The following is a 115343-nucleotide window of genomic DNA, read 5'->3' on the forward strand; positions in this document are numbered from 1 at the left end:
CCCAAGGCCCAGGAGAGGTCTGGGGTGCTGATATTACCTATATCTCAACCGATGAGGGCTGGCTGTATCTGGCTTCAGTAAAAGACTTTCACACAAAGGAGGCCGTTGGGCAGGCCATGGGCCCCAGGATGACAAAAGGCTTGGTTCTGGATGCGCTTAGAAAGGCCCTCAAATATCGTCGACCTCTCCCGGGATGTATTATGCATACTGACCGGGGAAGCCAGTACTGCTCGGCAAATTACCAGAAAATGGTAAAGGCTGCCGGAATGCGTCCTTCTATGTCACGTCGCGGCAACTGCTATGACAATGCCCCGACTGAAAGTCTATGGAGTACCTTAAAAATGGAGTTGGTGTATCAGCGCAAGTTTGCAACACGAATGGAGGCTGAAGCAGCGATCAAAGAGTACATTGAAATATTTTACAACCGTATCCGGAGACACTCAGCTATAGGCAACGTTGCTCCGGCTGTATTCGCACAGAAATATTTTATTAAAAGGAGAGCTGCCTAAAGTGGCCCTGTCCACTATTGACAGTACACCCCATTGCAGGATATACTTGGAATGAAGAACAATGATGACTTGATGCAGAGCTTTTTAGATGCTTCAAAAAAGTTTGATTATCTCCCTGCCGATTTATTAGATGAATTAATGAGACACTCTTTATACGAAATTGCTGGAAAATTATACTGGCATAATAGTTCTACTGCTCTTCTAAGTTTATTGGGAGGTGCTTATGAAATAGAGCTATCCAATAGTGCAATCATGTTAGACGGATATTTTAAAAATGAGCCTTATACAAAGAGAGAAAGCATTTTTGCAGATTTCATAGTGCTCCAAGAGAGACATAGAGCGATTCAAGGTAGTCATAAATTTTCTGAAAATACCATGAATTTGATACGGAAAGAGATACTTAAAAGATATGAAGAATGGAAACCAGAAATACAAAAAGAGTTTGCTGAAATTGCAGCAAAACAAGCAAAAGAGAAAGAAAGAGAGAAAAGCAGCCCAACTGTAATTGGTTGGATAGTAGGCATAATGTCTTATCTTATGTTAGTCGTTCCAGTTAAAGAAGATATCGGAGCGACAGCATTTATAAGTATTTTGGCGGCAACTGTTATTGGTGTACTTACGTCTGTCTTAATTAGAAATAATGTAAAAGGCAATCTTGAAACCAAATTAATTGTCTCAATGAAAAAAAAGGAAGAAGACGCTTTGAAAAATGCTTTGCTGGCTACGGGCAGATAACACGTTGCAAAAGACTTACGTCCAAACCTTTCGGGCTTCTTTTGCAACGGGAACGTTATATGCCATTGTAGGCAGGAAAAAGGGGGAGAATATGTTCCGTAATTGTTTCTTTTTGGGAATTTTAACACTGGTGTTATCTGCATGTGCTGGAATGGAAGGCATACAGATTGGGGGTATTCCCATTGGGGGAGTCTCAGGTCATTTTGAATCTTCTTCTGTAGTGCTGCCAACTAGTTCTTACAGTGATTCTAAACTTAAAGCCTTGGCAGAAAAATATAATGCCGACCTTCAGGCCTTAGGCAATCTCCAGGTTATTGACCAGAGTAAAGGACGCCCATTATTTGTCTGTAAAAGAATTGGTTTTATCAATGCTCGTGGGGGTTGCTACCTTTTTGTGGAGGGGCAATACACAAATGAATTCTTTGGTTGGAAAACAGATTCGAGTTATCGAGCGAACGACCTTTATACCAGTATTGTAGCAAACCTTATTCGTCCTGTTTCAAAAGTAGGTAAGTCGCCGGTTGGCTTTAATGGCTATGAGATAATAATTCATACTAATGTTGTAATCAACGAGAAAGAATGGGAGGATGAATTTATGTCCCAAAAAATGTCTAATTTTGGGTGGGCCCCGGCTAAGGCTTCGAGGGTCTCTGAATCCTACCAATTCTACATCCCTTTTGCTGCAGCTCAGGGATATACGAATGGCTCGTTATCGCGAATGGAGGTTCAACATCAAGTTCTAGCTATGCATAATAATCAAGAAAAAATTTGGGGACCGTCAAAATAAGAGGAAAATAAACGCCTCTATTTTGCCCGACAGTTATAATACTCCCCAAAAACTAGACAGATGAATAAGGTGGATGATAGCCTGTCTGAACTCGAAGGAGGAAGGGCAGGATGGGAAGGAATCGGAAGACGCATGAAAAGGAGGCAAAGAGATGAACAACTTTTTGATATTTTTATTGATATGGCCTTTTTTTGCGGGAGGGTGTACCGCCCTGCCTGCGGTGGGGATGTACGGTTCCAGTATTATTGGAACCACTTATGGCGTGTCTACTATGGCCACGCATGGAGGGTTTACTAATCCGTTTTCCGCCCCCGATACTGTTTTTTGTCTCAATGCCGCTCTGCCCAAGGCAACGCAGGTGGCGAAAAAAGCTCTGAAAAACCTCGGCTTGGCGGTTGAAGGCGAGGAGAAAACGGAGGGCCAGATTGTTATCCTTGCCGCCGCTAGCGAGACCAAGGTCTTGGTCGCCTTGACCTCCAAAACCTCGCTCACAACAGAGGTCAAGGTAACCTCAAAAAGCGGGGTCTTGAGCCGTGACCACGCGTTGTCGGGCCGTATCTCCCAAGAAATCCAGCGGCTTTCCTCGTAGCCCGATTTCCTCATGGCGCGGAAACGGATAGACTGGCGGGGCGTCCATAAATTCATAAATTATTTTGTCATCGCCCACAAAAAAGAATGAGGGTCATACGGGACGGGCGCGATCATTTAAAAGGAATTTGTCCGCACCGGCAGAAAAACAGAGTGCTTGGGGTTAACACCCGAAGGCTTCACCCTTCTCGGAAGTTATGAAGTTATTCTGTTTAATTTATTATAGGTCAATTTAAATAGGAGGTCTAAATATGGGTGCATATAAGTTTTCAGTAATAATTGAAAAGGATATTGACGGCTATTTTGCCTTTTGTCCCGAGCTTCAGGGTTGCTACACACAGGGTGATACTTATGAGGAAGTCTTGGGAAACATTAAAGATGCTATTCGTCTTCATGTGGAAGACAGGATTGAGAATGGTGAAGATATTCCGCAGGCTGAATCCGTAAGTCTCACCTTGATGGAAGTAGCCGTATGAGTGAGAAATTACCAAGGGTAACCGCTACTGAAGCAATCAAGGCATTGGAACAAGCCGGATATTTCTTTTCACGACAAAGTGGAAGCCATAAAATATACAAAAATAAAGAAGGCAGAAGAGTAACCGTTCCATATCATTCAGGTAAGATACTTCATCCGAAGGTGTTGGCGAGCATTCTTAGAGATGCTGATATGACGGTAGAGAAGTTCAAAGAACTGTTGAAATGAGCCTTGCCCGTAACGGCAAATAACAGAGCGCTTGAGGTTGAACATCCAAATCCCGAAATATCGGGCTTCTCAAGCACTCGAAACGTTGTCCGAAATTCCGAACTCCGCAGCAAGATGTGAAACATGATGAATAGAGAAAAAATCTTTGAAAAGATTGCTCAGGTACTAAAAAATCAGAGGGCAAGGTGGGCAAAAGCCCACTCTACGCCACTTGCCTCAAAAATCCTTTAGCCTCTTTTAAAATTCATGTTATAGTAAAAAATCTCGAACTGAGGTGAAATTAATATGGCGGAAATCAAAAGCGCCCTGGAAAAGGCCATGGAACGGGCTGAGAAGATCGGCCGGGCTACCAAAGAAGAGCTGAAAGAAAATCTATACCTGGATGAAGGCCGGCGGTTAACCGCCCGTTACCTCCGGGGAGAAGATATGGAATTCACAAAAGCGCTGGAGCAAAAACCAGCCGAAGCCCGGCCTTATATCTTGAAAGGTATGGAAGAGACCCTACTCCGCAATATAGTCTTGCCCCGGGATGAAGACATAGAAGAAGGTGTAAAAAGGGCCATACAAGGGATGCTCACCCTGAAAAGGAATAATTCACAGGCCCGAAGGATAATGGCACAAATAGAAGAGGCCTTCCGGCAATATAAACAAACCATATCTGATGTCCGGAAGCAGCTCAGAGCCCGTTTTGAGATGAAAATGGGCAACGCGCAAAAACAACTGGAAGATCAGGCGCACATGAAAGTAAAAATAGATCCGGAACAACAGCCACAGTTTCAGGAAGAGTGGCTCAAGATTTCAGCAGAAATAAACGCCCAGTTCGATGCGTTTTTAGAACAACAGAAAGAACTTTTAAGGACTATCTGACCTGTTTCACACCTCGTTTGACTAACCAACCCAGCCATGACTCTTGAGCAGCAAAAAAGGATTATCGCGCTAAGACAGGCCCTCCGCGGCAAGAGATTAGACGCCCTTTTGATTACCAGGCCGGAGAACAGGCGGTATCTCAGCGGTTTTACGGCACATGACGGCCAGTTAACAGAGTCCTCCGGAGCGCTTCTCATCTCCAGAGATCAGCTTATCCTGTTGACCGACAGCCGCTATGAGCTACAGGCCAAAGAAGAGGCAACCGGGTATAAAGTGATTATATCCGGACAGGGGCTGCCCCGTACTCTGGGAAGCCTGGCCCGCCGGTACGGGATTTGCCGGCTGGGCTTTGAAAGTCACTACCTCCTGGTCAGCGCCTATGAACGCCTGCACAGGTTATCGGCCCTGAAGCTCATCTCTACCAGAGGCATTGTGGAAAAGATCAGGGTACAGAAGACAGAGGAAGAACTAAAAAACATCGAGGAATCCATCCGCCTAAACGAGGCCGTCTTTTCTAAAATCAACCGCATCCTGAGGCCGGGAATGACAGAAAGAGAGATCGCCTTTGAGATCGAAAGATTGACCCGCAGCATGGGTGCGGAAGACGTATCCTTCGAGCCCATCGTGGCCTCCGGCCCCAACTCTGCCAAGCCCCACGCCACACCCGCTGACCGGCCTATCCGGGAAAGCGAACCCATTATCATCGATATGGGGGCGCATTTAAATGGCTATTGTTCGGATATGACCCGTACCCTCTGGCTGGGAAAGCCCAGCGCAAAATTCAAAAAGATATATCAGACGGTGCGCAAAGCGCAGGTCACGGCTATAGCCTCACTAAAAACCGGCCTGAAAGCCAGGGAGGCAGACAAGGTCGCCCGTGATATTATATGCAAGGCCGGTTATGGTCAGGCCTTCGGACATTCATTAGGCCATGGCGTAGGACTGGCCGTACATGAAGGGCCAACGCTAAGCCCACGTTCGAAAGATACTTTAAAGGCCGGTATGGTAGTTACCGTGGAACCGGGCATCTATATCCCGGGCTGGGGCGGCGTCCGCCTGGAAAACATGGTGGTTATTGAAGACCACGGCTGCCGGGTCTTGAATAATGATGAGACATTTTATGATTTCCAGCCTTGATGAACTCGTAAAAAAGCCTTTTCACCGCTGAGCACGCAGAGTCCGTAACCCGCAACGTAGGGGCGCTGCTTGCTGCGCCCTTATTCCCTTATTGGGCAGGGCAAGCCCTGCCCCTACGCCAACCTCGGCGGCCTGCGGCCCTTCGACTTTGCTCAGGGCCGTGAGCCTGTCGAACGGTAAATTTTACTTTTTACGAAGCCGTCAGTCTTGATAAGACAAATTGTCCTCTGTAAGTCGAACCTTATCCAATAGAATCCGTAAGGCGTTTCTCGTCTCCGGCGTTAAGTCCTCAAAAATAACACCGCATTGATAGGTGGAAGGGGTATCACCCGCATTACGGTGTACCCACACTACATGTCCATGGATCTCCGTGGGTTGATCCAGTTGCGGATTAAGAAATTTGATAGAGAGAGACGAGCCGTCTGGAATGCTTTCGTAACCCTCCAATAACATCCCGCTTTCGTTAAGGTTAACAACATAGGCCGGGATAGCCTCTTTACCATCCAGACCCGACACTTTTAAAAGTATATCAATCCGCGGCTCTTGCCGGCGATCTTCGCCCGGGGCGACTTTCCGGGGCGCAGGTCTATCCTGGTTCAGTTTGCGTTCCAGTTCCACGACCCTGCGTCGTAATATCTTATTTTCCAGCCGGAGTTCTTGCAGCTCTTTTTCCAGGTCTTCGTGCAACCTTATTCTCCTTTACGACTGTTCCCTGCCTGCTTACGCTTCATAATGACTTATCGTAACATTCTGAAAAAACAAAAATATCCTGCCCAGTCTTCAGCCGGCCAAAGGCCGGCTTCACGCTATCAGCCATCAGCGGTCAGCTTTCAGCAAAAATCCAAGATGAACAACATATTAAGCTGAAGGCTGATAGCTGAGCACTGACTGCTAAAAAGCACTTGCGGAAAAATAACTTTGTGTTAAATTAGCCCTCTCTTACGATTTTGGTCTTCAGATCTTGAAGGAGGTCTTTATGTCTAAGGTATGTGAAATTTGTGGGAAACGGCCGCGTGTAGGGAATAATGTAAGTCATGCCAATAATAAAACAAAACGCAGATGGTATCCTAACCTGAAAAGAGTAAAGGCGGCCCAGGGTAACAGCGCCCGTTATATGGTAGTCTGTACGCGTTGTCTTCGCTCCGGATCAGTAGTAAAAGCCACTTGACGTCATGTCGTCAGACGTTCTACACGAATTACATCATCTAAGTGTTTAACCGCCCTGAGCACTGTTTTCAGATGTGAGGTATCGACCACTTCGAGAATAAAGTTCAATATGGCCTTGTGGTCTAAGGTAGTATGAATATCAGCCTCTACTATGTTTGCATCACAGGCGCTGATGGCATTGCTTATAGCGGCAAGCAGGCCTTTCTTGTCTATGGTAACCACTCGGACCTTAACCGGGTGCGCCGTTTTTTCCCGGACATCCCACTGAACATCGACCCTTCTTTCGGAATCTGAATCGACAATATTGCGGCAATTGCTGGTATGGACGGTTACCCCCCGGCCACGGGTGATAAAGCCTACAACGTCATCACCCGGCAAGGGATTGCAACACCGGCCAAAGCGAATCATAATATCTTCGACCCCCCGAATCTTTATTCCTTCGGGCCGGATTTTTTCCTTTTTTTTGCTGATCTTCGCAGCCACAGGAAGTTCTTCCTCTGAAACGGCAACCTGGGGAAGAAGTTTCCTGACAATCTGAAGGGGGGATATCTTGCCGTATCCGACTCCGGCCAATAAATCCTCCACCGAACTAAAAGAGAGTTCAGTGGCCGCCTTTGTCAATTCTTCAGATTTAAGCAATTTTGACAGATTGAGTTGATGCTTCCTGAACTCCTTCTCACAGATCTCTTTACCCAGACTTACACTGCTTTCCTGTTCCTCGGTCTTAAACCATTGCTTAATTCTGGTCCGGGCCCGGGTGGTCTTGACAAATTTCAGCCAGTCCTTGCTGGGAGTATGCTGGGGCGCAGTAATTATCTCCACCACATCGCCATTTTTCATCTCGTATTTAAGAGGAACCAGTCGGCCGTTAACCTTGGCGCCTGTACACTGGCGGCCGACTTCGGTATGTATGGCGTAAGCAAAATCTACGGGCGTAGCGCCCCGCGGAAATTCTTTTACCTCGCCCTTGGGAGTAAACACGTAGACATCGTTGGGATAGAGATCAACACGCACCGACTCCAGAAACTCCCGCGGGTCCTTAAGGTCTTTTTGCCATTCTAAAAGCTGCTTCAACCACGCAAATCGCCGGCTCTCCTCCTCGGAAAAGCCCTTATCCTCTTTATACATCCAATGGGCGGCGATGCCGGCCCGGGCCACTTTATCCATCTCTTCCGTTCTGATCTGCACCTCCATCCGCCGCCCATACGGGCCGATGACCGTGGTATGCAGGGATTGATACATATTGGCCTTGGGGAGACTGACGTAATCTTTGAAGCGCCCGGGCACCGGCATCCATATAGAGTGGATTATCCCCAGGGCCTCATAACATTCTTTGACGGTCTTCAGGATTAGACGAAAGGCGATAACATCGTAAATCTGTTCCAGAGGGAGGTTTTGCCGCACCATCTTCTTATATATGCTGTATATATGCTTAGGGCGGCCCCGCACTTCGCACTCGATTCCATACCCGGCCATTTTAGCTTTTATGATGCCTTTAACCTCTTCTATATATTCCTTACTTTCACCCAGACTCTTTTCCAGCTTCTCCTTAATGTCCTGATAGGTCTCCGGATGAATGTATGAAAAAGACAGGTCTTCCAACTCTCTTTTGATCCACTCGATACCCATGCGTCCGGCCAGCGGCGCATATATATCCATAGTCTCACGGGCTATCTTGATTCTCTTGGCCTCGGTCTGGTAACTGAGAGTGCGCATGTTATGTATGCGGTCGGCCAATTTGACGAGCAACACCCTTATATCATCAGACATGGCCAGGATCATCTTGCGGACATTCCCCGCCTGTTCCTCGATACGACTGCTTAAGGGCATCCGGCTGATCTTGGTCACACCGTCAACGACCCGGGCTATATCCTCACCAAAAAGCTCCTTGATCTCTTCCAGAGTAGTAAGGGTATCCTCCACGGTATCATGCAGCAGACCACAGGCCACGGTGACGACGTCAAGCCGCATCTGGGTCAGGATGTAAGCCACTTCCAGGGGATGAGACAGATACGGCTCGCCGGATAAGCGTTTCTGTCCTTCATGCACCCTGGCCGAAAAAATGTAAGCCTTTTCAATGGGACTGAGATCGGCCCCGGGAAGATAAGCCTGAACCTGTTCTAATATATCGTTTAACCTAACCATCTATCGCTTTCCGGAGCATGTTCAGGAGGGTCTGAATGAACTGTTCCCTGGTAACGAACAGGATTTCGCCCGTGCCGCGCACCTTTATTTCCAGCAGACCCTCTTTAATAAACTTCGTGCCTATGGTTATGCGGAAGGGAATGCCTGTCAGGTCGGCATCCTTAAATTTTATCCCGGCCCGTTCATCGCGGTCATCCAGGAGGACGTCGAATCCCCCGGATAAGAGCTCGTGATAGATATCCTCCGCTGCCTCCCTGATGGCCGCATCATTTACATTAACCGGCAGAAGCAGGACATCAAAGGGGGCAATGGCCACCGGGAATATTATACCGCTTTCATCGTGGTTTTGCTCAATAGCCGCAGCTACTATGCGGCTGACGCCGATTCCATAGCAGCCCATGACCATGTGACGTTCCTGCCCCTCTCCGTCGAGGTAAGTAGCCTTAAGTCCCTCACTGTATTTAGTTCCCAGACGGAAGATATGCCCCACCTCAATGCCGCGGGAGAGTCTTATAGCCTGCCCGCACCGGGGGCAAAGGTCCCCGGCCGTGACCGACCGTATATCACCATAAAGGTCTGCATGGATGTCCCGGCCGGCGTCCACATGGATAAGGTGATGCCCTTCCTCATTGGCCCCTGCCACGCAGTCGTACATGCCGCGTATGGCCTGATCCGCCACTATTTTTACCGCGAGGCCCACCGGGCCGCTGTAACCAACCGGCGCGCCTGTAATGCGGCGAATTAATGCCTCATCAGCCAGGGCAATTTCCCGGGCCTGGAGTAAATTTTTTAATTTAATCTCATTGACCTCGTGGTCGCCGCGCGCCAGGACCGCCACCGGCTGGCCGTCAACTACAAAAATGAGCGTCTTTAGCAATTGCTGCGGCGGTATGCCCAGGAAAGATGTTACTTCCTCTACCGTCCTCTTTCCGGGGGTAGCTACCTTCTCTATGGGCCGGGGAGGTGTATTACTTTTTATCTGCTCTTTTTCAGACCAGACCACTTCGGCCTTCTCTATATTGGCCGCATAGTCACAAACGGTGCAGCTTACGATAGTGTCCTCCCCGGTCTCTGCCAACACCATGAACTCGTGTGAAAAACTGCCGCCTATGCTGCCCGTATCGGCCTCCACCGCCCTGAATTGGAGGCCCAGGCGGCGAAAAATATTTTGATAGGCCGCATACATGGCTAAATAAGTCTTTTCCGAGGCCTTCTCATCCACATCAAAGCTGTATCCATCCTTCATAACAAATTCGCGGCCCCGCATTAACCCAAAACGCGGCCTGATCTCATCCCTGAATTTGGTCTGTATCTGATAAAGATTTAACGGCATATCCCGATAAGAACGCACCTCACGCCGCACCAAATCGGTAATAACCTCTTCATGTGTGGGCCCCAGACAATAGTCGCGCGCGTGGCGATCCTTGAAACGCAACAACTCTTTTCCGTAGAACTCCCAGCGGCCGCTCTCCTGCCATAATTCCGCAGGCTGCACCATAGGCAGAACCACCTCCTGGGCTCCGGCCTTATTCATCTCTTCCCTTACGATGGCCTCTACTTTACGCAAAACCCGCAGCCCAAGGGGCAGGTAGGAATAAATGCCCGCGGCCAGCTTTCGTATCATACCGGCCCGTAGCATTAGTTTGTGGCTTATTACTTCCGCTTCCGCAGGAGTCTCTTTTAAAGTAGGCAGAAAAAACCGGCTAAATCGCATTCTCTTTCCCTTTCTGTATATAGTCGCATTGCCAAAGATTAACCACAGAGAACACAGAGAAAATCGTAATGTCAATAAATTAAAGCACGCTTTGTTTTCTTCCCTCTGTGACCTCCGGATATTTTCCTTCTTTCTTCCAAAATGTCTAAGAAACTGCTTTGGAGCACACAGAGATCCGAAGAGCACTTAGCTCTGTCTTTTTCTTTTCATTTCTTGAAAATTCTTGCTTTTCTCGGTGTACTCTGTGGTTTGTCTTTCGGATTCCGCTTCCATCGTCTCTATCTCTTCCACCAGGGTATCCACGAGTTCCGCCTCTTTCACTTTTTTCAGGAGCTTACCGTGGCGGAAAATAATCCCGACTCCCTTTCCCCCGGCCATGCCGATATCGGCTTCTTTTGCCTCGCCCGGGCCGTTGACCACACAGCCCATTATGGCCACCTTGAAAGGAGTGGTTATATGGCTTATCCTTTTCTCCACCTTATCCACCAGGGAAAAAAGGTTAATTTCACAGCGTCCGCAGGTAGGACAGGAGATGATCTCCGGCCCCCTTTGGCGCAGGCCGAGCGCCCTCAATATCTCATACCCCACCCGGACCTCTTCAACCGGATCCCGGGTCAGAGAGACGCGGAGGGTGTCGCCGATGCCTTCATACAGGAGAAGCCCGATGCCTATACTGGACTTGACCGTCCCCGGGTAGAGTCCTCCTGCCTCCGTAACCCCTAAGTGCAGAGGATAATCCACCTTACCCGCCAGTTCGCAATAGGCATCGACAGTAGTGCGCACGTCCGAAGACTTGAGCGATACCTTTATATTTGCGAAGCCTAAACCCTCTACCAGCTCGATATTACGCAGGGCGCTTTCGGCCAGGGCAGAGGCGGTAGGCGACCTATGTTTCTTCAATATGTCTTTCTCCAGCGAGCCGGAGTTCACACCGATCCGCATGGCAATGCCGGCGCCTTTAGCAGCAGCCACCACCTCGGCCAGTTTCTTTATGCCTCCGATATTACCGGGGTTAATCCTTACGCCGTCGGCGCCGGCCTTAATAGCAGCCAGGGCCAGGCGGTAATCGAAATGGATGTCGGCGATAAGGGGTATATGTATCTTCTTCCTGATGGCCTTAATGGCCTCGGCAGACTCCGGGTCAGGAACAGCTACGCGTACCACCTCACAGCCGGCCTTCTCCAGGCGGTGGATTTGTCTGACTGTACCTCCGACGTCCCGGGTAAAGGTGTTGGTCATGGATTGTACTACCACCGGGGCATCTCCCCCGATAGCCAGCGGCCCGACCCTAATCTGTCTGGAATACCTTCTTCGCATGTTTTTACCTTTAAATACAATAAGATATCGAAATACAAAGGCATAATTACTGAAAACAGCCCTTTTGTCAACTTCAATAAAGAACAACCGACTCCATAGGTAAAATCTAACAAATGTTGCCTTAAAATCCCCCTGTATCCCCCTTTTCCAAAGGGGGATTTAACGGATACCCCTCTTTACTCAAGGGGGGCGAGGGGAGATTTATATAAGGCATTGTTTCCGCTGATAGCTGAAAGCTGAAGGCTGATAGCTATTGTAAGGTGTTTGTGGCCGGAAAGGTGCGGATAAAATTTTCCCTTAAGCTGATTACGCCGGGGAGACCCTTTCTTCTCTCTTGAATCTTCCCTGTCTCCCCACGGCCCATCTCTTCCTCTTTTTCTCTACCCGGCGTCTGGCCCAAGCCCTTTAAAAATGCCTCAAATTCTTCCCAGAACTGCCTGTAACCCTCTAACGACCGGATCGGCCTGGAACTGTATTCCCGTTTGGCCAGATGTACCTGAAAATAATCACGACCGGTGTTTACATAAACGGTTTCATCACCGGGTAAACGCAAGACTAACCCGTCCGGACGGGTAAATAACCTGACTAGAGGAATGCACTCCTTCAATTTTTTTATAAAATCGATACAAATATCCCTCAACCATTTTTCTTCAATAGCGTAAACATGGCTGCGGAGGGCAGCCTTTCGCAGATGCGCCGGGGCGTGCGGTTCTCCCCTACTTGTTTTGTTCAAAAAGATGCGTTCTAATTGAATACCCCGGACGGGTTCAGATCCGGTAGCCCTACCTGTATCTACCTGGAAAATATTAGCCGAGTAGAAAACAAGATCAACGCCCTTAATAAAACTGGTCGAGGCAATCAGGGATGGGGAAAAATAAGGGCTGACTAGAATCAGCCGGGGCATCAAATCAAAATTAAGCGCCTCCCGGCCATATAAATTTGAGAAATAGTCCTTATGTCCAAGTATCCATCCTATGGCAGCCAGACTGGAAAGAAGATGGGCTTCGAGATTACTTGGCCGCACCTGTAATATAGTAAGACGACGCTCGCGATCATGGCCAAAAAAATCGACCAGGAAGTCATCCATCTCCATATCCCGCTTAAGAATGGTAAGCCCTTCCTGCACTTCAGCCGGGTATTGGCCAATAAAGTCCCTCAGATCACCCTCAGACACAGCAGCCGCTTTTCTCAGCAGAACGAAGCCCATTAAGCATACACCATATCAAATTTGATAATCTCGTAAAAAGTAAAATTTTACCGTAGAGATCGCCGAGAACGCCGAGATAATATATTGAATAGTTTACAGTTTTTCTCTGCGCACTCTGCGGTAAAAGGGCATTTTTACGAATTGATCAGATTTATTCGCTTACAAATTTATGCCAAACGTTTCCTGTCGTCAACAGGAAAATGGTGACTATTCGCTGGAGAGATCACGAAGGAGGGGGATAAACAACCCAAATCCAGCGATAAAAAATGTCATTCCGCACTTGATGCGGAATCCAGTTCCTTAATAGGCTGGATTCCCGCTTCCGCGGGAATGACGGATTTGCTTGTTCTTGCAATATTATCGCTGGATTTAGGAATAAAAAAAAATAGGAGGTTAATGTCAAGCCTTCAGCTATGAACTATCAACCATGAGCTATCAGCTATGAGCCATGACCCATCAGTCTTTCCCCGCTGAGCGCTGATAGCTATGTATCCAATGCCCGCCTGACCGTTGCAGACAACTCATCCACTCTGTAGGGTTTTTGGATAAAGCCGCTAGCCCCTGAGTTTAACATATCCTGGGCCTCGCCGTTTACACTGTAGCCGGAAGAAATAATAACCTTAATCTTTGGATTGATCTCCTTCAGTTTTTTAAAAGTCTTTTTACCGCCGATCCTGGGCATGACAATATCCAGAATCGCCAAATCAATATTCTCCTTCTCCATGGAGTATACTTCAATGGCCTCAGCGCCATCCCGGGCCAACAGTACCTTATAACCTAAGGATTCAAGCGCCTCCTTTCCCATATCGCGAATCACTTCCTCATCATCGATCAGCAGGATGGTCTCCTTCCCTTCACGCATCATCTCCGGTTCGACTATCGGTATGGCAGGACCATCTTTCTGTGATATGGGCAGATAGATATTAAAGCGGGTCCCCCGCCCTTTCTCACTATAAAAATTTACATATCCGCCGTGACTCTTTACAATGCCATAGACCATGGCCAGTCCCAGGCCGGTCCCCTTTCCCTTCTCCTTGGTCGTGAAGAAAGGTTCAAAAATACGTTTTTTGATTGCCGGTTCTATGCCCATACCGGTGTCGCTTATGGAAATAAGGATATACTTTCCGGGGGCAGCGCCTAAATGCTTTCGCGCATAAATTTCATCCAGGGTGACATTTGCCGTCTCCAGGATCAGGCGGCCGCCCTGGGGCATGGCATCACGGGCATTTATGCATATATTCAGGATTACCTGCTGGATCTGGACCATATCCGCAAGAATTATGGCTAAATCAGAAGCAAGGTGGGTCTCGATAGAGATGCTTTTGTCTATGGTTCTTGAAAGAAGCCCTACTACTTCCTCCATGATCTGGTTACAATTTATCTTCCCGACCTGGTACTTTCCGCCACGGGCGAAGCCCAGCATCTGTCTGACCAATTCGGCCGCCCGCTCTGCGGATTTTTCGATGATCTCGATATGCCGATAGACTGGATGGCCCTCAGAGAGCAGCATCTTGCCATATGAGGCATAACCCAGGATGCCACTCAGGAGATTGTTAAAATCATGGGCTATACCCCCGGCCAGGGTGCCGATAGCCTCCATCTTCTGGGCCTGGAAAAGCTGCTCCTGAAGTAGTTCCCTTTCACGTTCCCTTACCTCTTTTTCCAGCTCAATACTGGCCCGTTGGGCGAATATCTCAAAGAGTTTTATATCTTCTTCACTGAAAACATGCTCTTCACGGTCAAAAAATCCCAGCGTGCCGATGGTACCCCTTTCGGACGAGTGGAGGGGGATACCAAGATAAGATACCATCCCAAATCTTATAACATTATCATAGTCTTTATAAGGAACGGTGTCTTGCAGATTACGGACATAAAGTATTCGCCCCGTCTTGACAACCTCTGCGCAGAGCGTCTTATTCATAGGACACCGGTATGCCTTAACCAGCTCCGGCGGAAGATTATAAGATCCCTTAAAGACCAGGCCATCTTTTCCCTTATGGCAAATAATGATAAAGCTCCCCCCAAAAAGCTGATGGGTCTTCTCGCAAAGGGCATTAAAAAAACTGCCTGATCCCCTGGTCGTCTCAAACGTCAAATTATGTATGGCCTTGAAAATCTCATTAGATCTTTTAAGGTTTTTTTCGGCCTTTATCCGTTCGGTGATATCCCGCGCCACCCCGGAAAATCCTACTTTCTGGCCGTCCTGTATTATGGGGTATCCGGAAATTTGCATGATCTTTTCATTCCCGGCTGTATCCCTGATTCTACATTCAAAACAATATGTACCTTTAGCGGTGGCCAGGATATTATCTATTGCCGGCCAATCTTCAGGGGAAAGCAAGTCACAAAAATTTTGCCCCATCAGGTCCGCCGGGCTGTACCCAAGGATAGCCTTAACTACCGGGTTGACATATATAATCTTGCCGTTCAGGTCGAGTGAGAAAACGATGTCGCTGATATTTTTGACCAGGATCTCGTATTTTTCTCTGGCCTCGCTCAGTTTTTTCTCGGCCAGGTATTTTTCTTCCATCTTTATCTTCTGCTCTTCTATCTGGATGACATCCCAGAACAGCCTGGCGGTAACATGATCCATGACCCTTACATGCGCCGGCCTGGTCTGTAAAATCTCCTCCAGCACCCGATCATTTCCGGTAAGCTCAATGATAAGGTCAAGGTTGGGCAGTGTATAAAATTTATGGTAATCGGTTGTGGTCAGAAGCCCTTTCTCCTTTGCGTATTTAAGACCCGGGGATTCCGCGTTAATGTCCGCCACACCCTGGACGTTGGTTTTAAGCATTTCCACGCGTTCAAAAAGCTCTAAAACCGCCTTGCATCCAGGCCCGCCACCAATGATGACAGTATTTATCGGCTGATTGCTACTCACACACTACTCCCAAAAGTTGCGGATACACCCATCATTAGGTCATAGACCTACTTATCATTTTATCGGCTATTCTGGAAATAAAATAAGCCCACGGTAAAAACCAGGTTTTCACTTGACAGGATATTAAATATTAACATAACATAAACATGATATAAATGATTCTTGACAAAACGTCTTAAATACAGGAGGGAGACATGCCGGAAAAGTTAACCGCTCTTAAAACGGCCATGCAACTGGAAATAGACGGTGAGGCATACTATTTAAAGGCCGCGGGAAAAAGCATCACCCCATTCGCCCAAAAACTGTTCAGGCAGCTTGCCGCGGAAGAAAAAATACATTTAAAGAAAATCGAAGAAATCTATAGTACCTTGCAGAAAAGAGCTAAGTTGCCTGAAAAGCTTAACCTTGTAAGACCATCCTCAGCCATACAGGATGTATTTAAGAAGGCTACCGGCAAATTAAAAGATAAGGCCCCGGCTGAAAGCAGCGACCTTGAGGCTATCAAGACAGCCATGGGTATGGAAGAAAAAAGCATAGCCCTGTATGACGGGCTGGCGAAAGAGGCGCATAGCCCCTTTACCAAAAGGTTCTTTGTCCTGCTTTCTTATGAGGAAAGAGGCCATTACCTGGCCCTGTTTGATGCTTATGATTACCTGACCGACCCGGCAGCCTGGTTGGAAAAGAAAGAAAAGATAATGCTTGATTAATTGAGCCTTCAGCGGTCAGCTATCAGCCGTCAGCTCAAAATAAAATTATCGTAACAATTTAACGTTTTGAAAATGCATGATAAAAAGTGCAAAGAAACATATCAAATCTGGAAATCAGGAACTCAGGGAAGTGCAAACCCAAATAAAGAGGGTCTATCTTTTCCTGATTTTCTGAGTTCCAGATTAATAGCCTTTTCTGAATGTAGGACTGTTTCAAACACCTAAAGTGTTACAAATTATCATACCTAAGGTGCGCTTCGTTAGTTTATGGAATTCTACCTGATCCTGGCTTTGATAATCGTGACTATGGTGGCCGTCTTCGCCATACAAAACGCCCATGTAGTTATGATCCATTTCCTCTTCTGGCATTTTGAAGGGTCTCTGGTCTTATACCTTCTCTCTTTTTTTACGGCCGGACTTATTACGGCCTTGCTGCTTACCCTGCCCGGCCGCCTCAAGAAACGGCGGGCTTACAGAGAAAAGATAGAAGCCCTGGAAAAGGACATAGCCAAGGCTAAGCCCCCGGAAGAAAAAACCCCGGAACCACCTCCGGCCATCTGATCCTGCTTATGCCCATACGGCTATAATAACCACCCCGGCCAGCATTAAGACTGCGCCCCAAAATCTCTCTCCGATATTCTCCTCCTTGAATAAAAAAGCGCCGTAGAGGACGCTGAAAAGGATACCGGTTCGTTTAACAGCAATCATATATGCGGCCTCAACCCGGCTAATGGCGGCCATGTGGCTTAAGACCATGATGACCATAAGGATGCCGATAAATAGACCGGGATAAAAAACCCTCTTCAGACCCTGCCAGGTAGCCTTCCCGGTAACCAGTGAACATCCGGGGATAATAAGTCCCAGCATCAGAAAGTAAAAAGGGCCGAAAAAAATGACGCTGGAGTGTTGTATGGCTTTTTTGCCCAGGGCAGCGGTAACCGCATATAAAAAGGCCACTATCAGCATCAGCCAGGAGCCTTTCTCCCTCTTGATAGCCACAAACGGCCCCAGGAAGCCGTTCTTACACTCCCGCAGGTTTAATACATAGCTGCCCAACACCACGGATATAATCCCAAGAATACCCCGGGTGCTGAGTTCCTCTCCCAGTATCAACCTGCCGGTTAAGATAAGGAAGACCGGTGTAAAGGACAGGAACGGAATGGCGAGAGAAAGAGGCGAGGCCTGAATGGCCCGCATATAAAGAAAAAAAGCGGTTATTTCCAGGGGCAGGGCCAGAAAAACCGTCAGGTAGAAGGTTGTATCCAGGTGTGGTACCGGGATAAAAAACAACAGGATTAAAAATAATGGCAGGCTAAAGGATAGCCGTGCCGCCGCCATCTCAAAAACCGTCAGTCGGGAGAGGAACCGTTTGGTAAGCGCATCTATAGTCGCTATGGACGCGGCAGAGATAAGGGCCAGAGGGAGCCAGAACACACGCCTGCCTGACTCAGGCGAGAGCGCCCTGGCCGGCCATCTGCCGCAGCCGGGCCACGCGTTCTTTTATGGGCGGGTGGGTGCTGAACAGGCTGGCAAAGCGCTGCCCGGTCAAGGGATTTACAATATACATCTGGGCCTGGGCCGGATTGACATCCATGGGCAGACGGTGATTCCATTCTTCCAGTTTGGTCAGGGCATTGGCCAAAAATAGAGGTTGACCGGCTATCTTCGCGCCCGTGGCGTCGGCCAGATACTCCCGGCTCCGGGATATGGCCATCTGGATGAGCATGGCCGCAATCGGAGCCAGTATCATCATTAAGATGCTGCTGACAAGATTGCCGCTGCCGCCCTCTTCGTCATCGCTGCGGCCACCGCCAAAGAACATGGCCCACTGGGCCATAGTAGCCAGATAACTTATGGCTCCGGCCAGCACCGCCGCTATGGAACTGATTAATATGTCCCGGTTCTTTATATGGGCCAGCTCATGGGCCAGAACGCCCCGAAGCTCATCCGGATTTAAGGTCCGCATGATCCCGGAAGTCACGGCCACCGCGGCATGCTCCGGGTTTCGACCCGTGGCAAAGGCATTGGGGGTATCCGACGGAATAATATAAAGGCGGGGCTTAGGTAACCCGGCCCTTACTACCAAGTCTTCAACTACCTGGTGCAACTGGGGGGCCTTGGTCTTGTCAACCTCCTGTGCTCCGCTCATCTTTAAGGCCAGTTTGTCACTAAACCAGTAGGCAAAAAAATTCATCAAAAAGGCCATCACTAATGCAAAGATTAATCCCTGCCGGCCTCCGATGGCCTGTCCGGCCAGCATAAACAGGGCGGTCAATGCCGCCATTAATATAAATGTCTTAAACATATTGCCCATCTTACCCATGGCCAATTCACATCCTCCGTTTGTTAGTTAGCGCTCATCCGGAAACTATCGTTTCCGGATTCACGCTTTCAGCCATCAGCCGTCAGCTCTCAGCAAAAAATCAAGACAAACAGCATGTTAAGCTGAATGCTGACTGCTGATCGCTTTTTGTTTATATTAACCATCGGTGTCATATAAGTCAAGAAGGCCCCCTCGACCTTCTGATAGCTGTTTTCTAACTTCTGCAGTCTGTCTCACCTGACTTCTGTCTCTGCGTGCTCTGCGGTAAATCCAGCGTAACTTACTTCCGCCGGAACAACATAAAGATCAGCGTCAGAATAATACTGATGAGCAGGCTTGTAGCCAGGGGGAAGTAAAAGGTAAAATTCTTACGCTTGATATAAATGTCGCCCGGAAGTCGGCCGATCCAGGGGATCTTGCCTCCCAGGGTAAAGAGGAGCCCCACGCCGGCTATAACCAGGCCCAGCACAATAAGTATCTTGCCTAACTGAAAAAAGCCATTCATAGACGTTCCTCTTATTCAGGACAGGCGAGACACCTAATCCTACGGGATGCCGATTGCTGATAAATAACTTACGCAGGCTAAGGTCGTGCCAAAGGCAGATCTTCCCGGAGGCATGACCTGCGGTTACCTTCCGAGCTGATAGCTGACCGCTGACAGCTAATAGCTATTTCTAACCCTCCGGTCATATCGTTCCTGCTCGCTGTAAATACAGCCACAATACGGTTGCCGGTACAGATTAAGGGCCTTTGACTTATCAATCCCCTCCTGCCATCCTTCCCGAAAGTCATGATAATAAAATGGAATGCCATATTCCTTCGCCATATCTTCAGCCGTCCTGATTATAAGCTCATGTTTTTGGTACCGGCTGTAAAGGAGGGTGGTGGCAAAGGCATCGCATTTCTCCTTCCGGGCCACTCTGGCCGCCTCCCTCAAGCGCAGGGTATAGCAGAGGCCGCAGCGCTCATCCTCATGGCCGACCACCGCACGCAAAAACTCCCGCAAATAATAGGTCTCATCATAGATGACGTCCAATTCGGCCTGTCTGGAATACTCCTTTAACGTATCCAAACGCCTTTTAAATTCCAGGTAGGGGTGGATATTGGGATTGTAGAAAAAACCGGTAATGCGCATACCCTCGCCACGCAGCACCTTCAAGGGGTAAATAGTGCAGGGAGCGCAGCAGATGTGGAGTAATAGGTTCATGCCGGATTCAGTGTTTAGGATTTGCGCTATTATACGATATGAATTATGAGGAATCAAGGAGGGCCATACAAAAATGGCGAGGTCTTTCGATCCCCGCCATTTCCTGTTTACGCAGACTAAAGTCTGCGGCTACCTTCCCATCTTTTTTTACAGCTGAAAGCTGATTGCTGACCGCTGATTGCTTTTTTACTTAAAAATCCTTAAACGACCCTCCATCGTCTTCAAAAGGAATGACTTCCTCCGGTTTAACCGGCTTTTTGGGGGTACCCTTGGCCTGTGTTTTGGGCTGCTGGGGTTGAGGTCTGGAGCCGGGTTCAGCCTTCCGGGCACCATTAAGGGGTATGAGCCTTTTTGCCGCGTTGATTATGGAAGACCCCTTCTCCTTCTTTTCCGAAGACAACTGCCCCCCATTCACCGTCCCCACATAATCGGCTAACTCTGTAACCATATCTTTTAATGACTGGGCCTGGCTGCCGAGCTCTTCTGCGGCTGAGGCCGATTCTTCAGCGCTGGCCGCATTATTCTGTACGGCCTTGTCCATCTCCACCACCGCGGTATTTATCTGGCTAATCCCCTGAGCCTGCTCTTTGGAGGCCTCGGCGATCTCTCCCACCAGTTCCGCCACCTTGTTAGCGCTGGTGGCCACATCCTGAAAGGCCCCCTGGGTCTGGGTAACCAGTTCATGTCCCTCTTTGATGTTCTTTATAGTCTCTTCAATGAGCGAGGACGTGTTCTTGGCCGCCTCTGCCGCGCGCTGCGCCAGATTGCGCACCTCGTCGGCCACTACGGCAAACCCGGCCCCGGCCTCACCCGCACGCGCCGCCTCTACTGCCGCGTTTAACGCCAGCAGGTTGGTCTGGAAGGCGATCTCATCGATCGTCTTGACGATCTTGCCGACCTCCTCCCCCTGACCCTTGATCCTGTTCATGGAACCCGCCATCTGCTCCATCTGGTCACCCGTCTTGCCCACCACCGTCTTCGTCTCATCCATGAGCCGCGCCGCCTGCTGGGCATTATCGGCATTCTGTTTGGTCATAGAGGCCATCTCTTCCATAGAGGCGGAAGTCTCTTCCAGCGATGCGGCCTGTTCACTGGCCAGCTCGGCCAGTTGCTGCGAGGAAGTGGATACCTGGGTAGAGGCATCCGTAATCTGCCCTGAATTATTATCAAGCTCGCCTATCAACCGGTAAAGCACACGGGTAATATCGCGGCGGATAAATAAGGCGATGGCCGCGCCCAGAATAATGGCTATAATAGCCGCAATGGCCAGGATGGTATTGATACTTGAAGCGTCATTAATCATGCCCTTCGCGGTCAGCATATTTTTTGCCATTTCCTGGCTCGCTTCAGCAAGTTTTCCTCTAACCTCATCGAGGAGCGGCAGGGTCTTGGCGCGAAATATCTCCTCTGCCTGCCTCCGGGCATCACTTACTATAGGCTGAACCGGCGCGGCCATGTCTGTTCCTTCACCCATCTCACCCGTGCCGGCGCCCGTCACCCCGGCCAGAAGGGCGTTCATCTCCTCTACAGAGCGGTGGAGGTCATGGTGCGGCTTTTCCATGGCCAAAAACATCGGGGCAAGAAAAGGCCAATGCGCCTCAAAATGTTTCCTTTCCTCCCCGTATAAGAACTTACCCAAATTACATTTATGCTCATCCACTTCCACCTCGATCTTTTTACAATTCGGGTCGGCAAGTTGGACAGCCACCTTATTTTTCCAGTCCAAGTGGTCGATCTCCATCTGGACCAACTCGGCCGTATGCTCATGGAGGTCCGCTAATGTTATGGCCTCCTTAAGCAGGTACCGGCTGCCGAAAAAGCCGATCACCCCGACCACAGTGAGCAATACCAGGACAATCAGGAACCCCCCGCCTATCTTTTTCCCTACACTGAGCTTCATGACCCTACCTCCTGTTTATAATCCCCATAGCAGTCAGCCCTCAGCCATCAGCTTTCAGCTCAGGATATTGTTTGCCCGAATTGTTAGCTGACTGCCCCAATGGTCTCCTGCTTTCCCTCTGGTCTTCTATTCGGAAGATTGGAGATTCTTCTTAAATGAAAAAAGAAAAAGACGAAATTTTTTAAAAACCACAGAGTACATCGAAGAAAGACGACTTGAACCGTTTGAACAGATTAAGCAGCTTGAACTGTTATTTCTGTATTCTGTGGTTACATCGGCTCCAACTCGATCCGGATGTCCTTTTCCTGCCCGCCGTCTTCCCGGTCACGGTATATAATGGTCTCATGGGCACGGATGGTTTTTTTGTTCTCATGAAATTCCATAAACGCTATTTTGCCCCTGACTATGTTTCCCTCAAAGGCTATCCCCCGCACTTTTAAATATACACCGGGGTCCACCCTTACCTGTTCGGCCATCAGACGCCGTTTCTCGGCCTCCAGTTCCTCTATCTTCCCCTTGAAGGTGACAATAGCATCGAGGAGGTAGTGATAATTCTTATGCAATTCTTTTTGCCGGGAACACAGGTCTTTATATTGCGTATGCAGCCGGTACTTCTGCCGGGTATCCAGGGAAGAAGGCAGTTTTTTCTTGATAAGTTCGACCTCGTCTTCTACATATTTCTTGACAGCGGCTATTTCTTTAAATTTCTCCTCAAGTTTATGGAGACTTTCCTCATACCGGAATATCTCTTCGTTCAATGCCTGGATATGGGCATCGCTTTGATAGTCCAATCCGATAATAATCACGCTGCGCGGGCTGGATGGAGAACCCAGATTGTACGCCTCTACACCCTTTTTGCTGATAATGGTGCTGTTTACAATCCTCCCGTTCGGCCTGCTGACCGCGACCGTCCCCAGGGAAGATACATAACTGTCCAGTATCTCCACATCCACCATGACATCGCCTTCGGCCATCACCCTGGACCCCCGGATATAACCGCATTTCATTGCCCCGGCAACGTTCACCTCCGAACCGATAATACCATCGGTTACCGTCAGGTCACCTGTGACTTCTATCCGGGTGTCACGCTCAATCAGCCTGGCCATAAGGCCGCCGGCCCGCACACGAAACCCGGAGAGAACTGCCCCTGAAACCTGGACCAGACCGTCAAAATTGATATTACCAGTGGCATAATTCACGTCACCATCGATCCGGAACACGGGTGAGACATCGATCCTCTGCTGGCTGTCAATATAAACCGCCCCGTTGACCTTTGCTTCCGCCCTTTCTCCGCCCACTATGCGTACATTTTTACCGGCCTTTAAGGCCGCGTCATGCACCGGCGGCGCCGGTATGGCCTTACCGGTGACCGTAGATCCTCCTTCACCTTTGACCATGGGGCTTTTGATGGCCAGCAGGTCGTCCGCCCCTACATAAGGGATATTCCCGCGCTCCCGAAAATCCATGTTGGCATATTCGTCCAACTTGCCGATCTTCTTTTCATCGCCTAACTTAAATAGGATAGCGGCGTCCTTGCCGGGTTTAGGCTGAACCCCGCGGGCAATAACATACCTTTTCACTCCCTCGGAGGAAAGCTCCGCCAGACACTGGTCCATAGCTGTTTCATCAATACCGAAAGCGATCTTTTTCCCGGCCAGCGCCTGGTTAATCATGTTGCGGGCCTCTTCACCGGACATTTCAAATCTGCCTTTGATAACCAGACAGGCCTCCATCTCATCCTCTGACACTATCAGGTCAAAGGATGGACCGCCTTCTTCAGCCGGGATATCTGCCGGCTCCGTTAGCTGGTTTTTTTCTTCGGGATTATCTTCCATTAAGCCTCAGTGCATGTATCTTTGTTTGAGATCTCGAACCAGGTTGCGTTCAAATCCCCCTTAATCCCCCTTTCTCAAGGGGGGTAACTTATATCCCCCTTTTTGGAAAAGAGGGGTTAGGGGAGATTTTATGGTGGTAATCATTTTATATTTCGGCATAATACGCCAGATTCTTAAAATATCGGCGTCGGGGAAGGCTTTTTTAAGGTAGGTGGTAGATTTTACGTTCGAACGTGAAGAGGCTAGATTACCACATGCAGAAGGGGCTGCTTGACCTTCTTTAAGGTCTCAAACCAGGCAGATACATCCTCTATCTCCTTTTTCTCCTTTCTTATGCACTCCATGGACAGGATCGTAAAACCGGAAGAGGCCAGCCGGTCGCTAATCTCAGGTAAAGACCTTGTTACGTATTCCTGCCTGGTTTTGTCGGCTACCATAAACAGACACTTAATCTTTTTGTCCCTGACCTGTAAGCTTATGCGCATAGGCCCCAATCGGCTCATATTCAAGAAGAACAATGCCCGGAAGGGGCCGTCCGTTCCGTCCTTCGCCCCCCCTTTTTCATCCGGCTCCCGGTCTAACAAGAGTTCACATTCACCCCAGCCGGCCTGTTTGGAAAACCAGACGGGCAAAAAGACAACCGATTCCCCCTCCGGAGATAAAAGCCACATATTGGCAGACTGATAGCCCTCTATCAGATTCAAAAGGGATGATAGCGCCCGCGCCGGGGCGCTATCCGGCTCGGACCCGGATAAACTACTCAGTGCTTGCATGACCAGACCCTTTACATCCGTCTCTACCAGCCCCCTGGAATCAGGAAGCTGGCCTTTTAGGAAATGAGTCCTGAGCTTGTTCTCCCAGGAGAGGCCCATCGACTTGAATACAGAGGGGTTGGGTTCCTGCCCCACAAGGATTTTATCCAACAGGCCGGATAAGGGCCTGAGCGTTTCCGCCATATCGGGTGAAGAATCCAGCATCTGACGCAACTGCCTGGCCACGTTATCCAGTATGTTACCGGTTTCCTGACGGAGGGTGAGAAACTGCCGGAAAGACTCCCTTTGCCATTCTTCGGCCGGCGTCCCAACGGCCATCTTGAGAACAACCTGTGGGGAGACCTCCCGCACCTCAAATTCAGCCTTTAAGCCCTTTACCAGGGGAAGATCGGTCTGGGCCATAACGGTCTGACCGGCTATGCGCAATAAGGCCCCTTCTCCGGGGAGGATATCTAAGACCGTGCCCTCATAGCGTGAACCGATGGTGAACAGATTCTGGAGGTCTTGCAGAGAGGGGCCTGAGCCCCCCGCAGACAGGATCTTAAAGATGGGTAAATCGACCTTGCCTTCTATCTTCAATTCTTCTCTTATCCGCTTTGATGGTCTCGTAAAAACCGGTTCACGGTTCCGAGTTCACGGTTCAGGGTTACAACCGTGAACTTTGAACCTTGAACCCTGAACCGTCTTTGCCCCATGCCCTTTGCTCAACGCTCCATGCTCTATGCTATTTCCTCTCTTGCCAGCCCTAAAACCAATTCCACTTCTCCTCTGGTCATTGATAGCCGCTCGGCAATTTCATCCGCAGAAAGCCCGTAACGCGACAGTTCCACGACATTTGTATATGGGGCATCAGGCTGTTTATGGGGAGTAGAAATATGGCATCCGGTCGATTGAGCCGCCCTTTCTGATAATTTACGCATCTCTCCTATCCTTTGATCCATATCGGACAGCAACTTATCAGCCAGCGCCCTTTTCTCCTTTAGATTGTTCGCCAGGGTCTTGCAGATCTTTTCTGTTTCACGGATTAGTCCAGCGACGTTTTCGATACTGCCATTTAACTGGCCAGAGCGGGTCTTTCTGAACTTAAGCAATAAGAAAATCACAAACAGGACCAGGATAATCTCGATCCCAAGTTGAACGATCATTAAGGTTTCTACGTTATTGAAACGATCCACAGATATGTCTCCTAATCAAAAGTTAAGTTATCAGCGATCAGCTATCAGCACTCAGCTTTAAGCCTTGAGCTTTCCGCTTTCAGCTTTTTACGCGATCACATCAATAATCTTGCCCTGTTCTTTCTCCGGATCTTTTTTCTCCTCGCCCGTCTTTCCCTGGCCGTTTTCAGCTTCGGCCTCGTCTCTGCGCTCACGCGGTTTGTCCCGTATCACCTGCTTACGCTGCGTGGCCTCTTTTGGGTTAGGAGATTTTTCTACGGGCTGGGGCTGCCTGATCCCCGGAGCAGGATTAATGGAATATTCATCCATCCCCATCCCTCCATAAAGCAGTCAGCTCGCCACAATACCGGCGAATCTTTGACACTCAGCTATCAGTATGAAGCCGGTCCACCGTTCACTGTTGACCGTTTACCGGAAGAAAATGTCGGACAACGGTTAACGGATAACAAACATGCTGACTGCTGAAAGCTTATTGGAATGTCAGGTAAAAACATAATCCACAAACAGTACCTTCTGTATTCTCTTCGGCCTTAAATAATTATTTAAAACCCGGCGCAGCTCATCCGCAAGGGCCTTATCATTTTGCCCCTGCTGCACTGCATCGAGCTCCTTGGAAAGGAAAAAAGCATAAATCGCCTCACGTAACATCAATTCTTTTCTCCTGATCTCCGACGCTACGCCCTCCTCTGTCACAAAATCAACCCGCACTCTCAAGAAAACATCCGTCCCGCCTTCGTTAAATGGAATCAAAAATGGTTTTAAACTATATCTCTCCCCTTTGATTACAGCTTGAGCCCTTTTCTCCCCCGACAGGCTGGAATGGCTATCATATCTCCTGCCTAACAGAAAAGAGGATACAGCCGTGCCCAAGATCAAAAAACAGGCCAAAATGATAAATACTAGTCTCTTATTTTGGCCTGCAACCGTCCAAATAGATGCAGGAACAATACGGGCAAGAAATGACTTACTCTTTCCCCAAACGGCCCTGGAGAAGTCTAATATCTTGCCTCCCAAACCGCTATAAGCGATCTCAGCCGGTGTTTTCTCTTCGCCTTTCTCTCCCTTTCCCCCTTTCGCCTGAAAATCATCCCCACCCCCCTTTTCCAAAGGGGGGTCAGGGGGGATTTTTCCCGATATGTTTTCCTCTTTGTCCTTGCTTTCGTCTCCGGCCCCGGCCTCTGTCTCAGCTTCTGCGCTCGTTACAGATACAGTTGTCCCGGCCTCGGCCGCCGTTTCTTCTTCTGTAGAGGCCTGGCCGGGTTCCGGAGGGTCTTCGTCCTTGGTCTCACCTTCCCCGGACTCAGCGGCGATAGGGATATCGCCGGGGGCAAGGTCATGGCCTTCCGCTTGTTCTTCCGGCTGGTTGTCCGGATCTTGTGTTTCTTTTTCCGGGTCTTCTTTGTCTTTGTCTGTATCGCTCATATCAGGCCCTGATGGAGCTGTCAGCACTCAGCGTTCAGCTTTCAGCTATGAGGTTTTTGCTGACTGCTGATAGCTGATCGCTGAAAGCTAATAAGTTATGCTCCCCGGTCGAAATGCCCCAGGAGAGCGCCGCGCAGGCGAAGGGTGGCCTTGGTGTGCATCTGTGAAATCCGCGACTCGGTATATCCCATGATCTCCCCTATCTCCCGCATAGTTAAGTCCTCATAATAATAGAGCGAAACCACTAATCTCTCCTTTTCCGGCAGTTCGTCAATGGCGCCGGCGATTATATCCCGCAGTTGCGCCAGGCCGAGTGAAACAAAGGGGTCGCTCTGCCTCCCGTCCGCCACGATTTCAAAAAAATCATCGTCAGAATCCTCGGATGTCCTCCGGCGTATTATGTTTAGATCAGTCAGCGATACTCCCTTTACCGTATCAATCAAATGATAAAAGTCCGCCAGAGAAAGGCCCAATCTGTCTGCTACTTCCTCGTCCTCGGCCGGCCTGCCCCGTTCTTTTTGCAAGGCGTTGTATGCCTTCTCTATATCGGCAATCTTGCGACGCACCGAGCGAGGCACCCAATCCAGAGAACGCAACTCATCCAACATAGCCCCGCGTATGCGAAACTCCGCGTATGTCTTGAATTGAATATTCTTACCGGGGTCGAATTTATTTATAGCGTCAATAAGCCCTATCGTCCCTGAACTGACAAGATCATCCATAGAGATATGCGCGGGCAGACGCATGGCCAGTTTGCCGGCCAGATATTTAATTAAAGGAGTATATTTAATAATCAATTCCTCCCTCTGTTTGGCATCTACAGTCTTTTCACCCTTGAAATAATACTGGGTATAGTCTTTTAATCTGGCAGCATTAGCATTATACTTTTTCATAAGGCCCCCGGGACTTGTAATAAATTTTTCCAGAAAAATTTGATATTTCCGTCCGACCGGTCTTCGTAGTTCCGGTTGCAGATACTTTCGGCCAGCTCCACAAATCGTCTGCTGGAAGAGGCCTCCGGATATAAGTCAACCACCACTCTTTGTTTTTTAACGGCCCTGGGGATACACGCATCGTGAGGTATAAGGCCCCAGTAATCCAGAGACATGCTCCCCAGAAATCTGTCTGTCACCATACTCAACCTCTTAAAAACTGACTCGGCTTCGGCCTCTGTAACAGCCAGATTTACCAGGATACTAAATCGCTTGATGTCATGTTTAGTGGAAAGAATCTTGATTAAGGCATAAGCATCGGCGATGGATGTGGGCTCGGGGGTTACTATAACCACCCTCTCGTGGGATGCCAAATTGAAATAGATCACATTCGAAGAAATACCGGCGGCTGTATCAATAATCAGGATATCTATACAATTGCGCAGCCCTTCGAGTTCGTTAAGCAGATACAGTTTCTGACTCTCCGAGAGGTCCGCCAGTTCCTGAACCCCGGAACTGGCCGGCATAATCCGCATGCCGCCGGGCCCCTCGACTAAAATCTCATCCAACGTCTTTTCACCGGAAAAGACGTGGCGCATGGTGTATTTGGGCGCTAATCCCAGCAATATATCAATATTGGCCAGACTCAGATCGGCATCCAGCACTAACACCCTCTTGCCCTTCCTGGATAAGGCAAAGGCCAGGTTAGCCACCACATTAGTCTTGCCTACTCCGCCTTTCCCGCTGGTAAAGGAAATTACCCTGGGGATATGGTCCTCCGCACAAGAATTGGACCTGCCTATATCGGACGGCATATAGGGTGATGACTTCAACCTACTTCTCAGACCCACAGCCTGATCCATAATTATTCTCCCTAAACTCCTTCACGTAATTCGCTCCATAACATATTTATCAGTCTCTTACGCGTAGCCGCCTCTATATCCTCGGGCACCCGCTGGCCGGTAGTAAAATAAAAGATGGGCGACTTGAAACGCACCGCCTGATTAAATATCGGGCCATAAAAGCGGGATTCGTCGATCTTGGAAAAAATACAGCCCTTAACCGACAAGGCCAGGTACTTCGCAAGTATATCCTCTATGACGCCGTTCTGCGTGGTGGCGCTGACCACAAGCTGCCCTTCGATAGCCGGGTGGGCATAAATATATCTGGCCATCTCCTGCATGTGTTCTTCATGATGCGGGCTTCGGCCGGCCGTATCAATCAGGATTATGTCTTTATCCTGATTCCGGTTAATGGCCCGCGACAGATCCTGGTCTTTAAAGACAGCCGTAAAGGGCACCCCCAGGATATGGGCGTAGGTCTTGAGCTGTTCGGAGGCCGCGATACGATAATTATCCGCCGAGATCAGGGCCACCCTTTTCTTCTCCTTTAAAGCAAAATGGGCGGCCAGCTTGGCGCAGGTAGTGGTCTTACCCACACCTGTAGGACCGATAAAGGCCCAGACGCAGGGACGGTTTGCTTTTTCTTCATCCCATCGCCCCAGAACGATTTGATCCAGCAACCGCCCGGTTATTATGTCTCTGAGCCTGGCAGATGATTCAGCCGGATCGGCTCTCCCATCCAGTCCCGCGCCCTCCAGCAAAGAACAGACCAGAGCGGATTCCAGGCCGATAGATTCGAGATAGGCGGTCAGAGTATCTACTGCCTGATTTAACGGCCTGCCTGCCTGTGCCGGCACGGCAGACAAGCCTGCCTGCCCGCTATGGCGCATCTCCGGCCGGGGCCCGACCGCCGCCTGGATCATCCTTTTCAGACCGGCAACCTCGGCCCGAAGAGCGGATACTTCCGGTAATTGGCTGGTTATTAACTGATTGTTTACCGGCCCCGGGAGATAATCGGCGCTGCATTTTTCGGGCAGGAAAGCGGTATTCACCATAGGCTCCCGGGGCTCGTAGTCTATGGCCGCCACTACTTCTACCATGGATTTCCCTGTGCCCCCCAAAAGCCCGTTGCCCTTCCTGAGCCTCTTTGTAGAAAGGATAATCGCTTCCGGTCCCAGCTCGCTCTTGACCATCTGCACCGCTGCGTTAATGTCCCTGGCTTCGTACCGCTTAATCTTCATGGCCGAGTTCTATTATCCCCACAGATTGGACTTTCATATCAGATGACAATTCGTTATGTGAAAGAATAAGTACGTTAGGAACAAACCTCTCCACCAGCCGCCGCAAATGCCGCCTGACGATGGGTGAACATAGAATGATGGGCTGATAATTAAGCACCAGGCATTGCTCTGCGCCACGGTTGATATAATTGATGATACGCTGGGCCAGATTAGGCTCAATGGAAAGGAAAGTGCCTTGCTCTGTCCTCTGTATCCCTTCCCGCAACACATCTTCGATATTCTGGCTCAGTGCCAGCACCGGTAATGTCCCCTCCGGGGTCAAAAATTCCTTGGTGATGGACCGGGCCAGTTTCTGGCGTACATATTCAGTAAGGATGTCCGGGTCTTTGGTAATCGGGGCATAGTCCGCTATGGTCTCTACAATAGTGAGCAGATCCCGTATAGATATCCTTTCCCGCAAAAGATTCTGAAGGACCTTCTGCAGCCCGCCCAGGGAGAAAACGGTATTAGCTTCTTCCACTGCCTTGGAATTGGTTTTGGCGAGATTATCCAGTAACTTCTGAACTTCCTGACGCCCGAGCAGCTCATCGGCATGGCTGCGGATGACTTCGGTTAAATGCGTAGCCACAACCGTCGCCATATCCACTACCGTATAACCCGCCAGTTGCGCCTCCTCCTTGACTTTGTCCGTAATCCACAGGGCGGACAGATTAAAGGCCGGCTCGGTAGTGGGTATGCCCTCTACTTTGCGTTTTACTTCTCCGGCATCCATGGCTAAATGGTATCCGGGCAATAATTCACCTCGCGCCACTTCAATCCCTCTGATAAGCACGGCATAGTTCCCGGGTTTTAACTGCAAATTATCCCGTATGTGGATAGGCGGGACAATAAGGCCCATATCCAGGGCGAACTGCCGGCGGAGCGCCCGTATTCTTTCCAGGAGATCGCCGCCTTGTTTTTCATCCACTAAAGGGATGAGACCATAACCAACCTCTAAAGAGAGCGTATCCAGCGGAAGAAGACTCTCCACAATCTCCGGCTCCCTCGTTGGTTTGGCCGCTGTGGCCTCTTCCATGACCCCGGCTTCAGAGGCCTGCCTGCTGCGGTAGAGGAAAAAGGCCAGAGAGCCGATTGCTGCGGAAAAAAGAATAAAGGGGATGTGCGGCAGTCCCGGTATCAAACCGAACAAAAAGATGATGCCTGCCGCGACGCCCATGGCCTGTATCTGAGATCCGAACTGATTGGCGAATTCCCTTCCCATGCCTACTTCAGACGCCGCCCGGCTTACCAAGATGCCCGCAGCGGTAGAAATGACCAGGGCCGGTATCTGCGCCACCAGACCATCGCCGATGGTAAGTAACGTGTAATTCTGCACTGCGTCTACCACCGGCAAGCCTTTCTGAAAAACACCGATAAGTATGCCGCCCAGGATATTTACAAATATAATGATGATGCCGGCGATAGCCTCCCCGCGCACAAACTTGCTGGCGCCGTCCATAGCCCCATAGAATTCCGACTCCCTGGCAATCTCCGCCCTTCTGCGCCTGGCCTCGCGATCATCTATAAGGCCGGCGTTTAAGTCCGCATCTATACTCATCTGTTTTCCGGGCATGGCGTCCAAGGTAAAACGGGCCGCCACCTCGGCTATACGCCCCGCGCCCTTGGTGATTACCACAAAATTAATAACCACCATGATAATAAAGACAATGGCCCCGATGACGTAGTTCCCTCCGATTACAAAGGTCCCGAAGGACTTGATGACCTGTCCGGCGGACTCTGCCCCCTCATTGCCATAGGAAAGAATGAGGCGGGTCGAGGCCACATTTAAAGACAGGCGAAAGAGGGTGGTAATCAGAAGTAAAGACGGGAAAACGGAAAAATCAAGAGGACTGGCGCTGTACATGGCCATGAGCAGAATGACCAGGCCAAAGGTCAGGCTGAAGGTGAGAAGGATGTCCAAAACAAAAGGCGGCAGGGGAACGATCATCACCAGCAAAATGCCTACTACCCCGACAGCCATAACGAGATTTCCGCTATCTAATGACGGCAGGCTCACGGCGGGGCTTCGTACCTGATCAGCCATAATTACTCCTTATCTGGCGGCAAATGCCTTATTTTTCAGCCGATATACATAGGCCAGTGTCTCTGCTACCGCCTGATACAAATTAGGCGGGATCATCTGGCCGATCTCCACTGTCTTATACAGAATCTGGGCCAGCGGTTTGTCCTCAACCAGCGGCACATTATTTTCCATGGCAATCTCTTTGATTTTTTCTGCAATCAGCCCGGCGCCCTTGGCTACCACTTCCGGCGCATCCGACTCTCCTACCCGATACTGTAGCGCTACGGCCAGATGGGTGGGGTTGGTTATAACTACGTCCGCTTTGGGCACAGCGGCCATCATCCGGCGCCTGGCTATTTCCCTTTGCATACTCTTGATCCGTGACTTAATCATAGGATCGCCTTCGGTCTGCTTGAACTCCTCCTTGATCTCCTGCTTGGTCATCCTGATCTTTTTTTCAAATTCCCAGCGCTGAAAGGCGTAGTCCAAAGCCGCTAGCAGCATCATCACCAGACAGGTGTTCAAAAAAATCTTGAAAGAAACCATGCTTACGTAACCGAGAATCTGCTCGATCTCGGCATCCATCAGAGGGAGGACCCGCGATATTTCTCCCTTGACCGTACGATACGCCATGTATCCCACAATAGCTATCTTGGCCAGGGACTTGAAAAGCTCCATTACCGCCTGCATGGAAAAGATGCGCTTAAGTCCGCTCCAGGGGTTGATTTTGGATAACTTTGGCTGCAGATTTTCTGTGCTAAAAATGAATCCGACCTGCAGATAGTTGGCCAGAAAGGCCATCAGGAACACGGCCAGAAGGATCGGCCCCGCGATCAGGCCCAGATATTGAACGGCGGTGAATCCGAGCGCGCCTATGGTTGCCCGGTTAATCTCTACATCAGCGGCCTGCCTCAGAAAATAAATCATCATCCCCCGGATAGAGTGGTAAACATAAGTGTGGCACGCATACAGGGTAACAAAACCCGTCAACATAACCAGAACCGCGGAGACCTCACGGCTGCGGACCACCTGTCCTTTCTTGCGGGCCTCTTCCCTGCGCCGCGGGGTTGCCTTTTCAGTTTTTTCCTGGAAGGATTCCTCGGCCATTTAGCCTTTAAACCCCCGTATTAATACCGGCAAAAGATTTCCTGCTTCATGTATAGTCCGGATAAAAAACGGCCCCATAACCTGCATGGACAGGCCAAAGAAAAAAAGGCCTATCCCGATAGTAAGAGGAAAGCTGACGATCAGTAAGTTCATCTGCGGGACGGCCTTGGCCAGGATACCCAGGGCTGCCTGCGTAAAGAGGAGGATAGCCATAACCGGCGCCATCACCTTGACCGCTATAACGAACATCCCCCCGCTGCTCAGCAATATCCGGTTATAAACCCCCGCCGTAAGATTCATTTCACCGGGCTGGAGGATACTGAAGCTGTACATCAGGGTTTGAAAGAAAATATGATGCCCATCCACGGCCAAAAATATCAATAAACTCACCAGGTATCCCAACTCGGCCAAAACAGGAGATTCTTGTCCCATCTGCGGATCCATAACATGGGCCACGCCAAAACCCATCTGGAAGCCGACCATCTGTCCGGCCAGTTGGATCCCGGCAAAGACCAGCTTAAGGAGAAGGCCGAGGGTAAATCCCACAAATATCTCCTTGACCAAAAGCAACGCCATGGAAAAGGCATCGTCAGGAAAAACTTTGGGGTCAACCTGGACCACAGGGAGTAGAACAAGACTAACGATCAGACAGAGTCCGGCCTTCGCCAGCCCGGGCACGCCCTTGGCCCCGATAACAGGCATCATAAATATAATAGCCGCCACACGTACCAGAATCAAAATAAACACCTGAAATTGTTGCAACGTCCAATCGAGCAGGAAGCCATCTACCATAGTGTTTTTACCTGATATATTGTGGAATATTGATAATTAAATTTTCCGTAAAAACGGTCAGTTTATTCATAATCCACGGGAAGAAGGCCAGCAGCGCCACCATGACCGCCACTATCTTGGGGACGAAGGAGAGCGTCATCTCCTGGATTTGAGTAACGGCCTGGAAGATGCTGACCGCCAGGCCCACGATCATCCCGATACCCAGGATGGGCAGGGAAATAAGTAGGGTGACCTCAATGGCATCCTTGGCTATACCTATGGCAAATTCCGGAGTCATAACCCGCCTCATGCAAAACTTTTGACTAACGAACCCACGATCAGATACCAGCCATCTACCAGGACAAATAAAAGGAGTTTAAACGGCAGCGAGACCATAACCGGCGGCAGCATCATCATGCCCATGGAAAGGAGCACGCTGGCTACTACCATATCAATGACCAGAAACGGGATATAAAGGATAAAACCGATCTGAAAGGCCGTTTTTAGTTCGCTGATCATAAAAGCCGGTATCAAAACCGTAGTGGGGACATCTTCCTTATTCTGCGGCCGTTCCATCTTGGCAATATTGACAAATAGGGAGAGGTCCTTTTCGCGGGTGTTCCTGAACATAAAGTTACGGATAGGCACCAGCGCCTGATCCAGGGCCTCGGCCTGGGTTATCTCTTCAGCCAGATAGGGCTTTAGCGCCTGCTCATGCACAGTCTGCCAGACCGGCGCCATGATAAAAAAGGTTAGAAAAATAGATAATCCGATTATTATCTGGTTCGGCGGCGTTTGCTGGGTGCCGACCGCTTGCCGAAGGAATGAAAAAACTACGGCCAGCCGTGTAAAGGACGTCATCATAAGCAGGATAGCCGGCGCCAGCGAAAAAACCGTAAACAAGAGCAGTATCTGGAGCAATACCGATACCTTCTGCGGGCTGTCGGCCTCCTCCAATCCAAATTTGAGCGTAGGAACGGAGACGGCATGGGCGGTCTTCTCAATAAGAAGAAAGGCCAGAAGGATGACTATTACTAATGCTATGAGCTGTCCCGAACGCCTCATCATGATGACCCGACCTTCCTTAGACTTTTGCATAGTTAGTATTCATCCGAAAATCTAAAATTTCCGGATGGAGCAGTCAGCACTCAGCTATCAGCATGAAGCCGGTCCACCGTTCACTGTTGACCGTTTACCGAAAGAAAATGTCGGACAACGGTTAACGGATAACGGATAACAAACATGCTGACGGCTGAAAGCTGATCGCTGTAAGCGTTCATCCGGAAACTGCCGTTTCCGGATGAACACTGGTTAGCGAGACCTGAGAAAACGAAAAAGGTTTTTTTTATCGCCCTCATCTTTATCCTCTCTTGGGCCTCCTAAGGAGGGAAGGATCTGTGCCCTGTCCATCCTGGTCAGGAGACTTACGCTCCCTTCCGACATACCCAGCACTATTATTTCACCGCCCACTTCAATAACCGAAACGTACTTCTTCGGCGCGATACCCTTGGTCGCCAGTATTTTGATAAGATTGCCGCCGCAGGCCTTTTCCTGCAGGACCCTCAACTTTCGCGCGCCGTGCAGGGCCAGGAAAAACAGCCCCAAAACCATGGCCAGGGCAAAGATCATCTTGCATAGGACGCCGACCAGACCGGGCACATCAGCGCCACTTCCGGCGGCTGAGGCAGTGGAGCCTGCCGCCATGGAGGGCAAGGCCAAAACCAAAATCAAAATCATTAAGATTTGCCTGTCTATCCGAAACATAAACATCCCTTTACGCCAGGTTCCTAACCCGCTCTGTCGGGCTGATAATTTCCGTTAATCTGACCCCGAATTTATCGTCAACCACCACTACTTCTCCTTTGCCGAGCAGCCTTCCACTGACATACACCTCTACCGGTTCACCGGCCAGCTTATTTAATTCGATAATGGCGCCCTGGCCCATCTGGAGAAGGTCATTAATAATCATGCGTGTCCGGCCCAACTCCACGCTTACTTCGAGCGGAATATCCAGGAGAAAATCCAGGCTGCGATCACCTCTCTGTCTGGATCTCTTACCGCTAAAATCATCAAAGTGGGGTGACTCAATATTAGTCGCCGGTTCTTCTTTAGATACGGGCGCAGTCTCTTCCGCTCCTGTTTCTATGGCCTGTTTTTTCCCGGCTTCTGCCGCCTTTGCCTCTGCAAATGCCGCATCCCAGTCCATGTCTGCCGGGGCGCTCCCGCTCTCCGCTTCGGCCTTATGAGCTTCATCAAGTGCGGCATCCGGATCTTGAGAAGTTGCCTGTTTAATATCTTCTTCGCCCATTTTTACCTCCGTATTTTCAATCGGCAGAGACATCTTCTAATAGTTGAAAGGCCTTGTTGCCCTTACATATCCCGGCGTAGGCATTGAATTTTGGAACCCCTTCCACGTCAACCAATAGAGGTTCGCCCAGGTCTTTATTCAGGCGGATTATATCCCCCACGGTAAGCCTCGCCACATCGTTGGCGCTCATATTGGTTTTTCCCAGTTCAAGCCGTAATCCCACCTGGATTTTTCGTATCGAATCGCGCATCTGTTGAAACCAATAGGGATCAATCTCCTGCTGCTCTTTTTGAAAAGAAGCCATAAGCTTGGTCTTAATGGGTTCTATGTTGGCAAAAGGTATGCATATAGAGATCTGCCCGGAGAGCTCATCCATCTCAACCGTATGGCGGGAAATAAGCAACGGATCGTTAGGATGGACTATGCGCGCAAACTGGGGATTTATTTCACTGCGCACATATTGAATCTTCACCGGGTGGACCGGATGCCAGACCTTTTCCAGATCAGCAAAGGCCAGATGAACTACGCGGCTTATTAATTTCTGTTCAATAGGCGTAAACTCCCGGCCTTCAACCTTGATGCGGCCCTTTCCCGAACCGCCGAGGAAACACTCCACCAAATGAAATACCAGCCGGGAATCAATAACGAATAAGGCATTGCCGCGCAGGGGCTCCATCTTGAAGATATGAAGACTGGTGGGCACAGGTAGATTTTTGGCGAAATCGCTAAACTTCAGCACCTCTAAAGGCTGGACAGACATATCGACTATACGTCTGAGCATAGTGGTCAGGGTAACACGAAAATTCCGGGCAAATTGATCATTCAGCGCGTCAAACGTCGGCATTTTGGTCTTGATGACCCGGTTTTGACTTACAAAATCGTATAACTCATGCCCGGACGGGGCAGATACTTCCTCGGATTCCGTCTCAATTTCCCCGCCCGACATCCCCTTTAAAAGGGCATCAACCTCTTCCTGGCTTAAAACCTTACTCATTTGTCTAGTAACCCTTTCTTCAGAAAATATTTACTGAATAACAAATTCGCTAAAATAAACCCCTTTAACCTTATTCTTTCCCAGATAATGGTTGGCGCGCATTATGATCTCATCGCGTAACTTGATCTTTCCTTCCAGGGTCATTACCTCTTCATACCTTTTGCTTGTAAGAAGCATAATGATAGTATCCCGCAATTGCGGGATATGCTTCTCGGCCTCAGCCTTAACTTTTTCATCTTCGCCTTCAAGCTCCAGGTCTATCTTCATCTTTAGATATCTCGTCCCCTCGCCGTCTATAAGAAGATTGACGATAAAGGGATCCAGAGGCAGAAATATTCCCACCTTCTCCGCCCCTTCTGTCTTCTTTTCTTTAGCAACAGCGGCCTTTTTCTCCTGGTGTATAAATTTAGGCCCGATATACATGGTATAGGCAAGGTATCCGCCGGCAGAAAGGGCTAAGACAATGACAACGATAATAATCAGGGAAAACAGTTTTCCTTTCTTTGGTTTCTCTTCCCCGGCCTCCTCTATTTCCTCGGCTTCTTTTTTCTCCTTCTCCGCCATACTCATGTCTCCCTGGATAAAAAATTTACCCATAAGTGAGCAAAGAATATGCCAGGCATACTATTCCGGCCTAACTTGCTGTTTTTAAAAGTACTTAAGATCACTAAGCAGGGATGGGCTTCTGAGATATTGGGACGTCAAAGTTATGTTAACCGTCAAGTCTTTGACAACTACACATAAACTCGCCATTAAATCAATCTATTAGCATTGACGGCTTCGTAAAAAATAACAAATTACCGCAGAGGTCGCAGAGAACGCGGAGATAACATATTGAATAGTCTATATTTTCCACTCTGTGGACTCGGCGTGCTCTGCGGTGAATCAGCATTGGCTCTACACAAAGAAATGCAAAAAATATTTATCGTGGTCTTTCTTTCAGCCGAAACGATAAATAAAGGGACAGTAAAAACAACAGACATATCTAAGGAATGGCATCTACAATCACAAGGAGGTGATTATGGTGTTCATGGGCAAGAAAGAAAGGAGCTGCCCGTATTTTGTAGCAAAGGTCGTAGTTTGTACCCTGCTTCAATACGGGTGTGGCACCTTTGACTGCGGGCATACGCAGGCATCGGACAAGCCTTTTCACTTAGTGGAGATCGAAGACGGCCAGTTTATTGCTATATGCGATGATTGTAATAAAGGTGAAAAGGCAAAAGAAACTATGTGCCACTAATCCGGCAGAAGATTGATTCCGGCAGTAACCCCGGACATACGCGCATAATTTTATCCAATTTGCGAAAGCGGATAACTTTCCGCAAACCCCTCCTCCCGACAAACCCCTGCTAACCCGGCGCTCTTGCTGCGGATAAATATCCCACATAATCGCCCCGCTTGAGTTTTCTCCTGAACCGGCCAGGCCGCTGCCAATGCGCGGTGATAATCTCCACGGTCACATCCCCAACAGTAGAATTTGGTTGACATTTTTGCCTATATGTCTTTAATAGGGAACCTTTGTCCTTAGCTGTACAAACATGTCCAGACTGAGAGAGAAATAGCGGGAGTTCAATATACTATGAACCTGATGGTTCGTGATGCAGCCCGGTTGTTGAAAGTCTCGGAAAAGACGATTTATCGCTGGATAACCCAGGGAAAACTGCCTGCATACTGTGTTAACGAGCAATATCGTTTTAACAGAGTCGAGCTGCTTGAGTGGGCTACGGCCCGCCACATAAATGTCTCGCCTGAAATCTTCTCCGAGCCCGCAAGCGAATTACCTATGCCAAGCCTTGGAGCAGCCCTTCAGGCCGGGGGCATTCATTACCGTATTAGCGGAAAAAACCGGGAAGATGTACTTCTGGCTCTGGTTATGCATATGCACCTGCCGGAAGGCGTAGACCGGGATTTTCTATTCCGGGTCTTGTTGGCCCGGGAGGAGTTGGGATCTACCGGCATCGGGGACGGCATTGCCATCCCCCACTTGCGTAATCCCGTGATAATTCATGTAACTCATCCCATAGTCATGCTTTGTTTCCTGGAGACACCGGTTGACTTTGGCGCTTTGGATGGCAAACCCGTCCATACCGTCTTCACCGTGGCCAGCCCTACGGTCCGGGTACACCTGCACGTACTCTCTCGTCTTTCCTTTATCCTCCGAAACGATCAATTCCGGGAGCTGCTGGCTGCCCAAGGTTCGCGAGAGGAAATATTTACCTTTATCGCACAAATCGAGAGCGGCTTCGCAAAAAACACAACTGCTGAAAAGGCTCCAAACCAAACATCATGAATGTGCTTTTGATGGCAATAGCCACCATGGTTCTCGGTGGACTGGCGGCGCTCGGTGCGCGCCGGCCCTGCCTGGCAACCAGACTGGGTTCCGGCGGCGTAATACTTGGAAGTTTGATCGGGCTGGTACCTGCGATCCGTGTGCTTGCGTCCGGATCCGCTGAAGCCGTCAGTTATACATGGAGTGTCCCTTACGGGTCCTTTGCTGTGGGCATCGATCCACTTTCGGCATTTTTTCTCCTTCCGGTTCTGGGAATTTCGGCGCTGGCGGCCCTGTACGGCACCGAGTACCTGACCCCTTATTACGGCAAGTATTCGGTCCGCGGGCACTGGTTTTTCTACAGCCTGCTCGTGGCCAGTATGAGCATGGTGCTCGTGGCGCGCAACGCGGTGCTCTTTCTCGTGGCCTGGGAGCTCATGTCCGTCGCCTCCTTTTTCCTCGTGACTTTTGAGCATCACAAAGAGAGCGTTCGAGACGCAGGGTGGACGTACCTCGTAGCCACGCACGTGGGTGCTGCATTTTTGCTGGCGTTCTTTGTCCTGCTTGGGAACGAGGTGGGATCATTCGACTTCGACCGCATCTGTGCCTTTGGGGTACCAACATCGGCCGGAGTGCTTTTTCTCCTTTCCGTGGTCGGGTTCGGGGCCAAAGCCGGTTTTCTGCCTTTGCACGTATGGCTGCCGGAAGCCCATCCCGCAGCGCCGAGTCACGTCTCGGCCCTTATGTCCGGAGTTATGATCAAGACCGGTATCTACGGAATCCTTCGGGCCCTGACCTTTCTGGGACCTCCCTCACCTTGGTGGGGATATTTGCTGGTGGCCATAGGGCTGACTTCAGGAATTATGGGGGTACTCTTTGCCCTGGCGCAGCACGACCTGAAGCGCCTTCTGGCCTATCACAGCGTGGAGAACATCGGGATCATCGCCCTTGGATTAGGCGTGGGGGTCATCGGGGCGGGCATAGGGTCGCCCGCGCTGATCGTCTTGGGACTTTCCGGTGGTCTGCTCCACGTGCTGAACCACGCCATATTCAAGAGTCTTCTTTTCCTCGGAGCCGGCTCGGTTTTTCACGGTACGGGGACCAGGGAGATTGATCTTCTGGGTGGACTTCTGAAAAGGCTGCCATGGACCGGTGTGACCTTTCTTATCGGCGCGGCGGCGATCTGCGGCCTGCCGCCCCTGAATGGATTCGTAAGCGAATTTCTGATCTACCTGGGCGCCTTCCGGGGTGGAGCGGTGAATGATGCAGCCGTGGTCGGCACTCTGTCTGCCGTCATTGCCGGCCTGGCCCTGATCGGAGGACTGGCTGCGGCCTGCTTTGCCAAAGCCTTCGGCATTATCTTCCTCGGCGAGCCGCGGAGCGACCTGTCCCGGACCCACGAGGCGGGATGGGCCATGCGCCTTCCGATGGGCGTGCTGGCCGCCGGTTGCGTTCTGATCGGGCTTCTGGCGCCCTTGGCCCTCAGGCTCATGGCGCCCGTGGTGGCACAGCTTGCGCCGCTGGCACGAAACGTGGTGCGAGCGGAACTCATGACAGCTGCCCAGCCGCTCGCCGTGGTGGCGCGGGGAGCTTGCGGCCTGCTGGCCATGATTGGTGCGCTTGCACTGCTGCGGCGCCGGCTCCTGGCAAGGCGTACCATAGGGGAAGGCGTTACCTGGGATTGCGGGTATGCCCAGCCCTCGCCGCGCATGCAGTACACCGCGTCCTCCTTTGCTCAACCCCTGACGGATTTCTTCCGCATTTTTCTCTGGACAGAACGCCGCATCTCGCGGCCTTCCGGTCTTTTCCCGCGGAGTGCGGCCCTCCATACGTTTACTCCGGATACTTACCGCGAGAAGCTGTACGCTCCCGTGTTTCGCGGCGTGGTATGGGGCCTTTCGAGACTGCGCTGGTTGCAGCACGGCCGCGTGCAATTGTACATGCTCTATATCGCCGTGGCCCTCATGGCGTTGATCGTATGGAAACTGGGGTGAGTGCAATGAACACTGCCGGATATGTCTCCTGGTTCCTGGCCCTTTTGCTGTCCCCCTTGCTCCTCGGCATCATAAACCGGACCAAGGCGTTCTTTGCCGGACGCCGGGGGGCGCCCCTCGTGCAGGCCTATTTTGATTGCTGGAAGCTCCTGCAGAAAGGTGCGGTCTACAGCCGCACAACCACATGGGTCTTTGTGAGCGGCCCCGTGGTCGGACTGGCAGCGGTATCGGCGGCAGCGGCCCTGGTTCCTCTGGGCAGTATAGGTGCGCCCGTCTCCTTTGCCGGTGATCTGATATTGTTCGCGTATCTGCTGGGGTTAATGCGTTTTTTTACAGTGGTTGCGGCCCTCGACACCGGTTCCAGCTTCGAGGGCATGGGTGCCAGCCGCGAGGTGTGGTTTTCCGCTCTGGCGGAACCGGCCCTCTTGCTGGGACTGGCAGTGCTGGCGCGGGAAACAAAGAGCCTTTCCCTCTCGGGCATGATCTTCGCCCTGACGGGCGAGGTCTGGACGCGGTCCGGCATCATCCTGCTGCTCCTGGCGGTAGCCCTGTTTATTGTCCTCCTGGCGGAAAACGCCCGTATCCCGGTGGATGACCCGAACACGCACCTGGAACTGACGATGATCCACGAGGTCATGGTCCTTGACCACAGCGGCCCGGATTTCGGTTTCATTCTCTACGGAGCGGCCCTCAAGCTCTGGGTGCTGAGTGCCATTCTGGTAGGGTTGGTGGTGCCGGTCCGGACGGGCAATCCCTGGCTTGACGGGGCGGCCGTCCTTGTCGGGATTATGGCGGTCGCGGTGCTGGTAGGGATTGTGGAATCGTGTATGGCGCGCCTGCGCCTGGTGCGCGTGCCGCAGCTCCTGGTGGGGGCGGGCGCATTCTCCACCCTGGCTCTGATTCTGGCTCTGAGGTAAAGATGAATACCTGGTTTGACACCATTACCCTGCTTTTGATCCTGAGCAACCTGGCGCTGCTTGGATCGAGCCAGCTCGGTTTTTGTATCCGGGTTGTGGCGGTCCAGGGAATAGCCCTGGGCCTTCTGCCCATTCTGTTCGGTTCTGCGGAATGGAGCGTTCATGCCATAGTGCTCGCCGCAAGCGCTCTGGTTCTTAAGGGTGTGGTCTTTCCGTGGCTGCTCTTTAAGGCATTGAGGGCCGCGGACGTCCGGCGCGAGACCGAGCCCTTTGTGGGGTATGTATTGTCCCTCATCTTCGGGGTCGTGGCCCTCGCCGTCGTCCTCTGCATGAGATCGCGTCTGGCGCTGCCTGTTTCAGCGGATTTGCGGCTAATGGTGGCCATCGCCTTTTTCACCATCCTTGTGGGATTCTTCCTTATCGTGACCCGCAAGAAAGCGCTCACCCAAGTCCTGGGTTATCTGGTGCTGGAGAACGGCATCTACGCTTTCGGGACCACCATATCGTCCGAACAGCCGTGGCTGGTGGAAATGGGTGTCCTGCTCGACGTCTTCGTAGCCGTCTTCATTATGGGAATCATGATCTTCCACATAAGCCGCGAGTTCGACCACATCGATACCCACAGGCTCGCTCGTCTCAGCGACTGGAACCAGGGCGAAACTGAGGAATCCAACCCATGACGCTTGCTCTCGTCCTTATTCCCGCCGCCGCAGCCCTTGCCTGCTTTGTCATCCGCTACGATGCCTTGCGGCGCGCCTTGCTTGTTGCCACGGCACTGGCGCATCTGGCGATGACCGCGGCCTCATGGATGAAAAGACCGGTTCCGGCCCTGGGCGGGTGGCTGGCCGTGGATGCGGGCGGCCTCGTCTTCTTGAGCATTACCAGTGTGCTTTTTCTGGCCTCCGCCCTCTACGCGCTGGGGTACCTGAAGCGTGAACCCCACGGAGAGCGGAAAGACTTTGAAGAGGGCGTACTCTTTACCAATGCCCCGGAGGCGGTATTCACCGGGTGCCTCCTCTTTTTTCTGGCCACCATGACGCTTGTGACCATAAGCCAGCATTTCGGGCTCCTCTGGGTGGCGGTCGAGGCTACGACCCTGGCCAGCGCCCCCCTGATATATTTCCATCGGCACGACCGCTCTCTCGAGGCCACCTGGAAGTATCTGCTGCTCTGCTCGGTCGGGATCGCTCTGGCCCTGCTTGGCAATTTCTTCCTCACCGTAGCCGCATCGGCTCCCGGTGGCGGTTCCATACCGCTCGTTGTGGCCGATCTCATGGCGCAGGCCGGCAAGCTGAACGTGCCCTGGCTGAAGGCCGCGTTCGTACTGCTTCTGATCGGGTACGGGACCAAGATGGGACTTGCCCCCATGCATACCTGGCTGCCCGACGCACACAGTGAATCCCCATCGCTTGTTTCGGCGCTTCTCTCCGGAGCGCTCCTCAACTGCGCATTCCTGGGCATCCTGCGCATCCAGCAGGTGTGCAGCGCAGCCGGTATCGAGGCCTTTGGCCGGGAGGCGTTTATCGCCTTCGGCCTCGTGTCCATGGCCGTTGCCGCCGTGTTCATCATTGCCCAGACGGATTTTAAACGAATGCTGGCCTACTCCAGTGTAGAACATATGGGCATCCTCTCCCTGGGAGTGGGCCTGGGCGGGGACGGAATCTTCGGCGCCGTCTTTCACGCCGTCAACCACTCCCTGACTAAAGGGATGCTCTTTCTCGTAGCCGGAAATCTGCTGACAGTGTACGCAACAAAATCTACCGCACGGGTCCGGGGCATCCTGCAACTCGTACCGGCATCAGGCGTACTGTGGGTTGCCGGATTTCTGTCCATTACGGGCGCGCCTCCCTTCGGTACTTTTGTAAGTGAATTCATTATCCTCAAGGCAGCATTCGACAAGGGATACACCGTTGTGGCCGTAACCTATCTATTGCTCCTTTCTACCATCTTTGCCGGAATGGCTGCTATTGTGATCCGTATGGCCCAGGGTAAGGCCCCTGAAGATCAGGGACCATCCCGCGCGGAACCGCTGCTGGCGCTTGTGCCTGCGGCAGCGCTCGGGGCGTTTGTCCTGATGCTGGGTCTGTATTTGCCGCCTTTTTTGGGCCGCACCCTGCATGAGGCGGCCATAATGCTTGGAGGATCTTGAAAAATGGGGCCAAAGCGTCTTCGCGCCTATAATAGCTGCCCGGTGGGTCTCCGCGATATACCGCTCGTTTCCACCGCTGAATTTAGAGAAACCGTGGTTCGCAGTGTGGCCGACGGCGCACGCCTTGCCGCCCTTTTTGGGAGGCCGCATGGGCCGAACACGCTTCGCCTTCTGGCCGTACTGGCCCGGAGCAGCGAAGGAGCGCTCTTTATTGTCGAGACCGAAGTCTCCGATTGCTATCCGTCGCTTACCGTTGACTGTCCGCAGGCCCACTGGTTCGAACGGGAGATGGCCGAACAATGGGGGGTGCGGCCCTTGGGACACCCCTGGCTGAAGCCCATACGGTTCCATCATTCCTACCGCCCGGGTTACGACGCCTGGGCGCGTTCCGCCACTGAGGCCATTCAGCCCTCGGTGACCGACTTTTTCCAGGTTGCCGGCGAAGAGGTCCATGACGTGGCGGTAGGTCCGGTACACGCCGGGATAATTGAACCCGGTCATTTCCGTTTTCAATGCCACGGAGAAAACGTTTATCACCTGGAAATATCACTTGGATATCAGCACCGCGGAGTCGAACGGGCCATGCTCGGCGGACCGACCTCGCGCAGCGCTCACTATATGGAAACCCTGGCCGGTGATACGTCCGTAGGCCATATGACCGCATATTGCCAGGCCATAGAGGCTTTGCAGGGCTGTATAGTGCCGGCTCGGGCTTACGCCTTGCGTGCCGTGGCGCTCGAGATTGAGAGACTCGCCAATCATACCGGAGATCTTGGCGCGCTGGCCGGCGACGTGGGATATTTGCCTACGGCAGCTCATTGCGGCCGTCTGCGTGGCGACTTTCTAAACCTGACTGCGCTCCTTTGTGGAAATCGTTTCGGGCGAGGGCTGGTGCGGCCGGGCGGTGTGGTTTTTGACCTGGACGCCGATCAGGCCAAGCTCTTGCTGGAGAGAATAGGGCGGATTTACAACAATGTGACCACGGCCGTAGATCTCCTCTGGAAGACGCCGTCCGTCGTGGGGCGATTTGAGAAGACGGGAAGGGTGCTGCGCCAGACCTGTGAAGACCTGGGACTGGTGGGGCCGGCTGCACGCGCCTGCGGCCTGGAACGGGATGTCCGCTACGAGTTCCCGTCAGGAATCTATGCCCTACGCCATATTCCGATTGCGATAGGGGAAACAGGCGATGTCTTTGCGCGCGCATACGTAAGGTGGCTGGAAATCCAGCGTTCCGTGGCCTTCATTCAGGAACAGCTAGAGATGCTCCCGGGCGGACCCATACGGGCTGCGACCGGGGAACTGCCGCCTGAGCGCCTCGTGGTTTCCCTGGCAGAGGGCTGGCGCGGGGAAATCTGCCACGTGGCAGTGACGGACGTCGGGGGGCGCTTCGCCCATTACAAGGTGGTGGACCCGTCCTTTCACAACTGGATGGGACTGGCCATGGCCTTGCGTGACCAGCAGATCTCGGATTTTCCGCTCTGCAACAAGAGCTTCAATTTGTCGTATTGCGGACACGACCTGTGAATCGGGAGATGGAATGCTCAAGGAGTTAGTTGCTCGATGTAAGCTGGGATACGGCACGATTCCCTTCCCCGCGAAAGAACCGATATTGCCGGACCGTTACCGGGGATGCCCGGTAGTGGATGCGGCGCGGTGCCCCGGACAGTGCCGGGTCTGCGCGGAAGTCTGCCCCACGAGCGCAGTAAAGGTATCAGCAGATGGTCTGCATCTCGATCTCGGGCGATGTCTCTTTTGCGGGGAATGTGAAACTGCATGTCCCGTGAATGCGATCCGTTTTTCCCGGGAATACCGCATGGCTGCCAGACGGCGGCAAGACCTGGTTCTACCGGGTACAGGTACGGGGACTGCCCGGGCCCTTGATGCCCGAATGAAACGTCTGCTCGGCCGGGCGCTGCGGCTGCGGCAGGTAAGCGCCGGCGGATGCAATGCCTGCGAGGCGGACACGAATGTGCTCACTACCGTTGTCTTCGACCTCGGCCGTTTCGGTATTCAGTTTGTCGCCTCACCCCGCCATGCAGATGGAATCCTCGTGACCGGCCCGGTGACGGAGAATATGAAGCCGGCTTTAATAAAAACCTATGAAGCGGTTCCTGCACCGAAAATTGTCATTGCCGTGGGCGCCTGCGCCATTGCGGGCGGACCCTATGCCGGACACAAAGAAGTGCATGACGGTGTGGAAGGTATCCTTCCTGTCGATCTGTACATTCCCGGTTGCCCGCCGCATCCCATTGTGATCCTGGATGGCCTGTTACGCCTTCTGGGGCGTATCGGAAAGTAGAAGCTCAAAGCCGAAAGAATATTCAGGGCGTCTATAAATTTATGGACTTAGGGGACGTTGTTGAAAACAGTCACTTATTTTTCATAGATTCCGAATTTTGTATAGCCTTGACAATGGCCGAGGTGCATACCCCCAATTGCCTGGCTATCTCAGCCGCCGGGATTCCTAGTTCAGAACTTAACTGATACGCAATCCTGGCTCTGGCACTGGAAACCTTTCTCCTCCGTCCTCCCATGCGCAGTTCCTGTTCATTTACCCCTTCTTCCTTGCATATTTTCTTTATTAATTGGTCTATCAGGGCTGTTCTTTCCCTTGGCCGTAGTTGCCTTTTTAAATTCCGGTCGGCTTCTTTCAATATCTCTGTTACAAAGTCTTCTCTACCCAAGATGCGGGCATCATGCGTTATGGAATCCTTTTTATCCCGGAGAGACAATACCTGTGACCAGCCGCCCAGACTTCGGATCAGGCCTCCTCCTATCAACTCCGACCGCTTCCCTTGATCTTTTCCTTCCTCCATAAACTTGCGATAGGTCCGAACCGCCCTTCCTTTGTATTCACTAAATTGCCTGAGCACATAGTCTCTTTCCTGCCAGTTATTTTTTATTTTCCCCACTAAGACGCCATGACCACTCCAGGGATAACGGTCTAATTCTTCCATGCTTTTTACTATGGAGGCCCTCAAGGGGTTTAAATGGATATAACAGACCAGTGCTAATAGATATGGTTCCTCTTCGCAGAGGATGGACTTGTATCGGTTTTGAAAGAGGTGACCGGTTCTCTGGTGTCTCCGGTTATAGGAGATGGCATAGCCGGTTAAAAGACGCCGCATAAACTTGGAGATACCCTGATGGCCGCTGAAAAGAAGCAGATGGACATGGTTGTTCATCAGAACCCAGGCCAGGATTCTGGTGCCGGTCTCTTCAATCAATTGCGCGATGCGAGAAAGAAAATCTTTTCTGTCTGTATTATCCCGAAAGATATTCTGGCCTTCGATTCCACGGATCATTACATGGTGAAGGGTTCCCGGGGTATCTAATCTGGCTTGCCGAGGCATGGAGGTTTCTTAGCATAAAGCTATGCCCTTGTAAAGTGATAGTTTTCAACAACGTCCCCTTATTTCTTAGAGATGTCCCAGAAAATTAAGCCGTCTGGTGTAGCCCCCTGTTCAACAACGAAGGTTGATTTATCCAGTAGTGGCGAGTTTCTGCGCCTCCTGTTCCACGGCTTGAATCATTGCCTGGATTGACTCGACCTCCGTCTCCTCGAAATAAGACTCGCCACACTGCTGACAAGTCCAGGCCGGGACGTCATCGAGCGTTAAGTGTACCCCTTTCCTGTCAATATGGAATGGGGCCTTCCCTCGTTTCATTTCACCTTTACAATACATACACTTCATTACCTTTTCCTCACCTTGAAGCCTTCCTCCCAATCATCCAGAGTGGGAATGTAGGCTGTTATGATTGCAAGATACTCATCTTTAGGCGCACAAACCACATGGATAGATCTTCCACTTGCCCCCTTACCCATAAGTAAGCAACTATGGCCTCGGACATCATCGGGGTAATCTTCTATTATTTCTCCATTTGCAATGATCTGTCTTATCTCTGAAGGCGAAATCATCCGCTCTGATCGCATCATTTGCCGCACAGCGTGGGGAAGAAATAGAAGCCGTTGAGCAGCGCGCTCATAAATCAATTTTATCAAATTCTTAGAGTCTTGCATATCTTACACAGCCATTCAGACATAACCTATTGTTCTTGTAAAAGCCGCTGAACATTATATATCGAGCAGACTCTTCTTTTTAGCATATCACCTAAATATCATTCAGTTTATACAACAATCGGGTGAATAACACAATAAGTCTAATTTTGATTAAGACGACTGACGGAATTATTGCGGTTATTCAGGACGAAGAGGCTGAAAGGTAATTCGCAGATTTGACAAAAAAAGGGGCTATCTGCCGAAAGCGGATAGCCCCTTGAATTTATTTGGTAGCGGGGACAGGATTTGAACCTGCGACCTTCGGGTTATGAGCCCGACGAGCTACCGGACTGCTCCACCCCGCGTCAGACGTTTTGTAAAGTACACCATAAAACCATATCTGTCAAGATGGGCAAGCCCTCAATTCATATTCTAATGAATCTTTCCATAAGCTTAAGGCCTTCCCTGATAAATAAGCCCGTTTCCTTGGCGGAAACCTCATTAAACCCGGCCTCTCGCGTCCGGCCCCGCCTGTTCGAAGAGAAGATGACAAAGGGCACAGGCTCGCCTACGTGTGTCTTTATCGAAATAGGGGTGTAATGGTCGGTCACCAGTAAGATGCGGTGCTCGCCAAATTCAGCCAGACCATCTACCACAACCTGCACTACCTTCCGGTCAAAATTCTCTATGGCCTTTATCTTTTCTTCAAGATTCCCGCCGTGGGAGGCCTCATCCGGGGCCTCCACGTGAACCACCACCAGATCCTTTTCTTTAAGAGCGGCCAGGGCGTACTCTGCTTTCCCCTGATAATTGGTGTCGAGATAACCGGTAGCGCCCGGAACGGCAATAGGTTCAAGTCCGGCATAGACGCCGATGCCCTTCAAGAGATCAACGGCCGATATTATAGCGCCCTTGATGCCGAAACGTTCGGTAAATTTCGGCATATGGGGTGCCCGTCCCTGCCCCCACAGCCACACCGCATTTGCCGGTTTTTTCCCCTCTTTCACGCGCCTCTCGTTCACCGGATGGTCCCTTAAAATAATCAATGCCTGGGATATCCAGTTAATCAGATTCGGGTCGTGTTGATAGACTCCCCAATGGGCAGAGACATCCCTGCCGGTATGGTCATGGGGCGGGACTGTAGCCAGCTTTTCCTTGCCTTCCGCCCAGACCAGGAGATGCCTGTAGCTTACCCCGGGATAAAGCGTAAGGCCGTTGACCTTCACCTTCCGGCCGATATCGGCCACAATGGCGCGGGCCTCTTCAGTAGAGATATGACCGGCGCTATAGTCAACCATAACTGTCCGGCCATCGGCCATAAAGTCCAGGGTGACCAAGTTGCACCGGAAGGCCACGTCATCAGGCGACAATCTTATCCCCATACTTCCGGCCTCAAGCGGTCCGCGACCGGTATAGCAGGAGGCAGGATCATATCCCAGTATGGAGAGATTGGCCACGTCGCTACCCGGCTCAAAACCTGGAGGCACGGTCTTTACCAACCCCAGTTCACCCTCCCGGGCCAGGAAATCCATGGCCGGAGTAGAAGCGGCCTGGAGCGGGGTCTTCCCGCCTAATTCCTCCAGCGGATAATCCCCCATGCCGTCCCCGATCAAGACTACATACTTCATATAAAGAAATTCCTAATTTCGTATCACTTTAGTGCTTTGAAATGGTCCAACCTCTAAGATTCCAGTTGCAGGGTGTCGTGCTTCGTATTTAGAAGTTACCTGTTTTACAACGTATTCTCAATTCTGATAAACATGGTCTTTGCGGTTGCCACATCCAGGCGGTCGATTTTGGCCACGGCCTTGCGCACGTTGCTCTCCCGGGCCTCATGCGTCATCATGACTATGGGAACAGAGCCGCGGACATCGCGGCCTTTTTGGATGACTGATTCTATACTGATGCCGTTGCGTCCCAGTATCCCGGAAATTTTGGATAAAACACCCGGGCTGTCCACAACAGAAAAACGCATATAGTACCGGCAGACCAAGTCATCCACAGGCTTGACCGGAAGTGACCGCAATTGATCGATCGCACACGAAAGTGCCGGGACACGCTGGGTCGTGCCCTTCAGCACATTACGGCCCAAATCAATAATGTCGCCGACCACCGCGCTGCCGGTAGGCATCATGCCTGCCCCCATCCCGTACAGAAGCACCTGCCCCACTGCATCCCCTTGTATATAAAAGGCGTTATAGACACCGTTTACATTGGCCAGGAGATGCTCGCTTGGAATCATGGTAGGGTGGACCCGGACTTCAATGGACTGACCGTCGCAGCGGGATATGGCGAGAAGTTTAACACGATAACCGAGTTCCTTGGCAAAGGCGATATCCACGGGTTCAATGCCCGCTATACCTTCTGTATAAATATCTTCCAGCCGCACGAAACTGCCGTAGGCTAATGTGCTGATAACGGCCAGTTTGTGGGCCGCATCGATCCCCTCCACATCATAGGCGGGATCCGCTTCGGCATAGCCTTTGGCCTGGGCCTCTTTCAATACATCCCCGAAAGAACTCCCTTCATCGGTCATCTTGGTCAGGATATAATTCGAAGTGCCGTTCATAATGCCCAATATGGACTGGATATGGTCTGCCACCAGACCTTCCCGTATAGACCGGATGACCGGAATACCTCCTCCTACACTGGCCTCAAAACCAATATCCACGCCCTTACGCCCGGCCGCCGTAAATATCTCCTTCCCATGAGCAGCAAGCAGGGCCTTGTTGGCGGTAACCACATGTTTACCCCGTTCGATAGCCCTGAGGATAAAACTACGCGCCGGCTCGTACCCGCCGATAAGTTCTACCACTATGGAGATTTCGTCATCGCCAAAGACGTCCTCAATATCGGTAGAGAGCATCTTTTTCGCTATCTTAAGCTTAATCCTGTCCGGATACTTATCCACAATCCGCTTGAGGACAACAGGCGCCCCCACCCGTTTAGCCAGTAAGTCTCCCTTTTCAAGGAGAATTTTGGCCACCCCGCTCCCTACGGTTCCTAACCCAATCAATCCCACGTAAATAGGTTTTGCCATGATAACCTTCCTGCCATGCCTTAATGAGGACTTAAACTCTTACCTTATTGCGCCAACCGTTGTCAAAAGAAATAATGCACTTACCCTACCTCGGCCAGCGCCAGACCCTTGGCCCAGCGATCCTCCACAATCTCCCTGAGCGCCCTATGCGTGGGCAGGCTAAGTTCCGGGTCCTCTTCTATAAGGCGAAAAGCCTCTTCACGGGCCGCCGTCAGGATAGCTATATCCCTCACAATATTGGCCGTCCTCAGCTCAGGCAGTCCGGACTGACGCGTCCCCAGGAACTCTCCGGGGCCTCTGATCTTCAGGTCCTCTTCAGCGATGCGAAAACCGTCCGTGGTCTCTTCCATCACCCTGAGACGCTGACCGGCATCGGAGTCGCGGCCCGGGCGGGCAATAAGAAAACACATTGATTCCCTTTCTCCCCGCCCTACCCGGCCTCGCAGTTGATGAAGCTGTGAGAGGCCAAAGCGTTCGGCATGCTCGATCACCATAACCGTGGCATTGGGCACATCAACGCCGACCTCCACCACAGTGGTGGAGACAAGCACCTGCACCTCTCCCCGCTTAAACCGGTTCATAACCGCCTCTTTGTCCGCCCCTTTGAGGCGACCATGGAGAAGGCCCACTGCATAATCCGGAAAGACCTCCTTTTGCAGGCGCTCAGCCATCTCCTTGGCATTAAGCAGGTCCAGGGTCTCCGACTCTTCAACCAGGGGATAGATAATATATGCCTGCCCGCCCCTGGCCAGTTCACGCCGCACCATTTCATAAACCCGCGGACGAGCCCCTTCTGCATACACCTTTGTCTGTACGGGCTTCCGTCCCATGGGAAGTTCGTCTATTATAGAGACATCCAGGTCGCCGTAGAGGGTCATGGAAAGCGTGCGCGGTATAGGAGTGGCAGTCATGACCAGGACATCCGGCCATAAAGGCCGGCCGCAGGCCGGGCTTGGCCCTTTTTCCTTCAAGGCCGCCCGCTGCAAGACACCGAAGCGATGCTGCTCATCGACAATTACCAGCCCCAGCCGGCCAAACTCAAGACCCTCCTGGATCAGGGCGTGCGTCCCTATGACCAGGCAGGGATTACCCTGACTCACATCACGGTATAACTCCTTTCTGGCGGCAGGAGGCGTACTGCCGGTAAGAAGATAGGCAGGCACAGACAGACCTTCCACCATCTTTTCGAAACTAGCGTAATGCTGTCCGGCCAGGATTTCCGTCGGCGCCATCATGGCCGCCTGAAAACCGTTACCAATGGCCGTCATGGCCGCAGCAAAGGCCACCACGGTCTTACCGCTGCCCACATCTCCCTGCACCAGCCTGTGCATGGGATAGGGCCTGCCCATATCTTTTTCGATCCCGGCCAGGACGCGCCTCTGGGCCCGGGTCAGCGGGAAAGGGAGCCCGGACATGAAATCCTGAAAAAGCCCGGGCTGACTCTTGAAGGCAATTCCCTTTTGTCTGGCCGTGCGCCTGCGTCGGAGGGCCAGACCCAGCTCCAGGAAAAAAAACTCGTCAAAGATCAGGCTATGGTGATAAGTATTCTTACCTTCTGTAAGGGCCTTCAGGCCGGTATCATCACCCGGAAAATGGAGAATAGAAAGGGCCCGGGGGAGCGAGACGAGCTTTCTTCGCCGCAATATATCCGCAGGTATAAAACTTTCCGTGGCATAAGCATACGCGGTAACAGCGCCATCTAGGATGCGCCGCATCTGCCTCTGCGATATCCCCTCTGTCTCTGAATAAACGGGTATGATCCGGCCGAAACTGGTATCTTTGCCTTCCTCGCTATCCAGGATTTCTATGTCCGGATGGATAAATTCCCTTTGTTGACGGAAGGAGTGCACCTCGCCGGAAAGGATCACCTTCAGTCCTCTTTTATATGCCCGCTCCATATATACATGGGAGAAGTTAAACCACTTGGCGGAAATCTGGCCGGTCCGGTCACGAACGATCATTTCAAACACCGCCCTGCGGCTTAACGGGTAACGAATAGTGCCGGATAAGACAATCTCACCTACTGCTACCGCCCTTTGGCCCACCTTAAGGTCAGCGATCTTTGTAACCGCCCTTCTATCGTCATAGGTGCGCGGTATAAACAAAAGGATATCTTCCAGGGTCTTGATGCCCTTCCGGGCCAGCCTGCCAGACCGGCCTTTACCCACTCCCTTTAGAAACTGGACATCCTGTGCCAATATCTTTCTGTCTTGCCGGTATTTCCTTAAGAGGACCTCTGCGGCCAAGCCGGATAATTCCCTCAGGGCCTTTGCTACCCTTTCCCGCCTATCCGGCAAGGCCTTTCCTTCATAGTCCTGGAATAGCCTTTTTATATCCAGCAACCTGACCTTCGCTTCTTCAGGTATGTCCTGAGATAAAAGCTGATCGACCGCTCCGGTTATCGTAGCGCCTAATTTCTTTACCGCCCCCAGGTTGGCAAAATCTTCCTTCGCAACGAAGAGGAGCGGATTAAGAAGGCAATCAAAATAAAAGGCGAGATGGGGCATATATATCTCCCATGCGTTGCCGGATAAAAAATCTCCTCATGCGGTCTTTATAAAGCCGGTTTACTCTTGACAACGTCCGGGAATAGTAGCATATATTCATGTTTTGTAAAAGATATTACAGGCTGAATATAGTGCCCCGTCGAAGTCAGCGTGGGTGAAGTTATATTGCCATCAAGGCATTAGACAAAACATAATCGAAAGAGCCTCTTGCAAAACTCCATTTTTTGTCATTCCTGCAACGCTTTTGAGCGGGAATCTGGTTTTATTCAAGTAAAAACCATATCCCCGATAGAATCATTCGGGGATGACAGACAATTTTGCAAGAACCTCGAAAGTTAAAATAAAATCCAAACAATCAATAAAGGAACTATAGACTGATGCAAAAAAAATATCTATTCGCCCCCGGGCCGGTGTCCATAGCCCCGAGCACCTTGCTCGCCATGGCCCAACCTATTATTCATCACCGGGCGCCGCAGTTTGCCGCTATACTGCGTGAGGTCGAAGAAGGGCTCAAGTATCTCTTCCAGACAAAAAACGACGTCCTTATCTTTGCCTCTTCCGGCACCGGGGCCATGGAAGGGGCCGTAACCAACACGTTATCCAAAGGCGACAAGGCCCTGGTCGTCCGGGGCGGTAAATTCGGAGAGCGCTGGACGGAAATCTGTGAGGCCTACGGCGTTACGGCTATAAATATAGACGTAACGTGGGGTGAGGCGGTAGATCCTGCCCTTATCCGTTCCGCCCTGGAAGCGGATAGAAGCATCAAGGCCGTATTCATTCAGGCCCATGAGACATCCACCGGTGTAAAGCACCCCATAAAGGAAGTAGGCGAGGTCGTCAGGGCCTATCCTGACACCATACTGGTCGTAGATGCCATCTCCGCCCTGGGCGTCTTTGACATCGCGGTCGATGAGTGGGGTTTGGATATCGTCGTGGCCGGTTCCCAGAAGGCATTTTGCTTGCCTCCGGGTCTGGCCTTCGCCAGCGTCAGCCCCAAGGCCTGGCAACTGGTCGAAAAGTCAAACCTGCCCAAATATTATTTCAATTTCCTTAAGGAAAGGAAATCCCTTAAAAAAGACCAGACCGCTTATACCCCGGCGGTTTCCCTGATCGCAGGTCTAATAGAAGTACTGATTAGCATAAAAAAAGAGGGTCTGGAAAAATTATTCGCCCATCATCGCCTGCTGGCCGAAGCGGCGCGTAAGGCCGTATCCGCCATGGGGCTCGAACTCTATACGGCAGTTCCCTCGGAGGCCGTCACGGTAGTTCGGGCGCCGCAAGGCGTGGACGGGCAACAGGTCGTCAAGTTACTGCGTGAGAAGTACGGCATAACCATTGCCGGTGGCCAGGGTGAGGCCAAGGGCAAGATATTCCGCATCTCTCACATGGGATATACCGACAGGTTCGAACTCATACTCGTACTCTCGGCTGTGGAGATAGTCTTAAAAGAACTTGGTTACCCTATGGAATTGGGCAGCGGGGTCAGGGCCGCGGAAGAACATCTCTTCCAGCACAGGGATGTAGCTTAAAGGATTAGACTGCAAGGAGCCAATGATGAAAGTACTGGTCAGCGATAATCTATCCCCTAAAGGCATCGAGATACTGAAACATGCCGGTCTTAAGGTGGTCTTCAAGACCGGACTCAAGCCGGAAGAACTCAAGAAAGAGATAAAAGACTGTGATGGCCTGGTCATCCGGAGCGCCACTAAAGTGACCCCGGACATTATCGGGGCCGCCGGGAAACTCAAGGTCATTGGCCGGGCGGGCATCGGACTGGACAATGTGGATATACCGGCGGCCAGCAAAAAGGGCATTATTGTAATGAATACGCCGGGCGGTAACGTGGTTACCACTGCCGAGCACACCATAGCCATGCTTCTGACCCTCTCCCGGAACATTCCCCAGGCTACTACTTCCATGAAGGCCGGCAAATGGGAAAAGAAAAAATTTACCGGACGGGAAGTATTCAATAAGACCCTGGGCATTATCGGTATCGGACGGATCGGCAGTATCGTCGCCGACCGCGCCCGCGGTCTAAAAATGCACGTCATAGCCTATGATCCATACATCAGGCCGGAAACTGCCGAGAAGCTGGGGGTAGGGCTGGTATCTCTGGACGACCTTTATACCCGTTCCGACTATATCTCCATCCATGTCCCCCTGACTAAGGATACGAAAGAATTGATCAATAGAGAATCATTCGCCAAAATGAAGGATGGGGTCATGTTGATTAACTGCTCACGCGGAGGTATTGTGGATGAAGGGGCCCTTCATGAGGCCATGCAGAGCGGCAAGGTAGCCGGTGCGGCCCTGGATGTCTTTGCCCAGGAACCACCTCCGGAGTCCTACCCTTTATTTACTATGGATAAATTTATATGCACGCCGCACCTTGGCGCCGCTACCGAAGAGGCCCAGGAAAATGTAGCCGTAGCCATAGCCAACCAACTGGTTGATTTTCTCAAAAACGGTAATATCTCCAATGCGGTCAATTTTCCTTCTGTAAGTTCCGATGTACTGGCCAGCATTCAGCCTTACCTGACCCTGGTCGAGAAGATGGGCAGTTTCCAGATGCAGATAGCCAAGGGCGGCATCCAGGAAGTGACTATCGAATATGTCGGCGACGTCGCCAATATGGATACCCGGCCGATAACTATAGCGATGTTGAAGGGCCTGTTCGCTCCCATCTTGAAGCACGACGTCAATTTCGTTAATGCGCCTATTATTGCCAAGGAACGGGGTGTAAAGGTCACAGAGTTAAAGAGCACGACAACCGAAGATTTTACCAATCTTATAACCCTGCGCGTCAAAACACCGCAGGAAGAAAACGCCCTCTCCGGAACGATCTTCGGCAAAAAAGAGCTGCGCCTGGTCAGGATAAACACCTTCCGCCTGGAAGCGGTGCTGGAAGGACACATGCTCTTTATTTATAACATAGATGAGCCGGGGGTCATTGGGGCTATCGGTACGACCATGGGCGAGGCCGGTTTAAATATCGCCCGTATGCACGTTGGCCAGGAGACAGGACCGGGCAGAAATGTCATCCTGTTAAATACAAACGCCCCGGTGTCGGCTAAGGTGCTCAAGGAAATGCTTAAAATACCACAGGTGGTGTCGGCACAACCGCTTGAATTCTAAACAGTTTCGTGGCAATATAACTGGTGCTCATCCGGAAACTACTGTTTCCGGCTTCACGCTTTCAGCGATCAGCGATTAGCTGTCAGCATGTTTGTTAACCGTTAACCGTTAACCGTTGTCCGACATTTTCTTTCGGTAAACGGTCAACAGTGAACGGTGGACCGGCTTCCTGCTGATAGCTGAGTGCTGAAAGCTAATTTAGAGTTTTTGGCTTTTCAGATGAAAACTACTCAGGGATAATCGGCCATGAACGAGGACAAAGAAAAAGGATATACGGTAAGAGACAGGCGTAGTTTCTCCCAGGAAAAGTCAGGGCAGGAGACTACCGCCGCTTCAAAAGAAAGGCCGGCAGGAGAGGAGATACCGAAGGAATCCAAACGGCCCACTGTCTTGCCGCCGGTTGATTTTTCCACCCTTATCTTCTCTCTTAATACCTCTGCCCTGGTTCACCTGGGTGAAATAGCCGATCCGGTCACCGGGAAAAGGGAAATAGACCTAGTTTTTGCCAAGCATACTATAGATACCATTGCCATGTTGCAAGAAAAAACCAGGGGCAACCTGACCAAAGACGAAGAAGCCCTGATCCAGCATATCCTGTATGACCTCCGCATGCGTTATGTTCGTGAGGTCTAAGGTCTAATAAAGGTCCCAAGAGGCATCCCTATGGATAATAAGAAAAAACGCCAGCTTACCTTAATTGCCGTGGCATTAGCGTCCATAGTCTTTGGTCTGGCTCTGGCCTCTCGTTTTGATCTCATGGGAAGTCCGGCGGCCTCAAATACAGTGAATCCCCAGGCGCTGCCGGCATCCTTTGCAAGTTTAGTGAAGGCGGTAAGCCCGGCGGTCGTTAATATAAGCGCCGTCCGCACCATCAAGGGCGGAGGACGGGTATTCCGCCATTTTATGGGGCCATCTGATAAAAATGACCCCTTCCGGGATTTCTTCGAGAAATTCTTCGGCGATCAATCCCCTGAACGTGACCTGAAACAGCGTAGTTTAGGATCGGGCATCATTATCGATAAGGATGGGTATATCATAACCAACAACCATGTGATTGAGCACGCTGACCAGATAAAGGTGCGGCTGGCGGATGAGAGAGAATTTTCGGCAGAGATCATCGGCCGGGATCCCAAGACAGACCTGGCTCTGATTAAAATCGATTCCTTCCGCGACCTCCCATCGGTAACCTTGGGTGATTCAGATGCCCTTTCCATCGGGGATTGGGTAATAACCATCGGCAATCCCTTTGGCTTAAACCACACTGTGACCGCCGGCATTGTCAGCGCCAAGGGAAGGATTATCGGGGCCGGGCCGTACGATGACTTCATCCAGACAGACGCCTCTATTAACCCCGGTAATAGCGGGGGTCCACTTTTGAATGTCAAAGGGGAAGTAGTCGGTATCAATACCGCTATAGTAGCCACCGGCCAGGGTATTGGTTTCGCCATCCCGATCAATATAGCCAAAGAAATTATTGTCCAGTTAAAGGAAAAACGAAGGGTAGTCCGGGGATGGCTGGGTGTGGCTATCCAGAAAATGACCCCTGAATTGGCCCGTTCTTTCGGCATCAAAGAAGGCAGGGGCGCCTTGGTGGGCGACGTCTTTGCCGGAAGCCCGGCCGAGAAATCAAATATTAAACGCGGTGACGTGATAATCGAATTCGACGGGAAGAAAATAGACGAAATGTCGGACTTGCCGCGCCTCGTGGCAAACACTCCAGTCGGGAAAACAGTCCTTATAAAAATTATTCGCGACGGGCAGGAACAGGGTTTAACCGCGAAGATTTCCGAAATGAAAGAGGAGAAACCGCCTGTTGCCAAAACTGAGGTGGAGAGAAAAATCGGTCTAAGCGTCCAGGAAATCACACCCGAGATAGCCGAGGAATTAGGACTTGAAGATGAGACCGGCGTTATCGTCACAGGCGTCGCGCCGGGCAGCCCGGCAGAAGATGCTGATTTCAATCAGGGAGACATTATCAAAGAAATCAATCGCAAGAGTATAAAAAATCTGAAAGACTACCGGATGGCCATGGACAAAGCGGCTAAAGAGGATGCCATCTTATTCCTTGTACAGCGCGAAGGGCAAACCTTGTATCTGAGTATTACCCCGGGTGAATAATAACCGTATCTGTTTACCGTTATCGGTTCACCGTTGTCCGTAAGGACCTGAAAAGTTTTTTTGGTGAACAGGCAATGGTGAGCATATTTCCCGTTATTAGTCCGCCGGTCTCCGTGAAAAACGCGAAAACCGTCTTTTTCGGTGAACGGTGAACGGACAACGGTGAACGATTATATTACCCTTTATGCGCCTGCCAAGATAAACCTTTTCTTAAGAGTGACCGGGAAAAGGCCTGACGGGTATCACTCGCTCTTTACCCTTTTTCAAAAGGTGACTTTATTTGACTGCATAATTATCAGAAAAGTGGAAAGGGGAATAAATCTGTCCTGTCCTCAGGGCACGGTGCCTGAAGATGAGACGAATATTGCTTATCAGGCCGCTTCTCTTTTTTATAAAGTCACCGGCTTATTACCGGGTGTTGACATCGAAATCCGAAAAAATATCCCTGTAGCAGCCGGCTTGGGCGGTGGAAGCAGCGACGCGGCCTGTGTACTGAATGGATTGCAGGAGGTGTACGGAAATCCCTGCGCCCGGGCTAATCTCAGATCCATAGGCAGCAAATTGGGGGCAGACGTACCGTTTCTTCTTGAACCCTGTACCATGGCTATCGGGCGTGGAATCGGAGATCAACTGGAGCCTATTTACTCATCTCCTCCGCTATGGTTTGTGCTTATAAGTCCTTGTTTTCCTGTTAGTACTAAATGGGCTTATAAAAATTTAAAGTTGACAACCGGAGAAAATCTTTTTATCTTCTCGCCCGAAGACATTATCAATATAGAACAATTTCTACATAACGACTTAGAAGAGGTTACTGCCTCAGAGTATCCGGTTATTCATATTATGAAGAAATCTCTGCTTTCCTATGGGGCTGAGGGGACATTGATGACAGGAAGCGGCCCCACAGTATTCGGGCTTTTTAAGGAGGAAGAAAAAGCCCGGCTAGCCTATGAAAGGCTAAGGTCCAATTCAGACTGGACAGTTTACCTCGTAAGATCATTATAACAGTTGGGGTGTCGTCAAGCGGTAAGACACGGGTCTTTGGAACCCGCATTCGGAGGTTCGAATCCTCCCACCCCAGCCAATTAACGTTCACTGTTCACTGTTGACCGTTCACCGTTCACCGCAAGAGCAAATTCTTCTCGGTCAACGGTAAACGGTTAACGGTCAACGGATATTAGGTGCAGAAGATGATCAACAGACTCAAGATATTCTCCGGCAACTCCAATCTACCCCTGGCACATGCTATATGTCGCTATCTGGGTATGGAATTGGGTAAGGCCGTTGTCCGCACTTTCAGTGATGGCGAAACCATGGTCGAAATAGGAGAAAATGTACGCGGCAGCGATGTATTCGTGATTCAACCCACCTGCCCTCCTGTAAACCAAAATCTAATGGAATTGCTTATTATGATCGACGCCCTGCGCCGGGCCTCGGCCAGGCGGATTACTGCCGTCATCCCCTACTATGGCTACGGCCGCCAGGACAGAAAAGTGGCTCCGCGCACGCCGATAACCGCAAAACTGGTGGCAGATCTAATAACTACGCCAGGCGCACGCCGCGTCCTGGCCATGGACCTCCATGCCGGACAAATCCAGGGTTTTTTCAATATACCCGTGGACAATCTTTTCGCTGCCCCCGTGCTCCTGGAATATATACGCGAGCATTTTCTTGAGAATCTGGTCATGGTATCTCCTGATGCCGGGGGCGTAGAGAGAACCAGGGCCTTTGCCAAACGACTGGAGGCACAACTGGCTATTATTGATAAACGCCGGGAACGACCGAATGAATCACAGGTAATGAATATCATCGGCAATGTAAAAGGTAAAAATGTGGTTATACTTGATGACATGGTAGATACGGCCGGGACACTCTGTCAGGCCGCTCAGGCCCTGCAGGAGCACGGGGCGAAGGTGATACACGCCTGTACCACACACCCGGTTTTATCCGGCCCGGCTATCAAACGTATCGAAGCCTCACCTATAAGTAAACTGATAGTCACAGACACTATTCCCCTCGGGCCGGAGGCCCAAAAATGCCGGAAGATCGAGGTATTATCTGTAGCAGGACTCCTGGGGGAAGCCATCCAACGTATTCATAATGAAGATTCCGTAAGTTCTTTGTTTGTTTAGGAGGAATAAATGAAACAGATTGAATTAACTGCAGAAAGTAGAGAAAAAATGGGGAAAGGCGCGGCTCGCAGTCTGCGCCGTCGGGGTCTTACCCCGGCCATCTTCTACGGCAAAGGAATTCCACCTCAACCCCTGACTCTGGATAGTCTGGAGCTTAAACGTAAGCTGAATAAGGTTGGAAGCGAAAATGCCATTTTTGCCCTGACCATTAAAGACGATGGCCATACAGTAAATAAAATGGCTATGTTAAAAGAAGTGCAAACGAATCCCCTAAGCCGGGAAATTCTCCATACCGATTTGTATGAAGTCGCTATGGATAAGAAAATAGCGGTCCGGGTTCCTTTGCACGTCAAGGGGCGGGCCAAGGGAGTGGAGCTAAGTGGTATCCTCCAGACAGTAACCCGTGAAATCGAGATGGAGTGTTTGCCGGCAGACATTCCGGAATTCATCGAGGTTGATGTCACTTCCCTGGACATTGGGGAATCAATCCATATAAAAGACCTGAAGCTGCCGGAAAACCTCCATGTGCTGGACGATGCCGCCGTCACTTTAGTTACCGTGGTTCCGCCGGCAGCTGAAGAAAAAGCGGTTGTCGCCGAGGAAGAAGCCGCTGCCGCTGAACCGGAAGTGGTTTCCACCAAGGGCAAGGAACCCGAGGCAAAAGAGTCGAAATAAAGTTGCGTTGTATTGTTGGCCTTGGCAATCCCGGCATCAAGTATGCAGAAACCAGGCATAATATTGGTTTTATCCTTATTGATCACCTTGCCGGGATATTTCAGATCTCACTCGCCGCAAAAAAGTGGGATAGCCTCATTGGTAAGGGGTATATTGGCGAAAGGCAAGTCCTCCTGGCCAAACCCCTTACCTATATGAACCGGAGCGGTTTAGCAGTAGCACAGATACTTAACTTCCACAAGATACCCCCCCCTGATCTTCTGGTCGTCCATGATGATATGGATATCCCGTTAGGACGCATAAAGATAGTGCGAAGCGGAGGATCAGGCGGACATAATGGCGTGGACTCGATTATTGAGACCCTGGGCACCCGGGAATTCCCACGCCTTAAGATTGGGATTGGCAGGCCATTGCCTCAACAGAAGCCAGAGCACTATGTCCTTGAGCCATTTTCTTTTGAGGAGATAGCACTCCTAAAAGAGACTTTAAAAAAAGCAGCAAAGGCGTCTGAAGCCATAGTCCGGCAGGGGATTGAGGAAGCCATGAATCTTTTTAACATCAAAGAAGTGAATGTCATTAGTCAATAGTCATTCTTTCCAACCCAACCGATGACTAATGACCAGTGACGAGTTACGTTTTGAACACCGGTACTTTGACATTCATTTGGATTTTGAACTTTGGCATTTGTGTTTTCAGCCTTTAGCCTTCAAGCTTTGGACTTTGGGCCTTGAACTTTGACCTTCCAGGCCTCCCATCTCCCAGGAAATAGCCCCGAATGCACAGGACTCGCGCAGACATACCAGACAGCGTATGCACCGCCTGTCGTTGGGTGATTCATAAAATTTAATATCTACGGGACAGTCCCGGTAGCATAACTCACAATGCGTGCATTTCTCCGGATGATACTTGAGCTGGAAGAGGCTCGCCCGGTTGAAAAAAGAATAAAATGCCCCGAGGGGGCATACAGTACGACAGAAGGGACGGCTGGCCAGGACGCTCCCGGTAATAAAGAAAAACAAGACCGCTACTTTAATGTAAAAAAGATGCCCGACCGTCATACGCAGGGTTGGTTGCAGGATTAAAAGCGGCAGTCCGGCCTCCAGGGTCCCGGCCGGGCAGATAAACTTACAAAACCACAGAAAACCATATCCAAAGGCATCAACCACCCAGATGGGTAAGATAAAGATGGTCAGGGCCAGGAAGATATAAGGGCCATAGCTGAAGATATAGGGTATTCTGATCTTGCGCCCGGGCATCTTAAATAAAAGGTCCTGGATAAGACCAAAGGGGCATATCCAGCCGCAGGGCATGCGCCCCACCAGTCCTCCAATAATCCCCAGCCATCCCAGGACATAGAATCCAAAATGGTAGCGCGCCGCTTCTACTGAGGCACGGATACCGGCCATAAAATTCTGGATAGCCCCTAGCGGACACGCGGTTGTAGCTGCCGGGCAGGAATGACAGTTTAATCCCGGAGAGCAGATAGACTTGAGCCGACCCTGATATATAGTCCGGCTTACAGGAAAATACCAGTAACCGTTCAGGAGTAAGGCCGAAAGGGACTGGATAATTCGCCGCAGATGCTGCCTCATCCGATGCCTATGCAATCAAGGCATATACTGACGGCCTTCTCAAGGACGCCCTGGACTTCGCCCGTGAGGACGCCGGCTAACCACAGGAGGACAAAAAGAGAAATAACGATGAACGGTATCTTCCGCATGTGTTTACCTTTCGCCCGGACGGGCTGAAAAACAAAATGTCAAAATACAAAGTTCAAAGGAAATCCAAATGACTGAATGTCAAAGTTTAACTTTCAGCTTTGGCATTCATTTGAATTTTGAGCTTTGAATTTCTTTATTACCTCAACCTGGCCTGAACCGACTTCACCTTATCATCTAACAGGACTTTTTTATCTCTCCGGTCATCAATGATAATCACGGTCTGCACACGTTTTACACCCCTGGCAAAAGGAAGCTCATGCAACCTTGCGGCTAAGGATAAGACATCTGATATACTGCCTTCAATAATCGTTCCCATGTCCGTTAGTTTATAAGGTAATTTCCCCTTGGCCAGTTCCTTTTGAATATCTGCGATATGATCCCCGACGCTGGGCGTCCCTAACCCAAGGGGCACCACGCTTAACTCCATAAGCGCCATAATCCATCCCTCCCCTGATTAAATAGTTTTCGCCCGGAAACCAAAAATTTTCGGACGAGCGGCCAGCACTCAGCTATCAGCATGAAGCCGGTTCACCGTTCACCGTTTACCGAAAGAAAATGTCGGACAACGGTTAACGGATAACAAACATGCTGACAGCTAACCGCTGATCGCTGAAAGCGTGAAACCGGAAACAGTAGTTTCCGGATGAGCACTCGTATATTTCTATGTTACGATGTAATTTCGGTATTTGTAAACTGGTTTTTTTGTCAAACCCAGGGCACCCTGTCATATCAATAAACAGCTTAAAAATTTTTAGATTTGTTGTATAGTGTTTATTAAGAAAAGACATCCGAGGAGGACGCAGAGATGACCACCCCCAAACACTGCCCGGGATTTGAATCTAATAAGAATCTAACCTCATTTATATGTAAGTGCCCGAACTGTGGAGCGGAAAAGGAGATATTCTCGGATGAATTTGATGTTAAGCACATCTGCCCAAAGTGCAAGAAGGAGATCGACTTCACCCGCTGTGAACTCTATGGTTCCGGAAAAGCCGACTGACGGCTGACTTATCAATACTCGTGCCCACAAAAATTATCTCAATAGCGGAAAGGATTATGCAGACAATGGACAAGGCCTTCATGGAACAGATGAAAAGAAAGGTTGAAAACGAACTCAGAGAACGTGAAATACAGGCTACTGAATATTGGTTAAGTGAACTTATAAAAGTTTACGAGAAAAGACATCAACAAATGGCCGACCTCCAGGTGGACATGCAAAATCTGGTCGCCAAGATGCGCACCCGCCTGAAGACCCTGAAAAAAGGCGATGACTGATAATACTTTTAAAGTGTAAATTGGGAAGAAGGCCACAAAAATTCTTCCGTGAACCTTTTAGCCCATTTTGTTTTTAAGTAGGTGTGTATTTCATCAGCCGTAGAAAATTGCAATATATCATTTACCACTTCATTAGCCTCTTCCATAGTGGACATGCGAATAATACGTTTAGCCTGAGGAACTGCCAGGGGATTCATACTTAGTTCATCAAGCCCCAGCCCCAGTAAAATAGGCATATAAGACGCCTCACCGGCCATCTCTCCACACATGGCCACCTCAACGCCCCCGCGGTGACCGGCTTCCGCCACCTGCTTTATCATACGAAGAACGCCGGGATGAAGCGGCTCATAAAGATGGGCCACGTGTTCATTTATCCGGTCTATAGCCAGGGAATATTGAATGAGGTCGTTCGTCCCGATGCTAAAAAAATCCACTTCCTCGGCCAGGATGTCGGCTATGGCTGCCGCCGACGGCACTTCAATCATGGCGCCAATCTTGACCGATTCCTTATACGGTATTCCCTCCCGATACAATTCTTCACACGCCGCCTCCAAAACACGCTTGGCCTCTACTATCTCCTGCTTGCCGGAAATCATAGGAAACATGATACGCAGGTCGCCAAAACAACCGGCCCTTAACAAGGCGCGCAATTGAACCTTGAAGATGCCCTTCTCCCTCAGACAAAACCGGATGGCCCGAAGTCCAAGGGCAGGGTTTGATTCGCTTACCCACTTTATTGATGAAGCAAATTTATCCCCTCCTATATCCAGTGTACGTATAGTCACCGGGTTAGGGGCAATGCGCTCCACTACCTCGCTATAGGCATTAAAAAGGATTTCTTCGGTGGGTAATTCATCACGGTTCAGGTATAAAAACTCCGTGCGCAGCAGTCCTATGCCTTCCGCGCCATACTCCAGAACAGAAGGCAGTTCTTCTAAAAATTCAACGTTAGCCTTTATCTTGATTTGATAGCCGTCGATTGTTTCCGCCCGGAGATGGCCGTATTTGACTGTTTGTATCCGATAATCTTCGTAGCGGCTTTGCCTCTGTCTGTATTCCTGAATAGTCTCTTCCGGCGGATTAATAAGGACCGTACCCGTCACACCATCGACGATTATCTGATCCCCACTTGAAACCACGCCGGTTATCGTCTCCAGACCGACTACGGCCGGTATCCCCAGGGAACGGGCGATTATAGCCGTATGCGAGGTCCGACCGCCTATATCCGTCAGAAAGGCCATAATCCTGTCCGGTTTCATCTGGGTAGTATCGGCCGGCGAAAGATCATGCGCTACTACGATTACATTATCTTCAATATCCGCCAGGTTCTCCAGTGAATGGCCGGTCAAGACCCTTAATAACCTCTCTGTAACAAACTCCACATCATGAAAACGGCTGCGGATGTACTCGTCCTGGATACGCTCGAAAATGGCCTGACTTTCTTTCAGCGCCTTCTTAAGCGCCCATTCCGCATTAATTTTCTCTTCAGCAATAATCCGGAGTGTTTGGTCGTAAAGCATCTTATCTTTCAGGATCAGAAGGTGGCTATCTATTATAGAACAGTGTTCTCTTAACTCCTCCGGGATTTCTTCTTTAATGGCCAGGAGGGCCAGGTGTGCCTGTTCTACTGCCTCCTTGAAACGCACGATCTCTGCCGCCACCTGTTCATCGTTCATGAGGTATTCATAAACCACCTTGATCTTGCGGCGATCTATATGCAGGGCCTTACCGATGGCTATGCCCGGAAAGACCGGGACGCCCTTTAATGTCTTGACGTTATCCGCTTCTCGTTTCACTGTTCTTCCCCAAACTTATCATTTATTAGTTTTTCAAGGGCGCTGACGGCCTCAGGCGCATCCTCCCCCACAGCACTAATCTCAACTTCCGTACCCCTAAGACAGGCCAGTGTCAATATATCCAGAATACTTTTACCATCTGTCTCTTCACCATTTCTGGCCAGCCGGACATCGCATTTAAAACGGCAGGCCGTCTGTACAAATTTGGCCGCGGCCCGGGCATGGAGCCCCAGTTTATTCTTGATAGTACACATCTTACTGATTTTGGGAGTAGTCATTATTCACCTATAGCCATCAGCTATCAGCTATCAGCTTTCCTAAATTTCAATCCCAATCGATAAACCTCTGTTTTCGAGACGCCCAACTCCTCAGCCACCTTACGGATAATACCGCTTAGTTTTAAGTCCGTATTCTCTTGATACCATCTGATAGTATTAAGTATTGTATCCTCGTCAAACACTTCCTGCTCCCTTGAGCCGTCAAATACCAACGTGATTTCACCCCGGATATCTTTTCCCTCCAGGTCGTCCAGTACCTCGCTCAGCATACCCCATTTCAGTTCTTCGAACTTCTTGGTCAATTCCCTCGCCAGGAGCATTTTACGGTCTCCTGCCTCATCTAAAATATCCCGCAGAGTAGCCGGTAGCCGCTTAGGCGCTTCATAAATGACAAAGGTCCTCTTCTCGTAACGAAGTTTCTGTAAGACAGCTTTACGCCTGGACGATTGCCGCGGCAAAAAACCCAGGAAGGAGAAAGAATCTGCAGGCAGCCCCGAAACACTCAAGGCGGCGATAACTGCCGAAACCCCGGGAACAGGAATAACCCTGACCCCATTTTCTATAGCCACACGGATGATATAATAACCCGGATCCGAAATTCCGGGAGTGCCCGCATCCGTAACCAAAGCTGCTTTAATACCCGAACGCAACCTTCCCACCAACTCTTCACTTTTTTCTACCTGATTGTGTTCATGACAGCTTATAAGGGGGACGTGAATCTGATAGTGGGAAAGGAGCTTGCGCGTCCACCGGGTGTCTTCGGCAACAATTATGTCCACTTCCTTTAATATCCTGAGGGCCCGTAGAGTAATATCCTCCAGATTACCGATGGGGGTGGAAACTATGTAGAGTACGCCTTTGTTAGCTGGTTCCACTTTCAAAAATCAACCTCTACGGCTTCGTAAAAAGTCAAAATTACCGCGGGGTCGCCGAGGTTGGCGTAGGGGCAGGGCTTGCCCTGCCCAATAAGGGCGCGCAGCAAGCAGCGCCCCTACGTTGCGGGTTGCGGGCTCTGCGTACTCAGCGGTGAAACGGCTTTTTTACGAGTTTATCAAAATTTACTTAGACCTAGGCGAAAAAGCAAGCAAAAAGGATTGAGGGCGGGCTAATCCAGGGTTGTAAAAAAACCGGCCATCTTTGTCTTGTCTTCAGCAGTAATCGACTTCAAATCGATTTCCAGGCCAAACGGCCGTAAGGTGGGTTGAATATCCCTCTGTACAGCCTCGGCGATAGAGACGACATCTTCAGGTTTAATAGCCAGATGTTTAACGATTTCCGGTCCTATTTGAGGGAGGCATCTATCGCCACTAAACCCCAGCGAAAGGAATTTAGCCAAAAAATCAGCCAGGAAAATTATGGCTTCCAGACGTATACCGGCATTTCCATCAGATATGGCAATGAGCGGTTGATGGTGATTCTGGATAGCAGCGGTTAAGGCATCCGGCAGCTTCCAGTGTTGGGCCAGCCAGAAGCCGATTGTAGCATGCGAGATAGTTAATAACTCCTGTTCAATATCCACGAGCGCCCGTTGTTGTTCCTCTGCCCTGTGCAACGCCTGGTCAAACTTATCCGGGAATACATCATTTAACAGGGTTTTCCCAATGTCGTGCAGCAGACCGGCTACAAAAGCCTCTTCGGGGACAGGGTAGCGCACTTTCTCCCCTATCTTACGGCCACAAATACCCACGCCTACGGAGTGTACCCATAAGTCGGCCTGGCTAAGACCAGACGACCTGGTTTTAGCGAAAAGGGTGTCATTGATAGGCAGGCTCAAGGCCATATTTTTTACCTCATTGAACCCCAAAAGACTTACAGCATGTGAAACCGTTGATATTTTACTGTTAAATCCATAATAAGCAGAATTTACAATCTTCAATATCATGCCGGTCAATGACGGGTCATTCAAAATAATCCTGGACAGATCGGCAAGCGTGGCATTCGGGTCCTCAATCATAGACAGGACCTGATTAATCACCATCGGGAATGGAGGCAATTGCTCTATCTGTTCAGAGATAAGCTTAAAGACGGCAGGATCAAGTTCATCACTGTTTCCCGTATCGTCATCCAGGTCTATCTCCCACACATCATTTTTGCCGTCCAAAATCATCACCTCCTAAGGCCTGGAAACTTTGCCGATTAGAACGATGAGTTCCTTTAATAAGGCCTGATTCACCTGATCCCTCATCTCATTTTGCATTATCTCCAGGGCTGAAAAACCGGGTAATGCACCCTTATAACATCGATTTGTGGTCAGGGCATCAAAAATATCCACTATGCAAGTTATCTTTGAATACACATCTATCTCGTCGCCTTTCAGGCCACGGGGATAACCTGAACCATCGCATTTCTCATGGTGATTCAGAATAATTTTTGCGCCTGCCGCGGGCAGCGGTGAGCTATCCTGTACTATTTTAAACCCCAGTTCAGGATGTTTTTTAATCTCCGCGAACTCTTCCGGAGTAAGCCGCCCCCGTTTGTTCAGAATGGCCTTATCTATACGGCTCTTGCCTACATCGTGCAGCAAGGCCCCCATTCCCAGCACCTTCATAGTCTGTTCGTCACACAATCTCAGGACCTTGATTAAGGCCGTTACAAAAATGCAGACATTCACGCTATGAGTGTGAGTATAATAATCGTAAGACATGATTTTAAAAAAGTTCTGGAAAGCCATCTCATCGCTTATGATAAGGGCTACATGCTGCGCAGCTACTTCTTTGCATATCTCTACATTCTCTATCCGCGGATCCTCCATGACATTCTCTACTACGCCCTTGCTAAGGCCATAAATTATACCGGCCTTCTTTGATGCCGGTATATTCTGTCTTTCCATCACCTGCCGGAGCTGACCGGCCATATAGCGTAACCGTTTGCCTCTATCCGCGCCCCGGATAAAAACCGTACCAATTCCGTTATTTTTTAGGCGCACCAACTGATTATGGGATAAAAAGAGGTTCGCCTCCCGATAAAGTACAAACCCGCCCTCCCTAATACCTTGCCGCAAATAAATATCAAAATCAGGAGAACTTTCCTCAATAAGGGTTTCGAGGGGGATAGGGATAAAAGATAAAGATTCCGGCATTTCCTTAACCATCTCCCTTTAAACCCTCTTTAAAACTCTTCGGCAACTTTCAACCAAATCTTCAAGCTTGATGGCTAAAGTTTCAGACTAATACTGCCGATAACAAGATGTAAAACCCCGGAAGATAAATACCACTAATAGCCACATAAGACATTATGGATATAGCAACCATTATCGGCTTAATCTTAGGCGTAGGCGCCATAGTCGGCGGACAGATACTGGAAGGCGGCCACCTGGGCAGCATCACACAGGGAACCGCGGCCGTCATTGTTTTCGGGGGGACATTGGGGGCTGTATTTGTCAGCTTTCCCCTTAAGGATATCATCGGCGCTGTAAAAAGTATCGGCACCGTCCTGAGCGAACCGAAAGAAGAACCTTATCAAATTATCGCCCAGATAACCAGTTTTGCCAATAAGGCCCGCAAAGAAGGGATACTATCCCTGGAAAAAGACGCCCAGGATATACAGCACCCCTTCCTGAAAAAGGCCCTCATGCTGGCCATTGACGGTATCGAGCCAAAGTCTATTCGCGAGACCATGGAAACGGAATTAGAATATACAGAAGAATACGGCGCTGTAGCCGGCAAGATATTTGAGTCAGCCGGCGGGTATTCGCCAACCATTGGCATCATAGGGGCGGTCTTGGGGCTGATTCATGTTATGGAGAACCTTGATGACCCGAGCAAGCTGGGGCCTGGGATTGCCGTAGCCTTCGTGGCTACCGTCTATGGGGTGGGCGCGGCCAATCTGATCTTCCTGCCCATCGGCAATAAATTAAAACTAAGGAACCGCGACGGTATAATTACTAAGGAAATGATGCTGGAAGGGGTGGTGGCCGTCTCCATCGGTGAGAATCCACGCATTATTGAAGAAAAGCTTAAATCCTTCCTGTCTGAGGCCGCCAAAGAAAAACCGCTGCCTCAGACCGTACGCGAAAAAGGATAGATAACCATGGGCAAAAAGAAAAAACACGAAGAACACGTCAATCATGAACGATGGCTGGTCTCATATGCGGACTTCATCACCCTGCTGTTCGCCTTTTTTGTCACCATGTACGCCTCGTCCCGCGTGGATGGCCAAAAGATGGGCTATGTTATGGACTCCATCCAGCGGGCCTTCGGCGCTATCCCCCTGTCGGAGATAAGCGGAGGGGGCAGAAGTGTAATGCCTGGTGCAAACGTCCCCGCTCAACCCAGTTTCGTGAGCGATAAGGGCGCGGGTTATGAAGAAAAAATTAAGAAGGCCGCCGAAGAAATCAAAAAATCTCTGGAGGCCAAGGAGAAGGGATTAAATCAGGCCGTCAGCATCTCTATCGATGAACGTGGCATGGTTATCAGTATTGCGGACAAGGTATTTTTTGATATCGGCCGGGCCACCATCCGCGAAGATATAAAACCCGTTCTGGACGAGATAGCCCAAACCCTCTTAAGAGCGCCTAATCACATCCGTATTGAAGGGCACACGGACAATGTACCCATCAATACACCCCAATTCCCATCCAACTGGGAATTATCAACTGCCCGGGCCTCAGCAATCATCCGGCATCTCTTAACATACCATCCGTTTGACCCCAGGAAACTGTCAGCGGCCGGCTACGGCGAATATCGCCCGGTAGTCCCGAACGATAATGAAGATGGACGGTCTAAAAATAGACGGGTGGATATAGTTATACTGCGCTCAGGGGCGGGAGAAAAACCAGAATAAAGTTACGAGTTACGGGTTAAAAAACTCGTAACTCGTAACTCGTCACTCGTTACTCTTCATTAATGTCGTCTCTACGGCCTCCATAAGCTGGGCGATCTTGAAGGGTTTAGTAAGATAAGGGTTTTTTGTGCCCTCCAGAAAGGCGTGGACTTCCGCGTCAAATGTAACTCCTGTGGTAAAGACTATTTTCCTTTTATACAACGGCTTGTTCGTCTCAATCCATTTAAAAAATTCCATACCATCCATACCGGGCATTTTAATATCCGATATAATTAAATCGAATTCCCTGTCCGCCATCACCTTTAATGCCTCATGCCCGTTCGACACCCTTGCGACCTCATATTTACCTTCCAGCAGTTCACTTAAAAGAAGGGAGATGCTTTCCTCATCATCAATAACCAGGATGGTCTTACGGGCCTCTCTTTCCGTACTATCGCCGGATGAATATCTATCTTGTCCGCGGTCGGCTTCAGGCCTGTTTAAGGGTAATTTGACCTGAAAGGCCGTCCGGCCCGGCTCGCTGGTTACTGATATTTCGCCTCCATGCTCCTGCACGATGCCATGACAAAGACTTAATCCTAAACCTGTGCCCTTGCCTTCGGCCTTAGTGGTAAAAAACGGATCAAAGATAATCGGCTGGATTTCCGGGGAAATGCCGATACCTGTGTCTGAAATTTCTACTATAATATCTTTCTCATCACTCAACGAACAAATGGTTAATTGTCCGCCTGTCCCATCCATGGCCTGGAAGGCATTTTTGATTATATTCAGGAAAACCTGTTCCATTTGATGAAAATCGGCAAAGATATCCGGCAGATCAGTTTTAAGATCCAGTCTCAGGGCGATTTTTTCATTCTTAAACTGATATTGTAACAAGTTTAGGGCGTTATGGATGACTTCATTGATGTCAATACGCTTTCTCTGCGGTTTTTCCTGACGGGCGAAGAGGAGAAGCGATTCCACGACCTTTTTAGCTCCCATAGCCGAATTAGCGACAATCTCAATTCGCCGCCGGTTCTGAGGATCCAGCGTAGAATCCCCCATCAGCTCAGCATAGGCCAGAACCGGAGTAAGTTTGTTGTTTAATTCATGGGCGATCCCGGCAATAAGTCCCCCTAGTGAGGCCAGTTTCTCCGAACGTATTATCTTATCCCATAATGCCTTTCTTTCTCTTATGTCCCGGCATATCCCTACCAGAGAAGGCTGATCATCCGTATAAGTCCGCGTCACCCGAATCTCTACAGGGACATCTGCCCCTTCTTTACTTTTAAAATGAAACTCCTCCTGGACAGAATCTCCATTTTTAGTCAATAGTAACTGCTCAAATTTAGGATAAGTCCCAAGGCCGATAAAATATGTAACATCCCGGCCTGTTATATCTTCCGGTTTATAACCCAACATGCCGGCAAAGGTCTTGTTCGCATATACCAATTTCTTATCCTGTAAGACAAAGTAACCATCGTTTATTTCTTCTACGAGCAATTTATATTTTTCTTCAGTTTTCCTGACCCGCCGGGAAAGGTTGACCCGATCTATAGCCCTCTTCACCGTCAATTTCATGACGTCAAAATTGAAAGGCTTAACTATATAGTCATAAGCGCCTCTGCGCATAGCCTCTACGGCCGAGTCCAGAGAGGCATAACCGGTCATAGCAATAACTAAGGTTTCAGGACAATGTTTGGCCACATGATCCATCACCTCAAAGCCGGTCAATCGGGGAGTAACCAAATCCGTAACCACCAAGGCATAAATGCCTTTCTTCAGACACTCTATGCCGCTCTGACAACTATCGGCGGTTTCAACCTCGTAACCCTCACCCGAAAGAAGCACCTTGAGGCTGTCACGCATCCGTTTTTCGTCATCAATAATCAAAATATTATACATTTTGGAGCCTGTCTACTCCTCCATGAGTAATAATCCCGTATATGGTGCGATCAAAACTCATGTATCAACCCGCCGGCAGAAAAATGGTAAAGGTTGTACCCTTCCCTACGGCGCTCTCCACCGAAATGTCGCCGCCTAAGGCCTTGATGATACCATAAGAAACTGAAAGCCCGAGTCCGGAATTAGATAATCCCTTACTGCTGTAGAAAGGTTCAAATATATGTTTTTTGACGTCGTCAGGGATACCGGCTCCTGTATCAGCCACCTCAACGGCCACCAGATTCCTTCCATCTTTATCCCTCAGGCGCGTAGCTAACCGGATCTCGCCGCCGTCCGGCATGGCCTCCGCCGCATTCTTGATCAGGTTAATAAAGACCTGCTTGATCTTATCAATATCCACATTAGCATAAGCCGGGCTCTCTGACAAATCTAAAATCATGGTAATACCCTGCTCTTGATAAGATTCCCGCATAATCTTGACCAGGTCCTGAAGAAGATTATTAATATCCAGGCGCTGGAGGTTAACCATCTCCGCCCGGGAAAAATCTACTAACTGTTGAATTATGGAAGCGATACGACTTATTTCTTCATCTATAATACGCATTGATTCCTTCTTCGGATCGTCTTCCGGCATCTTGAGGCTCATAATTTGTAAATAGTTGCGTATTATACCCAGCGGATTATTCACTTCATGGGCTACCCTGCGGGCAAGACGTCCGGTAGCGGCAAGACGCGCGGCACGCAAGAGCTGGGCCTGACTTTCTTCCAGGGCCCGGGTCTTTATTTTTACCCGCTCCTCTAAGGAAGCGGCATACTTCTGCATGGTCTCTTCGGCCCGGATGCGTTCGGTCACATCTTCCATCAGGATCAAAAAGCCTTTAAGGGAGTTCCGGTCTTCCAAGGGCACCCCCTTGCCGCATAACCAATAGGTTTTGCCGGATGGAGCACGATATTCAAAAGGAGATATCTCCTGATAACGCCCGGAAAGGAGCGGCGCGAACCTTTCCTTAAGAATATCTGACTGCACATCGAAAACATCACAGATATTAAGGCCGGTCATGCTCCTGGCGGCCGGTATCTCAAAGACTTTTTTAGCCATCGGGTTAAAACGCATAATCCTCCCGTCCTTATCCAGGGAGATAAGGCCGATCGGGGCGTGATAGACTATAGTTTTATTAAGGCGGTCGGCTTCAAATAACCGCTCCCTAAGATTATGCGTTTTTAAGGCGCCGGCCGCGTGAACGGCCAACACCTGCAGTAAGCTCTCTTGTGATTCATCCCATGATTTTTCCGCACACAGAGCCAGCACGCCAAAGATTTCTCCCGCGTGTATCAGCGGAATAACAATAAAATCTTTGGCCTTGAGGAGATTCCCGATCTGTTCGTCTATTATAGTGTATGAATGGTTGCGAAAAAATTCCCTGGAGCGGGCTATGCACTTTGAGGTCAAAGCCTCCTGCCAGATACTGCCGTCTTTATCCAGTTGAATGATTATCTTTTCAGCCAGGTCGTCCTGTTTGGTGCCGAAGGCCCTTTTGCCGACCAGCGTGTGTCCATTATTATCCACCAGCATGAGAAGGGCCGATTCAAAGGAAAACAGGATAGAAAGGGCCTCAAAGATTATATCAATAGCCTCTTCACGATCCCTGGCCTCTAGGAGCGCTCTTAACATCCCTAATAAAAGTGAAACATCCTTAATAGCAGCGCATATCTCTTTCTGTTTCTTCTCTGAAAGATCATCCAACTGTCCGTAACTAATAGACGGAGAGCGCGAAAGACCGGGGGTCTCAACCGAGATACCCATACACTCCGCAAGTTCTTCAATATCCTTGGACAGTTTTTCGCTTAATTGATCTATATAATCTAAGGGAACCCCCAGTGATTTACTCACCAGTTCCGCTTCTTCCCCAAGCCCGGCCTCAACGCCGGTTTCAAATAGGGCATGCGATAGCACATTGGCCAGATAAGTTGTCTTGACTAAGGACAGGGCGGTTACTATTCTCTTAAGAGGCCGGTGATGATAACGAACCGCATCCACCATGAATGGCTGGAGGTTCCACGAATCCAGAAGCCATCCGCCAATATCCGCATGGTTGGTTCCAAAGAAGCTCTCTTCCGTTACAATCAGGTTCTCTCCTTCCCGATGTTTCTTGACTACTATTTCATAATCACTGCTAAAGTTTGTATAGAGAACCAGTTTGCCGATATCGTGCAACAGTCCGGCCACAAAAGCCTCTTCGCTGTTGTCATAACCGACCTCTTCGGACAGATGCTTGTTGGTCAGGGCGCAGGCCAGGGAATGCCACCAGAATCGCTCGACACTAAAGGCGCTTTTTGTTTTCACCCCACTAAAGGTCTGGAAGACAGAAGCGGTCAGGCTGATATTCTGAACGGCCCTGAGACCCAGGATCACGATGGCCTGAGAAGGCGTGGTAATCTTCCGGCTTAGACCATAAAAGGGAGAATTTACGACCTTTAGCACATAACCGGTAAGGGAAGGATCTCGCTGGATTATTTTGGCTATATCGCTTATAGAAGTTTTATCACTCAGGGTGGCCCGCATGAGTTCGGCCACAACCTGAGGAAGTGGAGGCAAGTATCCTGAGGATTTGATCTGGCTGTAAATATCTCCGGTCAAGATTAAAGTTCACCTAAAGACCCAGGTCAGCCAATAACTTATCTATGTCCGCCTGGCTTGTCCCGTCTTGCGGTCCTTTTAAAGTGATATCTGCCCTGGCTTCGGCCTCAGAGATGATCTGCTCTGTGTCTTTATCCGGATAGGCCGCTTTCTCCTTTATCTTCATCCCGGTTGAGATCAACAGGCGCAGCACTTCATTTTCAATAAATGATAAAAATCCCACAACCTTTTTGATGCGTTGCCCGGTAAGATCCTGGAAGCTTAAGGTAGTCATAATCTCTACATAATCATTCTGTATCTCTGTGTTTATAGCCTTAAGCTCCCCAACAAAACCATTACTGGAAACCTTTGCCCCTTCTTTTTCCAGAAGAGTCGATATCCTTTCCTGGACCCCCATGTTCTTCTCTATGATGTCCAGTATCTTGGTGGCCGCTTCCTCTGTAGATTTAAAGACATAATCCAATTGGGTGGATGCCTCTGACAGCATCTTCTCGGCATTCTCCTGGGCATCCGGAAGGCAGGAGGATTCGGTTTGAACGGTTGTCTTTTTGAAGTCAGATATTTCTTTGAACAGTCCGGTTATCCCTTTTTGAAATTCCCCGCTCATGTATTTATAGAACCGGCCTTCATTTATAGCCCGGTCCAGCGCCTTGCCTATCTCTGTCTCCAGTGTAACGCGAAAGGTAGGTTCCAGGGTCTCGGCAACGTATTGACCAATCTGCCGCACCAACTCATCCATGGTTTTTTCATCTCCAAGCTTCATTCACATTTTCTCCTTCTTTTTATAGGGGAAAAACACCGCCACCCGGGTCATTCCCGGTTCGCTTTCGACCTTAAACTTTGCTCTTAACGGTTCCAATATCTTCCTGGCCAAAAACAAACCAAGTCCGGGATGGGGGTGAAGTTTAGTAGTATAAAACGGGGTAAAGAGCTTCTCTTTGGCTGAAGGAGGTATCCCGCAACCCGTATCCTGTACAGAAACAAAGACATTACCGCCATTCAGACCGGTTTCAACGATGATTTCCCGTTCCTCTGCGTCAATAATCGCTTCTATTGCGTTTTGGAGAATGTGATTCAGTGCCTGGCTCAAGTCCGGATACCGGGCAGGGATCAGAGGTAAAGATTCCTTTAACTTTAGTGTCTTCCTGACCTTATGCTTAAAAAATAGGTCTGCGTGCAGGAGGATGACCTCATCTTTTATTACCTCATTGAGGTCCACCATACTGGTATTGTTCTCTTCGCTTGCGCCGCACCGGTTAACAATAAAATCCGTCATGCCATGCAGCCGCTCCAACTCCTCTTCCAGTTGTCCGATCTTCTTAACGCATATCTCTTGTTTACTCTCGAGATCCTTCAGAAGTTTTCCACCCTCGCCGGAGAAAGATAATGCGCCCAGGTCAGCTAAAATCCCCCCCCCTTCGGCCATTATTTTTTTCAAAAGTTCAACCTGAATAGATAGAACCTGTAAGGGCCCATTCATATTATGGGCCACGCCCTTCATTAACCGCCCGATACCGGACATATAATGCTGACGGATTACTTCCTGTATTAATTTATCTTCCAAGGCCGTGCACCTACTCTGTTCTTTTGCTCTATTTTACCAAAAATTAACCACAGAGGACACAGAGAATTCCTCTGTGCACTCTGTGGCTTCATATTTTTTCTTCCCTCCTGCTCCGCAGAAGCTCTCTTTGTTTCTCAAACGTCAATTGAATCAATTTCTCTCTGACGCCATCTTCTATCTCTATAAATTCTACGGCCACTTCACAGGCCTCCTCAGGGGAATCTCCCTCCTGTACGGAGATTACCCTTTTGACCTGTCCATAAATGTCATCGATAAAATAGGGAAAAAATGGCACTATAAGACAGAGTTCCAGATACATTGCCGTGGGAATCGGCCGGCAGGTCATAATCCTCAATCCTGCGCCGCTTAACTCCACTACCGCATCCCTATATTTATATTCCTTCTTTGGCACACCACCTATAATAAGACCTATTAAGTAATCCAATTTATTATTAATGATTTCCAGGCGTTCCCTTATATCATAATCTGTCTCTTCGCGGCGGGAAATTGGCGTAAGAGGAAATGTAATAGCCAAAAGATTGTGCCGGCAGACCCGGGTCTCAGCCTTTCTCTTTTCCCGTAGCTTATTATATCCCTCTAAGTCAAAGATATTGTATTGAACAGGCAGGCTGACCCTGGCGCGGGCAAATTCTCGCTTTTCTATATTCTCTCTTTCGTCCAAGAAATTCACTCTCCCCATGCGAGGTATTTGCACTTATCATGCCAAATAAATAGTTTCCATCGGGAAACTCGGACTATGTTCAATCTTGCACCCGTAGTACAGCCGTCTCGGCTGTCGACAGGCTCAAAGTTCACAGTTCAGGGTTCAGGGTTAAAAAACCGTGAACGTGGAACTCGGAACCGTGAACTTCTTTGGTTGCGGCTATGCCGCGCTATGAACTCTGTGGCAAAAATCGACATACCGTCAAGCTATTGACATGTGCTGGCGCTTAGATCCCTTTTTAATTTCTTTGGTATTGCCCTCCTCCTCCAAAATGCCGACCAAAATATCTACACCCTGACCATCAAACTGGATAAACCTGTTCTCTTGCAATATTCGGATAGCCTCGCTCCGGCTTTTGGCCTTACGATAAGGGCGGTTGGAAGTCAAGGCATCATAAGCATCCGCCACCGCCAGTATCCGGGAAAGCAACGGTATATCTTCTCCCTTAAGTCCGTCCGGATATCCTTTGCCATCCCATCTCTCATGGTGGTGCCGGATAATGGCCTTCTCCTTGGGCAACAGCCCAAGGTGTTTAACTATATTCTCACCGATAACCGGATGTTTTTTTATAATATCATATTCCTGCGCTAAAAGCTTACCCGGCTTTAAGAGAATATCATCCCGGATGCCTATTTTCCCTATATCATGCAGATAGCCGGCAAAGGCTATAGAATCGATCTCTTCCTGCTTAAGTCCCAAGGCCCTGGCTATCTTTATGGCATAAGCGGTTACCCGTCCCGAATGACTTCTGGTATAAGGGTCTTTCGCCTCCAGCGTACTGACCAGTGCCCTTAATGTGGCGTGGAGGTTTAACATCACGCTTTCATATAAGATCAAATTTTCTACGGTCAGGGAAGACTTCTCTGCCAGTAAAAAGAGGATAAAAAGGTCTTCTTCAGAAAAAACATCCCCCGTCTTCTTCCCGGTCACAGTTAAAGCGCCAAAGGTCTCATTGCGGATTTTAAACGGGATAGTAATAAGCGTCCCCTTGATACCTTGGGGCAAAAAATCCAGCTTGGGACCGCTATGTTTCTGGATGTCCTTTAAAATCAAGGGCACGCCCTCTAAGATAACCTGCCCGATCATATTGCCTTTTAATGGGGCCGCCCATCTACCGATATATTCCTCTTTATCAATACCCTGGGCAGCAATAAGCACCATCTCTCCCTTCTCCATATCGGCCAGCATGAAAAATGATTTTTCAGCGTCCACCAATTGACAGGCCATCTCAACTATTTTTTGATAAAGTTCCTCGGTGCGATGAACCTTGCTCAGGGTATCACCGATCATAAAGAGTATAGACTGCTCTCTGATTTTTTTCTCTAATCGTTTATTAAGGTCCTCCAGGGCCTTCTTCTCTTTGAGTTCCTCGCTTAAGAATATATTTTCTTTTAAGATGGAACGCTCCCGGGCCAGCCTTTCTAGGGCTATTCTTATCTCGTCTAATTTAAACGGCTTGGTTAAAAAATCTGAGGCGCCCTTACGCATAGCCTCAATAATGGCGTCATGGGAAGGATATCCGGTCATAACTACGACTAGAATAGACTTGTCATGGGTCTTCACCTTCTCCAGGAACTGCAACCCGCTCATGCCCGGCATCATGAAATCAACAAAAATACAGTCCATCTCTACTTTATTCAGCAGATCAAAGGCCTCGTAACCATCATGGGCCGTAAATACCTCGTAATCGCCCAGGGCAAGAAAAAATTCCCGCAGCGTCTCGCAGATGACCGCATCGTCGTCAACTACCATCACATTTAAAGACTTGTCCATAAGATACCTTTCTAATTAGTGTTCATCCGGAAACTACTGTTTCCGGCTTCACGCTTTCAGCGATCAGCATGAAGCCGGTCCACCGTTCACTGTTGACCGTTTACCGAAAGAAAATGTCGGATAACGGATAACAAACATGCTGACTGCTTAGTCTGGAATCTTTTGATTTCCAGACTAAAATTACTTGGCCATCTCAAGCAGCAGTTTCTTACAAAGGCTAAACTCGTCTTCATCCAATAAGCCGGCATTCTTCAGGCGAACAATCCTCTCCATGTCGGTCAGAATCTTTTTGATCCCCTCCTCCCCCTCAAAATATGAAGGCGGAATAACATGCCGGGGGAATATGTCCAAAGAATTTGATCTTAACTCAGATCTTCCGATATTCGCCCCATCAGCTTTTGCCTGTCTCTTCTCGGCCTCATCAAATCTCTTTAACTCGGCATACGCCTGTTTCAGATTATGCATTAAAAGACTATTTTCCCTTATAAGTCTTATCTTTTCGCAGGCGTTGTTAACAGCTATCTTTATTTCGTCCAGTCGAAATGGTTTGCGCAGGTAGTCATAGGCCCCTTCCCTGACTGCTTCTATGGCCGTCTCCAGGGAGGCGTAGCCGGTAATAATGATAACCATACTGTGCGGATAAAGGGTTTTGGCCTCGCGAAGAACATCTATCCCGCTTGCGCCGGGCAGCATAATATCCGTTATCACCAAGTCATACTTCTTCCGTTTAAGCTCGCGGATAGCCTCCGCCCCATCGTATGAAACCGTTATGCTACGATCGTCAGACGAAAGGCTCTCCTTTAGAAGATCACCAATGTTCTTTTCGTCCTCAACAATAAGGATATGGATATTTCTATCAGTATTTCCATTCATGTCCGGGTTCTTCCAAAATTCACAACCTGAGGTATTTGTAGCTCTTTTAACTTCTGCAACTGTAACTACTCGGGTTGTCAGGTTCACAGTTCACGGTTGGCTACTTTGCGCCTTTCGTGTTGATCTTCACCGCTCCCTAACCTTGAACCGTGAACCTTGTAACTTTGAACCTGAGTAGTTATCCGCAACTTTTGCAACTCTCCGGTGAAAACACAGATTTTTCTGGCTTATCGTCAAAAAAGACAGGAAACTTAAATAGGTTGGACGTTTTCGTGTTTTTCACGGACAACAGTGAACGGATACGAACATTACTTCGCCGTATCTATAAAGCGGGGAGAAAAAAAATTTTGAGGAGCATAACCCCTGACCGCCCGTGTATCACGTTGCAGGCATAAAATCTGCTGCCGAAGCTCACGGGAACGCGCCTCAGCATAGGCCAGGCATTCCTCATGGATGACGAATATCTCTTTCAATATAAGTTTCAATTTATCGATCCATCCTTGGACAGGGTTGTCCCTCTTTTCACTCTGACCGGATGCCGGGCGAAATCCGGCCAAGGAAAGCCGGCGGTCAAGGGCATCTATGGCCTTCATAAACCTATCTCTCTGTCCGGTGATAGTTGCCAACAGTCCCGCGTCTCCGGCCTGAAGGGCCCCTTTAAAGGCCTGCATATTCTCCTTTAACTTCAGGCAAAGGCCCTGTTTCTCCTTTAGTAGTTCTTCTACGCTCGCTTCTGTCTCCCGTCTCCTGTATTCTGTCTCCGGTATTCCGTTCATATCAGGCCCCCACACTAAATTCCCTGGCCTCACCGGTTACTTCCTCAGGCCGGGACTCAACCTGGGGCCTCATATCAAGCTGCGCCCAGGCGGATCTGAGTTCCGAAAGCATCTTAATAATATCATCAATAGCCCTCATATTTCCACTTACGTCACCTTGCACAATATGCTGCAAGCAGAACTTGTAAATAGCGCTTAAGTTCCGGGCAATCTCGCCGCCGGCTTCCATGTTCAGCGAACACAACAGCTCTGATATAAAACCCTGCGCCCGGATAAATTGCCTTGCTTTTTCCTCAAATTCCTTCTTGAAATAACACTCCTTTCCGACCTGGAGAGACCTTAGGACCTCATCGTAGCAAATAAGGATTAGATCCTTCTGGTCGGCCGTCCCTATTGCTGTATTTTTATAAGCTCTAATGCCTTTAGGGTACTTCATCCGTGTTACTCCTTATCCTTCAAATTTTTAGGAAAACATCCCGGTCATCTGGCTGGTCAACCAGCTGCTTACAGTCTGAAGTTGACCGATTACCTGTTCCATGGCCACGAATTGACTGATCATCACATCCATTTTACGGTTCAGGCTTGCCTCCATTTGCTCGATCTGGGTCTCAAAGCTGTCAATGCTGTTTTCAAGGGAAGTCTGTTTGTACGTTACGTATCCATCAGAGGCATCGGTGATAAAGCCAAGCTGGCGTTCCAGCAGATCTGCGATCCCCAGGGTTAAGGTAAAGGTTGTAGTGGTGGCGCCGCTACCCGTATAGTTAATCGACAAACCGTCTGCGTTGTTGCCATCACTATCCAGATAGAGCGTTTGTCCGCTCCCCGTGGCGGTCACGCTATTGATCGTTCCGGCAACATCTTTGCCGTAAACCTGCGTGGCATCGTCCAGTCCCAGGGGGTCCGAGGCGCTGGCCTGGGAGGCCACGATGATATGCCCGGTGCCATATGCATTATGAGTCAGGATTAGCTTGTTTGCGTCTCCGTCCGTACCTTCGGATGCGGTAATGGTCATAGCGTAACGGCCCTCCTGGCTGCCATCCGCTCCAGTAGGATCCACGTCAACCGTGCCGAAATTCAGAACGCCAAGCGCCGTAGTATCAATGGAAAACGAAAGGTTGCTGTCCCCGGCCTGCGTGTCGGTTATGACTAATTTTCCATTACTATCCAGGGCAGCGGTCACCTCGTCTTCGAACATATCTTCAATAGCTTCAAGAAGGTCTCCTACGGTTTCTGTAGTCGCATCGCTAATTGTGTAACTCCCGGAGACACTGATTCCGTTCCGTCTTGTCCCGGAAAACGTTATGACATCATTATTATTGCCGCCCACACTGGCATCGTTAAACAAAGTCGACGAGGTGACACCGGCATTTGCGGTATCCCCCTTGAGTTGTTCCGTGTATTCTTCGCCCATCTCCGAATTGATGGCGTTGACCACATCGTCTATATCCATACTGCTGGTAAGGCTCACCTCAGCCACCCGGCCGGTGGCATAGTCCGTAATGGTCACCGCTACCGCTTCCCCTAACGTCGCGGCGAGGGCTTTCGAGCCGGTGACCGTAGTACGAGTGCCGGCCTGGGTGATATTTACATCATAGGTACCCCCTACTGTATTATTTGTATGCCCGACATACTCCAGATTGGAATTTGGTGACGAGCCATGGGCGATAAAAAGCTTTTTTACATGATCAAAATTTGCCTGAAGGGCAGCGGTCAGATCTTCGTCATCAATGGTCATCAGGGCATCGTCATCCAGCGAGACTCCGATCAGGGGCAACCGGTTATAGTCGCTGGATACCCCCGTGACTGTTTGTGTGATGGTATTTATCAATTCAGACTTTATAGAAGACAGTGTCCCGTCCCCGAAGAGAATCCCGCCGACCTTTTCATTCTCCTCATCATAGTCGAACTGGGTATTTATGTACTGCATGATCGCATTATAGGCATCGGCCACGGCATTGATTTTTTCCTTTATAGCGCTAATATCCCGTTCTATTTTGAGGGTAACCGTGGTATCGGCGCTTTCCCCTGCAATATTCAGGGTCACACCTTCTATGATGTCAGTAATAGTATTGGATGAGTTGGTTATGACCACATTATCGACCACGATCTCGGCATCTTCCCCGGCAGCTATCTGCATGGATCGGCCTTCCGTGGTCATGGAGATCTCCCCGAAATCGAGCGTGCCTCCGCCCGCATTGTCGCAGATGATAGACACCTCCAGTTGACTGTCGCCACTGCTGCTATCCGTGATGGTTAACTTGCCGTTTACAAACGAAGCCGTGACCGTACTGCCGAATGCACTTTGAATATGAGTTAGCAGGTCGTCCACGCCATCATGATCCGCATCGGCGGCCACTATAAACTCTGTTGTGGTAGCAGATGTGCCGTTATGCTTTGTCCCGGAGATAGTAATCTTATCACCATTTGCCACACCGGCCGAGACGCCTCCAATTTGCAGAGCGGTCATAGCCGTGGCCGGGGTGCCTGCGAGAGGGGTGCCGGTGCCGTCCTGTACGACTACAGTGCCCGTATGCACCTCGGTCTCAGTTCCGTATGTCCCTTCCAGAATTCCGAGCGTCTGAAGGATATTGCCGTTATCCGTAAAGGAAGTCGTGCCGCTGATATCTATCCGGTATTTAGTCTCCCCATCCACTTCTTCCGAGACAACCTCAGCCGAAATGCCCGCGAGCGCGTCTATCTTTTGTGCAATCGTCGTCAGTGATTCGGTAGCGCTGGATAGATCAATACTAACGGAGTTTCCACCTATTGTAACATCCGTGGCCCCCGGTGCGCTGGTCAATCCTAATAGCGTTTTGACGGCTCCATTGGAACTCGTAAACAGGTCACTTTTAGCGCCGTCACTGGTCGTATTCTTGATAGTGGTTGAACCGCTGATAAAGCCCATTTCTTCAAGGATGTTGTCACCACCATTATAGGCCCCCTCGAGGACACTGATTCCGTCCTCGCCTGTCTCATCGCTCCTCAAGACCAGATGATAATCCGTAGAGGAGTGCTTGACGATACTGGCAGTAACTCCGGTCGGCGTCGTCCCCGTATTGACGGCATTGATCTTATCCTTGATGTTTGCCAGGGTATCGGTGGACACGATGCTGACCACCTTTCCCGATATTAAGATATCCCCGGATAAAGAAAGGGCCGTATCTGTGGCGGCATAGTTCTGTGAGGAAATCTTTTCCGACTGAGCGAGATTATTGACCTCAATGTTATAGGTTCCGGGAGAGGCCGCGGAACTGGTGGAAACCGTCAGCAGGTTAGAGGCTGCGGTACTTGTATTGGACGTGGTGGTGGAGGAAAATACTTTAAAGGCGCTCTCGGTACTTAGGGCGGTAGATGCCGTTTTAAGAGCCAATAGCTTCGTATTCATGCCCCGCCATTCGCCAAGCTTTGACTCATATTCACTTTTTCTATTTATTACCAGGTCAACCCGCTTATGCTCGACCGCTATCAACTGGTCGATCATAGATCTCCAGTCGAGACCGCTGATTAATCCACTTATTAACTGAGTGCCGGCCATTGAGAACCCCCTATTGCTCGTTCACCGTTCACCGTTGTCCGAAAAGGATCGAGGGAAATGGTAAAGTATCTATTGTTTCAGTGAATTCTTCAGTGCGTTAATCTTGGCGGATATTCTGTGCAAATTGTCTATCAACTCACTGAACAATCCATTGGGAACGTAATTCTGTTTCTTTGAAATCTCCAACAGTGGGACACACTATTATTCGTTCACCGTTCACCGTTCACCGTTGTCCGACAAGAAAGCATGGAGCACAGGGCATAGGGGATAGCGAAAAGACAACTTCCTCTCCAACCGTGAACCTGGAACCTGGAACCTGGAACTCGTAAACATATACTATCGGTCAACGTTCACCAGCATGCCAATGCTCGACCCAATCCTGGAAGAAAGGGCTGCCATTTCCTCTGGTGGTATAGTACGGATAGTATTCCCGTCGCTGTCCAACACCTTTACGGTCACTATCCCTGCTTCCTTATCCGGAATGAATCGAAGACTGAAGTCCATGTCCTCCATGAACCGGTTAATATTTTCGGCCACTTTCCTGATGGCCTCTTCATTTCCTTTAGCCACCTTTCTGATAAGTTCCGACTGCGCCGGTTCAGCGTCTTTTTTCGGCTCAGGCCCTGCCGGCATTTGCTTAGTCTTCGTTTCTTCCGCATTAAAGCTTATCATGGAAGCGCGCGGTGGTGGATTAGCAACTGCGCTTGCTCTCACTTCAATGATTTCCATCTCAGCCTCCCAGTATCCATTAACCGTTCACCGTTGTCCGTTAACCGTTGTCCGTGAAAAATCCCAAAAACGTCTTTTTCGGTGAACCGTCAACGGTCAACGGTGAACGCCTCTTACACCAGCCCCAGCTAGAAAGGTAGGGGAAGGAGAGGTCTCCTCCCCCTACATGTCAGGTACTAACGACCTATTGACCTATCAAGCTGAGGATGCTCTGCGGAGCCATGTTGGCCTGTGCTAACATGGCGGTACCCGCCTGGAGCAATATCTGGCTCTTGGTAAACGAGGTCATCTCGGCCGCCATATCCACGTCCCGGATGACCGATTCAGCAGCCTGCACGTTTTCAATGGTCGTGGCCAGGTTGGCAGCCGCATAACTCAACCGGTTCATGGCGGCGCCGACATCGCCTCGCCTTGAAGACAGGGTGCTGATGGCGCTGTCAACCAGGTCAAGCATGCTCTGGGCTTCAGTAGCAGTATCCAGATAATCGTACGACAAGCTCAGACCGGTGGTTGCGGTAGACCGCAGAGAGCTGATAGTAAACGAAAGGCGATTGTTCGTGTCATTATCAGCCCCAACCTGGAAGGTAGATCCCGAGGTACCGGATGAGGTTACAGTAAAGGTCACATTGTCAAGATCGTTATCCGTGTAAACCGATCCAACGGTTAATGTAATGCCCAGCGTATCGAAGTCAAAGTCCTTTGCCGTGCCGGGTGTGAAGCCCGTAATCTGCTGGGTAACAGTTCCGTTTCCGAGGGTAAGGGTTGTGCCGGTTGATGTGAAGACATAAGTCCCGGTATTTGCCCCTGTCACGTTCAGGCTGGTCAGGCCCGTGTCCCTGACAACCACTTGGGCTCCACTCCATTGCGTGGACGTAAGACCGCAGTCAGCGGTAAAGGTGATGCCCAGATTGGCAAATACCAGTGTCTGTGCCGCTGACTGTGAGTAGGTTATTGTAATTACTTCAGTCGTTGTTCCGTTACCCAGCTTAAGAGTAGTTGCAGTTGCAGCAGAGAAGGTCCAGGTAGCGGCCGTTGCAGCGGCAGCCATTGAGCTTATTGTAAGGTCAGCGGCCAGCACTCCGCCGCCGCCGCCGCCATCAACAATACTATATGCATGAGTTGCGTCGCCGTACACCCTTATGTCATCGGCGCCTCCCGTATATGTCCCGGCCGTTTTGGAAGCGCCAAACGTCCCGTCCAAAAGGGCGGTGCTCCCGTACTTGGTGGCCTGGGAGATCCGGTCGATTTCCGAGATGAGGGCGTTCCCCTCCGAGTTGATCTTTGCCCGCTCACTGGTACCCACGTTGGATGAGGCGGCCTGTGTAGCCAGCTCTTTTAACCGGGTCAGCATGTTCCCGATCTGGTCCATACCACCTTCAGCCACCTGCAAAAGCGCCGAGGCCTCAGTCGTATTTCGGGAGGCCACTTTAAAACTGGCTATATTTGCCCTGAAACTTTGAGAAATGGCCAGACCGGCAGCATCATCGGCCGCCCGGTTGATGCGGTAACCTGAGGAGAGTCTTTCAAGAGATTTTGATAACTGCGCATCATTGATACTCAACATGCGATGAGCATTCATCGCGGTAATGTTGTTCGCGATTCTGAGTCCCATAGTCTTAATCCTCCGTGAATTTTTTGCTTTCAGCCTTCAGCTTTCAGCCTTCAGCTTTTTGGCATCCTTGCCATGTGCTTAAACCCAGGACAATCCTGCGGGGACTGCCCGACTCCCTACTTTTTCATCCCCCCTTTCTGCTTGATTTAGTGTTTTTTCCGCTTTTCTTTGATATGCTTATCGGAAGGCAGGGGGGATCACTTGAATTTTTTTAACAATTTAGATTTTTGGATCAGGAACTCAAGAAATCAAGAATAGAACAGCTCGGTGAACGGTGAACGGTAAACGAATATTAGCGGTGAACGGTTGTTGTCTCCTCATTCAACCTCGTTTTGATCTTTTCCAGGTGTGCCTTTGCGGTCGGGTCATCAGGGTTGATAGTCAGGACTTTTTGGAAAAACTGCGCCGCGGTCTGTGCATCTCCAAACGTGAGAGATACTTCTCCGAGCAGGTTGTAGGCGGCAACAAGGTTGCCCCCGGTTTTGATTTCCCTCTCCAGGGCGCTTATGGCGGCATCAGGCATATTCTTTTTCAAAAACAGGATTGCCTTATAATAATTAATGTTGGGGTAATCTTCCTGGATCTCTGAGACATGTTCTATGCTTTTCAAGGACTTATCCCAGTACCCGAGGGCAAAGTAAACCTGGCCGAGGAGAAAAAAGATGGCCGGATGCCTGATACCATTATGGATTCCCTTGTCCAAAACAGAAGCGGCCTCGTCATAGCATTGCCCGGAGTAATAAATCTGCGCCAGGTTGTGACACGCCCCGAGATGATCCGGTTTTCTCACAAGAACCCACGAATATTCCTCTCCGGCTTCCTTTCGCCGGCCGAGCCTGTCAAGGGACAACCCACGGTTAAAACGCAGTTCGACCATTTCGGGAAACAGCGCCATGCCCCTGTTTGAGACTTCCAGGGCCAGGTCGGGCATCCCGATATCCAGGTATTGATCCGCGAGCCCCTTATAGGCCACCGGGTCGTGCGGATTGTCCTTCAGCCTTTCTTCACCGAGTTTCAGATATAATTCCTGTTTGTGTCTTATGCGATCTTTTCTGGCCTTGCCGTAGTGATGGATGGGAATGCCCGTATTGAAAAGGGCCCTTTTTGCCTGCTGAAAGGATCCTGTTACAGTCTCATGAACTTTCCCGGTAAAATATATATCAGGGTCGTTCCTGAAGAGGCGAATCAAATCATTGGCTATAAAACCGGGATACCCCCTTCCTTCTTCGTAATCATCCGGATTGACTGTGACATTGGCCAGGTTAAGGGTGCTCTCATAATTTCTTAGAGTAAACAGGAAGCCGTCTGCATTTGTGGAAGAGAGGAGTGCCTTGATCTTGTCCCGATCTCTCTCTGCAATCACCTCATCTGCATCCATAATCAGTATCCAATCGCCGGTGGCATAGGTGATAGACTGATTACGGTGTTTGCTGTAGTCGTTTTCCCAGGGGTGGTGATAAATTTTTGCCTTGTAGCTCTTCGCGATATCAACGGTCTTGTCGGTTGATCCGGTGTCCACAATGACGATCTCATCAACTAGTGTCTTGACACTGTCAAGACACTGAGAAAGAAAATCCTCCTCGTCTTTTGTGATCATGCATAATGAAATAGTATCCATCCGATCTCCATATATTAAATCTGGAACTCAGGAACTCATAAAAAGAAAATACAAAAATCTCACCTTAATCTGGGACTCACGAACTCATGAAAGAACAGAGCAGCCAGAAGCCGAACTGCTTAAAATTAATTGCTCAAAAATACTTTCCTGGTAGCAATTAGATTTTTGAAAGTCTGTCGTAAATGCGACGCCCCTCCAGAGGCAGGTCTTCGAGTTGTAAAGCATGAAGTGTTACCACTTATATGAATGAATCTGGAACTCAAAAAATCAGGAATGGAACAGCATTTTTTCATGAGTTCCTGATTTCCAGATTCAAACGTCTTCCTGAATCTTTTCAAGCTCTCTCCTTCCTGATTTCTTGATTAAAAAATTCAAAATTATGTTTCACCGTCTTCGAAAACTGCTGTTTTATCCTGAAAAAACTCACGTCCGACTCTCTTAACCGTCAGCGGCATAGAGGCAAAATTGAGCAACAGGCCGCTTCCCGCCTGGGTTGCTTTCATGTAGGAACGTACTGTAGCAAAATGGATATTCTCCAAGGCTTTGATTGCCTTGAGTTCAACGACGACAGTGTGGGCAACTAACAGATCCATGCGGTGCTCCCCGACTATCTTTGCGCGATATATAATCGCAATGGGTTTCTGCCTTTCGTAGGGAACTTTTAGAAGGTCTAGCTCGATACAAAGGGCTTCCTCGTATATTGATTCCAGAAAACCTGGCCCAAGCTCCCGGTGTACGGCAATAGCAGCAGCAATAATCTTTCCGGTCAAATCCTTGTCATCCATCGGTCCTTTCTTTCCTGAGTCACTGGTTGTTGGCTTTAATTTCCTCATTTCCTGAGTTCTTGAGTTCCTGATTTAATATCACCCTCTTCTTTCCTGGGTTCCATATTAGCCTATTTGGTCTTCTTGATTTCCTGAGTTCCTGATTCTAAAATCGCCTTAAATTTATACTTAATTAAATCAATAATGGTCACGTAATCCCCCGCTTCCATCGCCCGGCAGGCCTCGTTCAGCCCCGGAGCCAGAAGTTGAATCGTTTCCGGATTATTATCACCGGACTGTCGACCTTTCAAAAAATCCACAAACCTGCCCAAACGATCAAAATACTCAGGTAAAGTCTCTAAAAAGCTTTCTTTGTTTCCTTCATAGAACTTCTTAATGATATTGTCCCCTCGTTGGACCAAAGCGCTGGCAGCGGACTCCAGGATGCTTCCGCGGTCCAACTCTCTTCCCGGTTCTCTTGAAAAAAGCATACCAGATTCTCGATGTTCTGAATTGACTTTATCTATGGGGACTAAAAGCTGATCATGACCGGGCTGCGTAAATGTCATATATAAACGGACGTCGTCGTCCGGCCAAGAGAGAGGGGTGCATGGATATCTTTTCATTGCCTCGGCAATCTCTAACGCCCCGTAAACATGTTCTGGCGTAATTGCCTTTCGACATCTGTGTCCGAAAGCACAATCTTCTGGATTCGAACAGGGCGCACAAGGTTCGTCTGCGTACAACACGAGGTGTCCTGTCCCATACGGCCCAGTCTCCCAGGGATAGGCAGTGCCGTAGAAAAGGGCTATAACCGGTGTCCCCACTGAAGCGGCCATGTGCATGGTGCCGGTATCACCGGTAATCAAATACTGACATCGTTCAAGCACCCCGCCCAGGGTCTTGAGAGTCGTTTTCCCGATTAAATCAACGACACGGCTGTTTTCTTTGCTGAGATTGCGCCGAATGACTTCGGCCAGGCATTTCTCATCATCGCTGCCGAGCAGGACCACCTTTGTATCTCTGGCGTTAACAAGCCATTTGATGACATGGCCATAATTCCCGGCGCCCCACTGACGGAACGAGCGCGCTGCACCCATCTGCACAGCGACGGGCGACTCGTCCTCCCGTACGCCTCCTGCCATAAGGAGGGCATCCGCCTCCCAGCGATCTGTTTCCTGTATATAAAAAGCCATGTCCCCGCAGCCAGGCGGCATGCCGGCTATGTGACAGGCCCAATCAACCAGATTTCGCCGGTTGGCCTTCCGATTCGTCCGTATTATCTCGAAGAGCGCTTTCGACGCTTCGTCTTCAAAAATAAATCCACGCTCGGGGCAAAAAACTCCCCCCCGTATTTCTTCAGCGCCTATCAGCCCGGCCACAATGCCGCCGATCTCATATTGGCGGTTGACGATCAGTCGGAAATTCTTCTCTCTCAGTTCACGAATAAGATCGTAGATTTCGTTGTAGATTTGGGCGTAGCGTTCAGGCCTGTTCTTCAGATACCACCGGTATTGCTTTTCCGGTATGCAAACTATCTGATCAATATTTGGATTAGCGGACAGCAAATCCACTGTGTCGCGACCGGTGAGAAATGTGATCTTGCACCCCGGGTGCTTTTGCTTCAGCCCTTCCAGCATTGGCGTCAGCTGAAGCACATCGCCAAACCTATGCATCCTTATGACAAGGATATTCATTGGGATATCATTTCATGAAACAGCCGCTGGACTCCTTTGGCCAGCGAGAGGTTTTCGCCTCGGCCGTCATCCCCATTCAGCCGTATTCCGTATAGATGTTTTTCAAGCGCCCGGATTACAGGTTGATAAAACTCGGGATGAAGGGATGTTACCGGAAGAAAAATATGGTAAGAAAATGGGTTCTGGAGATCGTGAGGCAAAATCTGCTCTATTGCCCTTAAGTCTGAGCCGACAAGGAGGCGAATCGCGGTGCTGCCGATGATGTCCGACAAATCGCTGACTTCCAATGCCAGACGAAATAAAGATTCGTCAGCCTCAATCAGGTAAAGCTGTTGCCAATCTTTGCGCCTTTTTAAGAGTGGGAGCACGTGGTATGTCAGACCAAGGCCAAGGATCACGATAGTTCGCTCGGATAGGTTTTGACAATCCACCCAGGCCCGTGCTTCTCTTTCCGGATTCACCCTGCTGTGGATGAACCGATATGTGCCGTCTTTCGCATGCTGTCTGACGGTAAAATGACCTGATTTCGTCCGAAGAATTTCGAAGGAGTCATCCGGGGCTGTGTCACGAACAGATCTTGCCAGGGACCTGTTTTTTTTAAGAAGTATATCCATGTTCGGTGAAAAGTAATCAGGCAACGGCGCCCCTCTCCCGCATGTCTTCAATGAATTTTTCTTCCGCCTCTCCCATGACGTCCTCCGTGGAGACAAACAGCTGGCCGATAACACCAAGCCATTCTTTTATCATCAATATCTGGGATGAAAAGAGGCAGTCCTCATCAGAATATATCTCGGAGAGGAAGTTGAATTTATTGGCAAACCATAAAAGCTGGGGCTGCAGGGTGTGCAGCATGATGTCCTGGATGTTTTTATCTTTCAAATAGATGTCTAACGTTTCAAGAAATTTTGTGGCGATACCGCGCATGATTTCACTGTCGGGTTTTTTCCCGTTGTAAATAAATGGGTGCACTATGTCCCTCTGTACAGTACGGGTCTCATCGTGAAAGTCTTTAAAACGGCCGATTAAATTCTGCAGGGATTCCCGGGTCGCATGAATGCGGGATAGGATTGCCGCATACTCTTTTTGTACATCCAGATCCTTATCAAAATTTGAAAGGGTCTCGTCAATGATCGCCTCCGGCTGGAATCTGTCCCGGCAATGCGCCTCGATGGCCTCCCGGAAGGTCATGACTTTTGTTCCCCTTATTCGTGCTCCCCCCTCCGTCGCGTTGACACATAAACCGGGGTATTTTTGTATGTCTTCCTCGAAATATTGTCTGAAGACATCCCATGCCCTGCATGTCTTGATGGTTCTCCCGTTGTTTCCTTCCACTTCTATGACATTCCCGTGGTAATAGTCATCACGTTCACCAAAGGGCATACCCTTTACATGCGTGTCGCCGTCTTCGGCAAAGGCCAGGTCCTGCCCAATCATGATAATCGGATCGCAGCCAAGCACCTCGGCAACCTTGTACGCCATATTTCCCACGGAGGGGCCGAAGGATAACATACCCCTGTCCAGATGGAGCCATTCGAAGTGAGAAAAAGGTCTGTTGACAATAATTTTTTTTCCTTTGAAGCTGTCGAAAGTCCTCGGCTTGACGAGGGGGCAAAAAGCAAGGTGGATCCCTTCAAAATCGGGCACATTTTCATAGAAGATTTCCGTCCCGTCTGTCCTTTCCATGCTGACAACTATGTGGGGACGGATATTTCGCTTCATCAACGGCAAGAAGCTGGCATCACAACATACGATGAGGGCTCGATCACTGAGTTCCTTCAAAAGGTGCATATTTTTGTTCAGGGAAGGACCGGAGGCAACCGTTACGGCGGGACGCCCTTTGAATTTATCGTACAGGAGGTTGATGCCGGGGGTGGAGATAATATTCTTGAGATTGAAGAGCATATTCTCAAGACCCATAAAGGAATCAATCGGATCGTTTCCCGCCAGTACCATCTGTTGGCGGGTGGCCTGTTTCACCCTGTCAAGCACATTGAAATAGTAATCCCTGCTTAAAGTGATACTTGAGGGAATGGGGATGACCTTGATTGACCTCATGTAACTGTTAAAGTCATGCCTGATGAGATTCTTCGTCCTGATCTGCATCGCGGCTTCCGACGGTTCCTCAGCGACAAAAAGATATATATCCGGGTGGGAAATCACATAGGTGAGATCTATTATCTCGAGCGTCATGCGAAATAATGCTATATCTTCTTCAAAGATAATAATCTTCTTCGTGTCGCAGGATTCGCCGTAATACCTCATGAACAGGCGGGCATGATAGCCTAATCCCAGTCCCAAAAAAATTACAATGGGGGCGTACCTGATATTCAACCTGTCCAGGTAGTCCTTGCACGATTCAGCGGGCTTGTCTCTGTCATAAAGCGCCAGGAAATCCGTATCCCTGGCAACTACAACATTCGGTTCTCCTGTTTTCGAACCGATGACCTTATATTTTGCTTCGTTACGACCGGTCTCTTTTACTCTTTCCGCGAGGACAGGGTACCTTTTTGCCAGCTCGGTCATGTTTTTTTCAAAAGGGGATGTGTTATGCATTGGCGGACACCTCTACGGACTCATTGGTTCTATTTAAAAAATTGGTCATTTTTTCAATTTCCGATTTTCTTGTCATATTATTCTTTATAATGAAGTCGACAATCCTGCCGCATAGTGATGCCGCCTCAGCCCTGTTTTCGCTAATAAAATGGCGGCCTAATTTCGAAAAAAGTATCCCCATGTCCGCGAAGTCATTGATTGTCATGGACAGATCAATATTTTCATCCCGCATAATATCGGCAACCGCACCTATGGCGCCTTCGAATTCTCCGCCTTTGACGAGAGCGTAAATTCCACCTATCTTGTATCTGCTGTTCCACGTATCTTCCTCCCGGGCTTCAATAAGGAATTGAACGCCTTCCTCCTGGTCTCCCGTTTCCATCAGGGCCATACCCAGGAGGTAGCAGGCCTTTGCGATGCCCTCCCTTTCCATCGTTGATTTTATGGCCTCCATACGGTTCCTGAGGATTTTACATACATTCTCGTACTTACGTTCCACAAAGCTGAGTTCCGCCTTTGCGAGAATCATCTCCATGGAATCAGGGAATTGTTCCAGTGTCTTATCAATAATGTTTCCCAGATTTTCGGTCTTGCCGATCATTGAATAGAGAGAAATGATCTTTGCCACGATCAGGGGGTTTTCTAACTCGGCCTTTTGCAGCCATACAAGAGCCTCCTGGGGCTGATCAATCTTCAGGAAAAACAGGGCGCCCCGCAGGGCTGTTTCAGGATCGCTAATAGAGTCGTATGTGTTTCGGACGGCCGCTTCTTTTCTCTGATTCCTGAATTTTCGATCAGATTTTGAATGTGTAATTTTAAATATCTCATTCGGTTTTATCGATATCCCCTCTTTGGCAAGCGATGCTTCTACACTTTCAAAGACCCTGCCTTCGAAACAAATGGCTTCGCGGGCGGGAAAAAGTCTTACGGGATACCCGGGTTTATTTATTTTTGGAAGGCGCAACATAACCGCCGTTTCTTCGTCTTCGTCCTCCTCCTCTACGGATACAAGAAAGGCAATGTCCTGCTTCACCGGTAGAATCTGTTTGGTAAGGGCCAGTTTAATCCTGTCTCTCGGATCTATGAACTCGTCTGCATCAAGACACAGGATATAATCACACTTCGCCTCCCGAAGGCCGATATTCCTTGCCTTTGAAAAATCGTTTTCCCAGGGTATGTCTATCACCCTTGCGTTGAACTTTCTTATGATTTTTTTTGTGTCATCCGTTGATCCCGTATCAACAACGATTATTTCGTCGGCGATTCCGAAAACAGATTCCAGCGCCCTTCCGATGGTTGTCGCTTCATCCCTCGCAATCATGCAAACGCTTAATGTCGCCGGCTTCCATTCGTCACAGTCAACAGCCTGAACGATTATATCGTTGAATTTGTCATAATCCGACTCCAGCGCGCGTTTAAGGCAGGAAAGGGCCTCTCCCTTTTTGCCCTGTAGCAGGTAAACCTTGCCCAAAAGCGACAGGATTTCTTTTAAATTTTCATCAGAACACGATGTTCTATACTTTTCAAAGCAGAAAACGGCCCTGTCAATATCGAAAAGATTGGCATAGAGGATGCCCGCGATCTTGAAGGGGTTTGATGTATCAAAAAATCCCCATTTTTTTTGCCACGCCTCAAAGAAATCCCGGGCCTCCTGAAATCGGCCGAATTGACCGAGATAGTGGAGCAGGGTCATGTACATCCTTTCACTGCCGAATCCCATGGCCAGTCCCTTGTAATATCGGCCCACATCCTTTTTTGTCAGGACGCTGAAGATGATATACTCATCTCCCAGCTCGGGCATGCCCTCATCTTTTTTGGGACTGCAGGATATTTCCCCCTTGAGGTATTTTATCTGAATATCTATGTCCCTTAGGTGGTCGTCTTTTTCCTTTCGCGTTGCCCTCCGCCGACACGGGAGGACACGGAGGCCAGGCAGCATCTTACTGCTGAACGAAAAAATATCTTCTTTAGACTGGCTCATCATGAACTTTACGAATTTTGCGAAGTGGTCCCGATGAACGAGCCTGGCTTCAATGGTCGAGATGTTGGCAGCCTCCCCCATATCTCGGTACTGTTCGTTCATTTTTAACCATTGGAATGCATCCAGCACGTCGGGTTCGATATTTTTTTCAATAAGCAGACTGTATCCTTTCACGGAGTTTTGGCTGTAGATACTGTCGAGTCGCAGGTCTGGCCGGGGGGCGGGTCTTTCATCGGGCCTCAAAAAGAGAATCCATTGAGAGATGCATAAATTATCTAATGATTGTCCCCTTTTTGCCGTCTTGACGCCTTTTTTTTCGGCGGTAGCAACGCTCCCGTCCATTGACTCCAGATCGAGATAGACTATACTGCTGCTTAATTTAAGACATTCATCGATGCACTCTTCCAGAAACTCCTCTTTGTCTTTGCCGATGATAACTATCGATAGATTATTTGCCGTCTTGACCTTTTCTTTCATGTTCCTCTTATGTTTTTCTTTACCCTTCTTCATCTGACAACTCCGCTATTCCTTTTCGCAGAATATTTTTAGTCTTTTATATCTTTGCCTTGAACCCCTTGAGATATCATAAAAGTTGTAATACTCGCCATTATCGAATACATTGTAAAATGCATAAAACGGTGCGCACGTGCCATGGAGGACGCCGTCACTGTTAGATTCGGGTTTTGTGCTGAAGAACGTTTTATTGGCCTCAGTCAACTCATCTATTTCCTTAGCGTTTCTTATCATGAAGGCATACGCAAAATATTCGGTCTTTAAATTAAAACTCCCTTCATTTATATGATACATGGGCAGATCAACGGGATGGATATTCCAGATATTTTCATCATCTAACATGGCTATCTTGAAACGCGCCCCCTGTTCTATCAGACGATCGATTCTATAGTCTTGCGGTTTCTCAGGCCATAAGGAATCCCAGATTAGTTTCCAATTGTCCTTCACAATAAATTCGTGTCTTTTATAGCGTTTAGTTGACATAAATGTAATGCCGTGTAATTCTGGATAATAGGAGAAAAACAGGCCATTAGGATGATTTGTATAGCAAAAATGCCACAATCCACGCTTATCTTTAGTGTGAGCAAAATGAACTGTTCGACCCATCGCCCAAAGGACATTGTCTGTAATTACTATATGGGGCAGATAAAATCCTTCGCAGTGCAATGGCCTGTTGGTAGGGATAGAATCATCGGGAACCATGTATGTATATAAGGAATACCCGTCGATCAGTTTTTGTATGAGCTCATCATTACTATTCATTGGCATTATCCCCAGACTTTTTTACAGTGTAAACAATTCAAGCAATTTTGTGATTTTTTTTCTTTCGTTAGAAATGATGCCATTACTTTCTCTTTTTTCATCTTCTCATCGTTTTTGACATAAGCAATCTTAAGTTACTCCCGGATAGCCTGGACGTTCCTTTTTATCTACATCAACAAAAGAGATTAAACCTTTCTCTTCATAGTTTTTGATATATTTGTATAGCCTTGAATACTCAATATCGTGTTTCAGCGCTATATCAAGGACGGTCGTCTTCTCATCAAAATACCTTATCAGGCAATTCATCAAATAGTTCCATTTTAACTGATCTTCTGGAACCGTCGGTCTTATGCTCGGATCGGCTGTAGAGACATAAAGATCGTATTTGGGATTGCTCAAAGCTACAAGCCCGGTGAAATGTCTTTTCATTCTTGCATTGGTTTCCAATATATCTATTATTCCTAAAACCGCTTCCACAGCCTCTTCCAGTTTCTCTTCATGGATTATTCTTTCATCGTCCATGCTTGAGTGATATTCCGGATAGGGCCAGCGTGATAGAGAAATGCAGGGTATCTCGTATCCGGGCGCTTCCCAGACCGTTTCATCATTTCCAATTATTTTTCTAAATCCATCACTGTGGTGATCAGGGAAATTGTGTCCAAGGTAGTGACGGGCAGCCTTATCCAAAGCAGCATCTCCCGTAAAAGACTCCTGCAGGGCAAATCTATTCTTGTTCCCCAGCATTTCCAGAAATACTGCAAATTTAAATTCCTTCACCACGCTCTCCGGCATGTGAGCCAGGTAAAAGACAGTTCCAAGATGTTCCGGTGCAATTATGCATCTGTAACTGTATTTCCTTCTTTTTCTTTCTGATAACCTTCTAAGGACTTCAACGGCAACGACCACTCCGCTTATGTCATCATTGGCCTGTCCCGCGTGGCAGTTATGAGCATTCAGTATTATCGTGTCCTGAGTATCTCCCTCCAATAAGCAATCTAAAACCTTCATGGTTCCGTCTTCAAAGACTGTTTGTATATCGACTTCGTAATTCCCTTCGTTCAGATTCTTAAATAGGTCATAAGGAAGACTGAATCCCCAGTCCCTGCGCCACGGCTTATAGAAATAATCGCAGTGATAAACCAGGGCCTCTGGCAGGTCAGGGTGGTAAAAAACGTGTTGCCTCAGGTCTTGAAGCGACACTATTCCTCTAAAAGAAGACGAGTAACCAACAACGCCTAGAGGATGCTTCATTCCGTCGTAGATAAGCTTTCCATTTCCCCGGATATCTGCTTTAACAGGTCTCCATTTTTGGGGGACCGTCCAGCCGTTATGTTCCAGTCCCGATTTATATTCGTGAACTAAAAAAGGCAATTCATTACAGAGCATTTTCACGGCATTATCTGTGTCTTCAGAAACGGGCGCCAATCTAAGCGGATATATTTTTTTGAGAAGGTCGTACATATAGCCCATATCCTAACCGTCCTCTCTTACTTCACATAAAAAAAACATAATCCCCGGCCAACGAAATATCACTTGACCCAGTCCTCACAACAAAGGCCGAAAAGCATTTCATCCTGGAATTGCCCCTTCACACAACGCTGTTTTTTCAGAATGCCCTCCTCTCTGAAGCCCGCCTTCATAAACGCCGTTGCAGAGCCTATATTTTCTGCGTAACAGCCGGCCCTCAGCTTGTGGAGGTTCAGAATATCAAAGGCAAATGCGGTCAAGATCGTGATAGCCTCAGTCGCAATGCCTTTCCCCCAATAGGCCTTTTCTCCTATCAACAGGCTAACATCGGCGAATCGGTGAATCCAGTTAATCGGACCCAGCTTAATATTGCCGATGTGCTTGTCATTCTCTTTAAGGCAAATGGCCAGGAATATCTCGCTTGTGTTACCGTCCATTCTTTCGACATACCTCTTTATCCCCTCCAAAGACTGGGGAATATACCTCGTCTCAAGATATCGATTCACATCAGGATCGTTAAGCCAGCGATGATAACTTTCGCCTACGTCAGAAAGCCTGACCTCACGCAAATAGATCCTTTTACCATCAATAAAATGACTCACAAGTGCCTTTTTGTTATCCCTTTCTCCCATTCTAGTTTTGATCCTCCACTGAAATAGCTATGAAAATATCATTCCACAATTCCTTCCGCATCATATACGGCCTGATAAGTCATGGCCTCTTCCAGATATTTCATTGGCGTAAATAGCCTCTGTCCCAGTTTCACCTGGGAAAGGATGTTTATCCCGTTTTCGTCAAAGATTTTTTTCACAATCAGCGTCCCATTTTTGGTTGCGACAAAAATGGAATCATTCGCAATTCTGTATATCAATCCGACCTGGAAGGGATGAAAAGGTCCATCGCCCGGTTCAAAATAACAATCTTTTAAAAAAAACCGCCGACCGTTAAGAAAAGTCGAGGCCCCGGGATATGGATCATCAAATGCGCAAATAAAGAGCTCTATATCAGGGCCATCCCAGTCCCAGTTAATATAGGCATGCTTAATCGTATAAAGCCTCGGAAAATAGAGGCTGAAGTTTTCCTGGACTCTGGTCAGCGGAAAATCCCGCCCTGCCTTTATCTCCTCCAAAAACTCTTCCAGAAAAGCCAGTTCCTGTTTTACGGCAAAATCAAAATAATCCTGGGGAATCCGGGCAGAGACTGGGAAAAAATACTCCCTGCTTTTTACAATCTCTCCGGAATCAAATACTCCTTGAACCATATCTTCGTTAATAATCTGAAGATTACAACAGCCGATTCGGTTTTTTCTTAGTATCTGCCACGAGTAATGTGCTCCTCCACGGTACTGAGGCAAACGAATCCCCATGAAATCAAGCAGTCGTCCTCCAAATAGATCGATCAAGTCTTTTCTAAAACTCCAGACCTCTCCAAGACCAATACCGAGCGTCCTTCCGGTGATCAGAGGACGAATATGGGGATCCTGATTGATATCGGAACAGGAATAATAAGGAATATTGTTTTTCTTCAATACTGCTTCCAGACTTTGATTTTCTTGCATGATCAACTCTTGAAGATGCCTTTTACTGCTGAAGACCGTGACAGATGCCCCTCTGCGTTTTAGGTGCTGGGCGAAAACGCTCAAAAGCGGGGCGCCGCCGAAAAGAATGATTTGATCGATCTGTCCGAAGTTCATAAGAATTGTCTCCGGTTTTATTTATTCTTTAATGAGTATTCCAACATATTACGTATGCAGGCGAATAGGTATGCCTGCATTTCTGACCCGGGAACGGGTCTGCATAGGGTTCTCATCCTTAAAGCAAAAGTAAGTCCCTGCCGAAACGGCATCTGCTTTTGCCACGATAAAGCCATCCACAAAATGGCTAGCCATTCCGCAACCTCCTGAAGCAATAACCGGAATGGAAACCGCCTCTGTCACTCGCTTTGTCAGCGCCAAATCCAGACCATTTCGGGTACCATCCTGGTCGATGGACGTTAATAATATCTCGCCTGCGCCGCGCCTCTCACCTTCAACAGCCCAGTCCACAGGATCGAGATCGGTTTTATATCTGCCTCCCTTGACCCAAACACGGTACTTGTTATCTCCATCTCTCCGATAGTCGATGCTCAAAACTACACACTGCGCGCCAAATATTTCCGAAGCCTTATTAATCAGATCCGGGGTTTCAACCGCAGCGGTATTAACACTCACCTTGTCGGCGCCGTTAGACAGTAATGTGCGAAAATCTGTGATACAACGGACTCCGCCTCCCACCGTGAATGGTATAAAAATTTCCTCGGCCGCCTTTCTCACCACGTCTATTACCGTCTCTCGATTTTCCAGCGAAGCATCGAGATCCAGGAATATCAATTCATCCGCAGCCTGGGCCTCATAGATCTTGGCCTGGGAGACTGGATCCCCTATCTCGATGACCTCTCCGAACTGAACGGTAGTCACGAGAACCATCCGGGTTGTTGACCCGAAACGGCTCGCTCTCATCTGTAACTTTGGTATAAGCCGCTTCTTCAACATTAGCCACAGACCCACACTGACTTACACAGACTCAAACCTGACCTGGACGGCATGCCGTAACCCATAACTCGCAACCCGCAACTTATAAGGCCCACCCGTAACTCGTAACTCGGAACGCGAAACACGTAACCCGCAACTCGGTCATGGCTTCCATTTGAGAAAATTGCTAAGCACTTGTAGGCCATAATCCTGGCTTTTTTCCGGGTGAAACTGGGTACCGAAGATATTGTTCCGCCTGACCGCTGCGGTTACAGCGCCGCCATAATTGCAGATCGCATCCACATCGTGTTCATGATCGCACCTCAAGTGATAGGAGTGGACGAAGTAGCAATCAGGGGACAGCGGTAACCCTGCAAAAAGTGGGCTCTCTTGACGATAATGAACCTCATTCCAGCCCACGTGGGGCACTCGCAGAAGCGGATCGTCAGGCTGGAGGCGGACGACATCACCCTCAATCCAACCCAATCCTTTGTGTTCCCCGCCTTCGAAACCTCGGCGCGCCATGGCCTGCATGCCGAGGCAGATACCCAGAATGGGCTTGCCCTGGTGGATAATCGCCTTATTCAGGGCTTCTGTGAAACCTTTCTCTGTCAGGTTCGTCATACAATCCCCGAAAGCGCCGACACCCGGAAGCACAATTCGTTCAACATCTTTGATATCTTCCCCCCGGGCGCAGACTTTTACCTCCGCTCCCACCATCTCCAACCCGTGGTAAACGGAAAGCAGATTCCCCATACCGTAATCAATAATACCGATCATAGTTTAAGGTTCAGGGTTCAGGGTTCACCGTTCACGGTTCACGGTTTTTGGTCCATAGCTCACGATTGGCTGTTTTTGCGCTTTTCATAGTTTCTGAGATAATTGATGAATCCACGAATTGCAGCACGTGTACGTCCAGCCTGCTCGTAAGCATCTTTGAATTCGCTGAGCGATATGTACCCTTCATCCAATGCGACATAGAGTTCGCTCTGCACTTCCGTGCAAGATCGTTTTGCGTATCGCAAGAATCGGATAAACTCCGCATTTGCCTCGGAATCGAAACCTTCGGCAATGTTATGCATCGATGATCCGGCTGCATCTTGTATTTGGCCCTTCAGCCCGTAGTCCTTTGCAAATTCCGGCTTCTTCGTTAGACGGTATATCTTTTGAGTTAGCTCACGTGATAATTGCCAAGCCTCAATATCTTCAAACCGTTCAATCTTCATCCCTCTCTACCGAAACCAACTCTGAACCGTGAACCTTAGTAGAACCATACGTTCATCTGCGTCCCATAATCAAAGCGCTGCTCGCAACGGGACTCGTCCATTTCTGCGATGCCAGCGGTCAAGCTGAACCTCTGTTTCTTCCCGGGACATGGCTCCGTGTCTGGGCCACATCTCAACATCATGAACTTTCCTGCCAAACTCAACCTTCGAAGGGTCATATTTGTAAGGCGAAACACCGTGACTCATTGCGATCTCAAGGAATTCGTCTTCCGTCAATCCGGTATATTCCAGGAAAATATCGAGACTGGGAGGGCGTTTTCCCTCGTATTCCGCAATCATGGCCATGGCTTCTTCGCGTTTCATGCGGCGATTCCGGATGTCAATGGAAGCCAAATGAGTCGGCCGACTATATCCCCTCTTGATTAACTTTATATAATCGCGCACCCCTTGGAGGTAGCATTCTATTTTTTCATAATCGTACCCAGGGGGAACATTTTCCACTTCGTCACCTTTCCACCCCAGCTCGGCCTCAATGATACCTTTCTGTCGCTTGACGTCCCAAGGGATGAAACTTCCGAGACAGACTGATCGATAATTGATCTTTCGAAGTTCCTTTAGCGGCGGATAGTTGAAAGGTTGAAGATCGCGCTTATCGATGCGGCCTTCGAACCTCACAAACATATCCTCAGCCGTAATCCCAAGATTTGTGTAACGGTTGAAGCGTTTTTCGTCCACTTCCTCCGGTTGATCATAACTGTAATACGCAGTATACTCAGCGGAAGGTTCGCCCCAAAAGATCAGAGGAACTTTATACCGGATTGCCACCCACATGGGATAGGCAAAGATCCCCGTGTGGCAGTGCCAGCAGAAGTCCCCTTTTTCGAGGAAGCTTTGGAGCATCAACCTCTGTACAACGTGCCAGTTTGGCGTAAATACATGCAGGTCAACACCGAGCTTGCGGATGGTGCGAATAGTATTTTCAAGCAGATTGGGACGCAAAAAACCATGGTCGAAACGGACTACGAGAGGTTTGATGCCATACTCTTTTACCAGATAGTAAAGCGTCCAGGTGCTGTCCTTACCGCCGCTGAAAGGTACAATGCAGTCATAGTCATACTTGTCTCGATAAGTCGCGACAATTGTGTCAAGTTCTCTTTTTTGGGTTTCCCAGTCAATAGCGGTTTGTTTGTATTCGTGCTGACGGCAAATGTTGCAAACACCTTCTCCGTCGAAAACAATGGTTTCGTGAGTCTCAGGAAGAACGCATTTAGTGCAACGCCTGAGGTCATTCATTGTATGCACCTCCAATTAGATAATTCGTAACACTTTAGGTGTTTGAAACAGTCCTACATTCAGAAAAGGCTATTAATCTGGAACTCACAACCTCATGAAAATAAGATACAAAAATCTCACTTCAATTTGGAACTCATGAACTCATGAAAAACAGAGTAACCAGAAGCCGAACTGCTGAAAATCGATTTCTCAAAAATGCTTTCCTGAGTTCCTGATTTCCAGATTTGATATGTTTCTTTGCACTTTTTATCATGCATTTTCAAAACGCTAAGTTGTTACGATAATTGAAGCTCCCCGCAGCAAGCGGGGAATCTCCGTATGTAAGGTAAAATGCATCGTATGCGCTCGCTATGCATGTTCAAACTGTCATTAAACTCCGGTCAACCGGTGTGCCTTTTTTAATATCTTTTGATGCCCGGCGGCCTAGAACTTCTTTCAAAAATTTGGGCGGCAGACCATATCCGGGCCGGATAGACCGAACATTCTCCGCACTAAATACCTCGCCGGCCTTCATGTCCTGCACGACAAAAAGGGATCGCCTGAACATGAGACTTCTGGATTCCTCACTGCTCGTACCATAGTTTACCGTTCCGAGGGCCTTTTCGGATGTGCGGATCGCCTCCACCATCGCCGCAAATTCATGCGGTTCCAGGGAAAAGACAGAATCGGGACCAGGAACAGCCCGCGACAGAGTGAAGTGTTTCTCTACAATGCACGCCCCCAGCGCCACCGCCGACACAGGCACGGCTATACCCAGGGTGTGGTCCGACAACCCTACCGGGACGTTAAATGCGGTCATCATGTGTGGAATAGTCCGCAAATTCATATCCTCCGGCAGTGCCGGGTACGCACTGGTACACTTGAGGAGGCCAATCTGCATGGCTCCTGCACGGCGCGCGGCCTGAACCGCCTCCTCGATTTCTCCCAGGTTCGCCATTCCGGTTGAGATGATCAAAGGTTTCCCGGTTTGGGCCATTTTTTCGATGAGCGGGATATCTACAATCTCAAACGATGCCACTTTATGGACCGGCACGCCCATTTCTTCCAGAAAGTCCACAGCCGAGTGGTCAAACGCTGCGGAAAACAAGTCCATGCCCAGGTCTTCGGCGATTGCTTTCAGCTTGGGCTGCCATTCCCAAGGCATATAGGCTTCGTCGTAGAGGTCGTATAGACTACGGTTTTCCCACAGGGTGCCTTTCCCAATCTGAAAATGACGGTTATCACAACAGATGGTCATGGTGTCCGGGGTATAGGTTTGCAACTTTACGGCGTCTGCCCCTGCTGCCTTGGCCGCCTTGACAAGTTCAACCGCCCTGTCAAATTCCTGACGGTGGTTGGCGGATAACTCGGCAACAATATACACCGGATATCCCCCTCCAACAGGGCGACCGTTTATCTCAATCAGGCTGTTCATACGTTCACTGAGGTCTCTCCAGGACGAAATGGAAAGCTTTCTGCCCCTTGACCATGCAAATCCCGGACCTCTTGAATCCGGCCTTGGAAAAGGCCTTCGCGGATCCGTAATTACCCTCCTTCACGTATGCATGAATGGAGCCAATCCGTGCAGTTTCGAATACTTTTCCGCAGGCCAATCGAATGATCCTGTTACCGTAACCCCTGTTTCGAAACGCTTTGTCCACGCTGACCGAGATTATCGCTTCGCCGCCGTCCACGTCAAACCGCACCTGTCCGATAGAAGTCCCCTCTCCGTTGCTCGCCACCCAAAAAACGCAGTCAGGGTCGCCCAGTTTTGACTCCAGCCACTTAACGTGATCCTCCCATTTGATAGATTCCGGCGAAAAAGAGACCTCGCGCGTCTCCGGATCATTCGCCCAGTTCCACAAAAGCCGGCAATCATCGACAGACGCCGGACGCAGTTCCATTCCACCACCCTGCAAACATTTCACTACTCTCGCGGCGCCTTCACCATCGACCAAATTCCGGCCGGACCGGGCCATCGCCTCCCGCTCTCCTCGATCCCTGAGCAACCGAAGGAGTGCTCGGGATATATCGGGCGGCGAGACTGCGCTCTGCCTGCCCAGATTAATCGCTGCTCCAGCCACCTCCAGCCGATCGGCTACGCAGTTTTGATTGTCGGCCACGACCAGCAGAAGAGCAGGCAACCGCATGAATGCCAGTTCCCAGCATGTACTTCCCGCGGCTGAAATGGCTAAATCCGCCCAGGCCATGAGTTCAGGAATGTTTTCCACAGAACGGTGAACGGTAACCAGTGAACAGTGAACAGCCTCCGCTAAGGAGGCCTCGTGCGGATTAGACGGCCCGATAACGACCTTAACCTCTAGATTTTTGATATCCGACGTCTGTATAGCGTTAAGCACCTTGAGCGTGACATTGTTCGGATCGCTACCGCCTAGAGTAACCAACAGCTTACGACCCACCTCTGGTGTTTCCCGACTCCATCCCTGCCACTTCAAGAACTCCCGGCGCAAAAGCGCGTAGCGGGGTCCGAGCAAAAGGGAGGTATAGTTCTCTATCTTTTCGTAGAAATCTTCATTGCCGTTTGCGCTCTGGTTCAAAATGACATCCGCATGATAGCGGTCTGCATGGCCATAGTCATCCATCATCAGGAGCCTTGCGCCGCAGCCCTTGACCATTCGCTGGTATCGCGTGTCAAACCGGTACCCGTCCGCGGCTATCCATGTCGCCCCTGCCTCTTGCGCCAGACTTGCCGTAGCTGCCGCATCTTCGGCGCTTTCCGGCTTGACCGCCAGATGAACAACCTCGACACCTTCCGATTTCAAGCGGCCCTCCAGATTGGGCACCTCCGTGGCCATAGCAAAAATGGGATGCCCCCCTGCGTCCTGCCAGGCCTGGGCCAATGCGAGGCAACGCATCACATGCCCGGTGCCGATTTCGGTCCCGGCATCCGCCCGGATAACAAGATTTTTTGCCACAGAGGGCACAGAGCACACAGAGTTCATAACGACAACCTTTTTACTCCGCTGATCAGTTTACTTTCGCCAAAGTTGATAAGTAGGCCACGTTTTAGGCCTGTGCTCTTCAAGTATGATAGCAATTGTGCCGTAAACACGTCTTCAAGTCTGCGTACTGACTTTATTTCAATCACAACCTCTCCATTTACCAGCAAGTCGAGCTGTTGTCCCTTAATCACCCGGCCCTTATAGATGACATCAATTTCTTTCTGCCGCTCAAAAAACATACTCCTAAGCGATAGTTCGTGGCAAAAAGCTTCCTCATATATTGATTGAAGCTCCCCGCAGCTTGCTGCGGGGAATCTCCGTATGCAAGGTAAAATGCATCATATTCGCTCGCTAACCCCGCTGCAAGCAGCAGGGAATGTGCTCGCTATGCATGTTCAAGTAAACCAGACCCCAGGATACGATGGACTTCAATCGCCGCGGCTATGACCTGTTCCGTTAATTTATCCGCCATCTTTTGTTCTAACCCTCTGTGATCTCTGTGTCCTCTGTGGCAAAAAAATATTTAGTTGCGGCTGTGATCTCTGTGTCCTCTGTGGCTAAACTCTTATGGTTTTCGGAAAACCGGTTGCACCGGTTCGCCTTCGAGCCTCTGTGCCACATCCCCGCATTTGATGGCCTCGGCCAGTATCTCCAACGCCGTCCGATACACACGCAAGGTATAGTCGATATCCGCATCGCTGTGGCTAAAACAGATATTCTGGCCTCCGGAGAACAGGATCCCTCGCTTCAGGCATTCCTGCTGGAACAGGCTTTTGAAGACCAAGGACTCTTCTCCGTTCTCGTTCTTGTAGGTGATAACCGTGCGAGGCGGCAAACCGATGCATCTTGTGAAAGCATCTACACCGAACTCTCGTGCCAGCACATTGTATCCGTCCTTCAACTTCGCACCTTGTTCCCAAAGGTGTCCAATTACATTCTGCCTACGGATTTCGGCAATGGTAGCCACCGCTGCCGCCAGAGAAATTGTCTCGCCGCCAAAGGTAAAGGAAAAGAATATTTCGTCAAAAACCTCCATAATCTCACGGCGCCCTACCACCGCCGCAATCGGGTATCCATTGCCCATGGCCTTTCCAACGCAAGCCAGGTCAGGCACAACTCCGAAGTATTCTTGAGCTCCGCCCAGTGCCAGGCGAAAGCCCGTAACCACCTCGTCGAAAACCAGTAATGCCCCTTCGCGCCGCGTCAGTTCCCGCACCTGTTGCAGGAACCCGTCGCGCGGCTCTATTATTCCAACCGGCTCCATGATTACCGCTGCCACCTGGCCCTTGTGCTCGTCAAATATCCGTTCCAGGCTGGGAATGTTGTTGTACTCAAAGGCAACGGTCAGTTCCTGTACGGCCTTCGGCACCCCCTTGTTCCTTGTGGTGGTCCCTATGTACCAATCCTGCCAACCATGATAGCCGCAGCAGGCCACGATCTCCTTACCGGTATAGGCCCGTGCAACACGGACAGCCCCTGCGGTGGCATCGGATCCGTTCTTTCCGAAGCGTACCATTTCGGCGCAGGGAATAATCTCAACAAGCATTTCTGCTGCTTCCACTTCCAGCGGATGCGGCAGTGAAAATGTTGTCCCGTCCTGCATTTGGCGGTTAACCGCCTCGGTTATGGCCGGATAGTTGTGGCCTAGGATGATTGGTCCCAGGGCCATCGGGTAGTCGATATATTCGTTGTCATCGACATCCCACACGTGGCTACCAGAACCCCGCCGGAGGAAAACCGGCGCGACTCCCTGCACAAACTGCGAGGGCCCCTTGCTGAAGGTCTGGCTGCAGGAAGGAATAAGTCTCGCAGCTTTTGCCTTTAGCTCACCGGAGTTCTTCAGTTCTCTCGTTCTCGGGGAAACACGAGGCTCTCCCGCCAAGGAAACATAGTATCCGCTGTTTCGAACACTGCCCTGATTGATTTTCGCTAAATCCGGCTCCTGATCGAGCAGATTCGTGACGTCAGAGAGATCAAAGAGCCGGCCGTTACCGCCGAGTCTGGCGTAGACGGCACGTACGAATTCCAGATCACGCGTCTCATCAACACTCCATCGAAATCCGCGGGCAGACAGATCTACGGCGTTTTCAACATTCATCAGTCGAAACCGTCCTGAGGTGCGAACGTATGGCGTTACGTGTTCCCGCTCGCTTGCCCGCCTTGCTTCCCCCCAGGCCGCCTCTAATGCCGCAAACGTAAGTACTTCTGTATCCAGGCCATCAGGGTACGTGTATCTTAGCGTATTGGAGACGTAATCGTAATCGCCTCCGAGATAGACACGAACCACCCTGTCAACGACACCGGGATCGATCAACGGGCAGTCCGCAGTGATACGGACCACCCCATCCGCACAAAATGTCTTTGCAGCCTGATAAAAACGGTCAAGCACATCCGCCTCGTTACCGCGAAAATACTCGATTTCGTGTCTCATACAGAAATCGACTACAGGATCGTCGGCCTGGCTTACTGAAGTTGCTACTACCGCTTTGTCTACAGACGGGACTGTCCGCACCCTGTTCCACACATGCCAGAGCATGGGTTTTCCGCAGATGTCTGCAAGAACCTTGCCCGGTAGTCTAGTGGACCCCATACGCGCCTGAATAATAGCCAAGATCATATAAGTCCCTTTCTAGCCACAGAGGTCACAGAGGGCACAGAGGAATTCAGTATCATGGCGAGGGCGTCGGAATGGAACCCTGACCGTCAAGATAGCCCTATGGATTCCGCCGGAAAAAGAAAGAAATCTCTGTGAACTCTGTGCGCTCTGTGGCAAGCATCTTTTCATTTCTTTCCTGAGTTCCTGAGTCATGGACTACACCTTCTTTATTTGTCCGTCACGCGCCGATTCCTTGGCTGCCAGGATGGCCTGGAGGATTTTCACCCCACCATGGATATCCGTAATCGTTTGCTTCCCGTTCCGGACGCAATCCAAGAAATATTTCATCTCCTCGACATACATCATATTCAGGTCATAGCCACTCTGCTCCTGGAATACCTCCCACATTTCTTCCTTTGCCTTATAGAGACGAACCTCACGGTCGTTGAAGTCCCATTTCAACGTTCCCTGTTCTCCAAAAAACTCATAGTTCCTCTGATAGCGTCTCTGCGTATAGTCGAGATGAATTTCGCCGATAGTACCGCTGCTGAATCTCAGAATCACCTCGGCGGTATCTTCTGTATCGATTTCGAGATCGCTCAGTTTCCCGGCCATACAAAAGATCTCTTTTATATCGCCCATGAACCAGCTCATATAGTCAAACTCGTGGGAGTCAAAAAGGATACCACCGCCAAGCTCCCGCCGGGCGCTGTAAGTCTTCCGATAGTCCTCCCACGGGTGCCAGTCGGGCAGGTACTGACCAAACTGGCACCGCACCGACAACACTCTTCCCAAAACGCCAGATTCGAGGATTTTTTTCATCTTTACAAAGCTCGGGTGGAATTTGAAGTTAGTACCGATTAAGGTAATAAGCTGTTTCCTCTCCACCTCTTCTACCAAATCAGCTACTTGATCAAAGCTGTTCGACAATGGTTTTTCGATAAAAAGATGGCATCCTGTTCTCGCAGCCTCCAGAGCTAGGGGAACATGAAGGCTCGGGGGCGTGCCAATAACGACTGCGTCAGGCCTTGCCGCTAAAACGTCCGGAAACCTGGAGAACCCTGTAATGCCATTCTCCGCTCTCACAATACTAAGCCGTTCAGGGTCGGCATCGCATCCGATAATGTCCTTGTTCTGTACACCCAGAACAATCAGATTCCTGATATGACGTCTTCCAATAGAACCACAGCCGACTACAGCAATTCTCATATTATTCGTTCACCGTTCTCCGTTTACCGTTGACCGTTGCCCGTCTGTCTTTGTCGGTCACACGTTTTCATCGTCCGTCATCAGTGGAATCCGCAGCCGTAAATCGCAGCACGAAACCCGCAATCGGAGTGCCTTAGCGTCCTCCACCTCACAGCTTATTCCCTATTTTTTCGAGCGCATGCAGCACGCGCCCCACATCCTTCTCGGACATTCCGGGGAACATGGGGATAGACAGGCAATGCTGAAAAAAGTGCTCGGCATTGGGCCAGCTATCGGCCTTAAATCCCAACTTCTGGTAAAAGGGATGTCTGTAAACCGGTATGTAATGAACCTGCGTGCCCACGCCCATTCTCTTAAGCTCTGCCATGACCTCGTCTCTCGACATCCTGGCCTTATCGTCCGTACGTATGGCATAAAGGTGGTAGGAAGATTGGCACCCGTCCGGCTCCGTCTGATGACGTAATTTGGGGAGCCCTCCTATTATTCGTGAATACTGCCCGGCGATGGAACGCCTTCGTTCCACGAAAGACCCTATTTTGTTCAGTTGAGATCTCCCGAGGGCACACTGGATATCGGTGATCCGGTAGTTATAGCCGAGATTCTGCATCTCGTAATACCATGAGGGCATGGCCCGTTGTCCGTTCACCGTTGTCCGTTCACCATTATCCGTTAACCGTTGTCCGTTGCCTGTTGTCCGACTTTCCGATGGCAAACCGTGAACGGTGAACTCTTCAGGGTTACGCGTAATGCCATGGTTTCTGAGGAGGACCAGGCGCCCATACAGAGCTGCGTCGTTGGTAGTCACCATACCACCTTCACCCGTAGTGATATGCTTAACAGGATGAAAGCTGAACACAGTCATATCGGAATGAGCACAACTCCCGATACTGATCCATCGGCTGTCTTCTTCCCGCCCTACTCTGTACTTGGCCCCCAGAGCATGGCAGGCGTCCTCAATAATGACTAAATCAAACTTTTTTGCGACCCGGTGGATTTCAGACATGTCGCAGGGAAGGCCGGCAAAGTGGACAGGGATGACTGCACGAGGCGTAGACGTTGTCCGTTCACCGTTGTCCGTTATCCGACCTCTTGATGGTGGACGACTTTTTAGATATGCTTCCAACCGCCCGGGATCCAGATTGAAGGTTGCAGGGTCAATATCCACGAAAGCGGGCCGGGCGCCCACATAAAGCGCACAGTTGGCCGTGGCCACAAAAGTAATCGGGCTGGTTATAACCTCATCTCCCGGACCAAGGCCGGCGGCTAAACATGCCAGATGCAGCGCAGCCGTCCCACTGTTCACCGCTACAGCGTACCTGGAACCGACATAGACGGCAAAAGCCTCCTCAAATTCCCGCACCCTGGGGCCCTGGGTTAGCCAATCTGATCGCAGGGTCTCAACCACTGCGGCTATGTCGTCGTCATCAACCGACTGCCGACCATAGGGAATAATGGGACGCTCACCGTTATCCGTTGACCGTTCACCAATACTCTTTGCCACAGAGGACACAGAGGGCACAGAGTTCATAGGGACAGCCTTTTCACACCGCTGACCAGTTTGCTTTCGCCAAAGTTGATAAGCAGGCCCCGTTTTAAGCCTGTGCTTTTTAGATACGACAATACCTGAGCCGTAAAAATATCCTCCAGCCTGCGAACCGACTTAATTTCGACCACAACTTCATTATTCACCAGTAAATCAATCCGTTGTCCCTTAATGACCCGGCCTTTGTAGACGACGTCAACTTCTTTCTGCCGCTCAAAAGGGATATTTCGAAGTGAGAATTCATGGCAAAGCGCCTCTTCGTATATAGACTCAAGCAGCCCCGGTCCAAGTATACGGTGGACTTCTATTGCCGCTGCTATGATCTGTTCCGTTAGTTTATCTGCCATGTCTTATTCCCAAAATCAGAATCTTGCCACAGGGGCACAGCGATCAGTAGTTCAAGCCAGAATCCGTTTTCCCACGGGTAGCAGTCTGGACGGTTTTTCTTAACTGCCTTGCCTTTTTCTTTTGATTTTTTGGAAGTCATTGAATTTTCTCTGTGTCCTCTGTGGCAAGACAGTCTTGAAATGCGTCTGCGGCTAAAAGTCTTACGGTCAACGGTGAACCCCTTCTAACCCTTCTTCGGAATTCAGCATGTTCAAGATCACTTTCTCGTTTAAATGATGAATAGTGGATAATAATTCGTGAGCCGAATCGTCTTCCGCCGCTGGGGAGTCGTAGATGATTTCCCTCAAATGATCCTCCGTCAGCCATTCGTCATTCTTATCGCTGGTGTATACAAAGCCATCCGGCAGCTTCTGACCGATGTCATAACGATTACGGTTTTCCCACCATGAATAGCGTGGCATGATGATATACATACCATCGTAGGCAACAGTGTTCCGCCCTTCCTCCTCTGTAATCAGAGCCTCATGCAGTTTCTCGCCCGGCCTTATCCCTATAAATCCGATTTCACATCCCGGGGCTACTGCTCTGGCTAAATCCATGATCTTCATACTTGGTATCTTAGGCACAAAAATTTCCCCTCCCTGCATATGGCAGAGGGCCTTAATAACCAATTCAATCGCCTGATCGAGCGTAATCCAGAACCTGGTCATCCGTCTGTCCGTTATGGTTACCTTTCCGCTCTTTTTCTGCTCTTTGAATAGAGGGATAACGCTGCCTCTACTTCCAATAACATTGCCGTACCGCACGCAACAAAACCGCGTACCCCGTGAACCGGAGTAGGAATTTCCCTGGATGAAAAGCTTGTCCGCACAGAGTTTGGTAGCTCCATAGAGGTTGACCGGGTTTACGGCTTTGTCCGTACTCAGTGCCACTACTTTCTTCACACCGGTGTTGATGGCAGCATCGATGACATTCTGCGCCCCGTAGATATTGGTTTTTACCGCCTCAAAAGGATTATATTCGCAGGAGGGAACCTGCTTAAGCGCTGCGGCATGTACGACTATATCTACTCCCTCCATCGCCCTTTTTAAACGGTCAGCATCTCTTACATCACCGATAAAGTACCTTAAAACCTCCTCGCCAAATTGTTGGCGCATCTCGTGTTGTTTTAACTCATCACGACTGTAAATTCTTATGACCTTTGGGTTATACTTTTCGACCATTACCTTACAGAAATGTTTTCCAAAAGACCCCGTCCCACCGGTTAAGAGAATAGATTGTTTTTCCCAATCTATCTTTCCGATGTCGGCATTCCCTTTTTTAAGAAGTCCCTTGGCCTGCTCAATTGTTCTATTCTTGCCGTGAAGCAATTCCTTGATTTGCATCAATGCATCAATATCCTCATCAGAATATCTTCTCTGCCCACCATTCGTCCTTATTGGTTTGACAAACGCAGGAAACGCGGACTCCCAATATCGGATCGTAGATGTTGGGACACCTAACTTCTTGCTCACCTCTTGTACCCTGTAATCCATAGTCTTACTCCATTGTTGGATTGTTCACCGTTGACCGTTTACCGTTATCCGAATAAAAGCAGTTAACCGTGCTATTATCCGGTCGGTAAACGGTAAACAGTGAACGGTGAACGAATATTGTCGGTCAACGGTTAACGGATAACGGTCAACTATTATTACCGTTCTCGGCACATAGGAGAAGAAACTTTAATTTAACTTTTAGATTTACTTCAGGATTTGCAATCAATGTGCCATGGTTATCAGCACTTATTTTTGTCATTAAACCAATTAGTTACACTGGATACCGGATTTTGGGTAGGAACGAGGGTAGGCAAATTGTTCCGGGTACTAGGCAAATAAGTCAAAAAATTGACGACAAAGCCTGAAATGCTGCAGATTCTTACATTTGGAACTCAGGAACTCATGAAAAAACAGAGCAACCAGAAGCCGAACTGTTGAAAATCAATTTCTCAAAAATACTTTCCTGGTAACAAGTTAGATTTTTGAAAGCCTGTCGTAAATGCGATGCCCCTCCAGAGGCGGGGCTTCGAATTGT

General features: G+C 49.6%; 107 protein-coding genes, 2 tRNA genes and 1 pseudogene. 32 read left to right on the forward strand and 78 right to left on the reverse strand.

The window, feature by feature from the left end:
* The 8 genes from RDU59_04880 to RDU59_04915 form a co-directional block, all read left to right on the forward strand.
* The coding region (locus tag RDU59_04880) for an IS3 family transposase (protein ID MDQ7837807.1) at positions 1-509 on the forward strand (509 nt) is incomplete at its 5' end.
* A gap of 51 nt (positions 510-560) precedes the next feature.
* On the forward strand, positions 561-1244 hold the full coding sequence (locus RDU59_04885; GenBank protein ID MDQ7837808.1) for a hypothetical protein: 684 nt from the start codon (positions 561-563) through the stop codon (positions 1242-1244).
* Positions 1245-1248: 4 nt separating this feature from the next.
* Positions 1249-2031: a hypothetical protein gene (locus tag RDU59_04890; protein ID MDQ7837809.1), complete on the forward strand. Its 783-nt coding sequence runs from the start codon at positions 1249-1251 to the stop codon at positions 2029-2031.
* A gap of 151 nt (positions 2032-2182) precedes the next feature.
* Complete coding sequence (locus RDU59_04895) at positions 2183-2620, forward strand: hypothetical protein (protein ID MDQ7837810.1); 438 nt, start codon at positions 2183-2185, stop codon at positions 2618-2620.
* A gap of 250 nt (positions 2621-2870) precedes the next feature.
* Positions 2871-3095, forward strand: a complete 225-nt coding sequence (locus RDU59_04900) for a type II toxin-antitoxin system HicB family antitoxin (GenBank protein MDQ7837811.1) — start codon at positions 2871-2873, stop codon at positions 3093-3095.
* Positions 3092-3322, forward strand: a complete 231-nt coding sequence (locus RDU59_04905) for a type II toxin-antitoxin system HicA family toxin (protein MDQ7837812.1) — start codon at positions 3092-3094, stop codon at positions 3320-3322. The genes RDU59_04900 and RDU59_04905 overlap by 4 nt, the downstream gene beginning before the upstream one ends.
* Before the next feature lie 285 nt (positions 3323-3607).
* A complete protein-coding gene (locus tag RDU59_04910; protein ID MDQ7837813.1) occupies positions 3608-4189 on the forward strand; it encodes a hypothetical protein in 582 nt (193 codons plus the stop codon).
* Between the two features lie 36 nt (positions 4190-4225).
* Positions 4226-5326 (forward strand): aminopeptidase P family protein, encoded by a 1101-nt coding sequence (locus RDU59_04915; protein ID MDQ7837814.1) that lies wholly within the window; start codon positions 4226-4228, stop codon positions 5324-5326.
* 201 nt (positions 5327-5527) lie between these two features.
* Here the strand turns inward: RDU59_04915 and RDU59_04920 are convergent, their stop codons facing one another.
* Entirely contained in the window at positions 5528-6013 is a 486-nt protein-coding gene (locus RDU59_04920) for a PilZ domain-containing protein (protein MDQ7837815.1), read from the reverse strand.
* Between the two features lie 289 nt (positions 6014-6302).
* Between RDU59_04920 and rpmB the strand changes: the two genes are divergently transcribed.
* Positions 6303-6494, forward strand: coding sequence for a 50S ribosomal protein L28 (gene rpmB, locus RDU59_04925; GenBank protein MDQ7837816.1), 192 nt, complete (start codon positions 6303-6305; stop codon positions 6492-6494).
* 2 nt (positions 6495-6496) lie between these two features.
* Here rpmB and RDU59_04930 read toward each other — a convergent pair whose 3' ends face one another.
* The 5 genes from RDU59_04930 to RDU59_04950 all read right to left on the reverse strand — a co-directional run bounded on the left by RDU59_04930 (position 6497) and on the right by RDU59_04950 (position 15760).
* Positions 6497-8638, reverse strand: a complete 2142-nt coding sequence (locus RDU59_04930; GenBank protein MDQ7837817.1) for a bifunctional (p)ppGpp synthetase/guanosine-3',5'-bis(diphosphate) 3'-pyrophosphohydrolase — start codon at positions 8636-8638, stop codon at positions 6497-6499.
* The gene (locus RDU59_04935) at positions 8631-10352 is read right to left on the reverse strand and encodes a proline--tRNA ligase (GenBank protein MDQ7837818.1); all 1722 of its coding nucleotides are present in this window, start codon (positions 10350-10352) and stop codon (positions 8631-8633) included. Before RDU59_04935 ends, RDU59_04930 begins: the two co-directional genes overlap by 8 nt.
* 186 nt (positions 10353-10538) lie before the next feature.
* Positions 10539-11669, reverse strand: a complete 1131-nt coding sequence (gene ispG / locus RDU59_04940) for a flavodoxin-dependent (E)-4-hydroxy-3-methylbut-2-enyl-diphosphate synthase (protein MDQ7837819.1) — start codon at positions 11667-11669, stop codon at positions 10539-10541.
* A 250-nt stretch (positions 11670-11919) separates the two neighbouring features.
* Positions 11920-12876, reverse strand: a complete 957-nt coding sequence (locus RDU59_04945) for a hypothetical protein (GenBank protein MDQ7837820.1) — start codon at positions 12874-12876, stop codon at positions 11920-11922.
* A 484-nt stretch (positions 12877-13360) separates the two neighbouring features.
* Positions 13361-15760 carry a PAS domain S-box protein gene (locus tag RDU59_04950; GenBank protein MDQ7837821.1) on the reverse strand — a complete coding sequence of 800 codons (2400 nt, stop codon included), beginning with the start codon at positions 15758-15760 and terminating at the stop codon, positions 13361-13363.
* Positions 15761-15954: 194 nt separating this feature from the next.
* Between RDU59_04950 and RDU59_04955 the strand changes: the two genes are divergently transcribed.
* Positions 15955-16467, forward strand: coding sequence for a ferritin family protein (locus RDU59_04955; GenBank protein MDQ7837822.1), 513 nt, complete (start codon positions 15955-15957; stop codon positions 16465-16467).
* Positions 16468-16734: 267 nt separating this feature from the next.
* Complete coding sequence (locus RDU59_04960; protein MDQ7837823.1) at positions 16735-17028, forward strand: LapA family protein; 294 nt, start codon at positions 16735-16737, stop codon at positions 17026-17028.
* A gap of 6 nt (positions 17029-17034) precedes the next feature.
* Here the strand turns inward: RDU59_04960 and RDU59_04965 are convergent, their stop codons facing one another.
* The 22 genes from RDU59_04965 to RDU59_05070 all read right to left on the reverse strand — a co-directional run bounded on the left by RDU59_04965 (position 17035) and on the right by RDU59_05070 (position 37923).
* Positions 17035-17901, reverse strand: coding sequence for a DMT family transporter (locus RDU59_04965; GenBank protein ID MDQ7837824.1), 867 nt, complete (start codon positions 17899-17901; stop codon positions 17035-17037).
* A gap of 13 nt (positions 17902-17914) precedes the next feature.
* Positions 17915-18781, reverse strand: a complete 867-nt coding sequence (htpX, locus tag RDU59_04970; protein ID MDQ7837825.1) for a zinc metalloprotease HtpX — start codon at positions 18779-18781, stop codon at positions 17915-17917.
* 289 nt (positions 18782-19070) lie between these two features.
* A complete protein-coding gene (locus RDU59_04975; GenBank protein MDQ7837826.1) occupies positions 19071-19295 on the reverse strand; it encodes a DUF2905 domain-containing protein in 225 nt (74 codons plus the stop codon).
* 156 nt (positions 19296-19451) lie between these two features.
* On the reverse strand, positions 19452-19997 hold the full coding sequence (locus RDU59_04980) for an epoxyqueuosine reductase QueH (GenBank protein MDQ7837827.1): 546 nt from the start codon (positions 19995-19997) through the stop codon (positions 19452-19454).
* A 190-nt stretch (positions 19998-20187) separates the two neighbouring features.
* Positions 20188-21897 (reverse strand): methyl-accepting chemotaxis protein, encoded by a 1710-nt coding sequence (locus RDU59_04985; protein MDQ7837828.1) that lies wholly within the window; start codon positions 21895-21897, stop codon positions 20188-20190.
* A gap of 269 nt (positions 21898-22166) precedes the next feature.
* Positions 22167-23732, reverse strand: coding sequence for a FapA family protein (locus RDU59_04990; protein MDQ7837829.1), 1566 nt, complete (start codon positions 23730-23732; stop codon positions 22167-22169).
* A gap of 242 nt (positions 23733-23974) precedes the next feature.
* Positions 23975-25084 (reverse strand): hypothetical protein, encoded by a 1110-nt coding sequence (locus tag RDU59_04995; GenBank protein MDQ7837830.1) that lies wholly within the window; start codon positions 25082-25084, stop codon positions 23975-23977.
* Between the two features lie 140 nt (positions 25085-25224).
* Positions 25225-25680 (reverse strand): DUF2802 domain-containing protein, encoded by a 456-nt coding sequence (locus RDU59_05000; GenBank protein ID MDQ7837831.1) that lies wholly within the window; start codon positions 25678-25680, stop codon positions 25225-25227.
* Positions 25681-25767: 87 nt separating this feature from the next.
* The gene (locus RDU59_05005) at positions 25768-25989 is read right to left on the reverse strand and encodes a hypothetical protein (GenBank protein MDQ7837832.1); all 222 of its coding nucleotides are present in this window, start codon (positions 25987-25989) and stop codon (positions 25768-25770) included.
* 171 nt (positions 25990-26160) lie between these two features.
* Positions 26161-27102, reverse strand: coding sequence for a flagellar basal body-associated FliL family protein (locus RDU59_05010; protein ID MDQ7837833.1), 942 nt, complete (start codon positions 27100-27102; stop codon positions 26161-26163).
* A gap of 95 nt (positions 27103-27197) precedes the next feature.
* Positions 27198-27995: a FliA/WhiG family RNA polymerase sigma factor gene (locus tag RDU59_05015; GenBank protein MDQ7837834.1), complete on the reverse strand. Its 798-nt coding sequence runs from the start codon at positions 27993-27995 to the stop codon at positions 27198-27200.
* Positions 27992-28897, reverse strand: coding sequence for a MinD/ParA family protein (locus tag RDU59_05020; protein MDQ7837835.1), 906 nt, complete (start codon positions 28895-28897; stop codon positions 27992-27994). Before RDU59_05020 ends, RDU59_05015 begins: the two co-directional genes overlap by 4 nt.
* Positions 28898-28908: 11 nt before the next feature.
* Complete coding sequence (gene flhF, locus RDU59_05025; GenBank protein MDQ7837836.1) at positions 28909-30117, reverse strand: flagellar biosynthesis protein FlhF; 1209 nt, start codon at positions 30115-30117, stop codon at positions 28909-28911.
* Positions 30107-32200 (reverse strand): flagellar biosynthesis protein FlhA, encoded by a 2094-nt coding sequence (gene flhA, locus RDU59_05030; protein ID MDQ7837837.1) that lies wholly within the window; start codon positions 32198-32200, stop codon positions 30107-30109. Before flhA ends, flhF begins: the two co-directional genes overlap by 11 nt.
* 9 nt (positions 32201-32209) lie before the next feature.
* Positions 32210-33286 carry a flagellar biosynthesis protein FlhB gene (gene flhB / locus RDU59_05035; protein ID MDQ7837838.1) on the reverse strand — a complete coding sequence of 359 codons (1077 nt, stop codon included), beginning with the start codon at positions 33284-33286 and terminating at the stop codon, positions 32210-32212.
* The gene (gene fliR / locus RDU59_05040) at positions 33287-34078 is read right to left on the reverse strand and encodes a flagellar biosynthetic protein FliR (protein ID MDQ7837839.1); all 792 of its coding nucleotides are present in this window, start codon (positions 34076-34078) and stop codon (positions 33287-33289) included.
* A gap of 7 nt (positions 34079-34085) precedes the next feature.
* Positions 34086-34355, reverse strand: coding sequence for a flagellar biosynthesis protein FliQ (fliQ, locus tag RDU59_05045; protein ID MDQ7837840.1), 270 nt, complete (start codon positions 34353-34355; stop codon positions 34086-34088).
* Positions 34356-34363: 8 nt separating this feature from the next.
* Entirely contained in the window at positions 34364-35125 is a 762-nt protein-coding gene (gene fliP / locus RDU59_05050) for a flagellar type III secretion system pore protein FliP (GenBank protein ID MDQ7837841.1), read from the reverse strand.
* A gap of 243 nt (positions 35126-35368) precedes the next feature.
* Positions 35369-35821, reverse strand: a complete 453-nt coding sequence (locus RDU59_05055) for a flagellar biosynthetic protein FliO (GenBank protein ID MDQ7837842.1) — start codon at positions 35819-35821, stop codon at positions 35369-35371.
* Positions 35822-35831: 10 nt separating this feature from the next.
* Positions 35832-36365, reverse strand: a complete 534-nt coding sequence (gene fliN, locus RDU59_05060; GenBank protein ID MDQ7837843.1) for a flagellar motor switch protein FliN — start codon at positions 36363-36365, stop codon at positions 35832-35834.
* Positions 36366-36381: 16 nt separating this feature from the next.
* A complete protein-coding gene (gene fliM, locus RDU59_05065) occupies positions 36382-37359 on the reverse strand; it encodes a flagellar motor switch protein FliM (GenBank protein MDQ7837844.1) in 978 nt (325 codons plus the stop codon).
* 30 nt (positions 37360-37389) lie between these two features.
* Positions 37390-37923 (reverse strand): flagellar basal body-associated FliL family protein, encoded by a 534-nt coding sequence (locus RDU59_05070; protein ID MDQ7837845.1) that lies wholly within the window; start codon positions 37921-37923, stop codon positions 37390-37392.
* Between the two features lie 466 nt (positions 37924-38389).
* On the opposite strand from RDU59_05070, the gene RDU59_05075 reads away from it, so the two are divergent.
* The 8 genes from RDU59_05075 (at position 38390) to nuoB (ending at position 46987) form a co-directional block, all read left to right on the forward strand.
* Positions 38390-38599 (forward strand): hypothetical protein, encoded by a 210-nt coding sequence (locus tag RDU59_05075; GenBank protein MDQ7837846.1) that lies wholly within the window; start codon positions 38390-38392, stop codon positions 38597-38599.
* A 339-nt stretch (positions 38600-38938) separates the two neighbouring features.
* Positions 38939-39649 carry a PTS sugar transporter subunit IIA gene (locus tag RDU59_05080; protein ID MDQ7837847.1) on the forward strand — a complete coding sequence of 237 codons (711 nt, stop codon included), beginning with the start codon at positions 38939-38941 and terminating at the stop codon, positions 39647-39649.
* Positions 39650-39660: 11 nt separating this feature from the next.
* Positions 39661-41622, forward strand: coding sequence for a proton-conducting transporter membrane subunit (locus RDU59_05085; GenBank protein ID MDQ7837848.1), 1962 nt, complete (start codon positions 39661-39663; stop codon positions 41620-41622).
* 5 nt (positions 41623-41627) lie between these two features.
* Complete coding sequence (locus RDU59_05090) at positions 41628-42539, forward strand: NADH-quinone oxidoreductase subunit H (protein ID MDQ7837849.1); 912 nt, start codon at positions 41628-41630, stop codon at positions 42537-42539.
* Between the two features lie 2 nt (positions 42540-42541).
* Complete coding sequence (locus RDU59_05095; protein MDQ7837850.1) at positions 42542-43219, forward strand: hydrogenase; 678 nt, start codon at positions 42542-42544, stop codon at positions 43217-43219.
* Entirely contained in the window at positions 43216-44688 is a 1473-nt protein-coding gene (locus tag RDU59_05100; protein ID MDQ7837851.1) for a proton-conducting transporter membrane subunit, read from the forward strand. The genes RDU59_05095 and RDU59_05100 overlap by 4 nt, the downstream gene beginning before the upstream one ends.
* Before the next feature lie 3 nt (positions 44689-44691).
* Positions 44692-46212 carry an NADH-quinone oxidoreductase subunit C gene (locus tag RDU59_05105; protein MDQ7837852.1) on the forward strand — a complete coding sequence of 507 codons (1521 nt, stop codon included), beginning with the start codon at positions 44692-44694 and terminating at the stop codon, positions 46210-46212.
* 13 nt (positions 46213-46225) lie between these two features.
* Positions 46226-46987 carry an NADH-quinone oxidoreductase subunit NuoB gene (gene nuoB / locus RDU59_05110; GenBank protein MDQ7837853.1) on the forward strand — a complete coding sequence of 254 codons (762 nt, stop codon included), beginning with the start codon at positions 46226-46228 and terminating at the stop codon, positions 46985-46987.
* Between the two features lie 70 nt (positions 46988-47057).
* Here the strand turns inward: nuoB and RDU59_05115 are convergent, their stop codons facing one another.
* The 7 genes from RDU59_05115 to recG all read right to left on the reverse strand — a co-directional run bounded on the left by RDU59_05115 (position 47058) and on the right by recG (position 54235).
* On the reverse strand, positions 47058-48041 hold the full coding sequence (locus RDU59_05115; protein MDQ7837854.1) for a transposase: 984 nt from the start codon (positions 48039-48041) through the stop codon (positions 47058-47060).
* A 129-nt stretch (positions 48042-48170) separates the two neighbouring features.
* On the reverse strand, positions 48171-48374 hold the full coding sequence (locus RDU59_05120) for a YgiT-type zinc finger protein (GenBank protein ID MDQ7837855.1): 204 nt from the start codon (positions 48372-48374) through the stop codon (positions 48171-48173).
* Between the two features lie 8 nt (positions 48375-48382).
* Positions 48383-48709: a DUF4258 domain-containing protein gene (locus tag RDU59_05125; GenBank protein MDQ7837856.1), complete on the reverse strand. Its 327-nt coding sequence runs from the start codon at positions 48707-48709 to the stop codon at positions 48383-48385.
* Between the two features lie 267 nt (positions 48710-48976).
* Positions 48977-49053 (reverse strand) — tRNA-Met (locus RDU59_05130).
* A 60-nt stretch (positions 49054-49113) separates the two neighbouring features.
* Positions 49114-50316: a cofactor-independent phosphoglycerate mutase gene (locus RDU59_05135; protein MDQ7837857.1), complete on the reverse strand. Its 1203-nt coding sequence runs from the start codon at positions 50314-50316 to the stop codon at positions 49114-49116.
* 104 nt (positions 50317-50420) lie between these two features.
* Entirely contained in the window at positions 50421-51728 is a 1308-nt protein-coding gene (locus tag RDU59_05140; GenBank protein ID MDQ7837858.1) for a homoserine dehydrogenase, read from the reverse strand.
* An 80-nt stretch (positions 51729-51808) separates the two neighbouring features.
* Complete coding sequence (recG, locus tag RDU59_05145) at positions 51809-54235, reverse strand: ATP-dependent DNA helicase RecG (protein MDQ7837859.1); 2427 nt, start codon at positions 54233-54235, stop codon at positions 51809-51811.
* A 377-nt stretch (positions 54236-54612) separates the two neighbouring features.
* On the opposite strand from recG, the gene RDU59_05150 reads away from it, so the two are divergent.
* From RDU59_05150 to pth, 9 genes are all read left to right on the forward strand, one after another.
* The gene (locus tag RDU59_05150) at positions 54613-55764 is read left to right on the forward strand and encodes an alanine--glyoxylate aminotransferase family protein (protein MDQ7837860.1); all 1152 of its coding nucleotides are present in this window, start codon (positions 54613-54615) and stop codon (positions 55762-55764) included.
* A gap of 25 nt (positions 55765-55789) precedes the next feature.
* Positions 55790-57370: a phosphoglycerate dehydrogenase gene (gene serA, locus RDU59_05155; GenBank protein ID MDQ7837861.1), complete on the forward strand. Its 1581-nt coding sequence runs from the start codon at positions 55790-55792 to the stop codon at positions 57368-57370.
* 246 nt (positions 57371-57616) lie between these two features.
* On the forward strand, positions 57617-58003 hold the full coding sequence (locus RDU59_05160) for a DUF1844 domain-containing protein (protein ID MDQ7837862.1): 387 nt from the start codon (positions 57617-57619) through the stop codon (positions 58001-58003).
* 30 nt (positions 58004-58033) lie between these two features.
* On the forward strand, positions 58034-59488 hold the full coding sequence (locus RDU59_05165; GenBank protein MDQ7837863.1) for a DegQ family serine endoprotease: 1455 nt from the start codon (positions 58034-58036) through the stop codon (positions 59486-59488).
* A 162-nt stretch (positions 59489-59650) separates the two neighbouring features.
* The gene (gene ispE, locus RDU59_05170) at positions 59651-60490 is read left to right on the forward strand and encodes a 4-(cytidine 5'-diphospho)-2-C-methyl-D-erythritol kinase (GenBank protein ID MDQ7837864.1); all 840 of its coding nucleotides are present in this window, start codon (positions 59651-59653) and stop codon (positions 60488-60490) included.
* A gap of 4 nt (positions 60491-60494) precedes the next feature.
* Positions 60495-60569, forward strand: a tRNA-Gln gene (locus tag RDU59_05175).
* Between the two features lie 106 nt (positions 60570-60675).
* Positions 60676-61617, forward strand: a complete 942-nt coding sequence (locus tag RDU59_05180; protein ID MDQ7837865.1) for a ribose-phosphate pyrophosphokinase — start codon at positions 60676-60678, stop codon at positions 61615-61617.
* A gap of 9 nt (positions 61618-61626) precedes the next feature.
* Positions 61627-62292 carry a 50S ribosomal protein L25/general stress protein Ctc gene (locus RDU59_05185; protein MDQ7837866.1) on the forward strand — a complete coding sequence of 222 codons (666 nt, stop codon included), beginning with the start codon at positions 61627-61629 and terminating at the stop codon, positions 62290-62292.
* A gap of 2 nt (positions 62293-62294) precedes the next feature.
* Positions 62295-62879: an aminoacyl-tRNA hydrolase gene (gene pth / locus RDU59_05190; protein ID MDQ7837867.1), complete on the forward strand. Its 585-nt coding sequence runs from the start codon at positions 62295-62297 to the stop codon at positions 62877-62879.
* Between the two features lie 105 nt (positions 62880-62984).
* Here the strand turns inward: pth and RDU59_05195 are convergent, their stop codons facing one another.
* The 3 genes from RDU59_05195 to RDU59_05205 form a co-directional block, all read right to left on the reverse strand.
* Positions 62985-63884, reverse strand: coding sequence for a 4Fe-4S binding protein (locus tag RDU59_05195; protein MDQ7837868.1), 900 nt, complete (start codon positions 63882-63884; stop codon positions 62985-62987).
* Complete coding sequence (locus tag RDU59_05200; protein MDQ7837869.1) at positions 63881-64012, reverse strand: CD1871A family CXXC motif-containing protein; 132 nt, start codon at positions 64010-64012, stop codon at positions 63881-63883. Before RDU59_05200 ends, RDU59_05195 begins: the two co-directional genes overlap by 4 nt.
* A gap of 137 nt (positions 64013-64149) precedes the next feature.
* Positions 64150-64449, reverse strand: coding sequence for an MTH1187 family thiamine-binding protein (locus RDU59_05205; GenBank protein ID MDQ7837870.1), 300 nt, complete (start codon positions 64447-64449; stop codon positions 64150-64152).
* A gap of 369 nt (positions 64450-64818) precedes the next feature.
* Between RDU59_05205 and RDU59_05210 the strand changes: the two genes are divergently transcribed.
* Together RDU59_05210 and RDU59_05215 are read left to right on the forward strand one after the other, a co-directional pair.
* Complete coding sequence (locus RDU59_05210) at positions 64819-65013, forward strand: hypothetical protein (protein MDQ7837871.1); 195 nt, start codon at positions 64819-64821, stop codon at positions 65011-65013.
* Positions 65014-65069: 56 nt separating this feature from the next.
* Positions 65070-65288: a hypothetical protein gene (locus tag RDU59_05215; protein MDQ7837872.1), complete on the forward strand. Its 219-nt coding sequence runs from the start codon at positions 65070-65072 to the stop codon at positions 65286-65288.
* Positions 65289-65296: 8 nt separating this feature from the next.
* Here RDU59_05215 and ptsP read toward each other — a convergent pair whose 3' ends face one another.
* The 5 genes from ptsP to RDU59_05240 form a co-directional block, all read right to left on the reverse strand.
* Positions 65297-67084 (reverse strand): phosphoenolpyruvate--protein phosphotransferase, encoded by a 1788-nt coding sequence (gene ptsP / locus RDU59_05220; protein ID MDQ7837873.1) that lies wholly within the window; start codon positions 67082-67084, stop codon positions 65297-65299.
* The gene (locus RDU59_05225; GenBank protein ID MDQ7837874.1) at positions 67081-67362 is read right to left on the reverse strand and encodes an HPr family phosphocarrier protein; all 282 of its coding nucleotides are present in this window, start codon (positions 67360-67362) and stop codon (positions 67081-67083) included. The genes ptsP and RDU59_05225 overlap by 4 nt, the downstream gene beginning before the upstream one ends.
* 23 nt (positions 67363-67385) lie before the next feature.
* Complete coding sequence (gene rsmI, locus RDU59_05230; protein MDQ7837875.1) at positions 67386-68237, reverse strand: 16S rRNA (cytidine(1402)-2'-O)-methyltransferase; 852 nt, start codon at positions 68235-68237, stop codon at positions 67386-67388.
* Positions 68238-68467: 230 nt separating this feature from the next.
* Positions 68468-69463: an HDOD domain-containing protein gene (locus RDU59_05235; protein ID MDQ7837876.1), complete on the reverse strand. Its 996-nt coding sequence runs from the start codon at positions 69461-69463 to the stop codon at positions 68468-68470.
* Between the two features lie 12 nt (positions 69464-69475).
* Positions 69476-70453, reverse strand: coding sequence for an HD domain-containing phosphohydrolase (locus RDU59_05240; protein MDQ7837877.1), 978 nt, complete (start codon positions 70451-70453; stop codon positions 69476-69478).
* 143 nt (positions 70454-70596) lie between these two features.
* Between RDU59_05240 and RDU59_05245 the strand changes: the two genes are divergently transcribed.
* Together RDU59_05245 and RDU59_05250 are read left to right on the forward strand one after the other, a co-directional pair.
* Entirely contained in the window at positions 70597-71385 is a 789-nt protein-coding gene (locus RDU59_05245; GenBank protein MDQ7837878.1) for a flagellar motor protein, read from the forward strand.
* 6 nt (positions 71386-71391) lie between these two features.
* A complete protein-coding gene (locus tag RDU59_05250; GenBank protein MDQ7837879.1) occupies positions 71392-72144 on the forward strand; it encodes a flagellar motor protein MotB in 753 nt (250 codons plus the stop codon).
* A 42-nt stretch (positions 72145-72186) separates the two neighbouring features.
* Here RDU59_05250 and RDU59_05255 read toward each other — a convergent pair whose 3' ends face one another.
* The 35 genes and pseudogenes from RDU59_05255 to pseB all read right to left on the reverse strand — a co-directional run bounded on the left by RDU59_05255 (position 72187) and on the right by pseB (position 114808).
* Complete coding sequence (locus RDU59_05255) at positions 72187-74028, reverse strand: response regulator (GenBank protein ID MDQ7837880.1); 1842 nt, start codon at positions 74026-74028, stop codon at positions 72187-72189.
* Between the two features lie 64 nt (positions 74029-74092).
* A complete protein-coding gene (locus RDU59_05260; protein ID MDQ7837881.1) occupies positions 74093-76666 on the reverse strand; it encodes an HDOD domain-containing protein in 2574 nt (857 codons plus the stop codon).
* A 13-nt stretch (positions 76667-76679) separates the two neighbouring features.
* Positions 76680-77429 carry a protein phosphatase CheZ gene (locus RDU59_05265; GenBank protein ID MDQ7837882.1) on the reverse strand — a complete coding sequence of 250 codons (750 nt, stop codon included), beginning with the start codon at positions 77427-77429 and terminating at the stop codon, positions 76680-76682.
* On the reverse strand, positions 77430-78230 hold the full coding sequence (locus tag RDU59_05270; GenBank protein ID MDQ7837883.1) for an ATP-binding protein: 801 nt from the start codon (positions 78228-78230) through the stop codon (positions 77430-77432).
* Between the two features lie 88 nt (positions 78231-78318).
* Positions 78319-78912 (reverse strand): hypothetical protein, encoded by a 594-nt coding sequence (locus RDU59_05275; GenBank protein ID MDQ7837884.1) that lies wholly within the window; start codon positions 78910-78912, stop codon positions 78319-78321.
* Between the two features lie 243 nt (positions 78913-79155).
* Positions 79156-80727, reverse strand: coding sequence for a response regulator (locus RDU59_05280; protein MDQ7837885.1), 1572 nt, complete (start codon positions 80725-80727; stop codon positions 79156-79158).
* Positions 80728-80907: 180 nt separating this feature from the next.
* On the reverse strand, positions 80908-81600 hold the full coding sequence (locus tag RDU59_05285; GenBank protein ID MDQ7837886.1) for a response regulator: 693 nt from the start codon (positions 81598-81600) through the stop codon (positions 80908-80910).
* Positions 81601-81908: 308 nt separating this feature from the next.
* A complete protein-coding gene (locus RDU59_05290; GenBank protein ID MDQ7837887.1) occupies positions 81909-82376 on the reverse strand; it encodes a hypothetical protein in 468 nt (155 codons plus the stop codon).
* Between the two features lies 1 nt (position 82377).
* Positions 82378-82812 carry a flagellar export chaperone FliS gene (fliS, locus tag RDU59_05295; protein ID MDQ7837888.1) on the reverse strand — a complete coding sequence of 145 codons (435 nt, stop codon included), beginning with the start codon at positions 82810-82812 and terminating at the stop codon, positions 82378-82380.
* Between the two features lie 27 nt (positions 82813-82839).
* A complete protein-coding gene (gene fliD / locus RDU59_05300; protein MDQ7837889.1) occupies positions 82840-85911 on the reverse strand; it encodes a flagellar filament capping protein FliD in 3072 nt (1023 codons plus the stop codon).
* Between the two features lie 336 nt (positions 85912-86247).
* Positions 86248-86640, reverse strand: a complete 393-nt coding sequence (locus tag RDU59_05305) for a flagellar protein FlaG (protein MDQ7837890.1) — start codon at positions 86638-86640, stop codon at positions 86248-86250.
* Between the two features lie 184 nt (positions 86641-86824).
* Entirely contained in the window at positions 86825-88252 is a 1428-nt protein-coding gene (locus tag RDU59_05310) for a flagellin (protein MDQ7837891.1), read from the reverse strand.
* Between the two features lie 292 nt (positions 88253-88544).
* Positions 88545-89870: a glycosyltransferase gene (locus tag RDU59_05315; protein MDQ7837892.1), complete on the reverse strand. Its 1326-nt coding sequence runs from the start codon at positions 89868-89870 to the stop codon at positions 88545-88547.
* Positions 89871-90247: 377 nt separating this feature from the next.
* Entirely contained in the window at positions 90248-90655 is a 408-nt protein-coding gene (locus tag RDU59_05320; protein ID MDQ7837893.1) for a GxxExxY protein, read from the reverse strand.
* Positions 90656-90765: 110 nt separating this feature from the next.
* A complete protein-coding gene (locus RDU59_05325; GenBank protein ID MDQ7837894.1) occupies positions 90766-92331 on the reverse strand; it encodes a glycosyltransferase family 9 protein in 1566 nt (521 codons plus the stop codon).
* Complete coding sequence (locus RDU59_05330) at positions 92328-92969, reverse strand: hypothetical protein (protein MDQ7837895.1); 642 nt, start codon at positions 92967-92969, stop codon at positions 92328-92330. Before RDU59_05330 ends, RDU59_05325 begins: the two co-directional genes overlap by 4 nt.
* Positions 92962-94884 (reverse strand): DUF115 domain-containing protein, encoded by a 1923-nt coding sequence (locus RDU59_05335; protein MDQ7837896.1) that lies wholly within the window; start codon positions 94882-94884, stop codon positions 92962-92964. Before RDU59_05335 ends, RDU59_05330 begins: the two co-directional genes overlap by 8 nt.
* Positions 94877-97375 (reverse strand): glycosyltransferase, encoded by a 2499-nt coding sequence (locus RDU59_05340; protein ID MDQ7837897.1) that lies wholly within the window; start codon positions 97373-97375, stop codon positions 94877-94879. The genes RDU59_05335 and RDU59_05340 overlap by 8 nt, the downstream gene beginning before the upstream one ends.
* Before the next feature lie 12 nt (positions 97376-97387).
* Entirely contained in the window at positions 97388-98140 is a 753-nt protein-coding gene (locus RDU59_05345) for a hypothetical protein (GenBank protein ID MDQ7837898.1), read from the reverse strand.
* Between the two features lie 129 nt (positions 98141-98269).
* Entirely contained in the window at positions 98270-99601 is a 1332-nt protein-coding gene (locus RDU59_05350; GenBank protein ID MDQ7837899.1) for a DUF4910 domain-containing protein, read from the reverse strand.
* Positions 99602-99669: 68 nt separating this feature from the next.
* Positions 99670-100239: a GNAT family protein gene (locus RDU59_05355; protein ID MDQ7837900.1), complete on the reverse strand. Its 570-nt coding sequence runs from the start codon at positions 100237-100239 to the stop codon at positions 99670-99672.
* 38 nt (positions 100240-100277) lie between these two features.
* Positions 100278-101300 (reverse strand): hypothetical protein, encoded by a 1023-nt coding sequence (locus RDU59_05360; protein MDQ7837901.1) that lies wholly within the window; start codon positions 101298-101300, stop codon positions 100278-100280.
* A gap of 48 nt (positions 101301-101348) precedes the next feature.
* Positions 101349-102137 (reverse strand): imidazole glycerol phosphate synthase cyclase subunit, encoded by a 789-nt coding sequence (locus RDU59_05365; GenBank protein MDQ7837902.1) that lies wholly within the window; start codon positions 102135-102137, stop codon positions 101349-101351.
* A gap of 141 nt (positions 102138-102278) precedes the next feature.
* Positions 102279-102896, reverse strand: a complete 618-nt coding sequence (gene hisH, locus RDU59_05370; protein ID MDQ7837903.1) for an imidazole glycerol phosphate synthase subunit HisH — start codon at positions 102894-102896, stop codon at positions 102279-102281.
* A gap of 59 nt (positions 102897-102955) precedes the next feature.
* A complete protein-coding gene (locus tag RDU59_05375; GenBank protein MDQ7837904.1) occupies positions 102956-103342 on the reverse strand; it encodes a four helix bundle protein in 387 nt (128 codons plus the stop codon).
* A 69-nt stretch (positions 103343-103411) separates the two neighbouring features.
* Positions 103412-104635, reverse strand: coding sequence for an N-acetyl sugar amidotransferase (locus RDU59_05380; GenBank protein MDQ7837905.1), 1224 nt, complete (start codon positions 104633-104635; stop codon positions 103412-103414).
* 358 nt (positions 104636-104993) lie between these two features.
* Complete coding sequence (gene pseI, locus RDU59_05385; protein MDQ7837906.1) at positions 104994-106049, reverse strand: pseudaminic acid synthase; 1056 nt, start codon at positions 106047-106049, stop codon at positions 104994-104996.
* Positions 106050-106053: 4 nt separating this feature from the next.
* Positions 106054-107577: a UDP-2,4-diacetamido-2,4,6-trideoxy-beta-L-altropyranose hydrolase gene (gene pseG, locus RDU59_05390; protein ID MDQ7837907.1), complete on the reverse strand. Its 1524-nt coding sequence runs from the start codon at positions 107575-107577 to the stop codon at positions 106054-106056.
* A complete protein-coding gene (locus RDU59_05395; protein ID MDQ7837908.1) occupies positions 107574-107912 on the reverse strand; it encodes a GxxExxY protein in 339 nt (112 codons plus the stop codon). Before RDU59_05395 ends, pseG begins: the two co-directional genes overlap by 4 nt.
* A gap of 230 nt (positions 107913-108142) precedes the next feature.
* Entirely contained in the window at positions 108143-110194 is a 2052-nt protein-coding gene (locus tag RDU59_05400) for an aminotransferase class III-fold pyridoxal phosphate-dependent enzyme (protein MDQ7837909.1), read from the reverse strand.
* A 195-nt stretch (positions 110195-110389) separates the two neighbouring features.
* Positions 110390-111382, reverse strand: a complete 993-nt coding sequence (locus tag RDU59_05405) for a Gfo/Idh/MocA family oxidoreductase (GenBank protein ID MDQ7837910.1) — start codon at positions 111380-111382, stop codon at positions 110390-110392.
* 148 nt (positions 111383-111530) lie between these two features.
* Positions 111531-112910 (reverse strand): UDP-4-amino-4,6-dideoxy-N-acetyl-beta-L-altrosamine transaminase, encoded by a 1380-nt coding sequence (pseC, locus tag RDU59_05410; GenBank protein ID MDQ7837911.1) that lies wholly within the window; start codon positions 112908-112910, stop codon positions 111531-111533.
* Positions 112907-113272 (reverse strand): GxxExxY protein, encoded by a 366-nt coding sequence (locus RDU59_05415; GenBank protein MDQ7837912.1) that lies wholly within the window; start codon positions 113270-113272, stop codon positions 112907-112909. The genes pseC and RDU59_05415 overlap by 4 nt, the downstream gene beginning before the upstream one ends.
* On the reverse strand, positions 113257-113412 hold the full coding sequence (locus tag RDU59_05420) for a hypothetical protein (GenBank protein ID MDQ7837913.1): 156 nt from the start codon (positions 113410-113412) through the stop codon (positions 113257-113259). The genes RDU59_05415 and RDU59_05420 overlap by 16 nt, the downstream gene beginning before the upstream one ends.
* A gap of 187 nt (positions 113413-113599) precedes the next feature.
* Positions 113600-114808, reverse strand: a pseudogene (gene pseB / locus RDU59_05425) (UDP-N-acetylglucosamine 4,6-dehydratase (inverting)).
* Positions 114809-115343: the final 535 nt, after the last annotated feature.

This window comes from Thermodesulfobacteriota bacterium, assembly GCA_031082315.1.
GTDB lineage: Bacteria > Desulfobacterota > QYQD01 > QYQD01 > QYQD01 > QYQD01.

Excerpts from the sequence above, each read along its gene's own strand:
- RDU59_05085 (MDQ7837848.1), top strand. The coding sequence starts at position 39,661 with ATGGCAATAGCCACCATGGTTCTCGGTGGACTGGCGGCGCTCGGTGCG.
- RDU59_04905 (MDQ7837812.1), top strand. The coding sequence starts at position 3,092 with ATGAGTGAGAAATTACCAAGGGTAACCGCTACTGAAGCAATCAAGGCA.
- RDU59_04930 (MDQ7837817.1), bottom strand. The coding sequence starts at position 8,638 with ATGGTTAGGTTAAACGATATATTAGAACAGGTTCAGGCTTATCTTCCC.
- RDU59_05350 (MDQ7837899.1), bottom strand. The coding sequence starts at position 99,601 with ATGTACGACCTTCTCAAAAAAATATATCCGCTTAGATTGGCGCCCGTT.
- RDU59_05195 (MDQ7837868.1), bottom strand. The coding sequence starts at position 63,884 with ATGAGGCAGCATCTGCGGCGAATTATCCAGTCCCTTTCGGCCTTACTC.
- RDU59_05345 (MDQ7837898.1), bottom strand. The coding sequence starts at position 98,140 with ATGAATAGTAATGATGAGCTCATACAAAAACTGATCGACGGGTATTCC.
- RDU59_05205 (MDQ7837870.1), bottom strand. The coding sequence starts at position 64,449 with ATGGCGCTTATGGAGTTAAGCGTGGTGCCCCTTGGGTTAGGGACGCCC.
- pseG (MDQ7837907.1), bottom strand. The coding sequence starts at position 107,577 with ATGAACTCTGTGTGCTCTGTGCCCTCTGTGGCAAAAAATCTTGTTATC.
- RDU59_05225 (MDQ7837874.1), bottom strand. The coding sequence starts at position 67,362 with ATGACTACTCCCAAAATCAGTAAGATGTGTACTATCAAGAATAAACTG.
- RDU59_05290 (MDQ7837887.1), bottom strand. The coding sequence starts at position 82,376 with ATGAACGGAATACCGGAGACAGAATACAGGAGACGGGAGACAGAAGCG.
- RDU59_05070 (MDQ7837845.1), bottom strand. The coding sequence starts at position 37,923 with ATGGCGGAGAAGGAGAAAAAAGAAGCCGAGGAAATAGAGGAGGCCGGG.
- RDU59_04955 (MDQ7837822.1), top strand. The coding sequence starts at position 15,955 with ATGCCGGAAAAGTTAACCGCTCTTAAAACGGCCATGCAACTGGAAATA.
- flhF (MDQ7837836.1), bottom strand. The coding sequence starts at position 30,117 with ATGAAGATTAAGCGGTACGAAGCCAGGGACATTAACGCAGCGGTGCAG.
- RDU59_05135 (MDQ7837857.1), bottom strand. The coding sequence starts at position 50,316 with ATGAAGTATGTAGTCTTGATCGGGGACGGCATGGGGGATTATCCGCTG.
- hisH (MDQ7837903.1), bottom strand. The coding sequence starts at position 102,896 with ATGATCGGTATTATTGATTACGGTATGGGGAATCTGCTTTCCGTTTAC.
- RDU59_05380 (MDQ7837905.1), bottom strand. The coding sequence starts at position 104,635 with ATGAATGACCTCAGGCGTTGCACTAAATGCGTTCTTCCTGAGACTCAC.
- RDU59_05375 (MDQ7837904.1), bottom strand. The coding sequence starts at position 103,342 with ATGAAGATTGAACGGTTTGAAGATATTGAGGCTTGGCAATTATCACGT.
- RDU59_04885 (MDQ7837808.1), top strand. The coding sequence starts at position 561 with ATGAAGAACAATGATGACTTGATGCAGAGCTTTTTAGATGCTTCAAAA.
- RDU59_05125 (MDQ7837856.1), bottom strand. The coding sequence starts at position 48,709 with ATGCAAGACTCTAAGAATTTGATAAAATTGATTTATGAGCGCGCTGCT.
- fliQ (MDQ7837840.1), bottom strand. The coding sequence starts at position 34,355 with ATGACTCCGGAATTTGCCATAGGTATAGCCAAGGATGCCATTGAGGTC.
- RDU59_05310 (MDQ7837891.1), bottom strand. The coding sequence starts at position 88,252 with ATGGGACTCAGAATCGCGAACAACATTACCGCGATGAATGCTCATCGC.
- RDU59_05340 (MDQ7837897.1), bottom strand. The coding sequence starts at position 97,375 with ATGAAGAAGGGTAAAGAAAAACATAAGAGGAACATGAAAGAAAAGGTC.
- nuoB (MDQ7837853.1), top strand. The coding sequence starts at position 46,226 with ATGCTCAAGGAGTTAGTTGCTCGATGTAAGCTGGGATACGGCACGATT.
- RDU59_05265 (MDQ7837882.1), bottom strand. The coding sequence starts at position 77,429 with ATGAAGCTTGGAGATGAAAAAACCATGGATGAGTTGGTGCGGCAGATT.
- RDU59_05280 (MDQ7837885.1), bottom strand. The coding sequence starts at position 80,727 with ATGGACAAGTCTTTAAATGTGATGGTAGTTGACGACGATGCGGTCATC.
- fliS (MDQ7837888.1), bottom strand. The coding sequence starts at position 82,812 with ATGAAGTACCCTAAAGGCATTAGAGCTTATAAAAATACAGCAATAGGG.
- serA (MDQ7837861.1), top strand. The coding sequence starts at position 55,790 with ATGAAAGTACTGGTCAGCGATAATCTATCCCCTAAAGGCATCGAGATA.
- RDU59_05095 (MDQ7837850.1), top strand. The coding sequence starts at position 42,542 with ATGAATACCTGGTTTGACACCATTACCCTGCTTTTGATCCTGAGCAAC.
- htpX (MDQ7837825.1), bottom strand. The coding sequence starts at position 18,781 with ATGGGCAATATGTTTAAGACATTTATATTAATGGCGGCATTGACCGCC.
- RDU59_05405 (MDQ7837910.1), bottom strand. The coding sequence starts at position 111,382 with ATGAGAATTGCTGTAGTCGGCTGTGGTTCTATTGGAAGACGTCATATC.
- fliD (MDQ7837889.1), bottom strand. The coding sequence starts at position 85,911 with ATGGCCGGCACTCAGTTAATAAGTGGATTAATCAGCGGTCTCGACTGG.
- RDU59_05210 (MDQ7837871.1), top strand. The coding sequence starts at position 64,819 with ATGACCACCCCCAAACACTGCCCGGGATTTGAATCTAATAAGAATCTA.
- RDU59_05215 (MDQ7837872.1), top strand. The coding sequence starts at position 65,070 with ATGCAGACAATGGACAAGGCCTTCATGGAACAGATGAAAAGAAAGGTT.
- RDU59_05325 (MDQ7837894.1), bottom strand. The coding sequence starts at position 92,331 with ATGAATATCCTTGTCATAAGGATGCATAGGTTTGGCGATGTGCTTCAG.
- RDU59_05250 (MDQ7837879.1), top strand. The coding sequence starts at position 71,392 with ATGGGCAAAAAGAAAAAACACGAAGAACACGTCAATCATGAACGATGG.
- recG (MDQ7837859.1), bottom strand. The coding sequence starts at position 54,235 with ATGCCCCATCTCGCCTTTTATTTTGATTGCCTTCTTAATCCGCTCCTC.
- RDU59_05255 (MDQ7837880.1), bottom strand. The coding sequence starts at position 74,028 with ATGTATAATATTTTGATTATTGATGACGAAAAACGGATGCGTGACAGC.
- RDU59_05020 (MDQ7837835.1), bottom strand. The coding sequence starts at position 28,897 with ATGGATCAGGCTGTGGGTCTGAGAAGTAGGTTGAAGTCATCACCCTAT.
- RDU59_05420 (MDQ7837913.1), bottom strand. The coding sequence starts at position 113,412 with ATGACTTCCAAAAAATCAAAAGAAAAAGGCAAGGCAGTTAAGAAAAAC.
- RDU59_05335 (MDQ7837896.1), bottom strand. The coding sequence starts at position 94,884 with ATGCATAACACATCCCCTTTTGAAAAAAACATGACCGAGCTGGCAAAA.
- RDU59_05005 (MDQ7837832.1), bottom strand. The coding sequence starts at position 25,989 with ATGGATGAATATTCCATTAATCCTGCTCCGGGGATCAGGCAGCCCCAG.
- RDU59_05240 (MDQ7837877.1), bottom strand. The coding sequence starts at position 70,453 with ATGGTTAAGGAAATGCCGGAATCTTTATCTTTTATCCCTATCCCCCTC.
- RDU59_05160 (MDQ7837862.1), top strand. The coding sequence starts at position 57,617 with ATGAACGAGGACAAAGAAAAAGGATATACGGTAAGAGACAGGCGTAGT.
- rpmB (MDQ7837816.1), top strand. The coding sequence starts at position 6,303 with ATGTCTAAGGTATGTGAAATTTGTGGGAAACGGCCGCGTGTAGGGAAT.
- fliN (MDQ7837843.1), bottom strand. The coding sequence starts at position 36,365 with ATGGGCGAAGAAGATATTAAACAGGCAACTTCTCAAGATCCGGATGCC.
- RDU59_05180 (MDQ7837865.1), top strand. The coding sequence starts at position 60,676 with ATGATCAACAGACTCAAGATATTCTCCGGCAACTCCAATCTACCCCTG.
- RDU59_04900 (MDQ7837811.1), top strand. The coding sequence starts at position 2,871 with ATGGGTGCATATAAGTTTTCAGTAATAATTGAAAAGGATATTGACGGC.
- RDU59_04990 (MDQ7837829.1), bottom strand. The coding sequence starts at position 23,732 with ATGGAAGATAATCCCGAAGAAAAAAACCAGCTAACGGAGCCGGCAGAT.
- RDU59_05115 (MDQ7837854.1), bottom strand. The coding sequence starts at position 48,041 with ATGCCTCGGCAAGCCAGATTAGATACCCCGGGAACCCTTCACCATGTA.
- RDU59_05355 (MDQ7837900.1), bottom strand. The coding sequence starts at position 100,239 with ATGGGAGAAAGGGATAACAAAAAGGCACTTGTGAGTCATTTTATTGAT.
- RDU59_04975 (MDQ7837826.1), bottom strand. The coding sequence starts at position 19,295 with ATGAATGGCTTTTTTCAGTTAGGCAAGATACTTATTGTGCTGGGCCTG.
- flhA (MDQ7837837.1), bottom strand. The coding sequence starts at position 32,200 with ATGGCTGATCAGGTACGAAGCCCCGCCGTGAGCCTGCCGTCATTAGAT.
- RDU59_05315 (MDQ7837892.1), bottom strand. The coding sequence starts at position 89,870 with ATGGATACTATTTCATTATGCATGATCACAAAAGACGAGGAGGATTTT.
- pseC (MDQ7837911.1), bottom strand. The coding sequence starts at position 112,910 with ATGAACTCTGTGCCCTCTGTGTCCTCTGTGGCAAAGAGTATTGGTGAA.
- RDU59_05105 (MDQ7837852.1), top strand. The coding sequence starts at position 44,692 with ATGGGGCCAAAGCGTCTTCGCGCCTATAATAGCTGCCCGGTGGGTCTC.
- RDU59_04960 (MDQ7837823.1), top strand. The coding sequence starts at position 16,735 with ATGGAATTCTACCTGATCCTGGCTTTGATAATCGTGACTATGGTGGCC.
- RDU59_04980 (MDQ7837827.1), bottom strand. The coding sequence starts at position 19,997 with ATGAACCTATTACTCCACATCTGCTGCGCTCCCTGCACTATTTACCCC.
- RDU59_05090 (MDQ7837849.1), top strand. The coding sequence starts at position 41,628 with ATGAACACTGCCGGATATGTCTCCTGGTTCCTGGCCCTTTTGCTGTCC.
- RDU59_05245 (MDQ7837878.1), top strand. The coding sequence starts at position 70,597 with ATGGATATAGCAACCATTATCGGCTTAATCTTAGGCGTAGGCGCCATA.
- RDU59_05075 (MDQ7837846.1), top strand. The coding sequence starts at position 38,390 with ATGGGCAAGAAAGAAAGGAGCTGCCCGTATTTTGTAGCAAAGGTCGTA.
- RDU59_05360 (MDQ7837901.1), bottom strand. The coding sequence starts at position 101,300 with ATGAACTTCGGACAGATCGATCAAATCATTCTTTTCGGCGGCGCCCCG.
- RDU59_05305 (MDQ7837890.1), bottom strand. The coding sequence starts at position 86,640 with ATGGAAATCATTGAAGTGAGAGCAAGCGCAGTTGCTAATCCACCACCG.
- fliR (MDQ7837839.1), bottom strand. The coding sequence starts at position 34,078 with ATGGTAGATGGCTTCCTGCTCGATTGGACGTTGCAACAATTTCAGGTG.
- RDU59_05015 (MDQ7837834.1), bottom strand. The coding sequence starts at position 27,995 with ATGAAAAAGTATAATGCTAATGCTGCCAGATTAAAAGACTATACCCAG.
- RDU59_05150 (MDQ7837860.1), top strand. The coding sequence starts at position 54,613 with ATGCAAAAAAAATATCTATTCGCCCCCGGGCCGGTGTCCATAGCCCCG.
- RDU59_04985 (MDQ7837828.1), bottom strand. The coding sequence starts at position 21,897 with ATGAAGCTCAGTGTAGGGAAAAAGATAGGCGGGGGGTTCCTGATTGTC.
- RDU59_05080 (MDQ7837847.1), top strand. The coding sequence starts at position 38,939 with ATGAACCTGATGGTTCGTGATGCAGCCCGGTTGTTGAAAGTCTCGGAA.
- RDU59_04935 (MDQ7837818.1), bottom strand. The coding sequence starts at position 10,352 with ATGCGATTTAGCCGGTTTTTTCTGCCTACTTTAAAAGAGACTCCTGCG.
- RDU59_05365 (MDQ7837902.1), bottom strand. The coding sequence starts at position 102,137 with ATGTTGAAGAAGCGGCTTATACCAAAGTTACAGATGAGAGCGAGCCGT.
- RDU59_05100 (MDQ7837851.1), top strand. The coding sequence starts at position 43,216 with ATGACGCTTGCTCTCGTCCTTATTCCCGCCGCCGCAGCCCTTGCCTGC.
- RDU59_05140 (MDQ7837858.1), bottom strand. The coding sequence starts at position 51,728 with ATGGCAAAACCTATTTACGTGGGATTGATTGGGTTAGGAACCGTAGGG.
- flhB (MDQ7837838.1), bottom strand. The coding sequence starts at position 33,286 with ATGGCCGAGGAATCCTTCCAGGAAAAAACTGAAAAGGCAACCCCGCGG.
- RDU59_04910 (MDQ7837813.1), top strand. The coding sequence starts at position 3,608 with ATGGCGGAAATCAAAAGCGCCCTGGAAAAGGCCATGGAACGGGCTGAG.
- RDU59_05320 (MDQ7837893.1), bottom strand. The coding sequence starts at position 90,655 with ATGGATGACAAGGATTTGACCGGAAAGATTATTGCTGCTGCTATTGCC.
- pseI (MDQ7837906.1), bottom strand. The coding sequence starts at position 106,049 with ATGAACAGCCTGATTGAGATAAACGGTCGCCCTGTTGGAGGGGGATAT.
- RDU59_04915 (MDQ7837814.1), top strand. The coding sequence starts at position 4,226 with ATGACTCTTGAGCAGCAAAAAAGGATTATCGCGCTAAGACAGGCCCTC.
- RDU59_05120 (MDQ7837855.1), bottom strand. The coding sequence starts at position 48,374 with ATGTATTGTAAAGGTGAAATGAAACGAGGGAAGGCCCCATTCCATATT.
- RDU59_05165 (MDQ7837863.1), top strand. The coding sequence starts at position 58,034 with ATGGATAATAAGAAAAAACGCCAGCTTACCTTAATTGCCGTGGCATTA.
- RDU59_05010 (MDQ7837833.1), bottom strand. The coding sequence starts at position 27,102 with ATGAGCGATACAGACAAAGACAAAGAAGACCCGGAAAAAGAAACACAA.
- RDU59_05400 (MDQ7837909.1), bottom strand. The coding sequence starts at position 110,194 with ATGATCTTGGCTATTATTCAGGCGCGTATGGGGTCCACTAGACTACCG.
- RDU59_04895 (MDQ7837810.1), top strand. The coding sequence starts at position 2,183 with ATGAACAACTTTTTGATATTTTTATTGATATGGCCTTTTTTTGCGGGA.
- RDU59_05415 (MDQ7837912.1), bottom strand. The coding sequence starts at position 113,272 with ATGGCAGATAAACTAACGGAACAGATCATAGCAGCGGCAATAGAAGTC.
- fliP (MDQ7837841.1), bottom strand. The coding sequence starts at position 35,125 with ATGATGAGGCGTTCGGGACAGCTCATAGCATTAGTAATAGTCATCCTT.
- RDU59_05185 (MDQ7837866.1), top strand. The coding sequence starts at position 61,627 with ATGAAACAGATTGAATTAACTGCAGAAAGTAGAGAAAAAATGGGGAAA.
- RDU59_05200 (MDQ7837869.1), bottom strand. The coding sequence starts at position 64,012 with ATGCGGAAGATACCGTTCATCGTTATTTCTCTTTTTGTCCTCCTGTGG.
- ispG (MDQ7837819.1), bottom strand. The coding sequence starts at position 11,669 with ATGCGAAGAAGGTATTCCAGACAGATTAGGGTCGGGCCGCTGGCTATC.
- fliM (MDQ7837844.1), bottom strand. The coding sequence starts at position 37,359 with ATGAGTAAGGTTTTAAGCCAGGAAGAGGTTGATGCCCTTTTAAAGGGG.
- RDU59_05055 (MDQ7837842.1), bottom strand. The coding sequence starts at position 35,821 with ATGTTTCGGATAGACAGGCAAATCTTAATGATTTTGATTTTGGTTTTG.
- RDU59_04945 (MDQ7837820.1), bottom strand. The coding sequence starts at position 12,876 with ATGGGCTTCGTTCTGCTGAGAAAAGCGGCTGCTGTGTCTGAGGGTGAT.
- RDU59_05285 (MDQ7837886.1), bottom strand. The coding sequence starts at position 81,600 with ATGAATGGAAATACTGATAGAAATATCCATATCCTTATTGTTGAGGAC.